Annotated in this window: 108 protein-coding genes, 1 tRNA gene, 1 other RNA gene and 1 riboswitch (1 of these 111 cut by a window edge); of the genes, 54 read left to right on the top strand and 56 right to left on the bottom strand. The window is 72.1% G+C overall.

Going from position 1 to position 111,505, the window contains the following annotated elements:
* The first annotated feature begins 173 nt into the window (after window positions 1-173).
* The 10 genes from ACFVVO_RS28930 (at window position 174) to ACFVVO_RS28975 (ending at window position 11,323) form a co-directional block, all read left to right on the top strand.
* A complete protein-coding gene (locus ACFVVO_RS28930) occupies window positions 174-2,429 on the top strand; it encodes a M20 family metallopeptidase (RefSeq protein ID WP_390058744.1) in 2,256 nt (751 codons plus the stop codon).
* Window positions 2,430-2,458: 29 nt separating this feature from the next.
* Window positions 2,459-3,208 (top strand): orotidine-5'-phosphate decarboxylase, encoded by a 750-nt coding sequence (pyrF, locus tag ACFVVO_RS28935; protein WP_390058745.1) that lies wholly within the window; start codon window positions 2,459-2,461, stop codon window positions 3,206-3,208.
* Window positions 3,208-4,050 (top strand): BtpA/SgcQ family protein, encoded by an 843-nt coding sequence (locus tag ACFVVO_RS28940; protein ID WP_390058747.1) that lies wholly within the window; start codon window positions 3,208-3,210, stop codon window positions 4,048-4,050. Before pyrF ends, ACFVVO_RS28940 begins: the two co-directional genes overlap by 1 nt.
* Before the next feature lie 4 nt (window positions 4,051-4,054).
* Window positions 4,055-4,705: a dTMP kinase gene (gene tmk / locus ACFVVO_RS28945; protein WP_390058748.1), complete on the top strand. Its 651-nt coding sequence runs from the start codon at window positions 4,055-4,057 to the stop codon at window positions 4,703-4,705.
* A gap of 54 nt (window positions 4,706-4,759) precedes the next feature.
* Entirely contained in the window at window positions 4,760-6,958 is a 2,199-nt protein-coding gene (gene asnB, locus ACFVVO_RS28950) for an asparagine synthase (glutamine-hydrolyzing) (protein WP_390058750.1), read from the top strand.
* Window positions 6,959-7,011: 53 nt separating this feature from the next.
* Window positions 7,012-7,800 (top strand): nucleotidyltransferase domain-containing protein, encoded by a 789-nt coding sequence (locus ACFVVO_RS28955; RefSeq protein ID WP_390058751.1) that lies wholly within the window; start codon window positions 7,012-7,014, stop codon window positions 7,798-7,800.
* A complete protein-coding gene (locus ACFVVO_RS28960) occupies window positions 7,800-8,105 on the top strand; it encodes a PqqD family protein (protein WP_390058752.1) in 306 nt (101 codons plus the stop codon). Before ACFVVO_RS28955 ends, ACFVVO_RS28960 begins: the two co-directional genes overlap by 1 nt.
* A 1-nt stretch (window position 8,106) precedes the next feature.
* Window positions 8,107-9,225 (top strand): diiron oxygenase, encoded by a 1,119-nt coding sequence (locus ACFVVO_RS28965; protein WP_390058754.1) that lies wholly within the window; start codon window positions 8,107-8,109, stop codon window positions 9,223-9,225.
* 46 nt (window positions 9,226-9,271) lie between these two features.
* A complete protein-coding gene (locus ACFVVO_RS28970; protein ID WP_390058756.1) occupies window positions 9,272-10,522 on the top strand; it encodes an MFS transporter in 1,251 nt (416 codons plus the stop codon).
* Window positions 10,523-10,666: 144 nt separating this feature from the next.
* The gene (locus tag ACFVVO_RS28975; protein ID WP_390058758.1) at window positions 10,667-11,323 is read left to right on the top strand and encodes a hypothetical protein; all 657 of its coding nucleotides are present in this window, start codon (window positions 10,667-10,669) and stop codon (window positions 11,321-11,323) included.
* A gap of 35 nt (window positions 11,324-11,358) precedes the next feature.
* On the opposite strand, the gene ACFVVO_RS28980 is transcribed toward ACFVVO_RS28975, so the two are convergent.
* From ACFVVO_RS28980 to ACFVVO_RS29015, 8 genes are all read right to left on the bottom strand, one after another.
* Window positions 11,359-13,041, bottom strand: coding sequence for a pyridoxal phosphate-dependent aminotransferase (locus tag ACFVVO_RS28980; protein ID WP_390058760.1), 1,683 nt, complete (start codon window positions 13,039-13,041; stop codon window positions 11,359-11,361).
* A gap of 120 nt (window positions 13,042-13,161) precedes the next feature.
* On the bottom strand, window positions 13,162-14,310 hold the full coding sequence (locus ACFVVO_RS28985) for an aldose epimerase family protein (RefSeq protein ID WP_390058761.1): 1,149 nt from the start codon (window positions 14,308-14,310) through the stop codon (window positions 13,162-13,164).
* Between the two features lie 58 nt (window positions 14,311-14,368).
* Window positions 14,369-15,613, bottom strand: a complete 1,245-nt coding sequence (gene mmsB, locus ACFVVO_RS28990) for a multiple monosaccharide ABC transporter permease (protein WP_390058762.1) — start codon at window positions 15,611-15,613, stop codon at window positions 14,369-14,371.
* Window positions 15,610-17,169 (bottom strand): multiple monosaccharide ABC transporter ATP-binding protein, encoded by a 1,560-nt coding sequence (mmsA, locus tag ACFVVO_RS28995; protein ID WP_390058763.1) that lies wholly within the window; start codon window positions 17,167-17,169, stop codon window positions 15,610-15,612. The genes mmsB and mmsA overlap by 4 nt, the downstream gene beginning before the upstream one ends.
* Before the next feature lie 34 nt (window positions 17,170-17,203).
* Window positions 17,204-18,313, bottom strand: a complete 1,110-nt coding sequence (chvE, locus tag ACFVVO_RS29000) for a multiple monosaccharide ABC transporter substrate-binding protein (protein ID WP_390058765.1) — start codon at window positions 18,311-18,313, stop codon at window positions 17,204-17,206.
* A 131-nt stretch (window positions 18,314-18,444) separates the two neighbouring features.
* The gene (locus ACFVVO_RS29005) at window positions 18,445-19,422 is read right to left on the bottom strand and encodes a hypothetical protein (RefSeq protein ID WP_390058766.1); all 978 of its coding nucleotides are present in this window, start codon (window positions 19,420-19,422) and stop codon (window positions 18,445-18,447) included.
* A gap of 120 nt (window positions 19,423-19,542) precedes the next feature.
* Window positions 19,543-20,556 carry a zinc-binding dehydrogenase gene (locus ACFVVO_RS29010; RefSeq protein WP_390058768.1) on the bottom strand — a complete coding sequence of 338 codons (1,014 nt, stop codon included), beginning with the start codon at window positions 20,554-20,556 and terminating at the stop codon, window positions 19,543-19,545.
* On the bottom strand, window positions 20,553-21,710 hold the full coding sequence (locus tag ACFVVO_RS29015) for a mandelate racemase/muconate lactonizing enzyme family protein (protein WP_390058769.1): 1,158 nt from the start codon (window positions 21,708-21,710) through the stop codon (window positions 20,553-20,555). The genes ACFVVO_RS29010 and ACFVVO_RS29015 overlap by 4 nt, the downstream gene beginning before the upstream one ends.
* Before the next feature lie 202 nt (window positions 21,711-21,912).
* On the opposite strand from ACFVVO_RS29015, the gene ACFVVO_RS29020 reads away from it, so the two are divergent.
* Window positions 21,913-23,049: a hypothetical protein gene (locus ACFVVO_RS29020; protein ID WP_390058770.1), complete on the top strand. Its 1,137-nt coding sequence runs from the start codon at window positions 21,913-21,915 to the stop codon at window positions 23,047-23,049.
* Between the two features lie 142 nt (window positions 23,050-23,191).
* The gene (locus ACFVVO_RS29025) at window positions 23,192-24,352 is read left to right on the top strand and encodes a serine hydrolase domain-containing protein (protein ID WP_390058772.1); all 1,161 of its coding nucleotides are present in this window, start codon (window positions 23,192-23,194) and stop codon (window positions 24,350-24,352) included.
* Window positions 24,353-24,417: 65 nt separating this feature from the next.
* On the opposite strand, the gene ACFVVO_RS29030 is transcribed toward ACFVVO_RS29025, so the two are convergent.
* A complete protein-coding gene (locus ACFVVO_RS29030; protein WP_390059094.1) occupies window positions 24,418-24,840 on the bottom strand; it encodes an organic hydroperoxide resistance protein in 423 nt (140 codons plus the stop codon).
* Window positions 24,841-24,937: 97 nt separating this feature from the next.
* A complete protein-coding gene (locus ACFVVO_RS29035) occupies window positions 24,938-25,936 on the bottom strand; it encodes an NADP-dependent oxidoreductase (RefSeq protein WP_390058773.1) in 999 nt (332 codons plus the stop codon).
* A gap of 87 nt (window positions 25,937-26,023) precedes the next feature.
* On the opposite strand from ACFVVO_RS29035, the gene ACFVVO_RS29040 reads away from it, so the two are divergent.
* Genes ACFVVO_RS29040 through ACFVVO_RS29050 form a run of 3 tightly spaced genes read left to right on the top strand, consistent with a single transcriptional unit; the run spans window position 26,024 to window position 27,655 of the window.
* Complete coding sequence (locus tag ACFVVO_RS29040) at window positions 26,024-26,461, top strand: MarR family transcriptional regulator (RefSeq protein WP_390058775.1); 438 nt, start codon at window positions 26,024-26,026, stop codon at window positions 26,459-26,461.
* A 20-nt stretch (window positions 26,462-26,481) separates the two neighbouring features.
* Window positions 26,482-27,273 carry an EI24 domain-containing protein gene (locus ACFVVO_RS29045; RefSeq protein ID WP_390058777.1) on the top strand — a complete coding sequence of 264 codons (792 nt, stop codon included), beginning with the start codon at window positions 26,482-26,484 and terminating at the stop codon, window positions 27,271-27,273.
* Window positions 27,274-27,322: 49 nt separating this feature from the next.
* Complete coding sequence (locus ACFVVO_RS29050) at window positions 27,323-27,655, top strand: YrdB family protein (RefSeq protein WP_390058778.1); 333 nt, start codon at window positions 27,323-27,325, stop codon at window positions 27,653-27,655.
* Window positions 27,656-27,822: 167 nt separating this feature from the next.
* Here ACFVVO_RS29050 and ACFVVO_RS29055 read toward each other — a convergent pair whose 3' ends face one another.
* Together ACFVVO_RS29055 and ACFVVO_RS29060 are read right to left on the bottom strand one after the other, a co-directional pair.
* Complete coding sequence (locus ACFVVO_RS29055) at window positions 27,823-28,794, bottom strand: aldose epimerase family protein (RefSeq protein ID WP_390058779.1); 972 nt, start codon at window positions 28,792-28,794, stop codon at window positions 27,823-27,825.
* 14 nt (window positions 28,795-28,808) lie between these two features.
* A complete protein-coding gene (locus ACFVVO_RS29060; protein WP_390058780.1) occupies window positions 28,809-29,711 on the bottom strand; it encodes an SGNH/GDSL hydrolase family protein in 903 nt (300 codons plus the stop codon).
* Window positions 29,712-29,969: 258 nt separating this feature from the next.
* Here ACFVVO_RS29060 and ACFVVO_RS29065 point away from each other — a divergent pair, with 258 nt between their 5' ends.
* The gene (locus tag ACFVVO_RS29065) at window positions 29,970-30,464 is read left to right on the top strand and encodes a DUF3145 domain-containing protein (RefSeq protein WP_351659796.1); all 495 of its coding nucleotides are present in this window, start codon (window positions 29,970-29,972) and stop codon (window positions 30,462-30,464) included.
* A 142-nt stretch (window positions 30,465-30,606) separates the two neighbouring features.
* On the opposite strand, the gene fabF is transcribed toward ACFVVO_RS29065, so the two are convergent.
* From fabF to fasR, 5 genes are all read right to left on the bottom strand, one after another.
* The gene (fabF, locus tag ACFVVO_RS29070; protein WP_390058781.1) at window positions 30,607-31,869 is read right to left on the bottom strand and encodes a beta-ketoacyl-ACP synthase II; all 1,263 of its coding nucleotides are present in this window, start codon (window positions 31,867-31,869) and stop codon (window positions 30,607-30,609) included.
* Window positions 31,870-31,956: 87 nt separating this feature from the next.
* Complete coding sequence (locus tag ACFVVO_RS29075; protein WP_133921367.1) at window positions 31,957-32,205, bottom strand: acyl carrier protein; 249 nt, start codon at window positions 32,203-32,205, stop codon at window positions 31,957-31,959.
* Between the two features lie 80 nt (window positions 32,206-32,285).
* Entirely contained in the window at window positions 32,286-33,317 is a 1,032-nt protein-coding gene (locus tag ACFVVO_RS29080; protein WP_390058782.1) for a ketoacyl-ACP synthase III, read from the bottom strand.
* A gap of 17 nt (window positions 33,318-33,334) precedes the next feature.
* Entirely contained in the window at window positions 33,335-34,282 is a 948-nt protein-coding gene (locus ACFVVO_RS29085; RefSeq protein WP_390059095.1) for an ACP S-malonyltransferase, read from the bottom strand.
* An 89-nt stretch (window positions 34,283-34,371) separates the two neighbouring features.
* Window positions 34,372-35,577 (bottom strand): fatty acid biosynthesis transcriptional regulator FasR, encoded by a 1,206-nt coding sequence (fasR, locus tag ACFVVO_RS29090; protein ID WP_390058783.1) that lies wholly within the window; start codon window positions 35,575-35,577, stop codon window positions 34,372-34,374.
* A 75-nt stretch (window positions 35,578-35,652) separates the two neighbouring features.
* Here fasR and ACFVVO_RS29095 point away from each other — a divergent pair, with 75 nt between their 5' ends.
* Window positions 35,653-36,306 carry a pirin family protein gene (locus tag ACFVVO_RS29095; RefSeq protein ID WP_390059097.1) on the top strand — a complete coding sequence of 218 codons (654 nt, stop codon included), beginning with the start codon at window positions 35,653-35,655 and terminating at the stop codon, window positions 36,304-36,306.
* A gap of 109 nt (window positions 36,307-36,415) precedes the next feature.
* Here the strand turns inward: ACFVVO_RS29095 and ACFVVO_RS29100 are convergent, their stop codons facing one another.
* Window positions 36,416-37,237 (bottom strand): serine hydrolase domain-containing protein, encoded by an 822-nt coding sequence (locus ACFVVO_RS29100; RefSeq protein ID WP_390058785.1) that lies wholly within the window; start codon window positions 37,235-37,237, stop codon window positions 36,416-36,418.
* A gap of 18 nt (window positions 37,238-37,255) precedes the next feature.
* The gene (locus ACFVVO_RS29105) at window positions 37,256-37,726 is read right to left on the bottom strand and encodes a GNAT family N-acetyltransferase (protein WP_390058786.1); all 471 of its coding nucleotides are present in this window, start codon (window positions 37,724-37,726) and stop codon (window positions 37,256-37,258) included.
* Between the two features lie 111 nt (window positions 37,727-37,837).
* On the opposite strand from ACFVVO_RS29105, the gene ACFVVO_RS29110 reads away from it, so the two are divergent.
* On the top strand, window positions 37,838-38,293 hold the full coding sequence (locus tag ACFVVO_RS29110; RefSeq protein ID WP_390058788.1) for a MerR family transcriptional regulator: 456 nt from the start codon (window positions 37,838-37,840) through the stop codon (window positions 38,291-38,293).
* Window positions 38,294-38,314: 21 nt separating this feature from the next.
* Here the strand turns inward: ACFVVO_RS29110 and ACFVVO_RS29115 are convergent, their stop codons facing one another.
* The 3 genes from ACFVVO_RS29115 to ACFVVO_RS29125 form a co-directional block, all read right to left on the bottom strand.
* A complete protein-coding gene (locus tag ACFVVO_RS29115) occupies window positions 38,315-39,163 on the bottom strand; it encodes a DUF4429 domain-containing protein (protein WP_390058790.1) in 849 nt (282 codons plus the stop codon).
* Window positions 39,164-39,229: 66 nt separating this feature from the next.
* Entirely contained in the window at window positions 39,230-40,447 is a 1,218-nt protein-coding gene (locus ACFVVO_RS29120) for an alpha/beta hydrolase (protein WP_390058792.1), read from the bottom strand.
* Between the two features lie 92 nt (window positions 40,448-40,539).
* A complete protein-coding gene (locus tag ACFVVO_RS29125) occupies window positions 40,540-41,166 on the bottom strand; it encodes a TetR family transcriptional regulator (RefSeq protein ID WP_390058794.1) in 627 nt (208 codons plus the stop codon).
* A 114-nt stretch (window positions 41,167-41,280) separates the two neighbouring features.
* On the opposite strand from ACFVVO_RS29125, the gene ACFVVO_RS29130 reads away from it, so the two are divergent.
* Window positions 41,281-42,900: an MFS transporter gene (locus ACFVVO_RS29130; protein ID WP_390058796.1), complete on the top strand. Its 1,620-nt coding sequence runs from the start codon at window positions 41,281-41,283 to the stop codon at window positions 42,898-42,900.
* A gap of 236 nt (window positions 42,901-43,136) precedes the next feature.
* Complete coding sequence (locus ACFVVO_RS29135; protein ID WP_174266320.1) at window positions 43,137-43,445, top strand: small hydrophobic protein; 309 nt, start codon at window positions 43,137-43,139, stop codon at window positions 43,443-43,445.
* Window positions 43,446-43,880: 435 nt separating this feature from the next.
* Here ACFVVO_RS29135 and ACFVVO_RS29140 read toward each other — a convergent pair whose 3' ends face one another.
* Window positions 43,881-44,624 carry a potassium channel family protein gene (locus ACFVVO_RS29140; protein ID WP_390058798.1) on the bottom strand — a complete coding sequence of 248 codons (744 nt, stop codon included), beginning with the start codon at window positions 44,622-44,624 and terminating at the stop codon, window positions 43,881-43,883.
* Between the two features lie 87 nt (window positions 44,625-44,711).
* Complete coding sequence (aceE, locus tag ACFVVO_RS29145) at window positions 44,712-47,459, bottom strand: pyruvate dehydrogenase (acetyl-transferring), homodimeric type (RefSeq protein WP_390058799.1); 2,748 nt, start codon at window positions 47,457-47,459, stop codon at window positions 44,712-44,714.
* Window positions 47,460-47,866: 407 nt separating this feature from the next.
* On the opposite strand from aceE, the gene ACFVVO_RS29150 reads away from it, so the two are divergent.
* The 7 genes from ACFVVO_RS29150 (at window position 47,867) to ACFVVO_RS29180 (ending at window position 52,764) form a co-directional block, all read left to right on the top strand.
* Window positions 47,867-48,304, top strand: a complete 438-nt coding sequence (locus ACFVVO_RS29150) for a DUF3052 domain-containing protein (protein ID WP_390058801.1) — start codon at window positions 47,867-47,869, stop codon at window positions 48,302-48,304.
* A 126-nt stretch (window positions 48,305-48,430) separates the two neighbouring features.
* On the top strand, window positions 48,431-48,889 hold the full coding sequence (locus ACFVVO_RS29155) for a redoxin domain-containing protein (protein ID WP_199210387.1): 459 nt from the start codon (window positions 48,431-48,433) through the stop codon (window positions 48,887-48,889).
* 114 nt (window positions 48,890-49,003) lie between these two features.
* Window positions 49,004-49,579: a calcium homeostasis/redox stress adaptation protein gene (locus ACFVVO_RS29160; RefSeq protein ID WP_390058803.1), complete on the top strand. Its 576-nt coding sequence runs from the start codon at window positions 49,004-49,006 to the stop codon at window positions 49,577-49,579.
* 98 nt (window positions 49,580-49,677) lie between these two features.
* Complete coding sequence (locus ACFVVO_RS29165) at window positions 49,678-50,256, top strand: TerD family protein (RefSeq protein WP_358927190.1); 579 nt, start codon at window positions 49,678-49,680, stop codon at window positions 50,254-50,256.
* A gap of 96 nt (window positions 50,257-50,352) precedes the next feature.
* Window positions 50,353-50,535, top strand: coding sequence for a hypothetical protein (locus ACFVVO_RS29170; protein ID WP_390058805.1), 183 nt, complete (start codon window positions 50,353-50,355; stop codon window positions 50,533-50,535).
* Window positions 50,536-50,708: 173 nt separating this feature from the next.
* Window positions 50,709-51,848, top strand: coding sequence for a DUF475 domain-containing protein (locus ACFVVO_RS29175; protein WP_390058807.1), 1,140 nt, complete (start codon window positions 50,709-50,711; stop codon window positions 51,846-51,848).
* 178 nt (window positions 51,849-52,026) lie between these two features.
* Window positions 52,027-52,764, top strand: coding sequence for a Tellurium resistance (locus ACFVVO_RS29180; RefSeq protein WP_390059098.1), 738 nt, complete (start codon window positions 52,027-52,029; stop codon window positions 52,762-52,764).
* A 3-nt stretch (window positions 52,765-52,767) separates the two neighbouring features.
* On the opposite strand, the gene ACFVVO_RS29185 is transcribed toward ACFVVO_RS29180, so the two are convergent.
* On the bottom strand, window positions 52,768-53,571 hold the full coding sequence (locus ACFVVO_RS29185; protein WP_390058809.1) for a TerD family protein: 804 nt from the start codon (window positions 53,569-53,571) through the stop codon (window positions 52,768-52,770).
* Window positions 53,572-53,747: 176 nt separating this feature from the next.
* On the opposite strand from ACFVVO_RS29185, the gene ACFVVO_RS29190 reads away from it, so the two are divergent.
* From ACFVVO_RS29190 to ACFVVO_RS29200, 3 genes are read left to right on the top strand one after another with little or no spacing between them, the layout of a single operon-like run.
* On the top strand, window positions 53,748-54,914 hold the full coding sequence (locus ACFVVO_RS29190; RefSeq protein ID WP_390058811.1) for an HpcH/HpaI aldolase/citrate lyase family protein: 1,167 nt from the start codon (window positions 53,748-53,750) through the stop codon (window positions 54,912-54,914).
* A gap of 22 nt (window positions 54,915-54,936) precedes the next feature.
* The gene (locus tag ACFVVO_RS29195) at window positions 54,937-57,396 is read left to right on the top strand and encodes a phosphoribosyltransferase (RefSeq protein ID WP_390058813.1); all 2,460 of its coding nucleotides are present in this window, start codon (window positions 54,937-54,939) and stop codon (window positions 57,394-57,396) included.
* On the top strand, window positions 57,396-58,226 hold the full coding sequence (locus tag ACFVVO_RS29200; RefSeq protein ID WP_390058814.1) for an HAD family hydrolase: 831 nt from the start codon (window positions 57,396-57,398) through the stop codon (window positions 58,224-58,226). Before ACFVVO_RS29195 ends, ACFVVO_RS29200 begins: the two co-directional genes overlap by 1 nt.
* Here the strand turns inward: ACFVVO_RS29200 and ACFVVO_RS29205 are convergent, their stop codons facing one another.
* The 3 genes from ACFVVO_RS29205 to ACFVVO_RS29215 form a co-directional block, all read right to left on the bottom strand.
* Complete coding sequence (locus tag ACFVVO_RS29205; protein WP_390058816.1) at window positions 58,227-58,460, bottom strand: zinc ribbon domain-containing protein; 234 nt, start codon at window positions 58,458-58,460, stop codon at window positions 58,227-58,229.
* Between the two features lie 31 nt (window positions 58,461-58,491).
* On the bottom strand, window positions 58,492-59,097 hold the full coding sequence (locus tag ACFVVO_RS29210) for a DUF4383 domain-containing protein (protein WP_390058818.1): 606 nt from the start codon (window positions 59,095-59,097) through the stop codon (window positions 58,492-58,494).
* A gap of 116 nt (window positions 59,098-59,213) precedes the next feature.
* The gene (locus tag ACFVVO_RS29215) at window positions 59,214-60,614 is read right to left on the bottom strand and encodes a hypothetical protein (protein WP_390058820.1); all 1,401 of its coding nucleotides are present in this window, start codon (window positions 60,612-60,614) and stop codon (window positions 59,214-59,216) included.
* A gap of 214 nt (window positions 60,615-60,828) precedes the next feature.
* Here ACFVVO_RS29215 and ACFVVO_RS29220 point away from each other — a divergent pair.
* Window positions 60,829-60,903 (top strand) — tRNA-Val (locus ACFVVO_RS29220).
* Window positions 60,904-61,231: 328 nt separating this feature from the next.
* Window positions 61,232-61,966 (top strand): hypothetical protein, encoded by a 735-nt coding sequence (locus tag ACFVVO_RS29225; protein ID WP_390058822.1) that lies wholly within the window; start codon window positions 61,232-61,234, stop codon window positions 61,964-61,966.
* A gap of 128 nt (window positions 61,967-62,094) precedes the next feature.
* On the opposite strand, the gene ACFVVO_RS29230 is transcribed toward ACFVVO_RS29225, so the two are convergent.
* Both ACFVVO_RS29230 and ACFVVO_RS29235 read right to left on the bottom strand, forming a co-directional pair.
* Window positions 62,095-62,448 carry a hypothetical protein gene (locus ACFVVO_RS29230; RefSeq protein WP_390058824.1) on the bottom strand — a complete coding sequence of 118 codons (354 nt, stop codon included), beginning with the start codon at window positions 62,446-62,448 and terminating at the stop codon, window positions 62,095-62,097.
* Window positions 62,449-62,520: 72 nt separating this feature from the next.
* A complete protein-coding gene (locus ACFVVO_RS29235; protein WP_390058826.1) occupies window positions 62,521-63,474 on the bottom strand; it encodes a ketopantoate reductase family protein in 954 nt (317 codons plus the stop codon).
* A 93-nt stretch (window positions 63,475-63,567) separates the two neighbouring features.
* Between ACFVVO_RS29235 and ACFVVO_RS29240 the strand changes: the two genes are divergently transcribed.
* The 3 genes from ACFVVO_RS29240 (at window position 63,568) to ACFVVO_RS29250 (ending at window position 65,514) form a co-directional block, all read left to right on the top strand.
* On the top strand, window positions 63,568-63,801 hold the full coding sequence (locus ACFVVO_RS29240) for a DUF2277 domain-containing protein (RefSeq protein ID WP_360663416.1): 234 nt from the start codon (window positions 63,568-63,570) through the stop codon (window positions 63,799-63,801).
* 425 nt (window positions 63,802-64,226) lie between these two features.
* Window positions 64,227-64,682 (top strand): DoxX family protein, encoded by a 456-nt coding sequence (locus tag ACFVVO_RS29245; protein WP_390058828.1) that lies wholly within the window; start codon window positions 64,227-64,229, stop codon window positions 64,680-64,682.
* A 268-nt stretch (window positions 64,683-64,950) separates the two neighbouring features.
* Complete coding sequence (locus ACFVVO_RS29250; RefSeq protein WP_390059099.1) at window positions 64,951-65,514, top strand: DedA family protein; 564 nt, start codon at window positions 64,951-64,953, stop codon at window positions 65,512-65,514.
* A gap of 100 nt (window positions 65,515-65,614) precedes the next feature.
* Here the strand turns inward: ACFVVO_RS29250 and ACFVVO_RS29255 are convergent, their stop codons facing one another.
* Window positions 65,615-66,259: an HNH endonuclease family protein gene (locus ACFVVO_RS29255; protein WP_390058830.1), complete on the bottom strand. Its 645-nt coding sequence runs from the start codon at window positions 66,257-66,259 to the stop codon at window positions 65,615-65,617.
* A 376-nt stretch (window positions 66,260-66,635) separates the two neighbouring features.
* Between ACFVVO_RS29255 and ACFVVO_RS29260 the strand changes: the two genes are divergently transcribed.
* Window positions 66,636-67,217, top strand: coding sequence for a TMEM165/GDT1 family protein (locus ACFVVO_RS29260; RefSeq protein ID WP_390058832.1), 582 nt, complete (start codon window positions 66,636-66,638; stop codon window positions 67,215-67,217).
* 188 nt (window positions 67,218-67,405) lie between these two features.
* Window positions 67,406-68,074, top strand: a complete 669-nt coding sequence (locus tag ACFVVO_RS29265) for an HAD-IA family hydrolase (RefSeq protein WP_390058833.1) — start codon at window positions 67,406-67,408, stop codon at window positions 68,072-68,074.
* Window positions 68,075-68,126: 52 nt separating this feature from the next.
* Here the strand turns inward: ACFVVO_RS29265 and ACFVVO_RS29270 are convergent, their stop codons facing one another.
* Entirely contained in the window at window positions 68,127-69,068 is a 942-nt protein-coding gene (locus tag ACFVVO_RS29270; RefSeq protein WP_390058835.1) for a peptidoglycan-binding protein, read from the bottom strand.
* Between the two features lie 130 nt (window positions 69,069-69,198).
* Here ACFVVO_RS29270 and ACFVVO_RS29275 point away from each other — a divergent pair, with 130 nt between their 5' ends.
* Entirely contained in the window at window positions 69,199-71,238 is a 2,040-nt protein-coding gene (locus tag ACFVVO_RS29275; protein WP_390058837.1) for a DHA2 family efflux MFS transporter permease subunit, read from the top strand.
* Here the strand turns inward: ACFVVO_RS29275 and ACFVVO_RS29280 are convergent.
* Window positions 71,225-71,734, bottom strand: coding sequence for a GNAT family N-acetyltransferase (locus ACFVVO_RS29280; RefSeq protein ID WP_390058839.1), 510 nt, complete (start codon window positions 71,732-71,734; stop codon window positions 71,225-71,227). The genes ACFVVO_RS29275 and ACFVVO_RS29280 overlap by 14 nt on opposite strands.
* 148 nt (window positions 71,735-71,882) lie before the next feature.
* Between ACFVVO_RS29280 and ACFVVO_RS29285 the strand changes: the two genes are divergently transcribed.
* Together ACFVVO_RS29285 and ACFVVO_RS29290 are read left to right on the top strand one after the other, a co-directional pair.
* A complete protein-coding gene (locus tag ACFVVO_RS29285; RefSeq protein WP_390058840.1) occupies window positions 71,883-72,545 on the top strand; it encodes a hypothetical protein in 663 nt (220 codons plus the stop codon).
* A 3-nt stretch (window positions 72,546-72,548) separates the two neighbouring features.
* Window positions 72,549-73,307, top strand: coding sequence for a hypothetical protein (locus ACFVVO_RS29290; protein ID WP_390058841.1), 759 nt, complete (start codon window positions 72,549-72,551; stop codon window positions 73,305-73,307).
* A gap of 25 nt (window positions 73,308-73,332) precedes the next feature.
* On the opposite strand, the gene ACFVVO_RS29295 is transcribed toward ACFVVO_RS29290, so the two are convergent.
* Window positions 73,333-73,767: a DUF1992 domain-containing protein gene (locus ACFVVO_RS29295; RefSeq protein ID WP_390058842.1), complete on the bottom strand. Its 435-nt coding sequence runs from the start codon at window positions 73,765-73,767 to the stop codon at window positions 73,333-73,335.
* A 134-nt stretch (window positions 73,768-73,901) separates the two neighbouring features.
* Between ACFVVO_RS29295 and ACFVVO_RS29300 the strand changes: the two genes are divergently transcribed.
* A complete protein-coding gene (locus ACFVVO_RS29300; protein WP_390058844.1) occupies window positions 73,902-74,294 on the top strand; it encodes a hypothetical protein in 393 nt (130 codons plus the stop codon).
* Window positions 74,295-74,324: 30 nt separating this feature from the next.
* On the opposite strand, the gene ACFVVO_RS29305 is transcribed toward ACFVVO_RS29300, so the two are convergent.
* From ACFVVO_RS29305 to ACFVVO_RS29355, 11 genes are all read right to left on the bottom strand, one after another.
* Complete coding sequence (locus ACFVVO_RS29305; RefSeq protein ID WP_390058846.1) at window positions 74,325-74,993, bottom strand: O-methyltransferase; 669 nt, start codon at window positions 74,991-74,993, stop codon at window positions 74,325-74,327.
* 72 nt (window positions 74,994-75,065) lie between these two features.
* Window positions 75,066-76,187, bottom strand: a complete 1,122-nt coding sequence (locus ACFVVO_RS29310; protein WP_390058847.1) for a DUF2330 domain-containing protein — start codon at window positions 76,185-76,187, stop codon at window positions 75,066-75,068.
* Between the two features lie 153 nt (window positions 76,188-76,340).
* Window positions 76,341-77,714 (bottom strand): glycine betaine/L-proline transporter ProP, encoded by a 1,374-nt coding sequence (gene proP / locus ACFVVO_RS29315; RefSeq protein ID WP_390058848.1) that lies wholly within the window; start codon window positions 77,712-77,714, stop codon window positions 76,341-76,343.
* Window positions 77,715-78,031: 317 nt separating this feature from the next.
* The gene (locus ACFVVO_RS29320) at window positions 78,032-78,718 is read right to left on the bottom strand and encodes a YoaK family protein (protein WP_390058850.1); all 687 of its coding nucleotides are present in this window, start codon (window positions 78,716-78,718) and stop codon (window positions 78,032-78,034) included.
* Between the two features lie 167 nt (window positions 78,719-78,885).
* Window positions 78,886-79,299 (bottom strand): transglycosylase SLT domain-containing protein, encoded by a 414-nt coding sequence (locus ACFVVO_RS29325; RefSeq protein ID WP_390058851.1) that lies wholly within the window; start codon window positions 79,297-79,299, stop codon window positions 78,886-78,888.
* Between the two features lie 336 nt (window positions 79,300-79,635).
* On the bottom strand, window positions 79,636-80,487 hold the full coding sequence (locus ACFVVO_RS29330; RefSeq protein ID WP_390058853.1) for an ECF transporter S component: 852 nt from the start codon (window positions 80,485-80,487) through the stop codon (window positions 79,636-79,638).
* The gene (locus ACFVVO_RS29335; protein WP_390058854.1) at window positions 80,484-82,544 is read right to left on the bottom strand and encodes an ATP-binding cassette domain-containing protein; all 2,061 of its coding nucleotides are present in this window, start codon (window positions 82,542-82,544) and stop codon (window positions 80,484-80,486) included. Before ACFVVO_RS29335 ends, ACFVVO_RS29330 begins: the two co-directional genes overlap by 4 nt.
* Window positions 82,541-83,578: an energy-coupling factor transporter transmembrane component T gene (locus ACFVVO_RS29340; protein WP_390059100.1), complete on the bottom strand. Its 1,038-nt coding sequence runs from the start codon at window positions 83,576-83,578 to the stop codon at window positions 82,541-82,543. Before ACFVVO_RS29340 ends, ACFVVO_RS29335 begins: the two co-directional genes overlap by 4 nt.
* A gap of 232 nt (window positions 83,579-83,810) precedes the next feature.
* Window positions 83,811-84,455, bottom strand: a complete 645-nt coding sequence (locus tag ACFVVO_RS29345; RefSeq protein ID WP_390058855.1) for an SCO2322 family protein — start codon at window positions 84,453-84,455, stop codon at window positions 83,811-83,813.
* Window positions 84,452-85,681 carry a prenyltransferase/squalene oxidase repeat-containing protein gene (locus ACFVVO_RS29350; protein WP_390058857.1) on the bottom strand — a complete coding sequence of 410 codons (1,230 nt, stop codon included), beginning with the start codon at window positions 85,679-85,681 and terminating at the stop codon, window positions 84,452-84,454. Before ACFVVO_RS29350 ends, ACFVVO_RS29345 begins: the two co-directional genes overlap by 4 nt.
* Before the next feature lie 133 nt (window positions 85,682-85,814).
* Window positions 85,815-85,889: riboswitch (cobalamin riboswitch) on the bottom strand.
* 190 nt (window positions 85,890-86,079) lie between these two features.
* A complete protein-coding gene (locus tag ACFVVO_RS29355) occupies window positions 86,080-86,721 on the bottom strand; it encodes a TetR family transcriptional regulator (protein ID WP_390058858.1) in 642 nt (213 codons plus the stop codon).
* 221 nt (window positions 86,722-86,942) lie between these two features.
* Between ACFVVO_RS29355 and ACFVVO_RS29360 the strand changes: the two genes are divergently transcribed.
* From ACFVVO_RS29360 to ACFVVO_RS29375, 4 genes are all read left to right on the top strand, one after another.
* Window positions 86,943-88,355 (top strand): glycosyltransferase family 4 protein, encoded by a 1,413-nt coding sequence (locus ACFVVO_RS29360; protein ID WP_390058860.1) that lies wholly within the window; start codon window positions 86,943-86,945, stop codon window positions 88,353-88,355.
* Window positions 88,349-89,101 (top strand): class I SAM-dependent methyltransferase, encoded by a 753-nt coding sequence (locus tag ACFVVO_RS29365; protein ID WP_390058862.1) that lies wholly within the window; start codon window positions 88,349-88,351, stop codon window positions 89,099-89,101. Before ACFVVO_RS29360 ends, ACFVVO_RS29365 begins: the two co-directional genes overlap by 7 nt.
* The gene (locus tag ACFVVO_RS29370; protein WP_390058863.1) at window positions 89,098-90,168 is read left to right on the top strand and encodes a prenyltransferase; all 1,071 of its coding nucleotides are present in this window, start codon (window positions 89,098-89,100) and stop codon (window positions 90,166-90,168) included. The genes ACFVVO_RS29365 and ACFVVO_RS29370 overlap by 4 nt, the downstream gene beginning before the upstream one ends.
* A 162-nt stretch (window positions 90,169-90,330) precedes the next feature.
* On the top strand, window positions 90,331-90,894 hold the full coding sequence (locus ACFVVO_RS29375; RefSeq protein WP_390058865.1) for a hypothetical protein: 564 nt from the start codon (window positions 90,331-90,333) through the stop codon (window positions 90,892-90,894).
* A gap of 144 nt (window positions 90,895-91,038) precedes the next feature.
* Here ACFVVO_RS29375 and ACFVVO_RS29380 read toward each other — a convergent pair whose 3' ends face one another.
* The 4 genes from ACFVVO_RS29380 to ACFVVO_RS29395 all read right to left on the bottom strand — a co-directional run bounded on the left by ACFVVO_RS29380 (window position 91,039) and on the right by ACFVVO_RS29395 (window position 95,951).
* On the bottom strand, window positions 91,039-91,848 hold the full coding sequence (locus ACFVVO_RS29380) for a hypothetical protein (protein WP_390058867.1): 810 nt from the start codon (window positions 91,846-91,848) through the stop codon (window positions 91,039-91,041).
* Window positions 91,849-92,009: 161 nt separating this feature from the next.
* Window positions 92,010-92,978: an N-acetylmuramoyl-L-alanine amidase gene (locus ACFVVO_RS29385; protein WP_390058869.1), complete on the bottom strand. Its 969-nt coding sequence runs from the start codon at window positions 92,976-92,978 to the stop codon at window positions 92,010-92,012.
* Window positions 92,979-93,333: 355 nt separating this feature from the next.
* The gene (locus ACFVVO_RS29390; RefSeq protein ID WP_390058871.1) at window positions 93,334-93,984 is read right to left on the bottom strand and encodes a class I SAM-dependent methyltransferase; all 651 of its coding nucleotides are present in this window, start codon (window positions 93,982-93,984) and stop codon (window positions 93,334-93,336) included.
* Window positions 93,985-94,208: 224 nt separating this feature from the next.
* Complete coding sequence (locus ACFVVO_RS29395) at window positions 94,209-95,951, bottom strand: MFS transporter (RefSeq protein WP_390058872.1); 1,743 nt, start codon at window positions 95,949-95,951, stop codon at window positions 94,209-94,211.
* 235 nt (window positions 95,952-96,186) lie between these two features.
* On the opposite strand from ACFVVO_RS29395, the gene ACFVVO_RS29400 reads away from it, so the two are divergent.
* On the top strand, window positions 96,187-96,726 hold the full coding sequence (locus ACFVVO_RS29400; RefSeq protein ID WP_390058874.1) for a SigE family RNA polymerase sigma factor: 540 nt from the start codon (window positions 96,187-96,189) through the stop codon (window positions 96,724-96,726).
* A gap of 26 nt (window positions 96,727-96,752) precedes the next feature.
* Window positions 96,753-97,484 carry a hypothetical protein gene (locus ACFVVO_RS29405; RefSeq protein WP_390058876.1) on the top strand — a complete coding sequence of 244 codons (732 nt, stop codon included), beginning with the start codon at window positions 96,753-96,755 and terminating at the stop codon, window positions 97,482-97,484.
* A 1-nt stretch (window position 97,485) separates the two neighbouring features.
* Here the strand turns inward: ACFVVO_RS29405 and ACFVVO_RS29410 are convergent, their stop codons facing one another.
* Complete coding sequence (locus ACFVVO_RS29410; RefSeq protein WP_390058878.1) at window positions 97,486-98,124, bottom strand: response regulator; 639 nt, start codon at window positions 98,122-98,124, stop codon at window positions 97,486-97,488.
* 217 nt (window positions 98,125-98,341) lie between these two features.
* Here ACFVVO_RS29410 and ACFVVO_RS29415 point away from each other — a divergent pair, with 217 nt between their 5' ends.
* Complete coding sequence (locus ACFVVO_RS29415; RefSeq protein ID WP_390058880.1) at window positions 98,342-99,910, top strand: alpha-L-arabinofuranosidase B; 1,569 nt, start codon at window positions 98,342-98,344, stop codon at window positions 99,908-99,910.
* Here the strand turns inward: ACFVVO_RS29415 and ACFVVO_RS29420 are convergent.
* Complete coding sequence (locus ACFVVO_RS29420) at window positions 99,888-101,165, bottom strand: sensor histidine kinase (RefSeq protein WP_390058881.1); 1,278 nt, start codon at window positions 101,163-101,165, stop codon at window positions 99,888-99,890. The genes ACFVVO_RS29415 and ACFVVO_RS29420 overlap by 23 nt on opposite strands.
* A gap of 239 nt (window positions 101,166-101,404) precedes the next feature.
* On the opposite strand from ACFVVO_RS29420, the gene ACFVVO_RS29425 reads away from it, so the two are divergent.
* Window positions 101,405-102,262, top strand: coding sequence for a MaoC/PaaZ C-terminal domain-containing protein (locus ACFVVO_RS29425; RefSeq protein ID WP_390058883.1), 858 nt, complete (start codon window positions 101,405-101,407; stop codon window positions 102,260-102,262).
* Window positions 102,263-102,572: 310 nt separating this feature from the next.
* Here ACFVVO_RS29425 and ACFVVO_RS29430 read toward each other — a convergent pair whose 3' ends face one another.
* Window positions 102,573-103,781 carry a hypothetical protein gene (locus ACFVVO_RS29430; RefSeq protein WP_390058885.1) on the bottom strand — a complete coding sequence of 403 codons (1,209 nt, stop codon included), beginning with the start codon at window positions 103,779-103,781 and terminating at the stop codon, window positions 102,573-102,575.
* A 186-nt stretch (window positions 103,782-103,967) separates the two neighbouring features.
* Here ACFVVO_RS29430 and ACFVVO_RS29435 point away from each other — a divergent pair, with 186 nt between their 5' ends.
* Genes ACFVVO_RS29435 through ACFVVO_RS29445 form a run of 3 tightly spaced genes read left to right on the top strand, consistent with a single transcriptional unit; the run spans window position 103,968 to window position 106,918 of the window.
* A complete protein-coding gene (locus tag ACFVVO_RS29435; protein ID WP_390058887.1) occupies window positions 103,968-104,834 on the top strand; it encodes a Nif3-like dinuclear metal center hexameric protein in 867 nt (288 codons plus the stop codon).
* Entirely contained in the window at window positions 104,831-105,574 is a 744-nt protein-coding gene (locus ACFVVO_RS29440) for a zinc ribbon domain-containing protein (protein ID WP_390059102.1), read from the top strand. The genes ACFVVO_RS29435 and ACFVVO_RS29440 overlap by 4 nt, the downstream gene beginning before the upstream one ends.
* Window positions 105,575-105,586: 12 nt before the next feature.
* On the top strand, window positions 105,587-106,918 hold the full coding sequence (locus ACFVVO_RS29445; RefSeq protein ID WP_390058889.1) for a bifunctional RNase H/acid phosphatase: 1,332 nt from the start codon (window positions 105,587-105,589) through the stop codon (window positions 106,916-106,918).
* Between the two features lie 36 nt (window positions 106,919-106,954).
* Here ACFVVO_RS29445 and eda read toward each other — a convergent pair whose 3' ends face one another.
* Complete coding sequence (gene eda, locus ACFVVO_RS29450; RefSeq protein ID WP_390058890.1) at window positions 106,955-107,611, bottom strand: bifunctional 4-hydroxy-2-oxoglutarate aldolase/2-dehydro-3-deoxy-phosphogluconate aldolase; 657 nt, start codon at window positions 107,609-107,611, stop codon at window positions 106,955-106,957.
* A gap of 89 nt (window positions 107,612-107,700) precedes the next feature.
* Window positions 107,701-108,483: a peroxide stress protein YaaA gene (gene yaaA / locus ACFVVO_RS29455; protein WP_390058892.1), complete on the bottom strand. Its 783-nt coding sequence runs from the start codon at window positions 108,481-108,483 to the stop codon at window positions 107,701-107,703.
* 73 nt (window positions 108,484-108,556) lie between these two features.
* Between yaaA and ACFVVO_RS29460 the strand changes: the two genes are divergently transcribed.
* Together ACFVVO_RS29460 and rnpB are read left to right on the top strand one after the other, a co-directional pair.
* A complete protein-coding gene (locus tag ACFVVO_RS29460; protein ID WP_390058894.1) occupies window positions 108,557-109,990 on the top strand; it encodes an RNB domain-containing ribonuclease in 1,434 nt (477 codons plus the stop codon).
* Between the two features lie 120 nt (window positions 109,991-110,110).
* An RNA gene (gene rnpB / locus ACFVVO_RS29465) (RNase P RNA component class A) lies at window positions 110,111-110,514 on the top strand.
* Between the two features lie 3 nt (window positions 110,515-110,517).
* On the opposite strand, the gene ACFVVO_RS29470 is transcribed toward rnpB, so the two are convergent.
* Entirely contained in the window at window positions 110,518-110,961 is a 444-nt protein-coding gene (locus ACFVVO_RS29470) for an ATP-binding protein (protein WP_390059104.1), read from the bottom strand.
* A gap of 302 nt (window positions 110,962-111,263) precedes the next feature.
* On the bottom strand, window positions 111,264-111,505 hold the end of the coding sequence (locus ACFVVO_RS29475) for a hypothetical protein (protein WP_390058895.1). 796 nt of this gene lie beyond the right edge of the window; the window shows 242 of its 1,038 coding nt (coding positions 797-1,038); its start codon lies beyond the right edge, outside the window — the gene reads right to left on this strand; its stop codon occupies window positions 111,264-111,266.

The raw sequence follows: 111,505 nt of genomic DNA on the forward strand, positions 1-111,505 counted from the left end.
TTTTTTTTTTTTTTTTTTTTTTATTTTTTTCTGTCTTTTTTTTTTTTCTTGTGCCCGGGGGGGGGTGCCGGGGGGTGTCCCATAAAAATTACCCCCCCCCGGGGGGGGGGGGGGGGGCGCCCCCCCCCCCCGACTCCGCGCACCACGACCGAACGGCTGGAGGGAGCAGCGCGATGACCGCACCCGGGCACATCGACTTCGACGGGTTGCTGGGCGCACGCAGGCGACGGGCCCGCGCCGAACTCGCCGACGCCGTCTGGGCGGTGTACGCGCAGCAGGCACCGGAGAAGGCCGGCACCACCGTGCCGCCGGCCGACGCACGCCGCGAGCCCCGGCTCTGCAGCCAGCTGGTCCTGGGCGGCCTGAGCGGAATGACGATGGACCAGCTCCTGCTGGCCGGCCGCCGGGAGGATCCGGCACCGCTGACCGTCGCCGCGGACGACGAGGGCGTCGTCGTTCTGCCGGGCCTCGGCCGCGTCCGCACCGGACGGCGCGCCGGCGAGCTGACGGTGCGCTACGACGACGCCGCGCGCACGCTCACCGTCGACGGGGAGCCCATGGCGTACGAGCTGGAACCGTGCCTCATGGTGCCGGGCACCCGCATCGAACTGGTCGACCGGCTCGACCCCGTCCTCAAGGCCTTCCTCGACCTGCACATCGACGACCCCGAGCGGCTGACGCTCCTCACCGACGGCGCCGCCCAACTGCCGCGCATGGCACGCGCGCTGGACATCATCGCCGCCGTCAGCCCCGGCTACCACGCCGCGCTCGTCGAATCCCTGCGCGCCGTCGTCCTCTACCGGCACCCCGACGCGGAGTCGTTCGCCGCGCTGGGCATGCACGGCATGATCTTCCTGAACGTGCCGGACGGCGCCGGCGTCGACCACTTCGTCGAGGAACTCGTCCACCAGGGCGGTCACGTGGTCTTCAGCGAGGCCACACTGCACCGCGCCGAGTTCTTCCGCGTCGACCCCGAGGCGGAGCTGTCCGGACTGATCGGCCGGGACGACCCGCGCACCGTGTACGACGCCTTCCACGGGCTGTTCACGGAGCACATGGAGTACCAGATCGTCCTCGGCGCCCTGGAACGCGGGCTGGCCGACGACGGGGAACGCCCCGAGTTCCGGGCCCACCTCACCTCCGTGGCCCGCCGGCACCTGCGGGACCTGCGGCTGATCGGCCCGCACGCCCGCGAGATCTTCAGCGCCGCCGGCCGGGAGGTCCTCGCCGCCTTCCAGGAGACCTACGACCGCGCGGCCGCGGCGCATCCCGACCTGTTCGGCTCCGGTGACGACGTCGAGGATCTGCTGCGCGAGTTGGTCGCCATACCCAGCGTCAATCCCCTCCTGCCCGGCGCGGAGGGCGTCGCCGACGAGCGGGACCTGGCGGAGTTCGTCGCCGGACGGCTGCGCTCGGTCGGTGTGGACGTGGAGATGCGGGAGGTGCGGGACGGGCGCCGCAACGTGATCGCCCACGTGCCGCGCGCCGGTGACGCCGACGGCCAGGTGGTACTGCTCAGCGCCCACATGGACACCTACCCCGCCGGCGGCCCCAGGGCCGGATACCGGCCCGTCACGGAGGGCCGCACCCTGCACGGCCGCGGCAGCGCGGACGCCAAGGGCTCGCTCGCGGCCATGATGACCGCCTTCGTCCAGGCGGCGCACGCCGCGCACCACCGAGAGGCGTATCTCGCCGCGACGGTGGACGAGGAGTGCCTGCTGCTGGGCGTACGGGAGCTGGCCCGGCACGGCATGCGGCCCACCCTCGGCATCACCGGCGAACCCACCCGGCTCGCCCCGGTCGTCGCCCAGAAGGGCATCGTCCGCGGCGCGTTCACGGTGCGCGGCCCCAGGAGCCACGCCGCCTACCCCGCCGAGATCACGGCGGTCGGCTCGGCGTCGGAGCTGATCGCCGCCGTACGAGAGCTGAACGCGCGGCTGCGACGGGAGACGGGCCATCCCCGGCTGGGCGCCGCCACCGTCACCGTGACGCGGCTGGACAGCGACGGAGGGATGAACCTCGGCGCGACCGAGGTGTCCGTCCACTTCGACGCGCGCTTCCTGCCCGGCACGACCGGTGAGGAGTTCGCCGCCCGCGTGGAGGGCGAGCTGCGAGCCGCCCTCGGCGACCACGTGGACCTCTCCCCGGTATCCGTCGACTTCGTCTCCCCGCCCAACGACCTGCCGCCCGGGTCGCCCCTGGCCGACGAGTTCTTCGCCGCCGTGAAGGAGTCCACCGGCGCCTGCGAGCCGGAGGCCTTCTCCTACGGCAGCGAGGCCGGCGTGCTGGCGGAATTCTGCACGGCGAGCCTGGTGTTCGGACCGGGCGACCCGCGCCACTCGCATGCCGGGACCGAGTCGGTCGACCTCGACGAGGTCCGCACCGCCACCGACATCTTCCGCCGCCTCCTGGTCGGCGACCAGCGCTGACCACAGCCCCATTCGGACAGGACCACGACGTGACAACAAGCAGTAACAGCCTCGGCACGAGCGGCCGTGAGCGCCTCTGCCTGGCCCTCGACCTCACGGACCGCGCGGAGATCATCAAGGCCGTGGAGGAACTCCGCGACCTCATCGGCTGGTTCAAACTGAACTCGGCGTTCACCCTGCACGGCCCCGGCCTCGTCCGGGAGATCCTCGACCGGGACGTCAAGGTGTTCCTGGACGCCAAGCTGCACGACATCCCCAACACCCTGGCCGGATACGGGGATGCCGTCACCCGGCTCGGCGTCCACCTGGTCACCCTGCACACCGGCGGCGGCCTGGAGATGATGCGCGCCGCCGTCGCCGCCGCCGACCGGACCGCCGCCGAACTGGGTGTCCAGCGGCCCAAGCTGGTCGGCGTCACCCTGCTGACCAGTGTCGATCGGGCTACCCTCAACGGCGACCTCAACGTGCCCGGCACGGTCGAGGACGAGATCCGGCGCCGCGCCCGACTCGCCGCCGAGGCCGGCCTGGACGGCGTGGTCTGCGCCCCGGGCGAGATCGAGCTGATCCGCGCGGACCTGCCCGACGACTTCTTCTACGTCACCCCCGGCACCCGGTCCCCGGGTGGCAGCGGCAACGACCACAAGCGCACCGGCACCCATGCCCAGGCACTGGCCGCCGGCTCGTCCCTGCTGGTGGTGGGCCGGCGGATCAACCAGGCCGCGGACCGGAGGCAGGCCGCGGCCGAGGTGCTGCGGGAACTGCGGGAGGCCACCGCCTGATGGTCGTCCTGCCGCCCAAAGCCGTCATCGCCTGCGTGCACCTGCTGCCCACCCCCGGTTCCCCCGGTTACGGCGGCAAGGTGGAGGACATCTACGAGACCGCGCTCGCCGAGACCGAGACCTACCTCCGGCACGGCGTCGACGCGCTGATCGTCGAGAACTTCCGCGACACCCCCTTCCACCCGCACACCGTCCCGCCGGAGACCACCGCCACGATCGCCGGGGTCACCCGGGAGATCGTGCGGATGGCCTCCGTACCGACCGGTGTCGCCGTGCTGCGCAACGACGCGACCGCGGCCCTCGCCATCGCCACCGCCACCGGCGCCGACTTCATCCGCGTCAACGTGCACGTCGGCGCCGTTCTGGCGGAGCAGGGGCTGGTCACCGGCCGGGCCCACGAGACGCTCCGGCTGCGCCGGACGCTGGGCAGCGACGTCGCCGTCTTCGCCGACGCCAGGGTGAAGCACTCCCAGCCCTTCGTCTATCCGGACCTGGCCACCGAGGTCCGGGACCTGGCACTGCGCGCGGACGGGGTGATCGTCTCCGGGGAGCTGACCGGGCTGGAGACGAGCCCCCAGGACCTGCTGACCGCCCGCACGGCGACCAGCGGCCCGCTGTTCGTGGGCAGCGGGGTCACTCCGGAGAACCTGCCGTCCGTCTACGACTGCGCCGACGGGTTCGTCGTCGGCAGCTACTTCAAGGCGTCCGGGGTGCCGCGCAACCCGGTGGACGAGTCCCGGGTGGCAGCCCTGATGGAGAGCGTCCGGGCGCTGCGCGCCGCCAGGGCCGGGACCCACCAACCCATGCACGACACGGCAATACAGCACGACACGGACAGGTGAGAACATGCGACAGCGCAGGGTCGACGACGAGGCCATGGCCCGGCTCTTCAGACCGGAGCGAACGGACCGCGGACTGCTGGTGTCCGTCGTCGGCTTCGACGGCTCCGGCAAGACCACGCAGATCGAACGGGTCGCCGAAGCCCTGCGCGCCCAGGGCCGCGAGGTGGTCGAGACCCGCCAGCCCACCGACTGGTACCGGGAACTGGCCAACGTCCAGACCTTCCACGACGCGGGTGGCTCCGTGGAGACCGCGCACATCCTCGCCCTGCTGGCGGCCGCCGACCGCCGCCGGCACGTCCAGGAGGTCATCGACCCCGCCCTGGAGCGCGGCGCGGTCGTGCTGTGCGACCGGTACGTGTACGCGACCTTCGGTGTCTTCGTGCACCGCGGTGTCGACTTCCGGCTGCTGGCCGACATCAACCGGGGGATCCCGCGGCCGGATCACGCCTTCTACCTCGAGCTGCCCACCGAGGAGCTGCTGCGCCGGCTCCGGGAACGGGACGGCGACCGGCTCAAGCACGAGGAGAAGTCCGCCGAGCGGATCGAGTCGATCGTGCGCACCTACGAGGAGCTGGGCTCCGAGCTGATCCACATCGACGGCACGGCGGCCCGCGAAGAGGTCACCGCGCGGATCCTTCGGCACATCGAGGGCTGAGCGGGGGCCGGTCACGGCCCCCGGCCCCGGAACACGGCAACGAGTGAGGTAGTTATGTGCGGCCTGGCGGGAACAGCGGCAGTGGGCGGGCGTCCCCTGTCCGCCGCGGCGGACGGTCTGCTGCGGAGCATGACCGGGACCATCGCCCACCGCGGCCCGGACGAGACGGAGTTCTTCCGTTCCGGACCCGTCGGTCTGGGCTTCGTACGCCTGTCCCTGGTGGACCCGGAGGGTGGCGGCCAGCCGCTGAGCACCGACGACGGCTCCCTGGTACTGATCGCCAACGGCGAGATCTACAACCACCGGGAGCTGGCCGCCGGCCTCCCCGCCGGAACCCGGCTACGCACCGGATCGGACTGCGAGGTACTGCTGCACCTGTACCGCCGGGACGGCCTGAACTTCCTCGACCGGGTCCGGGGAATGTTCGCGCTGGTCCTGTGGGACCGTACCCGCAACCGGCTGGTGTTCGCCCGCGACCGGTTCGGGATCAAGCCGCTGTTCTTCCACGCCGACGCGGAGCGCATCGTCTTCGCGTCGGAGATCAAGGCCCTCTTCCACGACCCGGCCTGCCCCCGCGAACTGGACTGGCAGCGGGCGCTGGCGGACCCGGCGGTCACCGGTGACCTGGTGCTGGGCGACTCCCCGCCGCACGCCTGGTTCAAGGGCGTCGATCTGGCCCCGGCCGGCGCCGTCACCACCTTCGACCTCACCTCCGGTGAGCGGAGCACCCACCGGTACTGGTCGTTCCCGGACTTCGACGGCGACACCGACGGCTCCGAGGCGGACCTCGTCCGCTCGTACGCGGACGCGCTGGCCGCCTCCGTCCGGGACTGCCAGATGGCCGACGTGGAGATCGGCCTCTTCCTCAGCGGAGGCATCGACTCCGCCACGGTGGCCGCGCTCGCCGACATCGAGCCACGCACCTTCACCATGCTCAACGGCAGCACGCTGGAGAACCGGGACGCCGAGTGGGCGCACCGCACCGCGGCCCACCTGGGCCTGGTCAACCACCAGGTGCTGCATGACACCACGGCCGTGCCCGGCGTGGACGAGTGGAAGCGGCACCTGTGGCAGATGGAGACGCCACTGGCCGGGCCGGAGACGTTCTACAAGTACGAGCTCTACCGTTACGTCGCCGCCCAGGCCCCGGAGATCAAGGCCATGCTGCTCGGCGGAGGCGCCGACGAGTTCAACGGCGGCTACACCACCACCCTGGCAGGCGGCGGGGACTGGTCCGACTTCATGGCCAACGTCGACCGCATGGGAACGCGGCGCCACCAGCACCGCCACCCCGGGCTGGGCGCCTGGTGGGAGCAGCCCGGCCCGCCGCTGCTGCGCGCCGAGGCGCTGCGGGCGGCGTCCGGCGCGGAGCGGCGCGACGACTACGAGATGCTGTTCCGCACCAAGTACCGCGACGTCCAGCTCTACAACTGCTGGCACGAGGACCGCACCGCCGCCGGCAACGGCATCGAGGCCCGCGTGCCGTTCCTGGACCACCGGCTGGTGGAGATCGTGGCGGCGATCCCGCACACGCTGCGGCCCGCCCTCGTCTGGGACAAGCAGATCCTGCGCCGGGGACTGGCCGGAGTGCTGCCCCGGGAAGTGCTGACCCGCCCGAAGATCCCCTTCTACTACGGCAGTGGTGTCCGGCACACCTACCGGACGTTCGCCAGCATGCTGGCCCAGCAGGGCGACCGGCTGCTGGACGAGGCGCTCGCCGGACCGGGCGCCCGGGAGTACCTCGACGCCGACCACATGCGTGCCGCGCTGCGCGCGCTGGAGGAGGATCCGGGCGCCGGCCACGTCGAGTTCCTGGTGCGCGCGGCCAACCTCGGACTGCTGGCCGGCATGGCCCGCGAACTGCCCGGGCCGCTGGTGACCGCGCCCGCGGCGCCGGTCCTGCGCTCCGTTCCGGTCGTCGACTGGAGCCGGCAGGCGCCGGAGATCGAGGCACTCGTCGTACGCCGGGAGCCCGTCGACGCGGCCGCGGTGCTCGCCCGCGCGGACGGACTGCTGCTGTTGCGCGCTCCCGAGGACGACACGGTCTGGTACCTCACGCTCGACGGCGCCATCGAGTACGTCGTCGACGACACGGCGGAGGCGGGCTGGTCGTCCCTGCTCCAGGCGTTCGACGGGGAGCGGCCCGTCGGGGAGCTCGTGGCCGCTCTCGACCTCGATCTCAAGCGGTTCGAACCCTTGGTCACCGAAGCGCTGGAGGCCGGGCTCCTGGTGACCGCGGCCGGGACCCGGTGACCGGACCGGTGCCGCCCCCGGCCCCCGGCTCCCGCACGAAAGGAACTCGTGGCATGTCCACATCTCACAACCTCGTCGGCGTCCTCGAGCGGCTGCGGGGCGAGGGGCTGCTGCCCACCGACACCCTGGCGGTGCTGTGCGTCGGCTCGGTGGCCCGCGGCTGGGCCAACGAGCGCAGCGACTACGACCTCGTCGTGGTCACCCGCGAGCCGTTCGCCGACGACCGGGCACGCGGCCTGCCCGTGCCGCTGCAGCCGGCCACGCTCCCCACCGTGGGACTGCGCGTGGACGGGCGCCGCTGGGAGATCAAGTACTGGCTCGACACCCAGATGGACCAGATGTTCGCCAAGATCAGCCGGGAGCGGTTCGAGGCCGGCACCCACGCCTCCCGGGCCCTGATCGATGTCGAGGAACTCGCCCTGGAGCGTCTGATCCCCGCCATCACCCTGACCGGTGAGGAGTGGGTCGAGGCCCGCCGGCGCGAGCTGGCCGAGTCCGCGTTCCGCTCCTTCGCGGTCAGCCGCTCACTGGCAGGCATGGACTCCGCGGTCGAGGACGCCCTCGGGCAACTCGCCGCCGGCGACGCCGAGTCCGCGGTGCTGTCCGCCCGGCGCGCGATCGGCCACGTGGTCGACGCCCTGCTGGAGTCGCACGACTGCTACGGATCCGCCCAGCCCAAGTGGCGGGCCCGGCGGTTCCGGGAGGCCGATCCGACCGAGGTCCCGTTCGAGCAGTACTGGGCGCTGGAGACCATGCGTGACCTCGATCCCGCGGCACCGGACCGGTGGGTCGAGCGGACCGTGCAGTGGTGCCGGCGACTGTGCATGGAGGTGGAAGTCTGATGGCCGGAACGCCCGCGCTGACCGGCTCCGCCGTCCTGAGCCACGCGACGTACATCCAGGTACGCAAGTACCGCGGCCACCTGATCGTGGCCCTGGACGACGAGGCCGTGGAACTGGACGACGTCACCGAGTTCATCTTCAAGCGGCTGGACGGAGCGGCCCGGGTCCGGGACATCGGCGAAGCGGTCGCCGCCGCCTACGAGGTCCCCGTGGACGAGGCCACCGCCGACAGCATCGAGGTGCTGACCGACCTGCTCATGGGCGGATACGTACAGGTCGCCGACGGTCCGCTCCGGGAGATCTGAGATGTGCGGGACCGTGGGGATGTTCCTGGGCTGCGCGGCGCTGTCCTACTGCCCCAAGTCGCTGCTGACGCGCGGCCGGCCGCAGTCGCCGGCCGGCCCCGCCACGGCCACTGGCGGCGCGGCCGGCACCCGTGCCCAGGCTCCGGCGGACCAGGACGCCGGCGCTCCGGCGGACCCCCGTGCCGGCTCCGAACCCCCGGCCTATCGCAGCGTCTTCCAGAACTGGGACACCCGCGCGAGTGTCCGTGCCGCACCCCGCCGGGTCGTCGCGGACGCCGACGCGGCCCTGCGCTTCTTCTCCCCGGACCTGGTCCCGGTGGCCCGGCACCCGCTGGTGCGGGCTCTTCCCGGCCCGGTCTTCGACACCCTGCTCGTCCAGCACCTCTACCGCTACCTGGACTTCACCGCGAAGCTCGAGTACCTGGTCGTCAACCGCGCCGTGATCGGCATCGCGCACGGCTCGGTCGGCGTGCCCGTTCCCGAGAGCATGCGCTTCGACGCCCTCAAGATGTACTGCGACGAGGCCTACCACGCGCTCGCGGCCGTGGACCTCAGACGCCAGGTGGAGCGCGTGACCGCGGTGCCGGCCCGCCTGCCCGCGGAACCCTTCTTCCTGCGCCGCCTGCGGCAGATCCTGGCCGGACTGCCGGCCGGGCAACGCGCACTGGCGGAACTGATGTTCGTCATCGTCTCCGAAACTCTGATCTCGGCCAGTCTGGCCGAGATCCCGGGTACGGACGACGTCGTGCCGGCGGTCCGCGAGTCCATCCGCGACCACGCCCTCGACGAGGGCCGCCACCACGCCTACTTCGCCGTGTTCCTGCGCCATCTGTGGGGCGCCCTGGACCCCGGGCAGCGGCGCCTGGCCGGACGGCTCGCACCGCGACTCATGGACGCCTTCCTCCACCCCGACCTGGAGGGCATGCGGGCCGAGCTCGTCGGCCACGGTCTGACCGAGGACCTCGCCGAACAGGTCCTCGGCGAGGTCTACACGCCCGAGGTGCTGGGCCGCCAGATGCGCGCGACCTCCCGGCAGACCCGGCGCTACCTCGACGACCTCGGCGCCTTCGACGATCCGGAGGCAGCCGCGGAACTGCACGCACACGGCTACGCGCCGTGACCGTCCGGCGCACCGGACGAGTGAGAACCCCGGACAGGTGAGGGACATGGAACAGGCAACCATCGACGACCGGCGGACCCCGGCGGCCCCCCGCTCCGCCGGGGCGTTCTGGAGGTACTGGACGGCTTCCACGGTCAGCAGGGCGGGCGACGCGGTCACCTCGGTCGCACTGCCCCTGCTGGCTCTCGATACGTTGCACGCCGGCAGCTTCGAGGTGAGCCTCATCACGGCGGCCGGGTACGCGGCCTGGCTGCTCATCGGGCTGCCCGCCGGAGTGATCGTCCAGCGGCTCCCGCTCCGCGGCACCCAGGTGGCGCTCGATCTGCTGCGCGCGGGGGCCGTGCTGTCCGTGCCGGCCGCCGCCGCGCTGGGCGTGCTGCACATGACCCAACTTGTCCTGGTCGCACTGATGGTGGGGCTGGCCACCGTGGTGTTCGACGTCGGCAACGCGACCCTGCTCCCCTTCATCGTGAGCAAGGAGGAGCTGACCCGGCGCAACAGCCTGACATCGGCGTCCAACGCGACGACCGAGCTGGGCGGCCCGTCCCTCGGCGGCGCGCTGGTGCAACTCGTCGGCGCGGCGGCCGCGCTGCTCCTCGACTCCCTCAGCTATCTGGTGTCCGCGATCCTGCTGTGGGCACTGCCCCGGCCTTCGAGCCCCCCGTCCCGGAAGCAGAACGATCCGCCGCTCGAACTCATCAAGGACGGGTGGCGGTTCGTCGTGCGGCATCCGCTGATCCGCTCGTGCGTCGCCGCCGCCACGCTGGTCAACTTCGTCTGCGGCGTGCTGATGGCCCTCACACCCGTCTTCCTGGTGCGCACCCTGCACCTCCCGGCGGGCGCGGTGGGTGTGCTGATGGCCTCCGGTGGCGCGGGCAGTCTGCTCGGCGCGGCCTGCACGCCCCGGCTCGGCGACCGACTGGGCAGCGCCCGGGCGGTGCTGGCCGCTTCGGTGCTGCTGCCGCTGTCCCTGTTGCTGCTGCCCCTGTCCGCCTCGTGGTGGGCGGTACCGCTCTTCGTCCTCGGCAACGCCGGGTTCTCCGCCGGAACCGTGGTCATCAGCATCCTGACCCGTACGCACCGCCAGTCCGTGACACCGCCTGACCTGCTGCCGCGCGTGATGGCCACCGTTCGCTTCGTTTCCTGGGGCGCGATCCCGCTCGGCGCCCTCACCGCCGGACTGACCGCCTCGGCCTCCGGCCCCCGCACCGGCCTGGTGCTGTCCGCCGCCATCGCCCTGCTGGTCCCCCTGACCCTGCTCGTCGGACCGGTCCGACACCGCCACAACCTCACCTGACCTCCGCCGGTGCGCCGAGGCGATGGGGCGTCGGTCCCGTCGCGGACGGACGGAGACGCCGGAACCAGGCAGCCAAGGCTTCGTGAGACCGCTCTACCGGATTGGACCGATTGGACCGCGAAACATCGAAGGGGGACACAGGGCATGAACGCACCTACTCGGGCACGGCCGTTCGGGCTCACGGCCGCGACGGCTCTGCTGGGCCTGCTCACCTTGTCCCGCGGCAGCGGCAGCGGCGCGAAGCCTGAGCCGGCACCGTCCCGAGCCGACGCCGAACGTGGCTACGCATCGGCCTACGAGGCCGGATGGCGGACCGGTAGACGGCTCTTCGCGGACGGCGGCAAGGGCGCCGCGGTCCGTGAGGTGGTGTGGGGAGGCTGTGTCCGCCGGTCCCTGACGGCCGAGCCGCGGGACGTGGTGGAGACGGACCGCGGCGCCTGGGTGCGGGGCTGCGAGCAGGCCGTGCAGTCGGGTACCGAGCCTCATCCGCCCGTCCGGCCCGTGACGCGTCGCGAGTCCGACCCCGGCCTCCTGGCCCGGTTCCGCACCTGGGCCGCCGCGCACGGAGGGGAGCAGCCCGCCCAGGAGGTGCGTCGGGTCGTCCTCGTCCACCTCGGCGACCGGGACTACGACGTCGAACTCACCACCACCTGCACCGGCAGGAGCGCGCAAGCCGACGCCAAGCGGCTCGCCGGCACGTTCGCGACCTGGTGGGACGGCGACGACGGCGACGACTCGACCGCGTGGAACCTCATCCTCCTCGGCCCGGACGGCAAGCGCCTGACCACCCGGAACCTCTGACGGCGAAGGACACCGGCCCCGCCGAGGAGCATCAGCTAGCCGGTCTGGCCCATCCCCGCCGCGTTCGGCCAGCTCTGGGCATTGGGCCAGCCGGTCGCCGGGGCCGGGGTCAGGCCGGTGGGGGGCGCCGGGGCCGTCATGCCGCGCACCTGGGCGGCGGTGAGGCCGCCGCGCGCCGGGACGCCGGGCGGAGTGGGCCCCATGGCGGCGGCTGGCGCCGGGACGGGCATGGGCATGGGCATAGGGGCCGGCACGGGGGCCGGAGCGGGCACCGCGACCGGAGGTGGGGCCATCGGGGCCGGGGCCATCGGGGCGGGCGCGGGCGCGGGGACCGGCGCCGGGAGGGGGACCGGCGCCGGAGCTTGGGGTGCGGGTGCCGTGGGCGGGACCTGGGCTGCCGCCGGCATCGGCATCCCGCCGCCCATCGGCGTGGCGGCGGGGAGCGGCATACCGGTGCCGGCGGCCGGAGCGGGGCCGGCGGCGGCGGCCTGTGCCGCCAGTCCCTGCACACCGGCTCCGTTGGTCTCGTTCATCAGCCGGTCTATGGCCGCCGTACCCGAGCTGTAGCTGGTCCCGGTGCTCAGCTCGGGTACGGCGGCTCCCCTCCTGGTCCCGTAGAGCACCTGCTCCAGGCCGGACACCAGGCGACGCACGTCGACCTGGGGGCGCACCACGAGTCTCAGGAAGCGGCTGGACGAACCGATCTTGTTGCCGCACTCGCGGACCAGGATCCGGTGCTCGGTGAGCAGCCGGTCCCGGACCACGGTGCCCTCCGCGCCGACGGGCAGGCGCACGAAGAGGAAGTTGCCCTGGGAGGGGTAGACGGTGAGGCCGGGCAGCGCGGAGAGGTGGCTGGCCATGTCGAGGCGGTCGCGGCGCACCTGCAGCAGACTCTGCGCGTACTCCGGGCCGTGCTCGCGCAGCATGAACACCACGTGCTCGGCGAAGGAGTTGAGGTTCCACTTCGGCAGCATCGAGCGGACCCGGCCGGCCAGCGCCGGGTTCGCCACGAGGTAGCCGAACCGGATGCCGTGCAGTCCGAAGTTCTTGCCGAGGCTGCGCAGGACGACCACGTTCGGGCGGAGCATGGCCTCCTGCACCACGCTCGGCTCTGCCTCGGCGTCGGCGAACTCCAGGAAGGACTCGTCGATCACCACCAGGTCCAGGTCCGCCATCGCGTCCATGAACTGCACGATCTGCTGCCTGTGCAGATAGCCGCCGTCGGGGTTGTTCGGATTGCAGATGACCGCCACACGGGTGCCCCGGGCCCGGATGAACTCGGCGTACTGCGCCAGGTCCAGACCAAAGCCGTTCGCCTCCTGGAGCGGGAACATGTCCACCCGCTTGCCGGTCTCCATCGGCTGGTCGGTCCAGCGGCCGAAGGTGGGCACCGGCACGGCCAGCGACTCCCGGACCAGGAGGTGGTCGATCCAGGTGATCAGCTCCGTCGAGCCGTTGCCCATCGCCACGCACTGCGGCGGCAGCTGGAGCAGGCCGCACAGCTCGGCGGTGATGGTGTCGGCGCTGCTCGGGTAGTACGTGATGATCTCGCGCAACCGGACCGCCATCTCCTCGAACATGGCGGGAGTGGGGAAGTACGGGTTGCACGGGATGCAGAAGTCCACCGGGCCCGACCCGTCGCTCTCCCGCGTCAGCGCCGCCATCGAAGGGCTGTGCGCGGCGGTGTTGCGGAACAACGAGGTGACGTTGTCAGGCAAGAGGACCTCCGTCGAAGGGTGGCCCGTGCGGGGGAGCACGGGCCACCCATGGATACGAAGGGAGCGCCAGTGGCGTTCAACTCGCCGGTGCTGTGAGCCGGTTCACGCCCGGCGCGATCCTCACGCCCCGAACGTGTGCACCGTGGTCGTCCGGTACGTCTGCCCGGGCCGGAGCACGGTCGACGGGAAGGCGGCGTGGTTCGGGGCGTCCGGGAAGTGCTGGGTCTCCAGGCACAGCGCGTCGCCCTGGCGGTAGGTGCGGCCGCCGGTGCCCGTCAGGGTGCCGTCGAGGAAGTTGCCGGAGTAGAACTGCAGGCCAGGCTGGTCGGTGGCGATCCGCAGGGTGCGGCCGGAGCGCGGGTCGCGGAGCGTGGCGATGTGCTCGGGCCGCGCCGTGACGCCCTTGTCCAGCACCCAGTTGTGGTCGTAGCCCTTGGCCAGCACCTGCTGCTCGTGGCCGGCCCGGATGTCCCGGCCGATCGGCTTGGCGCGGCGGAAGTCGAACGGGGTGCCCGCGACCCCCGCCAGCTCACCGGTCGGGATCAGACCCGAGTCGGTGGGGGTGTACCGGGCGGCGGCGATCGTGAGCTCGTGGTCCTCGATCGTGCCGCTGCCCTCACCGGCCAGGTTCCAGTAGACGTGGCTGGTGAGGTTGACGACGGTGGCCCGGTCGGTTGTGGCCTCGTAGCCGACGCGCCACTCGCCGCGCCGGGTGAGGGTGTACGTCACCTTCGACCGGAGGGTGCCCGGGTAGCCCATCTCGCCGTCGACGCTCGTGTAGTACAGGCGCAGGCCGACGTCGGAGCCGTCGGTGAACGGCTCCACGTCCCACACCCGCTTGTCGAAGCCCTTGGCGCCGCCGTGCAGGCTGTTCACGCCGTCGTTGACGGAGAGCTGGTAGCTCTTGCCGTCGAGGGTGAACCGCCCCTTGCCGATGCGGTTGCCGTAGCGGCCGATCAGCGCGCCGAAGTACGGGCTCTTCGCCACGTAGTCGTCGATGTCGTCGAAGCCCGCGACCACGTTGGCGTGCCGGCCGCGGGCGTCCGGGACCTCCAGGGTCTGGACGACGCCGCCGTACGACAGCACCTTCATCCGGATGCCGCCGTTCTCCAGCGACCAGCGGTACACCTTGGTGCCGTCCGCGAGTCTGCCGAAGGGCTCCCTCGCCGGCTTGTGGCCCGCGGCAGCCTGCGCGGTGCCCCCGAGGGTGGTGGCGGCGATGCCCGCCGCCGCTGCTCCTGCAATGACCGTACGTCTGTTCAGTTCCACTTGCGGCTCCCGTGAAAGGAAGGGGCCCCGCCGGATCACCGGCAGGGCCCGAGCTGACTTACGAACCGGACTTGCGCTTGTTCCACACGTCGAACCCGACCGCCACCAGCAGGGCCAGGCCCTTGATGACCTGCTGCCAGTCGGTGCCGACGCTCAGGAGGTTCATGCCGTTGTTCAGCACGCCGAGGACGAGACCGCCGATGATGGCGCCGAGGACGGTGCCGACACCGCCGCTCATGGACGCGCCGCCGATGAACGAGGAGGCGATCGCCTCGAGTTCGAAGTTGACGCCCGCCTTCGGCGAGGCCGCGTTCAGCCGGGCGGCGACCACCAGACCCGCCAGGGCCGCGAGCACGCCCATGTTCAGGAAGACAAGGAAGGTGACCTTCTTGTCCTTGACGCCGGACAGCTTGGCCGCCGGCAGGTTGCCGCCGATCGCGTAGATGTGACGGCCGAAGACCGCGTTGCGCATGACGTAGCCGTAGCCCACGACCAGCGCGCCGAGGATGATCAGCACGATCGGGGCGCCCTTGTAGCTGGCGAGCAGCAGGGTGAGCACCAGGATCGCGGCGACCAGGGCGGTCAGCTTGAGCAGGAACAGCCGGGTGGGCAGCACCTCCAGCGCGAACTCCTGCTGGCGGCGCCGGTCCCGGACCTCCTGCCACACCACGGCCGCGATCAGGACGAGACCGAGCAGCAGGGTGAGGTTGTGGTAGTTGGTGTTTGGGCCGGTCTCCGGCAGGAAGCCGTTGCCGAGCTTCTGCAGCCCGTCGGGGAACGGGCCGAGGGTCTGGCCCTCGAGCAGGATCTCCGTCAGACCGCGGAAGAGCAGCATCCCGGCGAGCGTGACGATGAACGAGGGTATGCCGAGATAGGCGATGAGGTAGCCCTGGACCGAGCCGGCCGCCGCGCCCACCAGCAGGCACAGCACCAGCGCGATCGGCCAGGAGACACCGTGCTGGACGGTCAGCACCGCCGCGAAGGCGCCGACGAACGCGGTCAGCGAGCCGACCGACAGATCGATGTGCCCGGCGATGATCACCAGCATCATGCCGATCGCGAGGACCAGGATGTAGCTGTTCTGCAGCACCAGGTTGGAGACGTTGCGGGGCAGCAGCAGGTCCCCGTCCGTCCAGACGGCGAAGAGGACCACGATCAGGCCGAGCGCGATCAGCATGCCGTACTGGCGCATGTTGCGGCGCAGGCCGTCCAGCATCACCTGGAGCAGCCCCTTGCCGGCGGCCGATCCGCTCCCGCCCGGTGGCGCGGGGGCCGGGCTCTTGGCGGTCACATCCGTGCTCATCGCGTCACCTCTTGGTCCTGCGTGTCTTTCGTCATATGGCGCATCAGTACTTCCTGCGTGGCCTCGGCCCGCGGCACCTCACCGGTCAGCCGCCCGGCGGCCATCGTGTAGATGCGGTCGCACATGCCGAGCAGTTCGGGCAGCTCGGAGGAGATGAAGACCACCGCCTTGCCCTGGGCGGCGAGCTGGTCGATCACCGTGTAGATCTCGTACTTGGCGCCCACGTCGATGCCGCGGGTCGGTTCGTCGAGGATCAGCACATCGGGGCCGGCGAAGATCCACTTGCTGAGGACGACCTTCTGCTGGTTGCCGCCCGACAGCTTGCCCACCGGCTCGAACACGGTCGGTGCCTTGATGTTCATGGTCCTGCGGAAGCCCTCGGAGACCTTCCGCTCCTCGTGCTCGTCGACGATGCCCCGCCTGGCCACCTTGTTCAGGGCGGTCAGCGAGATGTTGCGGTTGATGGTGTCGATGAGGTTGAGGCCGTAGTGCTTGCGGTCCTCGGTGACGTACGCGATCCCGTGCCCGACCGCCTCCGCGACGGACTTGGTCCGGATCTCCCTGCCGTCCTTCAGGACCGTGCCGCCCGCGTACCGGCCGTAGGCGCGCCCGAAGACGCTCATCGCCAGTTCGGTGCGGCCGGCGCCCATCAGGCCCGCGATGCCGACGATCTCTCCGCGGCGCACCTGGAGCGAGACGTCGTCCACGACCTTGCGCTGCTGGTCGATGGGGTGGTGCACGGTCCAGCCGCGGATCTCCAGCGCCGGTGCCGCGCCCTCCTCCGGATGGTGCGGGGTGCGTTCCGGGAAGCGGTGGTCGAGGTCGCGGCCGACCATCCCCGCGATGATCCGCTCCTCGGTGGTCTCCGGCGCCTTCACGTCCAGCGTCTCGATGGACCGGCCGTCCCGGATGATCGTCACCGAGTCGGCGACCCGGCGGATCTCGTTGAGCTTGTGGGAGATGATGATCGAGGTGATGCCCTGCTTCTTCAACTCCAGGATGAGATCGAGGAGTTTGCCGCTGTCCTCGTCGTTCAGCGCGGCGGTCGGCTCATCCAGGATGAGCAGCTTCACCTGCTTCGACAGCGCCTTGGCGATCTCCACCAGCTGCTGCTTGCCGACGCCGATGTCGGCGACCCGGGTCTCCGGGTGCTCGTCCAGCCCCACCCGGCGCAGCAGCTCGGTGGCGTGCCGCAGGGTCTCGTTCCAGTTGATGAGCCCGCGCCTGGCGTGCTCGTTGCCGAGGAAGAGGTTCTCCGCGATGGAGAGGTACGGCACCAGCGCCAGCTCCTGGTGGATGATGACGATGCCGTGCTGCTCGCTGGCCCGGATGTCCTTGAACTGACAGACCTCCGACTCGAAGAGGACGTCTCCCTCGTAACTGCCGTACGGGTGTACGCCGGAGAGCACCTTCATCAGGGTCGACTTGCCGGCGCCGTTCTCCCCGCAGATGGCGTGGACCTCGCCCTGCCGGACGGTCAGGGTGACGTCCGACAGCGCCTTGACGCCGGGAAAGGTCTTGACGATCGAGCGCATTTCCAGGACGGGTCCCGCCATGGTCGTGCCTTCCAATCCGTAGGTAGCGGGCGGGTTACTTCAGCTCGGACTCGGTGTAGTAACCGCCGTCGACCAGGACCTGCTTGTAGTTGGACTTGTCGACGCTGACCGGCTGGAGCAGGTAGGCGGGCACGACCTTGCTGCCGTTGTCGTAGGTCTTGGTGTCGTTGACCTGCGGCTTCTTGCCCTGCAGGACGTCGTCGACCATGGTGGCCGCGACCTTGGCGAGCTGCCGGGTGTCCTTGTAGACGGTCTGCGTCTGCTGGCCGGAGATGATCGATTTCACCGAGGCCAGCTCGGCGTCCTGGCCGGTGACGACGGGCAGCGCCTTGCTGCCGGAGCCGTAGCCGTCCGACTTCAGCGCGGACAGGATGCCGATGGAGATGCCGTCGTAGGGCGAGAGGACCGCGTCGACCCGGCCGCTCTTGTAGGCGGAGGTGAGGATGTCCTCCATGCGCTTCTGCGCGGTGGTGCCGTCCCAGCGCAGGGTGGTCACCTGGTTGATCTTGGTCTGCCCGGACTTGACGACCAGTTGCTTCTTGTCGATGTACGGCTGGAGCACGCTCATCGCGCCGCCGAAGAAGTACTTGGTGTTGTTGTCGTCGTTGGACCCGGCGAACAGCTCGAGGTTGAACGGGCCCTTCTTGCCCTTGCTCAGCCCGAGTCGGTCCACGATGTACTGGCCCTGCAGCTTGCCGACCTTCTCGTTGTCGAACGAGGCGTAGTAGTCGACGTTCTTGCTGCCGAGGATCAGACGGTCGTAGGCGATGACCGGGATGTCCGCGTCCGCGGCCTCCTGGAGCACGTTGTTCAGCGACTTGTTGTCGATCGCCGCGACGATCAGGCCCTTCACGCCCTGCGTGATGAGGTTCTCGATCTGCGAGACCTGGGTCTCCGGGTTGTCCTCGCCGTAGACCAGCTTGGTCTTGTAGCCCTTGGCCTGGAGGTTCTTCTCGACGTTCTTGCCGTCGGCGATCCAGCGCTCGGAGGACTTGGTCGGCATCGCGATGCCGATCGTGCCGCCCTTGGCGTCCCCGCCCTTGTCGTCGCTGCCGCCCTCACTGCTCTGGCCGCAGGCGGTCAGGGCGAGGGCGAGCGAGGCGGCACCGGCTATGGCGGTGAGTGCGCTTCTACGAGTGCGCATGGTGATCGGTCCCTGTTCTTCTCGGCGTTGAGTGGTGAGCGAGGTCGGTCGAAGCGCCCCGAGGGGGCGCGGGGAACTGCGCGGCCGGCCACAGCCGGCCCGCGGCCGCGGACGGCGCGCAGCTTCTGGCTTCACCCCGCGGAGCGCTCCGTGGGGAAGCGGTGCAGCGTCCCGGGCAGCCGGGAGCCGAGCGGCGCCATGTCGCCGTCCGCGCCGTGCCGGGCGAGCAGGTCCAGGGCGAGCCGGCCGCGCCGCACCCGCTCCCGGGCGGTGTCCAGGGTCACGTCCCGCAGATGGGTGCCCCACGGGTAGATGCCGGGAGCCTTGGACAGGCCGAACTTCAGGTAGAGCGGTGCGCCGCGCCGGATCAGCTCGGCGACCTCGTACATCCGCACATAGCCGCCGAGGTCGTCGGGGGCCTCGATGTACATGTCCATGGGGGCGCCGGAGACCCGGCGGATCTCGGTGAGGTGGTCCAGCGTCAGATCGCTGGGCACGTTGACGGAATCGGCGCCGAGCCGCTCGTAGACCGCGTACGAGGCCGGGTTGACCGGGCCGATCAGCGCGGAGACCTTCAGGGTGGTGTCGGCCGGGATGATCCCGGCCGTGCGCGCCCGGTGCAGGGTCCACAGCACGCCCTCGTCGGCGACCAGCAGGCACTTGACGCCCAGCTCGGTGGCGCGGACGGCGTCCTCGACACAGCCGGCGACGGCGTCGTGGCCCCGGGCGCGCAGTCCGGCCCCCCGCGAGTCGGAGCGCACCGAGCCACCGATGTCCCAGGTGCCGCGCGGGCCGGTGAACAGGCAGAGCTCGATGTCCCGTTCGGCGGCCGCCTCGACCATCTCGGTGATCTCGGCGTCGGTGAGCATCCACACGCCGCTGCCCTGGCTGATCCGGTGGATCGGCACATCGAGGCGCGAGGCCTCCTTCAGCACGACCGTCAGCGCTTCTGGACCCTCGCACGAGGGGATCTCGGTGCGCCAGCGGCCGCCGCCCGGGAAGCCGTGGGCGGAGGTGTCGGCGGGGTCGAGGGCGGGCGCGTCCAGGCCGAGTGCGGCGAGCACCTGCTCGCCGGGCCTGCGGACTGCCGGAGCGGAAGCGTCGGTCACTAGCTGTCCTTCGTGTTCGGTATTTCGGACAAGGTTCGCGGCTCGGGGCATGAAAAAGGCCGTAGGCCTTGCGGTACGCCGGCCGGGGCGCCGTCGGGTCACATCCCGACCGGCGTACGGTCAGGGACGGAGCAGCACCTTGCCCACCTTCGGATCACCGGCCCCCACCAGCTCGATGGCCTGCGGGAACTCGGTCAGCGGCAGCTCGTGGGTGACCAGGGGCAGTGGGTCGAGCAGCCCGGCGCCGAAGACCCGCACGGCGTGCGCCCAGGCGTCTGGGGGCGCCCCGAAGACGCTGTGCACCTCGAGCTGCCGTACGACCAGATCGGTCGGGTCGAGCCCGTCCGCGCCCGGCGCCGGGATGCCCGTCAGGACCAGCCGTCCGCCGCGCCTGAGCAGCGCGGCCGCGGTGCGCGCGGCGGACGCGGAGCCGGCGGTCTCGATCACGACGTCGAAGTCGCCGGGCAACCGCTGGTCCCTGAGTCGGAAGTCGCTCGCCCCGAACCGCCGGGACAGTGCCTCCCGGTCGTTCCTGGTGCCCACGACCAGCAGCTCCGCCGGCGAGACGGCCTTGAGGAACTGCACCGCGAACATCCCGAGCGTGCCCGTGCCGACCACCGCGACCCGCTCGCCCGGCAGGGCCCGGGCCTTCAGCGCGGCGGCCGCGATGCAGGCGGCCGGCTCCAGCAGGGCGGCGGCGGTGAGGTCGGCGCCGTCCGGCAGCGGGTGCAGCAGCCGGGCCGGCAGGGTGAGGGTGGCCGCCATGGCGCCCGGCCGGGTGAACCCGGTCTCCTCGTACCCGGCCGTGCACAGCGTGGTCTCGCCCGCGTGGCAGCGGTCGCACACCTGGCAGTTGCGGAAGCCCTCACCGACGACCTTGCGCCCGACCAGGCCGTCCGGCACCCCGGCGCCCACCGCCCGCACGGTCCCGGACCACTCGTGGCCGGGCGTGAGCGGGTAACGGACGTATCCCTCGGGCCGGTTGCCCTGGTACACCTCGCGGTCGCTGCCGCAGATGCCCACCGCGTGCACCGCGACCAGTGCCTCGCCGGGACCGGGCTGCCGGGGCGTGTGCTCCTCGACCCGGTGGACGCCCGGCGCCTCGATCAGGACCTGCGAACCCGGCGAGGTCACTTCGTGTCCTTCGGCTTGCGCTGCTCCCAGCCCTCGGCCCACAGGTCGAACCGGGCCTGCTGCTGCGGGAACTCGGCGGCCGCGTCGGTGTCCAGCTCGACGCCGAGACCGGGCCTGTCGGAGAGGTGGAAGTAGCCGTCCACGACCTCCGGGGCGCCCTTGACCACCTTCTTGATGTCCGCGTCGGCGAAGTCGTTGAAGTGCTCCAGGATCTTGAAGTTCGGCGAGGTGAAGCCGACCTGGAGCGAGGCGGCGGTCAGCACGGACCCGCCCACGTTGTGCGGGGCGACGAGCATGTAGTGGGTCTCGGCGGTGGCGGCGAGCTTCCGGGTCTCCCAGATGCCGCCGATGTGGCCGACGTCGGGCTGGATGATGTCGGCGCACTGGCTGTCGAAGAGCTCGCGGAACTCGATGCGGTCGTGGATGCGCTCACCGGTGGCGACCGGGATGTCCACCTTGGCGGCCACCTTCTCCAGCGCCTTCAGGTTCTCCGGCGGGCACGGCTCCTCGAGCCAGGCCGGCTTGAAGGGTGCCATCTCCTTCGCCAGCCGGACGGCGGTGGCGGGGGAGAAGCGGCCGTGCATCTCCAGCATCAGCTCGGCGTCCGGTCCGATGGCGTCCCGCACGGCCTCGATGAGGGAGACCGCGTACAGGGTCTGCTCGTGGTCCAGTTCGAAGTGCCCGGTGCCGAAGGGGTCGATCTTCAGCGCCTTGTAGCCGCGCTCCGTGACCCCCTGGGCGGCCTTGTGGTACGCCTCCGGCGTCCGCTCGGTGGTGTACCAGCCGTTGGCGTACGCCTTGACCCTGTCGGTGACCTTGCCGCCCAGCAGCTGCCACACCGGCACGCCGAGCGCCTTGCCCTTGATGTCCCAGCAGGCCATCTCGACGACCGCGATACCGGACATGACGATCTCGCCGGCCCGCCCGTAGTCGCCGTACTTCATCCGCCGCACGAGGTCCTCGACGGCGAACGGGTCCGATCCGAGAATGTGGTTGGCCTCGGCCTCGCGCAGATAGCCGATCAGCGCGTCGGTGTGGCCGAGCATCCGGGTCTCGCCGACTCCCGTGAGCCCCTCGTCGGTGTGCACCTGGACGTAGGTCAGGTTGCGCCATGGTGTCCCGACCACGTGCGTGCTGATTCCGGTGATGCGCACGGCAGTTGCCCCTCAGACTGTTCGAGATTTCGTCACTCGTTCGAAATGCTGGCGTGACAGTAAGGACGGTGCGGCAGGGGTGTCAATGGGTCGAACAGGTAACAGTTTCGACATGACTTTCGAGAACCTTTTCGGTCCCGCACGAAACCTTCACAGAGGTGCCTGGTTACGTGACCGGCGGGGAATCTAGTCTTCCGGCGTCATGGACTTCTGCCACCCGTGCCAACGGCACCTCAACGGCGCCCTGGCCTGCCCGGGATGTGGCGCACCGGCCCAGCCTTCCGCCCCGCGCGCGGACGCGTACGTCGCGCCCGGGTACGCGGGCGCGGTGGCAGGTCCGTACGGCCAGGAGGCCCACACCGGCGCCCCGGCGGGGCACGCGTACGCCGGTCAGGGCGGGTATCCCGCGCCCTACGCGGCCGAGCACTCCGGCGGTTTCACCCACCCGGGCGCGACGCAGGCCGTGCGCGTGCCGCAGCAGTCCGGCGCCGCGGCGGTACCGGACGCGTACACGTACGAGGGCGGGGCCGAGCACCACGCGGGCGTCGACGGGCAGGTGGCCGCGGGCGACCACAGCGGGCACGGTGGCCGGGGCGACGCGTACGACGCCTACGCGGACCACGCGGACCACGCGGACCACGGTGACGACCGCGACGACCACCGTGACGAGGACGAGGCCCACGACCGGGACGAGTACAGCGCCCAGGAAGGCCATGACGAGCCCGTGGGCCGTGCCGCCCGGCGCCAGTCGCGGGGCCGGGGCCGGGGCCGCGGGGGAGCAGGGGGCGGCGAGACCACCGGCGACCCTGGCGCCACCGACGCCAGCCGCCGGGACCGCAAGGCCGCCGCGCACCGGCGCCGCCGACGCCGTACGGTGCTGATCGCCACGGGGCTCGTGCTGGCCGCCGGCGGGCTGAGCATCGCCGAACTCGGCACGGACGCTCCCTTCGCGCCCTTCACCGGCGGCGACACCTCGGCGTCGGCCGGGGACACCTCGGCCGACGACGACAGCGCCTCCGGGTCCCCGGACCGCTCGGCGGCCCCCGCCGACGGCACCTCCGCCCGTACGGCGGCACCGAGCGCCTCCTCGTCCACCGACCCGTCGGCCTCGGCGTCCGCGTCCGAGTCCCCGAAGGACAAGCCCTCCAAGTCCCCCGCCGCCGGCGACGACGCGGAGCAGTCCGCCACCTCGGGCGCGGGCACGACGACCGCGGCCCCGCCGGCCCAGCCCTCGTCCCAGCCCGCCGCCACCCCGACGGCCGGCCCGACGACCTCGGACCCGACACCCACCGCGTCCCCGACGAGGACGTGCAACCGGTTCCTGTGGTGGTGCACGTAGGACCGGAGAAACCGGGCCGCGCTCGACACGGTTGAGTCGAACGGGTACACCTCGCCGTACCGATCCCAGGAACGCCCGGTGGTGGAGAGGGCGTTGTGTACAAGCGGGAGCGACGCGCGAGCGCCTCGGTCGAGGAGAGCGGATGACGCAGGGAACCACCGTGCACGGCACGGTCGCCGAGGGCTACGAGGCGGTGCGCGAGGAGTTCGCCGCCTTCGTGGCGGAGGAACGGGACGACTACGAGGGCCAGTTGTGCGCCCATGTGCACGGCAGGCGGGTCGTCGACCTGTGGGCGGGTGAGGACGCCGACGGTGACTCGCTGTACGGCGTGTTCTCGTCCACCAAGGGCGCCGCGCACCTCGTCGTGGCCCTGCTGGTGCAGGACGGCACGCTGGAGCTGGACCGCAGGGTCACCTACTACTGGCCGGAGTTCGGGGTCGAGGGCAAGGGCGCGCTGACCCTGCGCGAGCTGCTCGCGCACCGGGCCGGTCTGATCGGCACCGACACCGGGTTCAGCGCGGCCGAGCTGGCCGACGACCGGGCACTGGCCGAACGCCTCGCCGACCAGCGGCCGTTCTGGCGGCCGGGCACGGCCTTCGGCTACCACGCCCTGGTGATCGGCGCGCTCACCGGCGAGGTCGTCCGCCGCGCCACCGGCCGTACGCTCCAGGAGGTCTACGAGGAGCGGGTGCGAGCCCCCTACGGACTGGACTTCCACCTCGGCCTGCCGGCCACCCGCGAGAGCCGCTTCCGCACCACCCTGCCGATGCTGCCCACCCCCGAGCAGCAGGCGGTGCTCGACGCGCTGCCGAGCGGACCGCACACCCTCGGCTCGATCGCCTTCAACCGGCACGCGGCCGAGCCGACCGACCTGGAGTCGCTGCCGAACGAGCGCGCGGTCCGGGCCCGGGGCCCGGCGTCGGTGGGGGGTGTCGCCTCGGCGCGCGGTCTGGCCGGGATGTACGCGGCGATGATCAGCGAGGTCGACGGCAAGGCACCGCTGCTGAAGCAGGACACGGTCGCGGAGTTCGGGCAGCCGCACTCCACGGGGTACGACCTGGTGGCCCGGGCCCACAAGTCGTACGGCCTCGGCTTCCAGGACACGGCCGACACCTGGCACCCCTTCCTGGGCGCCGGCGCGATCGGCCACAGCGGCGCCGCCGGCTCCCAGGCCTTCGCCGATCCCCGCAGCGGCCTCGCCTACGGCTACACCAGGCGCCGGTTCGCGTTCCCGGGCGGCTCGGCCGCGGAGAACGACCGGCTGGCGGCGGCCGTCCACCGGGCGGCGCCGGCAGCCGGATGACACGGCGTACGACGGCGGCCGCATCCCACGTCCAAGGATGCGGCCGCCGTCCTACGCAACGACCGTTACCGGGCCGGCGTCACGGTGATGTCGCCGCGCGTCGCCTTCGAGTAGGGGCACACCTGGTGCGCCTTCTCGATCAGTACCCGCGCGGTGGCCTCGTCGACGTTCGGGATGTTCGCGGAGATCTCCACGACGATCCCGAAGCCGTCCTCGTTCCGGCCGATCCCGACCTTGGCGGTGACGGTCGAACCGGAGACGTCGGCGCCCTCCTGCCGGGCGACCACGCCGAGCGCGCCCCGGAAGCAGGCGCTGTACCCGGCGGCGAACAGCTGCTCCGGGTTGGTGCCGGCGCCGCTGCCGCCCATCTCCTTCGGCGGGTTCACGACGACGTCGAGCTTCCCGTCGTCGGTGGCGACACGGCCGTCGCGGCCGTTCTCGGCGGTGGCGACGGCCGTGTACAGGACGTCGGACTGCTGAATGGGTATGCGGTTGTCTTCCTCCTCGGTCCGCCGCGACTCGCGCCCACGATCGACGGCGGATTTCGGAATGAAGTTACCGCATGCCGGAAAGTCCGGGCCAGGGTCAGAGCTTGACGATCATCTTCCCGGTGTTGTCGCCGCGCAGGACCCCGAGGAACGCCTCCAGGTTGTTCTCGATGCCCTCGACCACGGTCTCGCGGTACTTCAGCGCGCCCGAGGCGACCCAGGGACCGACCTCCTGGACGAACTGCGGCTGCAGGTCGTAGTGGTCGCCCACCAGGAAACCCTCGATTCGGCCGCGGGTCTGGATGAGACGGGCCAGGTTGCGCGGGCCGGGGGCGGGCTCGGTGTTGTTGTAGACGGAGATCATGCCGCAGACGGCGATCCGGCCGCCCTGGTTCAGCGACCCGATGGCGGCCTCCAGGTGCTCGCCGCCGACGTTGTCGAAGTACACGTCGATCCCGTCGGGGGCGGCCGCGCGCAGCTGCTCGCTCACCGGGCCGTCCTTGTAGTTGAAGGCGGCGTCGAAGCCGTACTCCTCCGTCAGCAGCCGGACCTTCTCGGCGGAGCCCGCCGAGCCGATGACCCGCGAGGCGCCCTTGAGCTTCGCGATCTGCCCGACCTGGCTGCCGACCGCGCCCGCCGCGCCGGACACGAAGACGACGTCGCCCTCCTTGAGGGAGGCGGTGCGCAGCAGGCCCGCGTACGCGGTCAGACCCGTCATGCCGAGCACGCCGAGGTACGTCGACAGCGGGGCGGCCTGGGGGTCGACCTTGACGGCGTTCTTCGCGTCCACGGCCGCGTACTCGCGCCAGCCGAAGAAGTGCAGGACGTGGTCGCCGACCGCGATGCCCTCGGCGTTGGAGGCGACGACCTCACCGACCGCGCCGCCCTGCATGACCTTGTCCAGCTCGAACGGGGCGGCGTACGACTTGGCCGCCGACATCCTGCCGCGCATGTACGGGTCCACGGAGAGGTACTCGTTCCGCACCAGCACCTGGCCCTCGCCGGGGGTCGGGACGGGCGTCTCGACCAGGGCGAAGTCCTCGGGCTTCGGCCAGCCGACCGGACGGCTGAGAAGGTGCCACTCGCGGTTGATCATGGGGTCGCCTTTCATTTACTTCAGTACCTGAAACAACAATGAACCTGAATATTTCATGATGTCAAGTAACCCGGTATCCTGAGCGGCATGGCCACACCACCGAATGCCCGCCGTCCCGACGAGCTCACCATGGAGGTCGTCGAGCTGATCGGGGACGTCGTGGCCCGCTTCTACGCGGACTACGAGGAGGCGGCGGCCGCCCACGCGCTGACCGGCCCGCAGGCACGCCTGCTCAGCCTGCTGTCGCTGGAGCCGCTGCCGATGCGCAAGCTCGCGCACAAGCTGAAGTGCGAGCCCTCGAACGTGACCGGGATAGTCGACCGCCTGGAGTCCCGGGGCCTGGCGGAGCGCCGCCCCGACCCGGCGGACCGCCGGGTGAAGCTGGCCGCCGCCACCGACGAGGGCCGCAGGGTCGCCCGGGACCTGCGCGAGGGCCTGCGCTTCGCGCGTGAGCCCCTCGCCGGGCTCTCCGCCGAGGAGCGGCGGTCCCTGCGGGACCTGCTGCGGCGGATGCTGGCCGCCTGAGTCCCAGTAAAGTCTTCGCCATGCGCGATCTCGGGGTGGGTTTCGGTTATCTCGTGGCGGGCCAGCGCTGGGTGGCCCGGCACGGCCGCCAGTTCGGCTTCGGCCTGCTGCCGGGCCTGATCACGCTGGTCCTCTACGCGGCGGCGCTGGTCGTGCTCGCCGTGTGGGGCGAGGACGGGGTCGCCTGGGCCACCCCGTTCGCGGACGACTGGGGGAGCCCCTGGCAGGGCCTCTTCCGCGGCTTCCTGACGGCCGTCCTGTTCGCCCTGGGCCTGCTGCTGGCCGTCCTCACCTTCACGGCCCTCACCCTGCTGATCGGCCAGCCCTTCTACGACAGCCTCTCGCAGAAGGTCGACCAGGACGTCTCGCCCGACGGCACGGCACCCGAGTCGGGCCTCCCGCTCTGGCGCGAGCTGTGGATCTCGGCCCGGGACAGCCTGCGGATCCTGGTCCGGGCCCTGCTGTGGGGCGTGCTGCTCTTCGCCGCCGGCTTCCTGCCCCTCGTCGGCCAGACGGTCGTCCCGGTGATCGGCTTCTTCGTCACCGGGTTCTTCCTCACCGAGGAACTGACCGCCATCGCCCTCCAGCGCCGGGGCGTGGACCTGCGCGCCCGCCTCACCCTGCTCCGCTCCCGCAAGACCCTGGTCTGGGGCTTCGGCACCCCGCTCGGCCTGGCCTTCCTGCTCCCGTTCGTCGCGGTCTTCCTGATGCCGGGCGCGGTGGCCGGCGCCACCCTCCTCACCCGCGACCTCCTGGACGAGGAATCCACCGACCAGACCCCCACCGAAGCGAACGAACCGATCCCTTCGTGAACCCCGCCCGCCCTGTCGCCCCGCGGACCGCCGGGCGATACTGCCGGGCGTGAAGACGGCGAAGGCCCTGAATCCGGTCGTCCTCTTCCTCCTGGAGCTGTCCGTCCTCGGGGCCGTCCTGTACTGGGGCGTCACCCATGGCGGCGCCGGCGGCTTCCTCGTCGGCGTCTGCGGGATGGGGCTGCTCGCCGAGTTGTGGGGGCTGTTCGCGTCGCCGAGGGCGAGGTTCCAACTCCGCGGCACGGCCCGCGCCGTCTTCGAACTGCTCTGGTTCGGCGCGGGGGTCGCCGCGCTGTACGCCACCGGGGCCCACGCCTGGGCGGTGGCCCTCGCCCTGGTGCGCGTGGCGAGCAAGTGCCTGGCCCACGCCTGGAAGGCGTGACGCGGCTGAGGCGTGGCCGTTTGTGAAGGGTTCGTACGGGATCGCTGTGAGGGGGCTCATCGCGGGTCCCGGGGTGGGCGGGGCGTTTAACGTCGGGACCGGGACAAGTCCCCCGTGGGCAGCCCCGGTCCGGAAACCTGACCTCCGGACCGGGGCTCGTCCCTTTCTCAGCGCGCCGAGAAGCCGTACACCGTCTCGGACCGGAACACCTCGCCCGGCCGCAGCACGGTGCCCGGGAAGTCCGGGTGGTTGGGGGAGTCGGGGAAGTGCTGGGTCTCCAGGGCGATCCCCTCGCCGGGGGAGAAGGGCGCGGCCAGATGGTCGGCGGTGTAGAGCTGCAGCCCGGGCTCGGTGGTGGCCACCGTGAGCACCCGTCCGGACACCGGGTCGTGCAGCTCGGCCACCTCCTCGGCGGCGTGTGTCACGCCCTTGTCCAGCACGAAGTTGTGGTCGTAGCCGGAACCGACCTCGCGGACCGCGCGGAAGTCGAAGCGGGAACCGGTCACGTCCTGGAGAACCCCGGTGGGGATCAGGTCCGCGTCCACCGGGGTGACCCGGGAGGCGGCGAGTCGCAGTTCGTGACCGCCCGTATGACCTGAACCGCCCAGGTTCCAGTACGAGTGATTGGTGGGGTTGAGGACGGTCGGCGCGTCCGTCACGGCCTCGTAGGCGATCCGCAGCGCCCCGGAGCCGTCCAGTGTGTACGTCACGGACACCTCCAGCCGGCCCGGGAAGCCCTCCTCGCCGTCCGGACTCACCCGGCGCAGCCGGACGCCGTCCCCGGCCGGCTCCGCCTCCCACACCCGCTTGTCGAACCCGCGGTTCCCGCCGTGCAGGCAGTTGGGCCCGTCGTTCACCGGCAGCGCGTACGTACGGCCGTCCAGCGCGAAGCGCCCGCCCGCGATCCGGTTGGCGTACCGGCCCACCAGGGCGCCGAGGTAGGGCTCCGGGTGCTCCAGATAGCCCTCCACCCCGGGAAACCCCAGCACCACGTCCGCCGTACGCCCGTCCCGGTCCGGAACCTCGACCGACTGCACGATCCCGCCGTACGACAGCACCCGCACCCGCACCCCGGCCCGCTCCAGCGTCCAGCGGTGCACCGGCGCGCCGTCGGGAAGTGTGCAGAAAAGTTCGCTCATGTGGGAAACCCTAGTCACGGTCTCCGCACGGTGACAGTGCGGTACGCGATCTCGGCCAGCCGTGCCTGCCCGTCGCGGCTCGGGTGGAACCAGTCCCAGCGGCTGAGCTGATCGGTGCCGAAGCGGAAGTCGAACACCGCGTTCCCGTCGAAGCGGCAGCGGCGGTCCTTGGCGCACACGGCCCGCAGCGCCGCGTTGTAGTCCTCCACCCGCCGCTGCACCTCCTCCCGTCGCCGCGTGGCCCCGCCGGTCAGATCGTCGGCCTCGGCCAGCATCGACGGGCAGATGCCCAGCTTCCACACCTGCTTGCCCAGCGGGTTCGTCCGGCCCTGGGACCACAGCCGCAGCAGGTTCGGCACGCTCGCCACGTACACCTGCGTCCTGGGCAGCGCCGTACGCAGCTTGGCCAGCGACGCCTCGAAGTCCGCCCGGAAGTCCGCCACCGGGGTCATCGCCGAGACCGACGCGCGGCAGGCGTCGTTCGCGCCGATCATCACCGTGACCAGTTCGGGCCGCCCGGCGATCGCGCCGGCCATCTGCCGCGGCAGGTCCGACATCCGGGCGCCGGTCACCGCGTAGTTGCGGCTGTGCTCCGCCGCCCCCCGCACCCCCAGCAGCCGCACCGCCAGGCTGTCGACCCCGGCGTCGCTGCCCGTCGCCCACGACACCTCGGGGCAGTCGGAGAGCACGGCGCACGCGTCGAAGCCCCGGGTGATGGAGTCGCCGACCGCGGCGATCGAGTCCGGACTGCGGTCCCACACCGGCGCCGGCCTGGCCGGAGGCCGGGAGGCGGGCGTACCGGTGTCCTTCTTGCCGTCGGCGCCACCACCGCCGAAGGCGTCACACCCCGTCAGGGCCAGGACGGTCGCCGTCATGACGGCGACGGCGCCCCGCGCCCGGTGGCCTCGCTCGCGCATCTTGGCTGCTCCCCTCGCTCGACGGTGCGGTGCTCCCTCCCATGACAACGCGCCAGGGTTCCCGGACCGGGGACCTGGGAACGCCGCACCCCCGTACAAGCGTCCCCCTGGGTGAATGACGCGGGTTTCCTGGCACCGGGACCGACGGTACGTCACACTCCTTGCCCCGCCGCAGGGTAGCCTCGCCATCAAACGCGGCCGTCGCGCCTGGGCCGCCCAGCCAGTCCGCAAGATGTCCCGCTCTGCCCGGAGGTTCCGGTGACGACACGTGGAGTTCTGTACGTGCACTCCGCGCCGCGCGCGCTGTGCCCGCACGTCGAGTGGGCCGTCGCCGGGGTGCTCGGCACGCGCGTCAGCCTCGACTGGATCCGGCAGCCCGCGGCACCCGGCACCTGGCGCTCGGAGTTCTCCTGGCAGGGCGAGGCCGGCACCGCCTCCAAGCTCGCCTCCGCCCTGCGCGGCTGGCACCTGCTGCGCTTCGAGGTCACCGCCGAGCCCTGCGCCACCGCCGAGGGCGAGCGCTACAGCTGCACCCCCGACCTCGGCATCTTCCACGCGGTCACCGGCATCCACGGCGACATCCTCATCCCCGAGGACCGGTTGCGCGCGGCGCTGACGCGTTCCCAGCGCGAGGAGACCGACCTGGAGGCGGAGATCGCCAAGCTCCTCGGGAAGCCCTGGGACGACGAGCTCGAGCCGTTCCGCTACGCGGGCGAGGGAGCACCGGTGCGCTGGCTGCACCAGGTGGTCTGAACCCTCCCGGACACGCGAGAAGCCTCCCGGACACGCCCGAGAGTCTCCAGGACACGCCCGAGAACCTCCAGGACACGCGGAAGAACCCGCAGGACACATGAAAGAGCCCCCACCGGCCGGTGGGGGCTCCTCACTTGTGCTCTCAGACGGTCCGGAAGGCCAGGACCACGTTGTGCCCGCCGAAGCCGAACGAGTCGTTCAGCACGGCGATCCGCCCCTCGGGCAGCTCGCGGGCCTCACCGGTCACCACGTCCGCGTTGACCTCGGGGTCGAGGTTCGACAGGTTGATGGTCGGCGGAGCCGTACGGTTCACCAGCGCCAGGATCGACGCCACGGTCTCGATACCGCCCGCGCCGCCGAGCAGGTGACCGGTCATCGACTTGGTGGCGGAGATCGCCATGTGGTCGACGTCGTCGCCGAACACCTTCCGCAGCGCCTTGATCTCGGCGACGTCACCCTGCGGCGTCGAGGTGGCGTGCGCGTTCACGTGCACGACCTCGGCCGGTTTCAGGTCCGTGTTGTCGAGCAGGTTCTGCAGCGCGTGCGCGATGCCGTTGCCGGACGGCTCCGGCTGCGTGATGTGGTGGCTGTCGGCGGAGATGCCCTGGCCGACCGCCTCGACGTAGATCCGGGCGCCGCGGGCCTTCGCGTGCTCCTCGGACTCCAGGACGATCACACCGGCGCCCTCACCGAGCACGAAGCCGTCGCGGCCCGAGTCGTAGGGACGCGACGCGCCCTCGGGGTCGTCGTTGTTCTTGGACATCGCCATCATGTTGCCGAAGGCGGCGATGGGAAGCGGGTGGATGGCGGCCTCGGTACCACCGGCCACGACCACGTCCGCACGCCCGGTGCGGATCATCTCGATCGCGTACCCGATGGCCTCCGCGCCGGAGGCGCAGGCCGACACGGGGGTGTGCACACCGGCGCGGGCACCCAGCTCGATGCCGACGTTGGCCGCCGGGGAGTTGGGCATCAGCATCGGCACGGTGTGCGGGGAGACGCGGCGTACGCCCTTCTCCTTGAGCACGTCGTACTGGTCCAGGAGCGTCGTCACGCCGCCGATACCGGAGGCGATGACCGCACCGAGACGGTCGGGGTTGACGGACGCGTCCTCACCGGCCTTGGCGGTGAAACCGGCGTCCTTCCAGGCCTCCTGAGCGGCGATCAGCGCGAACTGCGCGGACCGGTCCAGCTTGCGGGCCTGCGGGCGGGGGATGATCTCGCCGGGCTCGACGGCGATCCGCGCGGCGATGCGGACCGGCAGCTCGGCCGCCCACTCCTGCTCGAGCGGGCCGACACCGGACTTGCCGGCGACCAGGGCCTCCCAGAACGAGGCTGCGTCGCCACCCAGCGGTGTGGTTGCGCCGATACCGGTGACGACCACGGTGTGATTGGTCGGGCTCACGGGAATTCTTTCTCCAACGGAAAACGGGATTCGACGGCGCCACCGCCGGGTGGCGGGGCCTAGCAGCCTGACGGCCTAAGGGGTGACTCAGGCCTGGTGCTTGAGGATGTAGTTGGTGGCGTCACCAACGGTCTTGAGGTTCTTGACGTCCTCGTCCGGGATCTTCACGTCGAAGCGCTCCTCGGCGGCGACGACGACCTCGACCATGGACAGCGAGTCGACGTCCAGGTCGTCGGTGAAGGACTTGTCCAGCTGGACGTCCTCGGTGGGGATCCCGGCGATCTCGTTCACGATCTCGGCGAGACCGGCGACGATCTCTTCCTGAGTGGCGGCCATGTCAGGCGCTCCTTCTTCGATAATCCAGACGGTTTGTGGCAGTTTGCACCGAGCCGGAAGCGAGATCCGGCACGGAGTGCCTAGGGGAGGGTAACGACCGTGGCGGCGTAGACGAGACCCGCCCCGAATCCGATGACGAGCGCGGTGTCGCCGCTCTTCGCCTCCCCGGTCGCCAGGAGCCGCTCCATCGCGAGCGGGATCGAGGCGGCCGAGGTGTTGCCGGTGGTGCGGATGTCACGGGCGACCGTGACGTGCTCCGGCAGCTTCAGCGTCTTCACCATCGAGTCGATGATCCGCATGTTGGCCTGGTGCGGAATGAAGACGTCCAGGTCGTCCGGGCTGATTCCGGCCGCGTCCAGCGCCTGCTGGGCGACCTTCGCCATCTCGAACACGGCCCAGCGGAACACCGCCTGGCCCTCCTGCGTGATCGCAGGGAACTTGACGTTGCCCTCGCTGTCGAGGGGCAGTTCGGCGAGGTCGCCGACCCGGAAACGGTCCCAGGAGACCGTCTGCTTGATGGTGCCGGACTTGTCGCCCTCGGAGCCCCACACGGTCGGGCCGATGGCCGGCTCCTGGGAGGGGCCGACGACGACCGCGCCGGCGCCGTCGCCGAACAGGAAGGCCGTGGCCCGGTCCTCCAGATCGGTGAGGTCGCTGAGCCGCTCCACACCGATGACGAGCACGTACTCGGCGGAACCTTCCACCACCATGCCCTTGGCGAGGGTCAGGCCGTAGCCGAAGCCCGCGCAGCCGGCCGAGATGTCGAATGCGGCGGCCTTGTTCGTGCCCAGCTTGTCGGCGATCTCGGTGGCGACGGCCGGGGTCTGGCTGAAGTGCGAGACGGTCGAGACGACCACGGCGCCGATCTGCTCGGCGGCGATGCCGGAGTCGGCGATCGCCTTGCCGGCCGCCTCGACGGACATCGCGGAGACCGTCTCCTCGGGGCCCGCCCAGTGCCGGGTCTCGATGCCGGAGCGCGAACGGATCCACTCGTCGGACGAGTCGATCCTCTCCAGGATCACCTCGTTGGGCACCACGCGGGTCGGCCGGTAGCCGCCGACGCCGAGGATGCGCGCGTGCGGGGCACCCTTGCTGGGCTTGATCTTCGACATGGGTCTTGGGCTCCTTGTCAGGCGCTCGCCGCGTCAGCGGCAGGTGTCGCAGTCTCGGCGATGAGCGTGCGGGCCGCGTCGAGGTCGTCGGGGGTCTTCAGGGCGAGCGTGCGCACACCGGGCAGCGCGCGCTTGGCCAGACCGGTCAGCGTGCCGCCGGGGCACACCTCGATGAGCGCGGTGACGCCCAGAGCCTTGAACGTCTCCATGCACAGGTCCCAGCGCACGGGGTTGGCGACCTGTCCGACCAGCCGGTCCAGCACCTCGGCGCCGGAGGCGACCTGGCGGCCGTCCTTGTTGGAGACGTAGGGGACCTTCGGGTCGGCGGGCGCCAGCCGCGCCGCGGCCTCGGCCAGCGCCTCGACGGCGGGGGCCATGTGGCGCGTGTGGAAGGCACCGGCCACCTTCAGCGGGACGACCTTGCGGACACCCTCGGGCTTGTCCTCGGCCAGCGCGGCGAGCTGCTCCAGGGTGCCGGCGGCGACGATCTGGCCCGCGCCGTTGATGTTGGCCGGGGTCAGGCCCAGCTTCTCCAGGTGCGCGACGGAGGTCTCGGGGTCACCGCCGAGCAGCGCCGACATGCCGGTCTCGGTGATCGCGGCGGCCTCGGCCATCGCGAGCCCACGACGGCGGACGAGGCCGAGAGCCGCGGTGTCGTCCAGGACGCCCGCGAAGGCGGCGGCGGTGATCTCACCCACGCTGTGGCCGGCGACCGCGCCCGGCGCGATCTCCGACATGTCACCCAGTGCCATGGCGGACAGGATCCCGGCGGCGACCAGCAGCGGCTGGGCCACCGCGGTGTCGCGGATGGCGTCGGCGTCGGCCTGGGTGCCGTAGTGGACCAGGTCGAGGCCGATGGCGTCCGACCACGCGGCGACGCGGTCCGCGGCACCGGGGAGTTCGAGCCAGGGGGTCAGGAAGCCGGGCGTCTGGGCGCCCTGGCCGGGAGCGACGAGTACGAGCACTCTCACACTCTCTCTTGGGGACGGCCGAAGCCGCCCGTGGGGACAGGGACGAAGAACACGTAGGGGTTTTGTGGGGCCCCCACAAAACCCTAGGCCTGGGGTTCACCGTCGGCCAGACGCCCCAGGATCAGCGCGATCCGCAGCGTAAACGCGGATCGTACATCCGAGGGCGACCATCCGGTGACGTCTGTCACACGTCGGAGCCGGTAGCGCACGGTGTTCGGGTGAACGAACAGCATCCTGGCCGCGCCCTCCAGGCTGCTCGCCTGTTCCAGGTAGACACTCAAGGTCTCCAGGAGTGCCGACCCCGCCTCCTCCAGTGGTCTGTAGATCTCCTCCACCAACTGCTCGCGCGCGCCCGGATCGCCCGCGATGGCCCGCTCCGGCAGAAGATCGTCCGCCAGCACCGGCCGCGGCGCGTCCTGCCAGGCGAAACACGCCTTCAGACCCGCCGCCGCGGCCTGCGCGGACCGGGTGGCGGCCAGCAGGTCGGGTACCACGGGCCCGGCGACGACCGGCCCGGCGGCATACGGCCCGATCAGCGACTTGGCGACGGCGAGCGGATTGGGGTTGCCCCCGGCGATCACCACCAGCCGGTCCCCGAGCACCCCCGTGAGCACCTGCAGCTTGGCGTGGCGCGCGGCCCGCCGGATGGCCTCGACGGTCAGCTCGCTGTCCCCGTCGGGCGCGGTGCCGAGCACGACGCACACATGGTCCGGCGAGTTCCAGCCGAGCGCGGCGGCCCGGCTGACGGCCCCCTCGTCTGCCTCCCCGCTCAGCACGGCGTTGACCACCAGCGACTCCAGCCGCGCGTCCCAGGCACCGCGTGCCTCGGCGGCCTGGGCGTACACCTGGGCGGTGGCGAACGCGATCTCCCGGGCGTACACGAGCAGGGCCTCGCGCAGCACGCGCTCGTCCCCAGGGGCCGCCACCTCGTCGATGGCGGACTCCATCACCTCGATGGTGGTCCGCACCATCTCCACGGTCTGCCGCAGCGTGATGGCCCTGGTCAGCTCGCGGGGCGCGGTCCCGAAGACGTCCGTGGAGATGGCCTGCGGCGCGTCCGGGTGCCGGAACCACTCGGTGAACGCGGCGATGCCCGCCTGCGCCACGAGCCCGATCCAGGAACGGTTCTCCGGTGGCATGGCCCGGTACCACGGCAGGGTCTCGTCCATGCGCGCGATGGCCTGCGCGGCGAGACTCCCGGAGGACCTCTCCAGCCGCTTCAGGGTCGCGGTGTGCTGGTGGACGGCGTGCGCTGCGGGTTCGCCGCTATGGGTTTCGGGTTCGGGCACGGGGACAAGACTGCCTTATCGGGACGGGACCATGCGTCGGCGGGGTGCCGTGCGCGGTCTACGGTGGTGGCTGTGATGGATGTACGGCGCGCCGGTGAGCGCTACCGCGGAGGGGATCCGGAGGCGGGGATCGAATCCCGCCACGCCTTCTCCTTCGGCCCGCACTACGACCCCGGCAACCTGCGCTTCGGCGCGGTGATCGCCTGCAACGAGGAGCGGCTCGCCCCCGGCGCCGGCTTCGACGAGCACCCGCACAGCCACACCGAGATCGTCACGTGGGTGGTCGAGGGCGAACTGACCCACCGTGACTCCACGGGTCACGAGACGACGGTACGCCCCGGCGACGTCCAGCATCTCGCCGCGGCGGCGGGCGTCCGCCACGTGGAACGCAACGAGGCGGACACCCCGCTGACCTTCGTCCAGATGTGGCTGGCCCCGCTGGAGCCGGGCGGCGACCCGTCCTACGAGATCATCCCCGGCATCGCCGACTCCACCCCCTACGCCCTCCCGGCCGCCGGCGCGATGCTCCACGTCCGCCGCCTGACAGCGGGGGAGCGGACGGCGGTACCGGACGCGCCCCATGTGTACGTCCACGTGGTCCGGGGCGAGATCACGCTGGCGGAGGAGACCTTGGGCCAGGGCGACTCGGCCCGCGTCACGGACTCGAAGTCCCTGGAGGCGGTGGGCATCACGCCTTCGGAACTACTGCTGTGGGAAATAGGGTCATGACTGCGCCCTGCCCACGTAGCTGCGGGCATGCGTGCCGCCAGTGCTGTGGGCGCGGCGGCACCCCGTGAGCGCCGGGCTGCGCGACCCCTGGCCCCAGCCCCGGCACACCTCAGCCCCGCAATTCCGCCAGCACCGCGTCCGTGAACACCGGCCACGCCTCCACCGCCCAGGGCCCGAACGCCCGATCGGTCAGCGCGACTCCGGCAACACCCGCATCAGGGTCGATCCACAGGAACGTACCGGACTGCCCGAAGTGCCCGAACGTCCGCGGCGACGACGAAGACCCCGTCCAGTGCGGCGACTTGGAGTCCCGGATCTCGAACCCCAGCCCCCAGTCGTTGGGGTTCTGGTGCCCGTATCCCGGCAGGACGCCCTTCACCCCGGGATACTGCACGCTCATCGCCGCAGCCACCGTACGAGGATCCAGCAGCCGCGGCGCCTGGATCTCGGCGGCGAACCGCAGCAGATCCTCCACCGTGGACACCCCGTCCTTCGCCGGCGACCCCGTCAGCGACGTCGACGTCATCCCCAGCGGCTCCAGCACCGCCTGCCGCAGATACTCGGCGAACGGAATCTCCGTCGCTTTGGCGACATGATCACCGAGCTGCTCGAACCCCGCGTTGGAGTACAGCCGCCGCTCACCGGGCGGAGCCATCACCCGGTGCTCGTCGAAGGCCAGCCCGGAGGTGTGCGCGAGCAGATGGCGGACCGTGGCGCCGGGCGGGCCGGCCGACTCGTCCAGCTCGATCGCGCCCTCCTCGTAGGCGACGAGCATGGCGTAGGCCGCCAGCGGCTTGGTGACCGAGGCGAGGGGGAACCGTTGTCCGGCCGGGCCGTGGGTGCCCACGACGGTGCCGTCCGCGCGGACCACGCCCGCCGCGGCGGTGGGGACCGGCCAGTTCTCGATCGACGCCAGGCTGTTCAACGACATGAGGCCGAGCCTATGCGCTCAGAGCCACAGCTCCAGCAAGGGGTCGGGCTTGGGCCGGAAGCCGAGCGAGGCGTACAGCGGCGCGCCCTCCAGGGACGTGGTGAGCTGCACCCGGTCGGCACCGCGCTCGCGGAACCAGCCGAGGAGCGTGTCCATGCAGGCGCGCGCGTACCCGCGCCGGCGGGCGTCCGGGTCGGTGGCGACGCTGAAGACGTACCCGACGGTGCCGAGTGGGTTGGCCGCCCGTCCGATCCGGTAGTCGAGCGTGCCCGCCACCAGCGCGGCCAGCGCTCCCGGCCGCTCCGGATGGTCCACGACGAAGGCCGCGAAGCCCCCCTCCGGCTCCGCGAGCCTCGCCCGCAGGGTGGGGAGGGACTCGGTGTGCCAGTCGGTGGACCGGTCTGCGTGGCCCATCGAGTCGATCATGACCTGGCGCAGCCGCAGCACTTCCGCGGCGTCCTCGGGCTCGGCCCGGCGTACGAGACTCATGCCGGGCACGCTAACCACCGCACCCCTGACCCGTCGCGCCGTTTTCCCCACACCCCTTTCTCGCCGGAGTCGCTTGCCTGGAGTGCACTCCAAGGCCATAGCGTTGGGGGCATGACGGTGATGCAGACCACGCCAGCGGCCGCCGAGCAAGCAGCCCCCGCCGACATCTGCTCCGCCCCACCCCGGTGCCACCCCCGCCCGGAAGGCCAGGACGGCTACACGATCAGCGAGGTCGTCGCCTTCACCGGTCTGACCGCGCACACGCTGCGCTGGTACGAGCGGATCGGCCTGATGCCGCACGTCGACCGTTCGCACACCGGTCAGCGCCGCTACAGCAACCGGGACCTGGACTGGCTCGAGTTCGTGAACAAGCTCCGGCTGACCGGCATGCCGGTGGCCGACATGGTCCGGTACGCGGAGTTGGTGCGGGAGGGCGAGAGTACCTACGCCGAGCGCCAGGAACTGCTCGAGTCGACCCGCCGGGACGTCCTGGCCCGGATCGCGGAACTGCACGACACCCTGGCGGTACTGAACCGGAAGATCAGCTTCTACGCCACGGAGCGCTGACCCGCCGGCCGCGCGGCACCGCTACAGCTCGGCCAGCAACTCGGCCTTCTTCGAGGAGAACTCCTCGTCGGTGACCAGGCCCGCCTGGTGCAGCTCCCCGAGATGCCGGATGCGCTCGGCGATGTCGGCCGGGTCCCGCCGGGGCGGGGCCGGTGCCACCGGCCCCCGGGTCCGCAGCGCCGCGAGGACGGCGGCGGCGAACGGCAAGGATTCGTGCACCGGCCCGTAGCCGAGACCGAAGACGACGGCCGCCGGATCCTGGTCGGGCTGTGCGGGACGGGTGGAGTCGCCTTCGCGGGGTACCAGGCGCAGATGCCCCTCGAAGACCTCCGGCGAGCGCCACTCCACTCCGCTGAGGTCGGCGACCGGCCAAGTCTGGTCCCCCGCCTTCCACTTCGCCGAGGACGCACCCGTCCAGGACCAGCGGAACTGCACGGAGGTCCCGTCGAAGGACGCCTTTCCGTCGTACGCCTTGAACTGCAGCGGGGCCTCGGGGGCGGCCACCAGCCCACGCTCGGCGGGCTCCGGCCCGGACTCGGTCAGCAGCGGTTTCAGCTCGTCGGCGTAGTACTCGGCGAGGGTCGCCCGCTCGGCCGGCAGCACCAGCCGGTACGGGTCGGAGCCCTCCCGCAGTTGCCCGGCCGCCGCGTCCATCAGCGGATCGGCGCCGGGGCGCGGCCGCAGCCGCAGTACGACGGAGCCGCGCTTGCCGGGAGTGAGGGTCACCTCCTCGACCGCGGCCAGCGGAATGCGCCGCTCGCCCAGCGCCTGGAAGAGCCTGGGTGTCCGAATCCCCCGTTCGTAGCGGATGAGCACGGAGTCGGACTCGAACTCCCAGACGGCATGAAAACCCGCCAGTACGTCACCCATGCGGCTCATCGTATGCGGCACGTGCTCCTCCGTCGCCACCCGCGCAGACCGCACTTCCTGCTGTTTCTACGCGCGTCCGGCCGTCGTCGTGCGGGGCAGATCCGCCCGGCAGACATCGTCTTCCCGTGCGCACGTCACGGCGTCGAACGCGCCGACGCCGACGTGCGCGAGGTTGCGCAGGCTGTCCGTGCCCGGCTGGAAGTAGCCGCTGTGGCCCTGCGCGTCATGGGCCGAGAGAACCCGCGCGCCGAACGCCGAGGACACCGGGTCGGCCCCGTGGCCCAGCCCGCCGAGCTCCAGATACGGCACGTCCTGCACCCAGTCGCTGGCGTCGCGCATCGCCCACACCCGGGCCGAGGTGCCCAGACGGGAGGCGGTCGCGGCACGCATGCCGGGGCTCGCGGCCACCGCCAGGTCGGACACCCGGCCCGGCATACCGTGCGCGGCGACCCCGCAGACCACGGAGCCGTAGCTGTGGCAGAACATCGACACCGGCGCCCGGCCGGGCAGGCCGCGCAGCAGCGCGTTCAGACGGACGGCGCCCTCCTCGGCGCGCAGTCCGGTGGCCGCGTCCACGCCGAGTCCGTCCGGTGCGGTGTAGTCGGCCCAGGCGATCACGGCCGTGCGCGTCGAGGGGCTCTCCGCCCGCTCGGCCGCGTAGAGGGCCTTGGCCATGCCGACCGGGGCGCTGTACCTGCGGTACGTCCGCTGGAAGGTGAGCAGGTCGGTGTCGACACCGGGGACGACCACGGAGACCCGGTCGGCCTTGGTGAGGCTGCCGAACACCTCCGCGACCCGGCCCGAGCCCGCGGGGTCGAAGGCGAGGATGTGCCGACCGGGACGCATGAGCGCCTCGTAGCGATCCATCCGCTGGGCCGAGTCCTGCTGTCCGGCCCTGCTGATCCGGTTGTCGTGCATGCGCTCGCGCTCGACCTCACGCGCCTGGCCCAGCGCGATGCGGTTGGCGCGGTAGCGCAGCTTGGCGGGGGCGCCGTTCATGTTGCCGACCGCCAGTGAGTAGCGGTGGGCCAGCCGGTCGCGCTCGTGCGGGGTGAGCGAGGCGAAGAACCGGGTGAGCCGCCCGGGGGCCGCCTCGGGGTCCGGCAGGTGCAGGCCGCGCAGCGTGCCGTGCTCCCACTTGTCGAGCGAGAGCTGCAGCGCGGTCGACTCCCGGTGGGTGCGCAGTGCGGTCCAGCCGGTGGTCGCGAGCATCACGAACACCACGGACAGCGCGAGCATGGCGCGCCAGACGTTGAGAGGCGGGGAGGTGTCGAAGGAAGTCACTGGGAGGACACACTAGGAGAACGAGAGGGTCTCGGGGTAACCGAGTGACAGGTATCACGTTTCGGTAAATGTCGAACGCTCCCGTAACGTCCTCAGCCGGTGCGCCAGTTGCCGGTCAGCGCCGAGCCCAACTGGTCCAGGTACGACGCGGTCAGACGCCGGATCGCCTCCAGACTGAAGTCGTCACCCGTGCACCACTGCCGCTCGGTGACCCTCATCACCCCGCCGAACACGGCCACGGCGAGCCGCGGCCGCGGATCGGTTTCCACGTCGACGCCCTCCCGTTCGGCGAGCAGCCGCGCGATCGTCTCCTCGGTGGCCACGGAGCGCCGCAGATGGGCGGCGAGCAGCGCGGGCGTCGACTCGATGGTCCGGTACATGCGCAGGTACAGCTCCACCGGGACGGCCGACTCGACGGTCTCCTGTATCGCCTCCCAGCCCTCCAGGACCGCCTGCCGCAACGCCTCCATCGGCGCCTCGTGCGCCGGCCTCGCCCGTACGGACTCCACGAAGAGTGCCTCCGTCATCTCCTGGACGGCGAAGGCCACCTCCTCCTTGCCGGCGAAGTAACGGAAGAAGGTGCGCTGCGAGACGTCGACGGCCTCGGCGATCTCGTCCACGGTGGTGTGCTCGTAGCCCTGCGTGGTGAACAGTTCGAGAGCGGCCCGCAGCAGCGCCTCCCGAGTGCGCCGCTTCTTGCGGTCGCGCAGCGTCTCCATCAACCTCTCCCGGTGAAATGTCCTTCCAGCTCAGGCTATGCGCTGGTGTCGTGTCAGTTACCGACTTGTGAATTGGTTTGTCAACTGTCAGTGACTGACACTAGCCTCGAAGGTATGACTAGTCAGACCACCATCGACACGACGGGACCGGGGGACCGGGCATCGACCGACCCGTCGGGGCCGACCCCGGCCGCGGGGCTGCGCGGCCACCCATGGCTCACCCTCATCACCGTCGCCGTAGGGGTCATGATGGTGGCCCTCGACGGCACCATCGTGGCCATCGCCAACCCGGCCATCCAGAAGGACCTCGGCGCGAGCTTCGCCGACGTCCAGTGGATCACCAACGGCTACTTCCTCGCCCTCGCGGTCTGCCTGATCACCGCGGGCAAGCTGGGTGACCGCTTCGGCCACCGGCAGACCTTCCTGATCGGCGTGACCGGCTTCGCCGCCGCCTCGGGCGCCATCGGCCTGTCGAACAGCATCGCCGCGGTCGTCACCTTCCGCGTCTTCCAGGGCCTGTTCGGCGCACTGCTGATGCCGGCCGCGCTCGGCCTGCTGCGGGCCACCTTCCCGGCCGAGAAGCTGAACATGGCGATCGGCATCTGGGGCATGGTCATCGGTGCCTCCACCGCGGGCGGCCCGATCCTCGGCGGCGTCCTCGTCGAGCACGTCAACTGGCAGTCGGTGTTCTTCATCAACGTGCCGGTCGGCGTCCTCGCCCTGCTGCTGGGCCTGCTGATCCTGCTGGACCACCGCGCCGAGAACGCGCCGCGCTCCTTCGACCTGCCGGGCATCGTGCTGCTGTCCGGCGCGATGTTCTGCCTGGTGTGGGCGCTCATCAAGGCTCCGACCTGGGGCTGGGGCGACGTCAAGACCTGGGGCTTCATCGGCGCCTCGGCGCTGCTGTTCGTCCTGTTCGCGGTCTGGGAGACGAGGGTCGCCGAGCCGCTGATCCCGCTGGGCATGTTCCGCTCGATCCCGCTGTCCGCGGGCGTCGTCCTGATGGTCCTGATGGCGATCGCCTTCATGGGCGGCCTGTTCTTCGTGACGTTCTACCTCCAGAACGTCCACGGCATGAGCCCGATCGACGCGGGCCTGCACCTGCTTCCGCTGACCGGCATGATGATCGTCGGCTCCCCGCTGGCGGGCGCCGCGATCACCAAGCTGGGCCCGCGCATCCCGCTGGCCGGCGGCATGGCGGCCACCGCGATCGCCATGTACGGCATGTCGACGCTGAAGGCCGACACCGGCAGCGGTCCGATGTCGATCTGGTTCGCCCTGCTGGGCTTCGGCCTCGCGCCGGTCATGGTCGGCGCCACCGAGGTGATCGTGGGCAACGCGCCCATGGAGCTGTCCGGTGTGGCGGGCGGCCTGCAGCAGGCGGCCATGCAGATCGGCGGCAGCCTCGGTACGGCGGTGCTGGGTGCCGTGATGGCCTCCAGGGTCGACAGCGAGCTGCCGGGCAACTGGACCGGCGCCGGGCTGCCGAAGATGACCCCGGAGCAGCTGGACCAGGCGTCCGAGGCGGTCCAGGTGGGCGTGGCGCCGGTGGCCAAGGGCATGCCGGAGGCTCTCGTCGCGAAGATCACCACGGTCGCCCACGACACCTTCATCTCCGGCATGAGCCTCGCCTCCCTGGTCGCGGCGGGCGTGGCGGCGGTCGCGGTGCTGGTCGCGTTCCTCACCAAGCGGGGCGAGAACGCGGAGGCGGGCGCGGGAGTCGGTCACATCTGACCGCGCGTTTCATGCCTGTTCCTGGCGGAGTTCGCTCATCAGGGTGACTCCGCTCAAGATCCCTCGCTCCGGGCGCGCGCCGCAGGTCACAGTGGGTCAGGTCCTCCGCAGGGCATGCGGGGGCCGCCGGGCCGCGGCGCGCGCTGCCGGAGGGGGGCAGCGCGCCCAGGTCTGTCCGGGGAAAACCGGGGTACCCGCCCAGTGAGGCCGAACTGTCCATGACCACCAGGGAGTTGATGATGGCTGGCTTCGGGCACGGAACGCGCGGGTACCCCCGGTCACGCGGCCGTTCGTGGCAGCGGACCGGGCCGGACCGTGCGACGCTCGGGATCATCGGAACCGTCTGCGCGGTCGCCGGATTCTTCGCACTGGGCATCATCCTCGGCCCGGTGGCGATGTTCTGCGGCTGGCAGTCCATGGGCCGCAAATGGTCCACCGACCGCAACATCCCGGCCGTGGTCGCCCTGGTCCTGGGCGCGATCGACACCTTGCTGTCCCTCATCGCCCTGGCAGGAGCAGCCACTTGGGGCCACGGTCTCCTCTGATCCCGACCCCGCCCCCAACGCCCGCAGCTCCAGGCCCCAGGCCCCGGAGCTGCGGGCACATTCGCGTCCACGCGGCTCCGGACAACGAACCCCGGGTAGCCGCGGGCATGCGGGCCGCCGGCGACGGCGCCCGCCCCGCACCAGCATGGGCGACCACGCCCCGGTGGCCGCGGGCACGAGCCCGGGTAGCCGCGGGCATGCGTGCCTCCCCCCAGTGCCTTGAGTGCCTGGGGACCCCCACGGCGGCACGAGTGGGCGGTGGGGGCCCCGCTCGAGTGAAGCCGAGAGTGGAGGAGGCGCCCCGCAAGCGCGGGCAAGCGAAACACCCGCACGCCCCCCTCGGCCCAGGCAACCAGCAAACCCCGGCTCGGCCAAGCCCGACCGCCCGCGGCCGAACCGCACCACGGCCCCGGCGGAACCCGGCGGAGCCGAACCTCACCGCCGCTGCCCCTCCCGCTCCCCGGCCAGCCGAGCCACCTCCGCCCGCAGCAGCCGAACCTCCTCCGCAAGAGCGGCGATCGCCTCGGTCTGCCGCCGCTCCTCCACGTCGTCCTTCTCGAACCGCGAGATGAACCACGCCGCGATGTTCGCCGTCACCACACCCAGCAACGCGATCCCGGACAGCATCAGCCCGACCGCGATCATCCGCCCCAGCCCGGTGGTCGGCGCGTGATCCCCGTACCCCACCGTCGTCATCGTCGTGAAGGACCACCACACGGCGTCACCCAGCGTCCGGATGTTCCCGTCCGGCGACTCCCGCTCCACCGACAGCACCGCCAGCGACCCGAACATCAGCAGCCCGATCACCGACCCCACGACATACGTCGTCAGCCGGATCTGCGGAGCCATCCGCGCCCGCCGCCCCACCAGCAGCAGCGTCGACACCAGCCGCAGCAGCCTGAGCGGCTGCAGTACCGGCAGCACCACCGCGCACAGATCGGGCCAGTGCCGGCGCACGAACTCCCTGCGCCGGGGCGCGAGCGCCAGCCGCATGAGGTAGTCCACGGCGAAGGCGCCCCACACCACCCACTCCACCCCCGTGCACAGGGCCGTCAGCGAGTGCCCCGCCGAACCGTCCACGATGGGCGCGGCGTACGCGACGGCGAAGGCCACGGCCAGCGCCAGCAGGGGCCGTTGGGTGAGCCGCTCCCACCGCGCCTGCGCCGCATTCGTCTCCATGCCCGCATCGTAAGGAAGACGTGAGGGCGGCGGAGACTCCAACTCCGCCGCCCTCACGCCCAGAGCCCTGTCACAGGCCGCCCGGCGCTACGCGTCGCCGCCCGCCGCCCCCGGGTCCGCCGCCGACACGTCCAGCAGCTGGTACCGGTCGATGGCCTGCTTCAGCACGGACCGGTCGACCTTGCCCTCCCGGGCCAGCTCGGTCAGTACCCCCACCACGATCGACTGCGCGTCGATGTGGAAGAACCGCCGCGCCGCGCCCCGGGTGTCGGCGAAGCCGAAGCCGTCCGCGCCGAGGGACTGGTACGTCCCCGGCACCCAGCGCGCGATCTGGTCCGGCACCGACCGCATCCAGTCGGACACGGCCACGAACGGCCCCTCGGAGCCGCTGAGCTTCCGCGTCACGTACGGCACCCGCTGCTCCTCCTCCGGGTGCAGCAGGTTGTGCTGCTCGCAGGCCACGGCCTCGCGCCGCAGCTCGTTCCACGAGGTCGCCGACCACACGCCCGCCTTGACGTTCCACTCCTCGGCGAGGAGCCGCTGGGCCTCCAGCGCCCACGGCACCGCGACACCGGACGCCATGATCTGCGCCGGGATCGAGCCGCCGGTGCCCTCGCTGAGCTTGTACACGCCCTTGACGATGCCCTCGACGTCCACGTTCGCCGGCTCGGCCGGGTGCCGGATGGGCTCGTTGTAGACGGTGAGGTAGTAGAAGACGTCCTCGCCGTGCGGGTGCTCGGCGTCACTGCCGTACATCCGGCGCAGGCCGTCCTGCACGATGTGCGCGATCTCGTAGGCGTAGGCCGGGTCGTAGGCCACGCACGCCGGGTTGGTCGAGGCGAGGAGCTGAGAGTGGCCGTCCGCGTGCTGCAGACCCTCACCGGTCAGGGTCGTACGCCCCGCGGTCGCGCCCAGTACGAATCCGCGCGCCAGCTGGTCGGCCATCTGCCAGAACTGGTCGCCGGTGCGCTGGAAACCGAACATCGAGTAGAAGACGTACACCGGGATCAGCGGCTCGCCGTGCGTGGCGTAGGCGGAGCCGGCCGCGACCAGCGAGGCCGTGCAGCCTGCCTCGGAGATGCCGTCGTGCAGCATCTGGCCGGTCGGCGACTCCTTGTACGCGAGCAGCAGATCACGGTCGACCGCCTCGTACTGCTGGCCGAGCGGGTTGTAGATCTTCGCGCTCGGGAAGAAGGAGTCCATGCCGAACGTGCGGTACTCGTCCGGCGCGATCAGCACGAACCGCCTGCCGATCTCCTTGTCCCGCATGAGGTCCTTCAGCAGCCGCACGAACGCCATGGTCGTGGCGATGGACTGCTGACCGGTGCCCTTCTTCACGGTCGCGTACGCCTTGTCGTCCGGCAGCGCCAGCGGCTTCGAGCGGAGGACCCGGGTCGGCACGTACCCGCCGCACTGCCGGCGCCGGTCGTGCATGTACTGGAGCTCCTCGGAGTTCCGCCCGGGGTGGTAGTACGGCGGCGCGCCGGACTCCAGCTCCTTGTCGGCGATCGGCAGGTGCAGCCGGTCGCGGAAGCGCTTGAGGTCGTCGGCCGTCAGCTTCTTCATCTGGTGCGTGGCGTTGCGGCCCTCGAAGTTCGGGCCCAGTGTCCACCCCTTGACCGTCTTGGCCAGGATGACCGTCGGCTGGCCCTTGTGCTCCACGGCCGCCTTGAACGCCGCGTAGATCTTCCGGTGGTCGTGACCGCCGCGGCCCAGCATCAGGATCTGGTGGTCGCTCATGTTCTCGACCATCGCGCGCAGCCGGTGGTCGTCACCGAAGAAGTGGTCGCGGATGTACGCGCCGGTCTCGGTCGCGTACGTCTGGAACTGGCCGTCCGGCGTGGTGTTCATCCTGTTGACCAGCACGCCGTCCCGGTCCTGCGCGAGCAGCGGGTCCCAGGAGCGGTCCCAGATCAGCTTGATCACGTTCCAGCCGGCCCCCCGGAAGACCGACTCCAGCTCCTGGATGATCTTCCCGTTGCCGCGCACCGGGCCGTCCAGGCGCTGCAGGTTGCAGTTGACCACGAAGGTCAGGTTGTCCAGGCCCTCGCGCGCGGCGATGCTCAGCTGGCCGAGTGACTCCGGCTCGTCCATCTCGCCGTCGCCGAGGAACGCCCACACGTGCGACTTGGAGGTGTCGGCGATGCCGCGCGCCTCCATGTAGCGGTTCATCCGCGCCTGGTAGATCGCGCCGAGCGGGCCGAGGCCCATGGAGACCGTCGGGAACTCCCAGAAGTCCGGCATGGAGCGCGGGTGCGGGTAGCTGGACAGGCCGTCGGGGTACTTCGACTTCTCCTGCCGGAAGCCGTCCAGCTGCTTCTCGGTGAGGCGGTCGAGCAGGTACGCGCGCGCGTAGATGCCAGGGGAGGCGTGGCCCTGGAAGAAGACCTGGTCGCCACCGTCGCCCTCGTCCTTGCCGCGGAAGAAGTGGTTGAAGCCCACGTCGTACAGCGAGGCGGAGGAGGCGAACGTGGCGATGTGGCCGCCGACGCCGATGCCGGGGCGCTGGGCGCGCGACACCATCACGGCGGCGTTCCAGCGGGTGGCGTTGAGGATCCTGCGCTCGATCTCCTCGTTGCCCGGGAAGAACGGCTCGGCCCTGGTGGGGATCGTGTTGACGTAGTCCGTGCTGCGCATCTCGGGCACGGCCACGCGCCGCTCGCGGGCCCGCTCGATCAGGCGGAGCATGAGATACCGGGCCCGCTCCCGGCCGCGCTCGTCGACCGCGGCGTCGAGGGAGTCGAGCCACTCCTGGGTCTCTTCGGGATCGAAGTCAGGAACCTGACTCGGAAGGCCGCCAATGATGATCGGATTGCGATCGGATCCGGAAGCCACGCTGTTCCTTACCTGTCGGAGGGCCACTGTTTCACTCGTGCCTACACCGTTCCCCATCGTGTACCTCGGGAAGACGTACGTCATCTCTACCGTGGGGTAACCGGCACACGGGCTCGGTCAAAACGCAACGATACGCCCGGGGTGTGACAGGCTTGCCAAACTTGTTCGAGAGTCGCTTGACTGGATGATTCCGAATGGAACAAAGCGGGCACAAGCGTGTGATGTGGGTCGGGCCGAATCGGGATACGGTGCCAGGAGTTGCGCCGACACGGCCGGGATCGTCACCGTTTCGGCGGTCCGGACGGCCCGGTACTTGCGCGATCCGTCCCGCCCGTGTGGACTACGGCCAATGCTTCGCGCACGCGCGTGGCTGAGATAATCAACAAGACATGATCAGGAGGCAAACCGTGAGCGCGACCGCGGACCACGCGGAGGAGCGGACGAACCCTGCCGCCAGGCTGGGGTTCCAGCCCGGGCAGGTGGTCCAGGAGATCGGCTACGACGACGACGTCGATCAGGAGCTCCGCGAGGCCATTGAGGAAGCCGTCGAGGGTGACCTGATGGACGAGGACTATGACGACGTGGCCGACGCCGTCGTGCTGTGGCACCGCGACGAGGACGGTGACCTCACCGACGCGCTCGTCGATGCCACGACGTACATCGAGGAGGGCGGCGCCATCCTGCTGCTCACGCCCAAGACCGGCCGCAGCGGATACGTGGAGCCGAGCGACATCTCGGAGGCCGCGACGACGGCCGGGCTGACCGCGTCCAAGAGCGTCAGCGTCGGCAAGGACTGGAGCGGCAGCCGCCTGGCTACGCCGAAGGCCGCCAAGTCGAAGAAGTGACCGCCGCCGGGCCGGGCCCAAGGGTCCGGTCCGGCCGCCGCCGGCCCCCCGGTGATCGCTGCGTAGGGTGGAACCGAGCGCTTGCCGCGCTCTGACCCGAACAGCCCACCGAAGGGATGTACGACGATGGCGATCCAGGTCGGCGACAAGGCGCCCGATTTCGAGCTCAAGGACAACCACGGCCGCACCGTGAACCTCGCCGACTTCCGCGGCGAGAAGAACGTGGTGCTGCTCTTCTACCCCTTCGCCTTCACCGGCGTGTGCACCGGCGAGCTGTGCGAGCTGCGCGACAACCTGCCGAAGTTCGCCGACCGCGACACCCAGCTCCTCGCCGTCTCCAACGACTCCATCCACACCCTGCGCGTCTTCGCCGAGCAGGAGGGCCTGGAGTACCCGCTGCTGAGCGACTTCTGGCCGCACGGCAACGTCTCGCGCGCCTACGGCGTCTTCGACGAGGACAAGGGCTGCGCCGTCCGGGGCACCTTCGTCATCGACAAGGAGGGCGTCGTGCGGTGGACCGTGGTCAACGGACTGCCGGACGCCCGGGACCTGAACGAGTACGTGAAGGCGCTCGACACCCTGTGATCCGCCGGGTCCATGGTCTGCGGAGAGCGGGAACCCGTTACTAGGATCGGCACGTTGATCCCATATCCGAAGCACGACGGGGCTTCCCGCCCCTGAACACCACATGGAGGACCCGTGGGAGTCAGCCTCAGCAAGGGCGGCAACGTATCGCTGACGAAGGAGGCCCCGGGCCTGACCGCCGTCATCGTCGGACTCGGGTGGGACGTGCGCACCACGACCGGCACCGACTTCGACCTCGACGCCAGCGCGCTGCTGCTCAACAACGCCGGCAAGGTCGCGAGCGACCAGCACTTCGTCTTCTTCAACAACCTCAAGAGCCCCGACGGCTCGGTCGAGCACACCGGTGACAACATCACCGGTGAGGGCGAGGGTGACGACGAACAGATCAAGGTCAACCTGGCCGGTGTCCCGGCCGACGTCGACAAGATCGTCTTCCCGGTGTCGATCTATGACGCCGAGAACCGCCAGCAGTCCTTCGGCCAGGTGCGCAACGCGTTCATCCGCGTCGTCAACCAGGCGGGCGAGCAGGAGATCGCACGCTACGACCTGAGCGAGGACGCCTCCACCGAGACCGCCATGGTCTTCGGCGAGCTGTACCGCAACGGCGCGGAGTGGAAGTTCCGCGCCATCGGCCAGGGGTACGCCTCGGGTCTGCGTGGCATCGCCCAGGACTTCGGCGTCAACGTCTGACACGTACGACAGCACCAGCGTCCGGCGCCGCACCGTTTACGGGCGGCGCCGGACGTGCAGGACAACCAAAGAAGCACCACTAGGGGAGGACCAGCATCATGGGCGTCACGCTCGCCAAGGGAGGCAACGTCTCCCTCTCCAAGGCCGCACCGAACCTCACCAACGTCATGATCGGGCTCGGCTGGGACGCGCGCTCCACCACCGGCGCCCCCTTCGATCTGGACGCCAGTGCCCTGCTGTGCGGCGCCGGGAACCGGGTGCTGGGCGACGACTGGTTCGTGTTCTACAACCAGCTCACGAGCCCCGACGGTTCGGTCGAGCACACCGGCGACAACCTCACCGGTGAGGGCGAGGGTGACGACGAGTCGATCCTGGTGGACCTGACCAAGGTCCCCCTCCAGTGCGAGAAGATCATCTTCCCCGTCTCGATCCACGCCGCCGACGAGCGAGGCCAGACCTTCGGCCAGGTCTCCAACGCCTTCATCCGTGTGGTCAACCAGGCCGACGGCCAGGAACTGGCCCGCTACGACCTGAGCGAGGACGCCTCCACCGAGACCGCCATGATCTTCGGCGAGCTGTACCGGTACCAGAGCGAGTGGAAGTTCCGGGCCGTGGGGCAGGGGTACGCGTCGGGGCTGCGGGGCATTGCCCTGGATTTCGGAGTCAACGTCTCCTGAAGCCGGACACGGCGCGTGCGGAGGGCCTTCGGCCGCCTCGCCCTGGCCGGGCGAGACCCTGGCACGTCGCCGCCTTCGGACGAACGGAGTGTGCTCGTGAAACGGGAACCCGGACAGACGCCGCCGCTACGACTCGACCCCGCACTCTCCGCGCTGGTGTATTGCGCCGTACTGATCGCCGGCGTGGTCCTGATCATTTCCGGACGGGCCAACCCGGTCGAGGCTTCCGGGTTCACCTCTCCCTTCCTCGTGATCTTCGAGGGAGTCAAGGGGCGCTGACGGAACGAGGCGGGGACCTGCGGCGTTGTGACGGAGGTCCCCTCGCCGCCCCTTCCGGCGGAGTGCCCCTCTAGACTCGTGGTCAACATTTAGCAAAGCCGAGTACGGCGCGGGGGAAACTCTCCCCCCAGACATCGTCTGGGAGGTGCCCCCACAACACGATGGGGTAGCCAGTGCTTCTGAAAACCTTCGGCTGGTCGTTCGCGGTCACCGCGCTCGGCCTGGTCGCGGCCGCGTTCTACGGGGGGTGGACCGCCTTCGGCATCGTGGCGATCCTCGCCGTCCTCGAGATCTCGCTGTCGTTCGACAACGCGGTGGTCAACGCCGGAATCCTGAAGAAGATGAGCGCCTTCTGGCAGAAGATCTTCCTCACCGTCGGCGTCCTCATCGCGGTCTTCGGCATGCGGCTGGTCTTCCCCGTCGTCATCGTCGCGATCACCGCCAAAATGGGCCCGATCGAGGCCGTCGACCTCGCGCTCAACAACAAGGACCGCTACCAGGAACTCGTCACCGACGCCCACCCGGCGATCGCCGCGTTCGGTGGCATGTTCCTGCTGATGATCTTCCTGGACTTCATCTTCGAGGACCGGGACATCCAGTGGCTGCGCTGGATCGAGCGGCCGCTCGCCAAGCTCGGCAAGGTCGACATGCTGTCGGTCTGCATCGCCCTGATCGTCCTGCTCATCACCGCCTTCACCTTCGCCACCCACGCCCACCAGCACGGCGGCGCCCACGTCGACAAGGCGCAGACGGTCCTGATCGCCGGCATCGCCGGCCTGATCACCTACATGATCGTCGGTGGCCTCTCCGGCTTCTTCGAGGACCGGCTCGAGGAGCAGGAGGAGCGCGAGCACGAGGAGGAGGAAGAGGCCGCGCGCACCGGCAAGAAGCGCTCGCCGGTCGTCCTGGCCGGCCAGGCGGCGTTCTTCATGTTCCTCTACCTCGAGGTCCTGGACGCGTCCTTCTCCTTCGACGGTGTGATCGGCGCCTTCGCCATCACCAACGACATCGTCCTGATGGCGCTCGGCCTCGGCATCGGCGCGATGTACGTCCGGTCCCTGACCGTGTACCTGGTCCGCCAGGGCACCCTCGACGACTACGTCTACCTCGAGCACGGCGCCCACTACGCCATCGGCGCCCTGGCCGTGATCCTCATGGTCACCATCCGGTACGAGATCAACGAGGTCATCACCGGTCTCGTCGGCGTCGTCCTGATCGCCTGGTCCTTCTGGTCCTCCGTCCGCCGCAACCGCGCCCTCGCGGCCGCGGGCGAGGGCTCCGACGAGAAGGCGGAGGTCTCCTCCGGGGTCTGACAGCCCCCTGGTGAGCCCCGGGGCCCTTCGTCCGGATCGGGCCGGCGTGAGGCTCCTAAGGGCAAGATCAGGGACGTGACGGGGTGTGACGCCCCGCGCCGTGAGGAACGCTCTGATCGGGGCGGCCGACGTGGTCGGCCGCCCCGACGGCGTTCGAGACGAGTATCTGGGGGCGGGAATGGGATTCTTCGACGGGCTGCGCGGCGGACGCGCAGCCGAGTTCGACTCGGGCAGCGCCGGGAGCAACGCGATCGAACTGACCCGGCGGCACCAGCAGGTGTCCCTCACCAAGCAGGACGCGGCCACCGGTCACCTGCGCGTCAACCTGGCCTGGCGGATGCGGACCTCCGACTTCGACGTCACCCAGCGCACCAGCCTCTTCCGGCACCCCTTCCGGGCACTGAAACCACCGGAGGTGCTCGGTCACGGCCAGAGCATGGTCAACGTCGACCTCGACCTGGGCTGCCTGTACGAACTGACCGACGGCACCAAGGGGGTCGTCCAGCCCCTCGGCGGCTACCTCGGCGACGTCAACGCACCGCCGTACATCAAGCTCAGCGGCGACGACCGGTTCGGTTCGGCGTCCGGCGAGACCATGTACGTCAACCTGGACCACCGGGACGCCATCAAGCGGCTGCTGGTGTTCGTGTACATCTACGACCGCACACCGGCCTTCGACCGCACGCACGCCATCGTCACGCTCTACCCCAGCAACGGGCCACGCATCGAGATAGGCCTGGACGAACGCCATCCACAGGCCCGGTCCTGCGCGGTCGTGATGATCGAGAACGTGAAGGGGGAACTGGTCGTCCGGCGCGAGGTGAAGTTCGTCTACGGCTTCCAGGGCGAACTGGACCGGCTGTACGGATGGGGACTGACCTGGGGGCGGGGCTACAAGTCGAAGGTGGAGCAGTAACCCCTACCGGCCGATGAACTGCGGCCCCTGGGGCGGCAGCCGGAAGTCCGGGTCCAGCGGAGCCGCCAGGGCCGGCTGCGACTGCGGATAGCCGTAGGCGGGCAGCCCAGAGGCCGGCTGCGGATAGCCGTACGCCGGCTGCCGGGGCGACGCCGGCTGCGGATAGCCGTACGCCGGCTGGGACGGCACCGCCGTCGTCGGCCGCTCCGGCGGCAGGGGCTGGGACGTCGTCTCCGGCGGGGCCTGCCGCGGCTCCTCCACCTCCGACTCGTCCACCGAGATGCCGAAGTCCGTGGCCAGGCCCCGCAGACCGTTCGAATAGCCCTCACCCAGCGCCCGGAACTTCCAGCCCTCGCCACGCCGGTACAGCTCACCGCAGATCAAGGCGGTCTCCGCACCCGTCTCCGGCTTGATCTCGAAATGGGCCAGCGGCTCACCGTCGGCGACGGCGGCGTCGTACAGCAGGATGCACAGCGCCGGGACCTGGTCGAAGGAGACACCGTCCGCCGACGCGACCAGCAGAACACGGCCCACACCGGGCTCCACACCGGCGAGGTCCGACTGGATGGTGTCGGTCAGGCCCTCCGGGACCCGCTTCTTGCCCAGCCGCCAGACCTTCCCCGACGGATGCCGGGGCTGGTTGTAGAACACGAAGTCCTCGTCGGAGCGCACACGGCCGTCCTGGCCCAGCAGCAGCGCCGAGGCGTCCACGTCCGGAACCCCCTGCCCGGGCGTCCAGCGCAGCACGGCGCGCACCGTGGTGGCCTCGAGCGGGATGTTGGACCCCTTCAGCATCGCGTGCGTCATGCGGTCATCCTGCCTTCTGGGTCCTGGCCACGACAATGCGGGGTGTGGTGGCGCCGGCGCGGGCCGGTTACCGGAAGTTCATGCCCTGAGGGAACCTCCGACATAGATCCCTACGTACTATTACCGGCCACCCTTTACCGAATCCAGAGGTCCGACCCGGACCCCCAAGGAGCTGTATGCGTCATTTCGGGCATATCGCCCCCGAGGTGCGGAAGCGCCTCTTCCATCAGGAGCCGTGCGAATTCACTGCCGACTCCCCGGCCCGGCTGCTCTCCGCGGCCCTGGGCGCCACGCTGTACAGCCCGGCCACCCGGCCCCAGCTGGCCGACGACATCGTCAAACAGGCCGGCAGCGGCGTGGTCTCGATGGTGCTGTGCCTGGAGGACTCCATCAGCGACGCGGACGTCGCCGCAGGCGAGGAGAACCTCGTCCGGCAGTTCGCCGACCTCGGCTCCCGCACGGGCACCGAACCGCCCCTGCTGTTCATCCGGGTGCGGGCCCCCGAACAGATCCCCGACCTCGTACGGCGCCTCGGACCCTCCGTACGGCTGCTGTCCGGTTTCGTCCTGCCCAAGTTCACCGAGGAACGCGGCACCCCCTTCCTGGAGGCCCTCGCCCTCGCCGAGACCGAGAGCGGACACCGGCTCTTCGCCATGCCCGTCCTCGAATCGCCCGAGCTGCTCTACCGCGAAAGCCGCGTGGACACCCTAGAGGGCATCGCCCGCGCGGTCGGCAAGTCCCGCGACCGGGTCCTCGCCCTGCGCCTCGGCGTCACCGACTTCTGCTCCTCCTACGGCCTGCGCCGGGCCCCCGACATGACCGCCTACGACGTCCAGATCGTCGCCTCCGTGATCGCCGACGTGGTCAACATGCTGGGCCGCGCCGACGGCAGCGGATTCACCGTCACCGGCCCCGTCTGGGAGTACTTCCGGGTCCCCGAGCGCATGTTCAAGCCACAGCTGCGGCAGAGCCCCTTCCTGGAGGTGCAGGCCGTCCACCTGCGCGAGAAGCTCATCGAGCACGCGATGGACGGACTGCTCCGGGAGATCTCCCTCGACCAGGCGAACGGCCTCCTCGGCAAAACCTGCATCCACCCCTCCCACGTCCTGCCCGTGCACGCGCTGTCCGTGGTCAGCCACGAGGAGTTCAGCGACGCGGCGGACATCCTCCGGCCGGAACGCGGCGGCGGGGGTGTACTCAGGTCGGCCTACACGAACAAGATGAACGAAGTGAAACCGCACCGCGCCTGGGCCGAACGCACCCTGCAGCGTGCCGAGGTGTTCGGCGTGGCCGGCGAGGACGTCGGCTTCGTCGAACTGCTCACCGCCGGAATACCCGGCTGACCCCTCCCAACCCAAGGAACGCATGAACAACGCAGTGAACGACGGGGTCTGGTCCGGCAGCTGGGTCGCCGAGCGACTCGGAGTCGGACTGGAGGGCGACGACGGGCTGCCGGCCCTGCTCGGACTCGCGCTGCGCCGCAACCCCAAGCGGGCCCACCTCCTGGTCTCCAACGTGCTCGGCAAGCACGTACCCCAGTCGCCGTCCGTGGTCTACGGCCACGGATTCCGGCTGGGCCGCCGGGTCCGCGCGCTGCTCGGCGAGACACCGGCCGCCTCCGCCGTCGTCCTCGGCTACGCGGAGACCGCCACCGGCCTCGGCCACGCGGTCGCCGACGGCCTGGGCCTCGCCCCGTACCTGCACTCCACCCGCCGCCCCGTGACCGGCATCGCCCCCGCCGGCGGCTTCGAGGAATCCCACTCCCACGCCACCTCCCACCTGCTGCTCCCGGAGGACCCCGCCCTGCTGGCCGGCGACGGCCCGCTGGTCCTGGTCGACGACGAGTTCTCCACCGGCAACACGGTCCTCAACACCATCCGCGACCTGCACGCCCGCTACCCGCGCGAGCGGTACGTGGTGGTCGCCCTCGTCGACATGCGCTCACCCGAGGACACCGCTCGCCTGCAGCGGTTCGCGGACGGCATCGGCGCCCGCGTCGACCTGATCGCCGCCGCCTCCGGCACCGTACGGCTGCCCGACGACGTCCTCGACAAGGGCCGCGAGCTGGTCGCACAGCACGAGACCGGTAGGCCCGACGAGACGCCCGAACCGCCCCACGGCCGGATCTCCCGCGTCGACCTGCGCTGGCCCCACGGCCTGCCCGACGGCGGCCGGCACGGCTTCACACCCGCGCACCGCGCCCGCCTGGAAGCCGCCCTGCCCGCCATGGCGGCCCGGGTCGCCGAAGCGCTGCCCACCGGTGCCCGGCACGTCCTCGTGCTCGGCTTCGAAGAACTGATGTACGCCCCGCTGCGCCTCGCCCGCGAAGTGGAGCAGATCGCCCCGGAGACCCAGGTGCGCTTCTCCACCACCACCCGCTCACCCGTCCTCGCCGTCGACGACCCCGGCTACGCGATCCGCACCCGCCTGGTCTTCCCCGCCCACGACGACCCGGCCGACGGCCCCGGCGAGCGGTACGCCTACAACGTCGCGGGCGCCGGCTTCGACGCCGTCGTCGCCGTGGTCGACTCGGTCGCCGACACCCCCGCACTGCACGCCGGCGACGGCCTGGCGGCCCGCCTCGCCGCCCACACCCCGCACGTCCTGCTAGCCGTCATCCCCTCCTACGTCCCCACGTCCCCCGTCACCACCCCCGAAAGGCCGGCCATGCTGCCCGAGCCCCTCCGCGGCCCCGCCTTCTCCTCGTACCCGCCCGACGAGGTCGGCTGGCTGCTGCAGGACCTCTCGGACGTCACCCTCGAGGCGCCCACGGAGGAACGGGAGGAGGCCATCCAGAGCGGCGGGGCCCACTACGCAGAGTCGCTCCCCGTGGAGTACCAGCCCAGCGAGCAGTACCAGCGGCTGTTCCACGCCGCCCTGGACGACTCGGCCGCCCGGATCGCGCACGCCGTCGGAGTCGTCACCGAGACCGTCCTCAACGAGGGCTCGCCACGCCCCGTACTGGTCTCACTCGCCCGCGCCGGCACCCCCGTGGGCATCCTGATGCGCCGCTGGGCCCAGTTCCGGCACGGCCTCGACCTCCCCCACTACGCCGTCTCCATCGTCCGCGGCCGCGGCATCGACGCCAACGCGCTGCGCTGGCTGGCCGCCCACCACGACCCCCGGGACGTCGTCTTCGTCGACGGCTGGACCGGCAAGGGCGCCATCACCCGCGAACTCGCCCAGGCGATAGAGGAGTTCGAGAAAGCCGAGGGCGTCACCGGCTTCGACCCGGAGATCGCCGTACTCGCCGACCCCGGCTCCTGCGTACGCACCTACGGCACCCGCGAGGACTTCCTCATCCCCTCCGCCTGCCTCAACTCCACGGTCTCCGGCCTGATCTCCCGCACGGTCCTGCGCGCCGACCTGGTCGGGCCCGACGACTTCCACGGCGCGAAGTTCTACCGCGAACTCGCCGGCGCCGACGCCTCCATGGCCTTCCTCGACGCCGTCTGCGCCCGCTTCCCGGAGACCACCGACACCGTCGACAGCGCCGTGAAGGAACTCATGACCGAGGACCGCACCCCCACCTGGGCCGGCTGGCAGGCCGTCGAGCGGATCAGCGAGGAGTACGGCATCCACGACGTGAACCTCGTCAAACCGGGCGTCGGCGAGACCACCCGGGTACTGCTGCGCCGCGTGCCCTGGAAGATCCTCGCGAAGGCCGGCGCCGGCCCCGACCTGGACCACGTACGCCTGCTCGCCGAACAGCGTGGCGTACCGGTCGAGGAGGTCGGCGAACTGCCCTACACCTGCGTCGGACTCATCCACCCCAAGTACACCCGGGGCGCCACCGGCGCCGACGGCCTGGCGGTGAGCGCCTGATGCCGGTACTGGTGGCGAGCGACCTCGACCGCACGCTGATCTACTCCGCCGCGGCCCTGGCCCTGACCATGCCCGACGCACGGGCCCCCCGCCTGCTCTGCGTGGAGGTCCACGAGAGCAGACCGCTGTCCTACATGACCGAGACGGCGGCCCAGCTGCTCACCGACCTCGGCGACGCGGCCGTCTTCGTGCCCACCACGACCCGGACCCGCAAGCAGTACCAGCGCATCAACCTGCCCGGCCCCCAGCCGGCCTACGCGATCTGCGCCAACGGCGGACATCTGCTGGTCGACGGGGTCACGGACCACGACTGGCACGCGCGCGTACTGGCACGCCTCGCCGACGAGTGCGCGCCGCTGGACGAGATCCGCGAGCACCTGATGCGGACCGCCGACCCCGTCTGGCTGCGCAAGCACCGGATCGCCGAGGACCTCTTCGCCTACCTCGTCGTCGAGCGCGAACTGCTGCCCGACGACTGGGTCAAGGAACTGGCGGCCTGGGCGGAGAACCGCGGCTGGGCGGTCTCCCTCCAGGGCCGCAAGATCTACGCCGTCCCCAAGCCGCTCACCAAGAGCGCGGCCGTACGCGAAGTGGCCCGGCGCACCGGAGCCGAGCTGACCCTGGCGGCCGGGGACTCCCTCCTCGACGCCGACCTGCTCCTCGCCGCCGACCGGGGCTGGCGACCCGGACACGGCGAACTGGCCGACAGCCAGTGGACCGCACCGGCCATCACCACCCTGCCGGAACGGGGCGTGTTCGCCGGCGAACGGATCACCCGGGAGTTCCTGCGGGCCGCCCGGGGCGAAACACCGGCCGGCCCGTCCCGCTGATCAGCCGCAGCAGCCCCCGCCGCAGCAGCCCCCGCCGCAGCAGCCGCCGCCACCGCCCGGGTTCGGCGCCGCGGCCGGGGCGCCGGCCGTGCCGCCCACGGCCACCGTCGACAGCAGCTTCACCGTGTCGTCATGGCCCGCCGGGCAGGCGGCGGGGGCGGCGGACTCCGCCATCGGACGGCTCAGTTCGAAAGTGTCACCGCAGGTACGGCAACGGTACTCATAGCGAGGCATGCGCCCAGAGTAACCGGCACCCGCCCCGGACTCACCGCAGGCCGGGGCGGTCGGACCGGCCCTCCTCCTTACCCGGCAGCGGCATCGTCACCGGCGGAGTGCCGGTCTCGTGCTCACGCCCCGGAGGCTCGGTGGCCGGATCGGGATGACGGGCTCGGTAGTACGGATTGTCGGGTGGCAGGGTCGAACCGACCCGGCCGTACATGCCGAAGGTCATCAGCAGCAGACCCACGATGAAGCTGAAGATCACGTTCTGGATGCGGAACGCCAGGAAGTTGTAGTCGCCGTCCAGCAGCGCGAGGTTCAGGAAGCCGTTCAGCAGGAACAGGACCCCGAACACCATGTTCAGCGTGGACGCCACGTTCCCGCCGATCACCATGCCCGCCAGCAGGATCACCCCGACGACGATGGACAGCACACTCAGCGTGCCGTTGGTGTTCAGCCCGATGACCCTGTCACCGCCGGTGTTGAAGAAACCGATCTGGTCGATCAGCCCCAGAATGCCGAAGACGAGCAGGAACGCGCCGATCAGGCCGGCTCCGATGCGGTAGACCGTGTTCAGCCGGTGGTCGACGGGCAGGTGCTCGTCGAACCTGATCTGCCGTCGAGGCCTCGTGTGCACTGCGTGTGTGGCCATATCCGCCTCCTGTCGGGCGCTAGCGGAGGCCATCCGTGCCTCCAGCATCCGCCCGCCCACCCCGAACCGCCACCACACGGATCAGCGCCCCGGGGCCACACCGGACACCCGGCGGCTCAGCGGCCCGCGCCGCCCCCGCGCTCCTCGCGGATCCGCGACACCACACCGGCCACCGTCTGCCGCACCGCCTCCAGCTCCGTCAGGAAGTGCCAGTAGTCCGGGTGCCGCCCCTCCAGCGACCCGACCGCCCGCTCCAGCCGGCCCACCGCGTCGTCCAGCGGACGCGCATGCCGAGGATCGGGCGTCGTACGCCCCGTCATGGCCAGCCGCTGGGCATCCCGGATCGCGAACCGGGTCCGCTCCGTCTCCGCCTGCGGATCCTTCTGCACCGCGTTCAGCCGGGCGAGCCGGTCACCGGCGGCCGACACGGCCTCGTCGGTGCTGTTCAGCAGCGCCCGCACCGTCGACAGCAGCGACGTGGCGTCCGGCCACCGCTGCGCCTCCCGCGCCGCCTGCGCCTCACGCAGCTTCAGCTCGGCGTGCCGCACATTCTCCGCGGCCTGCGCGGGCACCTGCTGCAGATCCTGCCAGCACGCGGCCGCGAACCGCCGCCGCAACTCACTGAGCACCGGGTCGACCTGCCCCGCCCTGGTGGTCAGCGCCTGCGCGCGGGTACGCAGACTGACCAGCCGGTGATCGATCTCCGCCGCCCGCTCCGGCAGCCGCTCGGCCTCGACCCGGATCGCGGCGGCCTCCCGCTGCACCCGCTCGGCCCGCTCCAGCGTCTGCGGCACCCCGTGCTGCCCGGCGCCCTGGTTCAGCCTGGTCAGCTCGGGCGACAGCGCGGCGAGCCGGGCGGCGAGATCATCCGCCCCCAGACCCTTCCCACGAACGGCGTCCAGCGCGTTGCTCGCACCCAGCAGCGCCTGCCGGGCCCGCTCCACGGCCGGCGCGAGCCGGGCCAGCTGGGTCTCGGCCTTGCCCAGCAACGGCCCCAGCGAGCTGCCGAAACGGTCCAGCTCCTGCTTGACCCGGACCAGCTCGTCCTTGGCGGTGGTCAGCTCGCCGCGCGCCCGGGCGGCCGTGGCGGCCTCCAGACCGTCGCGGTCGAGGTCATGGGCGTCGACGGCCTGGATGTAGCGCTGACTGACCTCGTCTATCCGCGCGCCCAGCGCCTCGAAGTCGGCGACCGCGCGCCGGGCGGCGGGGGAGTCGTCGACGGCCGTGATGGTCTCCACCGAGATCCGCAGATCCCGCTGGGCGGTGTCCAGTTCGTAGAACGCGGCGGCCGCGGCGTCCTTCGCGGCCTGCGCCTCGGCCCGCTGACTCTCGGCACGCCCGCCGAACCACCGCCGGGTGCCGCCCCCGGCGAACGCGGCCGGCAGCACCAGCGCGACCATCACCGGCACACTCATCAGCGTCAGGACGTCACGCACCCCCGCGGACCCACGCCGGGTTCGTCCGGTCGGCGACGGCGGGTACGACTGCGTGGATGGCGTGCCCGATGTCGCCCTCACATCCCTCTCCCGTGCTGTGGTCCGCCCTATCTGGTGTCATTCTCCCACCTGTTGAAGACGAACACACGAGCCGATCAGTTCGCCGCACACTCCGGGACTTTCACCGACCGCGCCCGGAACGCACACCGGGCGGAAAGTGCGGCCTGCCTGCCCACACGCCCGCTCGGGCTTGCCGGGCCGCCGCGGGGACAATGTAGGCTGTCGACCTGTTCCAGGGTGCGTAGCTCAGGGGTAGAGCGCCTGCCTTACAAGCAGGATGTCGGCGGTTCGAAACCGTCCGCGCCCACCATGTGGACTTGAGAAGGCCCAGCCCCCCGCGGGGGGGCTGGGCCTTCGGCTTTGGCGTCGCGGCTTCGGCATCGGGGTGGGTCTGTCGCCCGGCCGGACCCGGTGATCACCTGCGCGGGTCAATCGGCGCCTCGCCGGGGTGCGGGGGCCGCGCGGTGGAAGTGCGATGGGCTTGCGGGCCGCTCTGTAGTGCTCCCCAGTTCTCCCCTCTCATGCTTCGCGACAGCTGTGGGGCCCGCCGCGGGGAAGGAAGACAACACGTGAACGGTCCGAACGTCACTGCCCGACGGTCCCGTGTCCGGTGCCGGGTCCTTTTCAGCTCCGCCGCGATGGCGGCCGCGCTCACGGGTCAGGTGCTTGCGCTCTCGCCCGCCGCGCACGCGGCCGGCGGTCCGACGCCGAGTGCCGGGCCGGTGCTGCCCGAGGTCATCCACGGGGTGCGGGAGTACACCGCGAACGGCACCTTCACGCCGCCCCGGGGGGTGACCCAGATCCACGTGCAGGCCTGGGGGGCCGGCGGCGGTGGCGGTGGCGGAGGCGGTGCCGTCGGGACGCGGGCCGGTGGCGGTGGCGGGGGAGGCGGTGCCGGCGGCTTCACCTGGTGCGTTCTCAACGTCAACCCCGGTCAGCAGTACAGGGTGACCCTGGGTGTCGGTGGCACTCGCGGCAACGGGGGCGGTGCCACCCAGAGCGGCACCAACGGCTCGGCCGGCGGCTCGACGACCTTCACGTCCCCGAGCCACACGACCCTGCTCACCGCCACCGGCGGTGGGGGCGGCGGCGCCGGCGGGGCCGGCCTGACCGCCCCCGGCACACCGGGTGCCGGTGGTCCCGGCGGCAGCGGTTACTGCACCAGCGCCGTCGCGGTGAACCGGACCGGCGCGAACGGGCGGTCCGGCTCCGGTCCGGCCGGCGGCGCGGGCGGGGCCGCGGTCGACGGCATCGTCGCGCCCCCCGTGGGGGACGGCAGCGGGGGCGACGGCGGCAACGGCGGTGTTCCGGCGAGCAGCGCGGGCACCAGGGGCGGCAACGGCGGCAACGGCTATCTCGTCGTGTTCGCCTAGACGCCCGTAGACGCCCGTAGACGCCCGGCGGACCCGGCCCGGCTCGACCCTGCCGGGCCGGGAACGGAGGACCCCGGCGGCATGACCGCCGGGGTCCTCCCGTGCGCACCCGCTGCCCGGGGCGCGCGTCAGCCCTGCTCCGTCCGCTCCTTCTCGGGCGTCTCGGGTGTGTGCTTCAGCCTGCTCCGGGCGTCCACGCGGTCCGGGCCGGTGAGGTCCGACCAGTAGCGATGGGTGCTGACGAACACCGCGAGCTCGTGCTCCCGCTGCCGCAGCTTCTCCACCTCCGCCTGTTCGTCCTCCGTCCACCCGGGGGACGCGGACCGCTCGATCTTGCGCCACCCGCTGTCGTCGCTGAAGCCGTCCAGCGGCTCGACCGACCAGGGGAGCCGCCTCAGCAGGGCCGACAGCTCGGCCCGTATCTGGTGCAGCTCCTCCTGACCGGCGAGCAGGTCACTCGGAAAGTCATAGGACGTACCCACGCGGCAATGGTACGCCTGTTCGATTTAGGGTGGCGAGATCGTTCCCGAGGTTCAGTCGAACGGGTGATCGGCTCAGTGGCCGCTCTCGCGCAGCTCCCCGACAAGGCGGGCCGCCACCGGCACCGGTACGCCGTGCCGGTCCGCGGCGCGCAGCAGCGCCCCGCCGATGGCGTCGAGTTCGAGCGCACGGCCCGCCTCGGCGTCGCGCTGCATGGAGGACTTGGTGGCGCCCGGGAAGGCGGCGTACCGGGCCAGGGCCCCGGCCGGGTCGGCGTGGGCGCCGCAGGCGCGGCTGACCGCGGCCGTCTCGGCGACCAGCGACCGCAGTTCCTCGTCGTGCCGGGTGCGCACCTCGCCGAGGGGGAGGCCGTACCGCGTGGTGAGCAGGGCGAGGGGCGCGAGGAACGCCATCTTCGCCCACAGCGCCGCCGTCTCGTCCTCGACGACCCGGGTGGCGGGGCCGGCGCCGGACAGGGCCGCGGCGAGCGCGTCCAGGCGCGGCCGGGGTGCGGTGCGGCTCGCCAGGTCGATCTCCGTGAAGGGGCTGTCGTGCTCGAGCACGCCCGGCGCGGTCCGGGTCGTCTCCACCCGGATCACCGCCGGGGCCACGAGGTCGGGGCGGTAGCGGGCGCGCAGGGTCGCGGGGTGCTCGACGCCGTTGAGGAGCGGTACGAGGAGGGCGTCGCCGAGCGCGGCGGGCGGGACGCGGGTGAGGGCGTCGTCCAGGCCGGTGTGCTTGACGGTGATCAGGCAGGCGTCCACCGGTTCGCGCAGTTCGGTGTCGGCCTCCACGGGTGCGGTGAAGTCGCCGAACTGGCGGCTGCGGACCTGGATTCCGCCGGTGCGCAGGGTGTCGGCCGTGTCCTCGCGGGCCAGGCAGATGACGCGGTGGCCGGAGCGGGACAGGAGGGCGGCGAGGAGGCCGCCGACGCCGCCGGGGCCCAGCACGGCCACGGTCCGCCTCGTCCGCTCCGGCTGCTCCGTCTTCTCGGCCTGTCCGGCCTTCCCGGTCTGCTTCGTCGTCATGAGGGAGTTCCTCTCGTCGGTCGGCCCCGTGGGTCGGTGGCCGCCTTCGGCGTGATCCTCGCAGGGCTGTGCGCGTTGCGTGAGACTGGGGGCATGTGCCGGAGTATCAAGACGCTGCGCCCGCCAGTACTGCCCGATGAGGCCACTGAGGACGACATTCACGCCGCCGCACTGCAGTACGTGCGGAAGGTCTCGGGGTTCCGGGCGCCCGCGGCTCACAACCGAGAGGTGTTCGAGCGAGCCGTGGAGGCCGTGGCGGAGGCCACGGCGGAGTTGCTCGGGGGACTGGAGGTGCGGGGGCGGGCCGTGCGGACGGCGGCGGAGTAGAGCGCGCTCCCGGGTGCCCCGGGCGGCCGGCCGGTCGCCGCTCGGGCGGGCCGCGCTGCCCGCGTCGGGGCCGGGCTGCCCGCGTCGAGTTCGGGGTGTTCGCCTGACGGGCCGTCACATGCCTTTCCTTGCAGAGGGGTTGATGCGGAGTTCGCCGTGGCCGGCGTGAGCCGAGTGGCGGCGATGGGTAGCCGTGCAGGGAGTGGATTCGGTCACACTTTCGGTCCATGTCGCGGCGCCGGGGGGTCCCGCTACGTGCGGTCGCGGCCGGAATGACGCCCCGAGCGGGCGTGGAACCATGGCCAAATGTTGAACTTGCAAGCATCGATTAGGTGCACCTAACCTGGGTTTCCATTCGGTACCGCCGCCCCCACGACCGGCCCGTCCCCGGCCGGCCCGACCGAACCGAAGAGGAGACCCCCCTCATGTCCGCACGTCTCAACTCCGCTCAGCCGTACGCCATCGGACTGTTCCGCGTAATCGCCGGCCTGTTGTTCACCGTGCACGGCGCCGCCTCACTGTTCGGCGTCCTCGGCGGTGCCATGGGCACCCACGGCGGGACCGTCGAGGCCGGCACCTGGCCCGGCTGGTACGCGGCGGTGATCCAGCTCGTCGCCGGCGGCCTCGTCCTGCTCGGCCTCGGCACCCGTGGCGCCGCGCTGGTCGCCTCGGGCTCGATGGCGTTCGCGTACTTCGACGTCCACCAGCAGGCCGCCCTGTGGCCCATCCAGAACGGCGGCGAGCTGTCGGTCCTGTTCTGCTGGTCGTTCCTGCTGCTGGTCTTCACCGGTTCCGGTGCCTTCGGCCTGGACCGGCTGGTCACCCGGCGTACGGCCACGACGCGGCAGCCGTCCGCCGAGCAGGCCCCGATAGCGGCCTGATCCGCTCACCGGGGCACTGCATCAAGGTGCCTCGGCAGGGCATACGGACACGGCGCCCCACCCCGCCCTCGCGCGGGGTGGGGCGCGTCGGGCCCGCTCGGTGTGAAGGGCGTGAAAAACGGGGTGACGATCACGTGCGCCCCCTGAGAACCTCCTGTCACACCCGCGGCGTACGCTGTACGGCTGTCAGGGGGGAGTCACGGGGGAACGGGGAGTAGTCGTGTGGGAGAGCCTGGGGTCGCTGGCCGCCGGCCCATGGATCTACGTCATGGTGGCCCTGTCGGTGCTGCTCGACGTCTTCCTGCCGGTGCTGCCGAGCGGTGTCCTCGTCATCACGGCGGCCACGGCGGCGGCCGCGGGCTCGGGTGCCGCGACGGGACGGGTCCCGCACGAGGTGCCGGACATCCTCGCCCTGATCCTCTCCGCCGCGACCGCCTCGCTCCTCGGTGACTTCGCGGCCTACCGGCTGGCCTGGCGGGGCGGGGAGCGCCTGGACCGGGCGATAGGCCGCTCCCGTCGGCTGACCGTCGCGCAGGAACGTCTCGGCGAGGCGCTGTCCCGGGGCGGCGGGGCCCTGGTGGTGCTGGCCCGGTTCGCGCCGGCCGGCCGCTCGGTGGTGTCCTTCTGCGCGGGCGCGGCGCACCGCCGGGCCCGTGACTTCGTCCCCTGGTCCGCGCTGGCCGGTCTGTCCTGGGCCGCCTACAGCGTCGCCCTCGGCTACTTCGGCGCCCGCTGGCTGGGTGCCACCTGGCTGGCCACCGGCGTATCGGTGGCCGCGCTGGTCGGCGCGGGTGCGGCGGCCGGGTTCCTGGTGCGGCGGCGACCGGCGTAGCGGTCCGGGCGCGGGGTTGTGGTCCCCGGTCGGGCGCTGACCGCCGCCCTCCCCGGACGCCTGTTCGTGGCGGCCGGAGAGGGCTGTGGGGGGCCGGCGGTCAGCAGCTCGCCAGGTAGTTCGTCAGCGCGGACTTCTCCGCCGTGTCGACCGACAGGTTGTAGTAGTACTTCACCTGCACCCAGGCACGGACGTACGTGCAGCGGTACGCGGTGCGGGACGGCATCCAGGTGGCCGGGTCCTGGTCGCCCTTGGCCTGGTTGACGTTGTCGGTGACGGCGAGGAGCTGCGGGCGGGTCAGGTCGTTTGCGAAGGCCTGCCGCTGGGCGGTGGTCCACTTGCTCGCGCCGGAGTCCCAGGCCTCGGCCAGCGGCACGAGGTGGTCGATGTCGAGGTCGGAGGCGGCGGTCCAGGTGGCGCCGTCGTAAGGGGAGTACCAGCTGCCGCTGGTGGCGGCGCAGGAGGAGTCGGTGACGACGTTCGTGCCGTCCCGCTTCAGGACCGTCTCGCGGGTGTTGCAGGTGCCGCTGATGGTGATCCAGAGCGGGAACAGGTCGCGGCTGTAGCCGGTGCGGTTCTCGGTGGCCACGGTCAGCTGGGAGAGGTAGCTGCGGGCCGTGGCGCCGCTGACCGGCGTGGGCAGGGCCGCGGAGGCGCTCGGCGCGTTGAACAGGGCGACGGAGGCTACCAGTCCGCTGAGGGTGGCGAGTATGCTCAGCCGTCGACGCGCGTAGAACCGGGACATGCGAACTCCCTTGTGGGGTGGGGATGTTGGAGCGCGGGTGTGGGAATGCTCGCGCTGCCGTATTGCCGGTTGGTGAGCGCTCGGTTAGAAGTTAGTGTCGTGTGCATGACACGACAAGGTTCAGGGCCGAACTTTCGATCCCGTACGATGGACGGTGCAGAAGGGGAGTAGCTCTTCGCCGGACCGTCGACATACTGCTCAGCGAGCCTGAGCCGGCGCCCGGAGGCGGATCCCGCGCGGACCGTCCAGCGAGACCTTCGGCAAGCAGTGCACGCCCGTGCCCCCGAGGCGCGGGCGCCGAGTGCGCTGCCGTGCCGAGGTGTCCTTTGTGAGGTACAGCACTCTCGGTGGGGCAGCCCCGACCGATTGAGGGACCTTGATCAGCATCACCGTGACGGCGCTCGTCTTCGGCGTCGTCTTCCTCGCCGAACTGCCGGACAAGACCGCGCTCGCCGGCCTCGTCCTCGGCACCCGCTACCGCGCCTCGTACGTCTTCGCGGGCGTCGCCGCCGCCTTCCTGCTGCACGTCGTGCTCGCCGTCGCGGCCGGCAGCGTGCTGACCCTGCTCCCGCAGCAGATCGTGCACGCGGTCACCGGTGTGCTCTTCCTCGGTGGCGCGGCGATGCTGCTGCTGAAGAAGGACGAGGGCGAGGAAGAGATCAAGAAGCCCGCCGACCAGTCCTTCTGGCGGGTCGCCGGCACCGGTTTCATGCTCATCCTGGTCGCCGAGTTCGGTGATCTCACCCAGATCATGACCGCCAACCTCGCCGCCCGATACGACGACCCGCTGTCCGTCGGCCTCGGCGCGGTCCTCGGCCTGTGGGCCGTGGCCGGGTTCGGCATCGTCGGCGGAAAGGCCCTGATGAAGCGGGTGCCGCTGCGGCTGATCACGCGGATCGCGGCGCTGCTGATGCTGGGTCTGGGCGTGTGGAGCCTGTACGAGGCCGTCGCCGGCTGAGCGAACGCACGGTGAACCCTCGGTGGCGGTGGTGGCGGTACCGCGACATGTTTTGTACCGTGGAGAAACAAAGTGGCTCCCGCCCGTTTTCCCTGACCGGCGGGCGGGGCCGTTTTGTCTCCGCCCCACCCCGCCCAGCCCTGCCCCTTCATTCCGTTCCTCTGGGAAGCCCCAGGGAGGAGCTGCCGATGCCGGCCACCGCCACGCCCACCGTCCTCACCGCCCGGGCCCTCCTGCTCGACATGGACGGCACCCTCGTCGACTCGGACGCCGTGGTCGAGCGCATCTGGCGGCGCTGGGCCGAGCGCCACGGGCTGGACGGCGACGAGGTGATGAAGGTCGTGCACGGACGGCAGGGCCACGCCTCGATGGCGGTGCTGCTGCCCGAGCGGCCGGTGGAGCGGAATCTCACCGACAACGCCCGCATGCTCGCCGAGGAGACCGCCGACATGGACGGCGTGGTCGAGGTGCCCGGCGCCGGTGCCTTCCTCGCCTCCCTGCACGGCGTCCCGCACGCCCTGGTGACCTCCGCCGATGTCGCCCTGTCCACCGCCCGCATGGCCGCCGCGGGGCTGCCGCTGCCCGACGTGCGCGTCACCGCCGAGTCGGTGGGGGCGAGCAAGCCCGACCCCGAGGGCTTCCTCAAGGGCGCGGCGGAACTGGGCGTGGACCCGGCGGACTGTGTCGTCTTCGAGGACTCCGGGGCCGGTATCGCGGCCGGACGGGCCGCGGGGATGCGGGTCGTCGGCGTGGGGGCGCGGGCCGCTTCGCACGGGCCGGACGTCGTGGTGCCGGACCTGACCGGAGTCCGGGTGGAACCCGCCGGGGACGGAACGATCCGGCTGCACCTGGCCTGAGCCGCGGTCTGGCCCGAGGCGCCCTCTTGTGGAACGTCCCAGAGGGTCGCGGCTACCAGGTCTCCGACTCCAGCTTCGCGCGGGTCGCCGCGCCGTAGACCCCGAGTGTGTCGCCTTGGACGCCGCGGGCCAGTTGATACGTGCGCACGGCGTCCTCGACCGGGCGCGTGTACACACCGTCGATGTGGTCGGGGTAGAGGTTCAGCGCGCTCAGCCGGGTCTGCAGGTCGATGACCTCCAGGCCCTGGTCGCCACGGCGCAGGACCAGCGCCGTGGCGGTCGGGCCGGGGCTGCCCGACGCCGTGCCCGAGGGGGCCGGACGGGAGGCGCTGCCGGACGCCGAGGGGGCCGTCCCGGGCGAGGAGGGCGTGGGCGCCGGGAGGCCGGCGGCCGACGGGGACGCGGGCCGGGAGGAGAAGGCGGAACCCGGCGACGTCGGCGCCTCGTCCGGCACGCTCTCCCGTACTTCCGGTGCCGTCCGGTCCCGGGTCGGTTCCTGGTAGGAGAACAGCCCGCTCGCGAGACCCACGGCGGCCACCACCACACCGGCGCCCGCCACGCACAGCAGGGCGGTACGGCGTCGGCGGGTACGGCCGACGGGTCCTGTCGGGGCCGGGAACGGCTCAGCGCCGAAGTCCCCGAGCGGCTGTAAGTCCCTCGTACTGCCGGGCCCGTGCGATGCGGCGCCCTCCGCGGCCGGCCCGCTCGCCCGGGCGGCGTCCGCCGAGGCTTCCCCGTCCGGCAGGGCCGCCCCGTACGGCAAGGCCTCCTTCTCGGCCGGTTCGGCCAAGCCGTCCCCGCCCCCGTCCCGGCCCCCCACCTCCACGTACGGCCGTATGCGCAGTGAGTCGAATTCCTCAGCCGCGGCCGCCTCGGCCGTGCGCGTCTCGCGCAGCGCCTCGGACGCCCGCTCCGTGCAGTCGCACGACGGTGTGTTGTCCGGCCCTCTGGGCGCACCGCACTCCGGGCAGGTGTGGCCGCTCGACTCCGTCATGTGTTCGCCCCGTCCCCTCGCGAGCTTCAGAGGATATGCAGACTTCCTCCACAACCACAGGACTCAACGGGCCATAAGCGGCGACACCGCTCAGGATGGAAGAGGTGCATCGAGCCCCCGGGAGGTCTCCATGGCCCTGGACACGCACGGCACGGCGAAGGACGTGACGGCCGCCGAGCACGTCTCCGGCAACGCGCTCGTCTCGATCGGCGCCCTGCTGCTGGGGCTGCTGCTGGCCGCACTCGACCAGACCATCGTGGCGACGGCGCTGCCCACGATCGTCAGTGACCTGGGCGGGCTCGAGCACCTGTCCTGGGTCGTGACCGCCTACCTGCTGGCCTCCACCGCCGCGACCCCGCTGTGGGGCAAACTCGGCGACCAGTACGGGCGCAAGAAGCTGTTCCAGGCCGCGATCGTCATCTTCCTCATCGGATCCGCGCTGTGCGGAATGGCGCAGAACATGCCGCAGCTCATCGCCTTCCGGGCGCTGCAGGGGCTGGGCGGCGGCGGCCTGATGGTGCTGTCGATGGCGATCGTCGGCGACATCGTGCCGCCACGGGAACGCGGGCGGTACCAGGGCCTGTTCGGCGCCGTGTTCGGCGCCGCGAGTGTGCTCGGGCCGCTGCTCGGCGGGCTGTTCACCGAGCACCTGAGCTGGCGCTGGGTGTTCTACGTCAACCTGCCCGTCGGCGTCGTCGCCCTCGCGGTGATCGCCACCGCCCTGCACATCCCGCGCCGGGCCGCCCGCCACGTCATCGACTACCTCGGCACCGTCCTGATCGCCTCGGTCGCCACCTGCCTGGTGCTGGTCGCCTCCCTCGGCGGCACGACGTGGGGCTGGGACTCGCCGCAGATCATCGGGCTCGCCGTGCTCGGGGTCGTGCTCGCCGTCGCCTTCGTCGCGGTGGAACGCCGGGCCGACGAACCGGTCCTGCCGCTCAAGCTGTTCCGCCTGCGCACCTTCACCCTGGCCGCCGTCATCAGCTTCATCGTCGGCTTCGCCATGTTCGGCGCGATGACCTACCTGCCGACCTTCCTGCAGGTCGTGCACGGAATCTCCCCGACCATGTCCGGTGTCCACATGCTGCCGATGGTGATCGGCCTGCTGCTGTCCTCCACCGTCTCCGGGCAGATCGTCAGCCGCACCGGCCGCTGGAAGGTGTTCCCGATCGCCGGCACCGCCGTGACCGCCATCGGCCTGCTCCTGCTGCACCGGCTCGACGAGCACAGTCCGACCGCCGAGATGAGCGCCTACTTCTTCGTCTTCGGCCTCGGCCTCGGCCTGGTCATGCAGGTCCTGATCCTCATCGTGCAGAACGCGGTGTCCTACGAGGACCTGGGCGTCGCCACCTCCGGCGTCACCTTCTTCCGCTCCATCGGCGCCTCCTTCGGCGTCGCCATCTTCGGCACCGTCTTCGCGAGCCGCCTCGCCGACAAGCTCACCGACGCCTTCCGCGGCGTCCGGCTGCCGCCCGGTGCCACGCCCGACGCCCTCAAGGCCGACCCGCGCGGCATCGCCGCCCTGCCGCCCCCGCTGCGCCCGGCGGCCCTGCACGCGTACGCGTCCGCCATCACGGACGTGTTCCTGTACGCCGCCCCGGTCGCCGTCCTAGGTTTCCTCCTGGCGTGGTTCCTGAAGGAGGACCGGCTGCGCGGCTCGGTCACCGCGCCGGACGCCTCCGAGACCATCCCGCCGAACCCGGTGGAACGCTCCTCCCACGACGAGGTGAGCCGTGCGCTGTCCGTGCTCGGCACCCGTGAGGGGCGCCGCGAGGTCTACCGGGACATCACCGAGCGGGCCGGATACGACCTGCTGCCCGCCGCGAGCTGGCTGCTGCTGCGCATCCGCAGGTACGGCTCGGTGGAGCCCGGGGTGCTCGCCGAGCGCTGTCCCGTGCCGCTGCAGGCCGTCCTGGCCGCCGCCCGCCAGGTCGAGGAGCGGCGCCTGGCCGAGCGGGAGGGCCTGGACCTGGTGCTGACCGCGTCCGGCCGCGAGGTCGCCGAACGGCTCGCCGGGGCCCGCGAGCATTCCCTGGCCGAACTGCTCGGCGACTGGTGGGAACCCGGCCGGTCCACCGACCTCACCCGGCTGGTGAAGGAGCTGACCGGCGAACTGTGCGGCTCGGAACGCGAGCGGCCGCACAACGGCACGGTGCTCAGAGCCGGTTGACGGTGCTCGGGAGTTCCTTGCGGAACCAGTGCTCGGCGTACCGGTCGTCGTTGTGGGGTGCCGTCTCCGTGTAGCCGAGCCGGGCGTACAGGGCGCGGGCCTCGACCAGGTCGCCGCGGGTGTCGAGGACCAGCGCCGTGGCGCCGAGGGCGCGGGCGGCCTCCTCGGCCGCGGCGACCAGGAGCGCCGCGCCGCCCCGGCCGCGCATCCCCTCGAGCACGAACACCCGGGTGAGTTCAGCGGTGTCCGGGCCGAGCAGCCGTACGCCCGCCGAACCGGCCGGCTCACCGGCGTACCGGCCGAGCAGCAACTGCCCGCTGGGCGGGGACAGTTCAGTGCCGGTGTGGGCCGCGATCTCCCGTTCCAGCTCCTCCGGCGCGGTGCGACGTCCCTCGTGCAGCAGGTACCAGCGGTCGCTGACCTCCGTGTAGTACGCCCGCCACAGGGCGACGGCGGCCGGGGAGTCGTAGGGTTCCGGGGCGATCGTCCACGTCATGCCGGCGATTGTCCGGTGCCGGCCCGGGCCCGGCGCAACCGGATATGCGTGCGCCGCTTCGCCGGTGGGCCACCGTTTGTGCGCTGACTTCCGGGTCACACGGAAGGAGAGCCGGCCAGCGGGGCCGGTCCGATTCCGGAAGGCAACCATGTCAACAGGCATGATCATCGCTGTGATCGTGGTCGTGGCGGCCCTGGTCCTCGCCGTCACCCTGATAATGCGCGGCCGCGGCCGGCAGGGCGGACCGGACCTGAAGCGGCGCTTCGGGCCCGAGTACCAGCGGACCGTGGCCCGGCACGACGGCGACGCCAAGGCCGCCGAGCGAGAGCTGACCGAGCGTCTGGAGCGCCACGGCAAGCTGCGTGAACGCCCCCTGGAGCCCGCCGAGCGCGAGCAGTACACCGCTCGCTGGACGGCCGTGCAGGAGCGGTTCGTGGAGGCGCCCCGGGAGGCGGTGGCCGAGGCCGACCGGCTGCTGTCGGATCTCGCCGCCTTCCGCGGCTACCCGGACGGCGGGCGCTACGAGGAGCAGCTCGCCGCGCTGTCCGTGCACCACGCCCAGCACGTCGAGGGCTACCGGCGGGTGCACCGGGTCAGCCAGGCCGGGACGGGCGAGTCCGCTGCCGGAACCGAGGAGCTGCGCACCGCTCTGATGGACGCGCGTGCCCTCTTCGACGACCTGATGAACGACTCCGCCCGGGCGACCGGTCACAGCCGCTCCGAGGTCGCCAGCGGGACGGGCGACGACACCGGGCGCCAGTCGTCCGGCAAGCCGGGGATGTTCGGCAAGAGCCACCCGAGGGGAGTCTGAGCGATGGCGCAGAACAGGGATGCGGCGGCGGGTGCCGAGAGGTACCCGGCCGAAGACGACGCCACCGGTGCCGGGCGACGCCCCGACGAGGAGCGCCGGGTCGGTGAGCGGCTCACGGGTGAGCCGGTGCAGAGCGAGTCGGTCCACCGCCCCGAGGGCGGAGCGGGCCTGCTCCCCGGGGAGGCCGGTGCCGGCCACGAGGGGCTGGACGGGCTGACGGGAGACGACCGCACGCCGCGGGGCGGCTCGGAGACTCACCCGGGCCCGGCCGCGGCCGGGACGGGGGCGGCTGGAACGAGCGCGGCGGGCATCGGCCATGCCGGGTCCGGAACTACTGAGAGGGGCACCGCCGAGGCCGCCACCCCCGGGGCGGACACAGGACCCTCCGGGTCCGCCGCTGCCCGGACGGGCGACACCGGTCGGTCCGGGACCGAGGGCAAGGACTCCGGCAGGCACGCCCCGCTCCTCGCGAGCGCGGAGGCGGAGAAGTGGGAGGCGCAGCTGCACCAGACGCTCGCCGGGTTCGTGGAGGAACCGCAGACGGCCGTCGAGGAGGCCGACCGGACGCTGGAGGAGATCGCCGCGCGGTTCAGCGACGCCGTGACGCGGCGCCGCCGGGCCCTGCGCTCCTCGTGGCAGAGCGGCGAGGAGAACGGCCCGGGCCGCGAGGAGGACGGCCCGGGCCGGGAGACGGACACCGAGCGACTGCGCCTGGCCCTGCGCGACTACCGCGAACTGGCCGACCGCCTGCTCCACTTCTGAACCGGGCACGAACCCCGGGCCCGGTTCAGCCCGCCGGGCCCGGTTCGGCGCGGGTGGCGGCGGTCCTGCGCTGCCGCCACTCGCGCACGACCTCCTCGACGTCGTACGGCTTCTTGCCCAGATACGGTCCCGGCGGTGGCTTGAACATCATGTCGCGGATCTTCACGTTGACATCGTTGATGATCTTCCGGACCATCCGCTCCGAGGGCGCCGCGTAGGCCGCGACGAGCGCGTCCTCCGCCTCCTTGCGCAGGGCCAGCGCCGGCGGCAGCACCGCGAGACCCTCGCGGGCCATCTTCCGCTTGACCCACCACAGTTCGTCGTACGTGGAGTCGAGGTCGGCGGGCAGCGGCTCACCCGCGCCCGGCAGCCGTTCGAACTCACCGCGCCCCTGCGCGTCCCGGATCTGCTTGTCGATCCAGGACTCGAACGGAACCCCCGGTGGCTTTCGCTCGGTCATGAGCCCATTGTGCCGGACGCGGCCCCGCCGGGCGTTTTATCATGCGGCGGCGGTGCGGCAAACAGGCCACCGCGCAAGGACGTCTCCGACGCCGCCGCTTCTTCGACGTCGCAGCATCTTCAGGGGGAACGCACGTGCTCGAACTGACCATGGCCACCGTCTCCGGCGCCGACACGGGCGCCACCGCGGGCATGACGATGGCCGACGCGCCCAGCGATCCGGGCGCCGTGCTGCGCGTGGGCCGGGACGCGTCCGTGTGCCGGCTGGTCACCCCCGAGGACTGGCTGTTCGTCTCCCGCGTCCACCTGGAGTTCCGGTGCGGCCCCGACGGCGGCTGGCAGCTTTCCTGGTTGCGCGGCTCGCAGGCCGAGCCGTCCGCCGAAGTGCGGCTGATCGTCGGCGAGTACGCGCAGACCGTCGCCTACGGTGCCGCCGTGACGCTGCCGCGCGGCGGCTCCGGCGAGGTCGTCGTCCAGGACCGCACCGCGCCGCGCAGCGTCAACGTCGGCTTCTTCCACGAGGTCTGAGCCCCGGGGCGGAGCGGCCGGCGGGGTGGCTCAGCCCAGTACCCGGGCCACCGCGAATCCGTCGTACCCCTTGCTGCCCACCGTCTGCACCGCCGTGCCGCTCAGCCTGGGGTGGGCGGCGATCAGCTCGATGGCCTGGCGCGTGCCGACCACGTCCGGCTCCCTGCTGTCGGCGTCGACGACCCGCCCGCCGCGCACCACGTTGTCCACCACGATGAGGCTGCCCGCGCGGCTCAGCCGCAGCGCCCACTCCACGTAGTGGGCGTTGTTGGGCTTGTCGGCGTCGATGAAGACCAGGTCGAAGGGGGCGGGGTTCTCGTCGGCGAGCTTGGGCAGCGACTCCAGGGCCGGGCCCACCCGCACCTCCGCGATCCGCTCAAGACCGGCCCGGGCGATGTTGCGGGTCGCCACCTCGGCGTGCTTGGCGCTGTACTCCAGCGAGATCAGCCTGCCGTCGGCGGGCAGGGCGCGGGCCAGCCAGATGGTGCTGTAACCACCGAGCGTGCCGATCTCCAGGACGGTCCGGGCGCCCTGGATCTCCGCGAGCAGCTGGAGGAACTTGCCCTGGGTGGCCGTCACGCTGATGTGAGGCAGCCCGGCGACCTCGCTGTCGCGCAGGGCCGCCTGGAGCGCATCGTCCTCCGGTGCGAGATGGCTGCTGAAGTAGAAGTCGACGTCGTCCCAGAGCTGCGAGCTCATGCGCCTGCTGCCTTTCCCGAGTGTCCGCCCGAGTCTCTTCCCGGGGCTCCTTGGGCCTTCCCCCGCATCGTCTCAGCCAACGGGCGCGGACGGGGGGAGCGGCGGCGGTGGCTGCACCGGCGGCGGTGCGGTCACCGGCCGCCGGGAGCGGCGTACGGCGAGCAGAGCGGCGGCCGTGAGAGCCGACAGCAGCCCGCCGCCCACGGTGAGCAGCCACGCCGGGATGCCGGCCACCTCGCGCAGCCGGTCCTCGTAGAACACCTGCTGGACGGGGGTGTCGGCGGCCGCGCGGCGCAGCTCGTGGTCGCCGGAGATCCGGGCGGGCTCGGGGAACCGCTGGTTGAGGGCCGTCAGGTACGGCGTCCCGGCGGCGAGCCTGCCCAGCGCGCCGGAGGGCTTGCCGAGGCGGCCGGCGAAGACCACGCGGGGCGGCGTGCCGCCGATCGCCGTGCGCGGCTCCATCCGGTGCGCGGCGAGCACGTACAGGCCGAGGGACTGCGGGGTGCGGGCCAGGCGGGACAGCCGCATCGGGTAGACCGGCCGGTCGGCGGCGAAGGTGAGGTGCAGGGGGTCGAGGGCGCCGTTCAGGGCGGTCCGCCCGGTCCGGGGGGCGAGCCGTACGGCCACGTACTCCCAGCGCCGGTCGACGTACGGCTGGAGGGCGGTCTTCAGCCGCTCCGGGAAGGTGAAGCCGTGGTCGTGCAGCCAGGTGCCGAGGGCGGCCGGGTCGGTGGCGGTCAGCCGGGCCACGTCGAAGGGGCCGAGCCGCTGCCGGTCGACCACACCGACACCGGCCCCGGCTCCGGGGGGCGCGGCGTCGGCGGCGCCGTCCCCGCCGTCGAAGGGCCGGTCGCCGTTGCCCGGCCAGAAGTGGTACCGGGTGCGGTGCACCGGGGCGACGGCGCGGGCCAGCTGCTCGAAGACGGCCGGGTCGCCGAGGCGGACGCCGGCCCGGTGGGGCACCGGCATGATCCAGGCGGCGTGCCGGGCGTCTCCGGTGACCGTCAGGCGCATGACGATCTGCTCCTGGCGGCCGTCCCAGCGCAGCACCGACTGCTCGTCGGCGACGGCGATCCGCTGCGCCGGGTCCGGGACCATGGCGCCGCAGCCGCAGGCATAGGCGGGGGCGAGCAGCCAGCCGAGCTGGACGCCGAGCAGGGCGAGCAGCAGGGTCAGTACGCGGGCGCGTTTCACGGGGCTACAGACGGTGCCGGTGAGGGAACGGTTCCGGGGCGCGGCCCCGGTGGGCTCGCACCCCGGAAGCGGCGGGCACCCGTGGGCCGGCGTTCCCAAGCGATCGACCCCCGGGCGCTCGCGCTCCGGGGGCCGGTCGAAGGTGAATGACGCCTACCGCTCCACCGAGGGGGCCGAGCCCGGCAGCGGGCGGCCCGCCGACTCGGACATGCGCCAGACGGCGAACCCGCCCACGACGGCCGCGGCCATCATGTAGTACGCGGGCATCATCATGTTCCCGGTCGCGCCGATCAGTGCCGTGACCACCAGCGGGGTCGTACCGCCGAACAGGGACACCGACACGTTGAAGCCGATCGACAGGGAGCCGTAGCGGACCCGGGTCGGGAAGAGCGCGGGCAGCGCGGCCGGCATGGCGGCGGTGAAGCAGACCAGCAGCAGGCCCAGCGCGCCCATGCCCAGGGCCACCGCGACCAGGCTGCCCTGGCGGATCAGCAGTACGGCAGGGACGGACAGCAGCAGGAAGCCCGCGCAGCCCGCGGCGATCACCGGGCGGCGGCCGACACGGTCGGTCAGCGCACCGGCGAACGGCTGGACGATCATCATCAGGGCCATCACGCCGAGCACGACCAGCAGCCCGTGCGTCTCGTCGTACTTCAGCTCACTGGTCAGGTAGCTCGGCATGTACGACAGCAGCATGTAGTCGGTGACGTTGAAGACCAGCACCAGGCCCATGCACAGCAGCAGCGCCTTCCACTGGCCCGCGACCATCTCGCGCAGCGGCACCTTGGGCCGGGCGGCCTCCGCCTTCTCGACCTCGGCCGCGAACGCCGGGGTCTCCTCCAGGCGCATCCGCAGGTAGAGGCCGATGATGCCCATCGGGCCCGCGATCAGGAACGGGATCCGCCAGCCCCAGGTCAGCAGGTCGTGCGTGGACAGCAGGGCCGTCATGAGGGTGACGAGGCCCGCGCCGCCGATGTAGCCGGCCAGCGTGCCGAACTCCAGCCAGCTCCCGAAGAAGCCGCGCTTCTTGTCCGGCGCGTACTCCGCGATGAACGTCGACGCGCCCGCGTACTCGCCACCGGTGGAGAAGCCCTGCACCAGGCGGGCGGCCAGCAGCAGCAGTGGCGCGCCCACGCCGATCGAGGCGTACGACGGGATCAGGCCGATCGCGAACGTGCCCACCGCCATCATGATCATGGTGACGGCGAGGACCTTCTGGCGGCCCACGCGGTCGCCCAGCGGGCCGAAGACCATGCCGCCCAGCGGGCGGACCAGGAAGGCCGCGGCGAAGGCGCCGAACGTCGAGAGCAGCTGTGCGGTCGGGTTGCCTGACGGGAAGAAGACCTTGCCCAGAGTGACCGCGATGTAGCTGTAGACACCGAAGTCGAACCATTCCATGGCGTTGCCGAGCGCTGCCGCCTTCACGGCGCGCTTCACCATGGCTGAGTCGGTGACGGTGACGTCGGCGTGGGCCTTGGCGGCCCGCGGGGTCTTCAGGTGCGGGGTAACGGCAGCGGCGGTCGCCAAAACGGGGCTCGCCTACCTTTCGACGGGGACAGTGACAGGGCCCGGGCGACGGCGGTGTCGGACAGCAGGCCGAAAAGCGACGATAGGCGGACTTCGCCTGCTTACGTCATGTACGCGAGTCGATGCATAGTGCAGCTAAAGGGCCCGTATGCAGGTACTCCTGCCCGATCGAGCCGGGTCATGCCGGCCCGGCCATGTGATCCTTCTCGCGCCCGATTGGGGCAACCGAAGTCCACTCGCGTTTTCGTGGCGCGGACAGAAACGCGAGGTATGCGCGGATGTGTGGAGGTATATCCTCCCGTCGGTACCGGGAGTGTTCACTCCCGCCCCGACGCCACCACCGCCAGCACCCCCGAGACCGCCGCCGCGATCAGCAGGGGGACGCCCAGGCCCTGGTGGAGGACCAGCCAGGCGCCCAGGCAGGCGCCCGCGACCATGGCGATCACCGCCGCCGTGCGGCGCGGGGAGCGGTGGCCGGTGGCGTCGCCGAGGCGGGACTCGGAGGCCAGACCGGTCAGGGTCATCGTCAGGACCGTGGTGGTGAGATCGGGGATGCCCAGCTTGCGGACGGTCGCGTTGCGCAGGCCCAGCGCGAAGGCGGTCAGGGCGATCAGTGCGTACCGGGTGCCGGTCGTGCCCGGCCAGGCGAAGGCGACCACGGCCGACCCGCCGAGCAGCACCGCCTCCGTCGCCAGGATCCGGCGGGCCCACCCGCGCCGCGAGCCGCCGCCGAAGCGGGCCGCCGCCCGGCCGGCCGCCACCGCGCCCAGCAGGAAGCAGGCCAGGGAGGTCGCCGTGAGCGGGGCCGAGAAACCGGGGGCGCCCGCGGCGGCGAAGCCCAGGACCACCACGTTGCCCGTCATGTTGGCCGTGAACACCCGGCCCAGGCCCAGATAGCTCACCGCGTCGATCAGGCCGCTCACCACGGTCAGCGCCAGCAGCACGGCCACCAGCCGTACCCCGCGCGTCTCCGGCTCCGGCTCGGGCGGTGACGGCGCGGTCATGCTTCCTCCGGTCGGCCGGACGGACAGGGCTGGTGCCAGGCCCACCATGCTCCCCCGGCCGCCGGGCGCCCTCCGTGAGGCGCCGCGCAACGCGCGGACATGCGCGCGCACCCTCGCCGGGCGGGGCGAGGGTGCGGATGCGATGCGGGTGCGGAAGCGCGGGTGGCTCAGTACCAGCCGTTGGCCTGCCAGAAGCTCCAGGCCTTGACCGGGCTGCCGTAGCGGGAGTTCATGTAGTCCAGGCCCCACTTGATCTGGGTGGCCGGGTTGCTCTTCCAGTCGGAGCCGGCGGAGGCCATCTTCGAACCGGGCAGGGCCTGCACCAGGCCGTAGGCGCCGGAGGAGCCGTTGGTGGCGCTGGGGTTCCAGCCGCTCTCGTGCTCGACGATCTTGCTGAAGGCGTCGTACTGCGCGGCGTCCGGGATCATCTTGTGCGCGATCGTCCGGGCGGAGGAGGCCGAGTCGGTGGCGGCCTGGGCGGGCGCCGCGGACATCGCCATACCGGCGGTGGCGGCGGCCAGGGCGACGGTCGTGAGGGCCTTCTTCGGGGAGGCGATGCGGCTGATGAAGGAGACGGACACGGAGAACCTCTTGCGTCGGGGACGGGGAGTCGCCCGTATGCCGGAGCCGCCCGTCATACGGGGGCCGCGTACGTCGGCGCCCCGGCCCTTTCGGGCTGCGGCGCCTGGCGACGTCGTCCAGAGAAACAGGCCCGACGGGTGTCCGCAATGACCCCTTTTACTAGTTGTGGCCGGAACGGCGGGGTATCGCGCCCGTGTGGCCCGCGTCTCAAGGCGCAGGTCAGGAGGGGTGCGTGAGGGGACGTATCGGACAAACGGGAGTACGGCCCCGGATCGTAGGTGACCTGCGTCATGTGGGGTGCCTCACCGGCGGTCTGACGGCCCGGATACGGGTCCTCACCCAGCGGGTGCGTCGAACGTGACCGCGGTCTCGAAGGCGGCGCGCCGCGTGGCCCGGCGCAGCGCCCGCAGCAGCACCGGACCGAGCGCCAGGGCCAGCACGACCGTGCACAGCGCCCGGCCCAGGTCCCAGCCGAGCGAGGTGGCCAGGCAGTAGGCGGCGAACCGGGCCAGGTTGGCGGGGACCGAGGCATGCGCGTCGAAGGCGATGTTCGAGGTGCCGGAGCCCATGAAGGGCCAGCCGGCCAGGTTCATGACCGTGCCGTAGGCGAAGGCCGCGCAGAAGCCGTAGGCGGCCAGCAGCAGCAGTTCGGCCCGGCCGCGCAGCCGGGTCCGCCCCGGCAGGAGCCCGGCGCCCATGGTGAACCAGCCCATCGCCAGCATCTGGAACGGCAGCCACGGCCCGACCCCGCCGGTGAGCAGCGCGGAGGCGAACATCGTCACCGAGCCGAGGACGAAACCGAAGCCGGGGCCGAGCACCCGGCCGCTGAGCACCATAAGGAAGAACATCGGCTCGATCCCCGCCGTCCCCGCGCCCACCGGTCGCAGGGCCGCGCCGGTCGCGGCCAGCACACCCAGCATCGCGACCGCCTTGGGTCCGAGGCCGGACTCGGAGATCGTCGCCGCCACCACCGCGATCATCATCAGCAGCAGACCGGCGAACAGCCAGGGCGCGTCCTCGGCGTGCGCGCTGAGCCGCGAGGTGGGCGGCGCGAGGAAGGGCCAGCAGAAGGCCACCACGCCGACCGCGCTGACCAGGCACAATGCGGCGAGGGAGCGCGGGCCGAGGCGAACGGCCCGGACGGGACGGGGGGTTGGGGTCGCGCGGGGAGCGGGGGAGGGGGTCATGCGAGGGCCTCCCGGACCTCGGCCACCGTCAGCCATCGCTGCGGGGCGAGGATCTTGGTCACCTGCGGGGCGAAGGACGGCGACGAGATCACGATCTCCGCCGTGGGGCCGTCGGCGATCACCTCGCCGTCGGCGAGCAGCACCACTCGGTGCGCGATCTCCGCCGCCAGCTCCACGTCGTGCGTGGCGAGGACGATCGCGTGCCCCTCGGCGGCCAGCGCGCGCAGCACGGCGACCAGCCGGGCCTTGGCCGCGTAGTCCAGGCCGCGCGTCGGCTCGTCGAGCAGGAGCAGGGGAGGGCGGGCGGTCAGCACGACCGCCAGGGCGAGCGCCAGACGCTGGCCCTCGGACAGGTCCCGGGGGTGGGTGCCGTCGGTGATGCCGGGCAGCAGCTCGGACACCAGCGCCCGGCAGGTGCCCGGCTCGGCGCCCGCGTCCCGGTCGGCGGCCGTGCACTCGGCGGCCACCGTGTCCGCGTACAGCAGGTCCCGCGGCTCCTGCGGGACCAGGCCGACCCGGCGGACGAGTTCCCCCGGCGGGGTGCGGTGCGGGACGGCTCCGCCGACGCGCACCGAGCCGGCGGTGGGCTCCACCAGGCCGACCAGGGAGCCGAGCAGGGTGGACTTCCCGGCGCCGTTGCGCCCCATCAGCGCGACCGTCTCACCACGCGCCACGCCCAGATCGACGTGCCGCAGCGCGGTGATCGGCCCCCGCCGGACCCCCAGGCCCCGAACCTCGGCGACCCGCGGCGCGGCGGAGGACGGAACAAGGGGCGCGGAGTTCCGCCGGAAGAGGCGGCGCCGGGGGGAGGGGAGAGGGGCGGGGGGTGCTTCGGGCGTGGGGGTGTGGGCCGGGGTGCCTGGCTCGGGCGGCGGGGCGGCGGTGGTGTGCGGCGGCCCGTCGGCGGGGAACGCCGGACCACTCTGCCGGGCCGCGGCGGGGTGGTCGAGCGGCTCGGCGTTGGGCCGCCGGAAGAGGCGGCGCCGGGGGGAGGGGAGAGGGGTGGGGGGCGTTTTGGGCGTGGCGGCGGGAGCCGAGGCGGTCGGCTCGGTCGGCGGGTTGCCGGAGCCGTTCGGATCGTTCGGCTGGGTCGGCGGGGTGTCGGAACCGTTCGGATCGTTCGGCTCGGACGACAGGCTGTCGGAGCCGCTCCGCCCGCTCCGCAGGGGACGGCCGGCCGGCGGCTCGGTCGCCGGGGAGTCAGGCGTGGCCGGCGGTTCCTCGCCGTGGGGTTGCCGGGGCCCGCCGAGGCGGTCGCGCAGGGCGGAGGCGCGGCGGCGGGCGTCCCGGACCGTCAGGGGCAGCGGCGACCAACCCGCCAGCCGGCCCAGGCCCACCACCGGCGGGTACACCGGGGACACGGCCATCACCTCGGCCGGGTCGCCGTAGCGCGGGGCGGCGCCGGGGGCGGGCAGCAGGACGACCCGGTCGGCGTACTGGATCACCCGCTCCAGTCGGTGCTCGGCCAGCAGCACCGTCGTACCGAGGTCGTGGACCAGACGTTGCAGCACGGCCAGCACCTCCTCCGCCGCGGCCGGGTCGAGCGCCGAGGTCGGCTCGTCGAGGACCAGGACCCGGGGGTGCGGGGTGAGGACCGAGCCGATCGCGACCCGCTGCCGCTGCCCGCCCGAGAGCGTGGCGATGGGGCGGTCGCGCAGGTCGGCGAGACCCAGCAGGTCCAGGGTCTCCTCCACCCGGCGGCGCATCACCTCCGGAGCGAGCCCCAACGACTCCATGCCGTAGGCGAGTTCCTCCTCCACCGTGTCCGTCACGAAGTGCGCGAGCGGATCCTGGCCCACCGTGCCGACCACGTCGGCGAGTTCGCGCGGCTGGTGGGTGCGGGTGTCCCGGCCGGCCACGGTGACCCGTCCGCGCAGGGTGCCGCCGGTGAAATGCGGCACCAGCCCGCTGACCGCGCCCAGCACGGTCGACTTGCCGACCCCGGACGGGCCCACGAGCAGCACGAGTTCACCCTCGGGCACCTCGAAGTCCACACCCCGGACGGCCGGTTCGCCCGCGCCCTCGTACGTGACGCTGACATCCTCGAAGCGGATCACGACGGCTCCTCGACGGGCTTGGGTACGACGAAGGCGGGCAGCAGCGCGAGCAGTACGGCCGCGGCCGGCCACAGCGGGAGGGCGGGCGCCACCAGCGGGACCACCCCGGGATGCAGCGCGTCCGGATCGCGTACGGCGGCGAGTGTGAGCAGCGCGGCGACCCCGGCCCCCGAGCCCGCGACCAGCCACGCCCGCACCCCCCACGGATCCGGCCGGTACCGGGTGCGCGGGGACCGGCGGCCGCCCAGGCGCAGACCGGCCAGCGCGGCGGCGACCCCCGCGCCCAGCACCGGAATCCCGTACGTGCCGCCCTCCGCGGTCAGCAGCCCGTACGTTCCCGCGCAGACGCCGAGCAGCCCGCCCAGGGTGAGCGCGGTCGTCGTACGGCGCACGCGGGCCGGGACCTCGGCGGTACGGCCGTAGCCGCGGGCGTCCATCGCGGCGGCCAGCGCGACCGAACGCTCCAACGCGCCCTCCAGCACCGGCAGTCCGACCTGCAGCAGGCCCCGTACGCCCCGGTCCGGACGGCCGCGCAGCCGGCGGGCGGCGCGCAGCCGCTGGACGTCGGCGATGAGGTGGGGCGCGAAGGTGAGCGCGACGACCACGGCCACGCCCACCTCGTACAGCGCGCCGGGCAGGGACTTCAGCAGACGGGCCGGGCTCGCGAGGGCGTTGGCGGCACCGACGCAGATGAGCAGGGTGGCCAGCTTCAGGCCGTTGTAGCCGGCGAAGAGCAGCGCCTCCGCGGTGACCCGGCCGCCGAGCCGGATGCCCTGGACCCAGTGCGGGAGCGGGACCTCGGGGAGGGTGAGCAGCACATGGGTGCCGGGGATGGGGGAGCCGAGGGCGACGGTGAAGGCGAGGCGGATGAGGAGCACGGCGACGGCGAGCTTGGCGAAGGCGGCGTAGGAGCGGGACCAGGGGGAGGAGGAGCGGTGGGTCGCCACCACATAGCCCGCCGCGGCTATCAGCAGGGCGAGGAGGAGAGGGTTGGTGGTGCGGGTGGCGGCGGTGCCGAGGCCGAGGGACCACAGCCACCAGGCGCCGGGGTGCAGCGGCGCACGGCCGTGCCGGGGCCGGACGGGAGCGGCTTCCGCTCGCCCGCGCTCCCGGGGCGCGCCCGCGCCCGGCCTCCCCGCCCCGGCGCCACGGCTGCCCACGGTCTTGGCGGCACGGCCGTCCACGCTCGCGGAGGTACGACCTTCCGCGGCCGTGCCGGCACGACCGCCCGCCTGCGTGGTGGCCGCGATGGCAGTGCTGCTACGGCTACGCATTCCCGCGCCGCCGCCGGGACTGCCACACCGCCGCCCCGGCCAGCACCGCGACCACGCCCACACCGATCGGCAGCCCCAGCGAGGGACCGCCGTCCGGCTCCGGCTTCTTCGCGGCCTTCACCGGCTTCTCCTGCGCCGACACCTGCTCCCCGCATCCCTTGTGCGGATACCCGGCGATCGCGCAGAGCAGGGCGTTGGTGTCGTAGCGCAGGGGCTTGGCGGCCGAGGCCAGCGCCTCGGCCGTCGTCGCGTCGGAGGAGACCCGGGCGCAGGCCGTGCGGCGCTCGGGCGGGGTCTCGCCGGAGGGGGCGTCCGCCGGCGTGCCGAAGTCGATGACGAGGGCCACCCGCTTCGTGCCCGCCTTCGCGGGCGTGCCGGCGCAGATCGTGGCGAAGTCCGCCGTGCCGCGCGGCCGGGTCGCGTCCTGCGAGTCCTCGCTCACCGCGAAGCGGAAGCCCTGGACCGCGCCGTCGTCGGGACGGGCGGTCGAGGGGCCCTCGGTGGCGTACGACCAGTGCCCGCCGGTCCGCTCCCAGAACGACCAGTAACGGTACCCGGCGGCCTGCGCCTGCGCCGCGCCGGCCAGGACGACGAACGCGGCGAGGAGCAGGGCGACGGCACGGCGGACGGCGGTCACGGCTGCTGCTTCTTCCGGCGGCCGCTCAGCAGGAAGCCGATGCCGATGCCGGCCACGAGGCCGACGCCGACGATCCACCAGACACCGGTGTTCGAGTCGTCCTCGGCCCGCTTGCCGGACTCCTCGGTGTGGGCGGCCGCGCGTGGCGCCGGGCCGGTGGCGTTGAGCGACCGCACCAGGTCGGTGCCGCCGAAGTGCCGTGCGTCGGCGCCGACCGCGTGCGCGGCGAGGATGAGCTGGGCGTAGGCGGCCGGGCCGCTCTGCCGGGCCCAGCCGGCCGCGTTCTTCTCCAGCCAGGCGTACGGCTTCTTCGCCTGCGCGCTCCAGCCGTCCGCCGCGAGCGCGACGACCGCGTCCGCGGTGTTGCCGTAGTCGGGCTGGTCCTCGGCGCCGGGCAGCGCCGACTTGAGGTGGCCGGACCCGGCGACGGCGTGGGCGAGATACGCGGCGGCGTTGTCCGCGACCCGGCCCTCGGTGGCCCTGCCGGAGGAGGAGCAGGCGGGGTCCTTGGCGCGGGTCTTGCCGGGCCCGTTGACGAACCCCTTGCCGAGGGCGCCCAGCACACCGGCCGCCGTGGCGTCCGCGTTGGCGACCAGGCGCCCCTTCTTGTCCGGCTGGTAGGCGAGGGCGCCACCGCCGTCCGCGTCGCAGGCAAGCGCCTGCGCGCTCAGCAGCTCGTACGGGGTGCTCTTGTCGGCGCGGAGTTTGCCGAGGTCCTCCCCGGCCCCGGCGAAGGCGCCGATGACGACCGAGGTGGAGTTGGTGTCGCTCGGGCTGCCCGGCGTGTAACCCCAGCCGCCGTCCTTGTTCTGCGCGTTCTTCAGCCAGACCAGGGCGCCGCGTATCTCGGCGCCGTGTCCGCCGAGCGCCTGCAGGGCCTGGACGGCGGCGGCCGTGCTGTTGGTGTCGGGCTGGGCGCCGCCCTTGCCCTCACAGGGCTTGGCCGTGTCCGCCCGGAACGCGGCGAAGCCGCCCTTGGCGCACTGCTGTCCCACCAGCCAGTCGACGGCCGGGGCGGCGGGCCGGTAGCCGAGGGTGCGCTGGGCGAGCAGGGCGAGGGACTGGCGCCAGACGCCGTCGTACGTCGGGTCGGACTTGCCGAACAGCCCGGCCGGAACCGCCACCTTGGGCGAAGCGGAGGGGGACGTGTCGGCGGCGGTGGCGGGTGCGGCGGCGGCCAGCACGCCTATGGCGGCGAGAGCCGCGGCATTGCGGCGGACGTTCATGGTCGGCGACTGCCTCTCCCTGCGAGGAACCGGCAGCGCACGGGAAACACCCCGGGCGGCTCGGCTCCGTAAACCTCGACGGTGCCGTGCACGGCGGGCCGCCGCGCACGCGAGCCGGTCAACGTCCCGTACGGGGTGGTCCGGCTCACCGTCGGGTGACGAACGGCTCACGGTTGCGGGTCAGCGCCGGAATTGCACCGGCTTCCCCCCGTACGGGTGTGATGACGACGCCGCCACTTTACCGGCAGCCCCGCCGAGGCTGATGAGTGGCTGTGAGCACACGGACCCGGTGACCGGGGTCACGGCCATTTCGAGAGGGAGTTGACGCCGGAGGCGTTCACACGGCGGCGGAACATCGCGGCTGCCGCTCCCCCTTGGACGGCACCCGAGGGCCGCCCTCAGCGCGCCCTCGGGGTGACCTCCGGATCCGTCAGGTCCATCAGCCGGCACACCGTTTCGATGTCGACCTTGACCTGGGCGATGGAGGCGCGGCCCGAGAGCCAGGTGATCAGGGCCGAGTGCCAGGTGTGCTCTATGACGCGGACCGCGGAGAGCTGTTCCGGGGTCGGGTGGTCCAGGCCCATCGCGTCGAGGATGATCGCCGTGGTCTGCCGGGAGACCTGGTCGACCTCGGGGGAGACGCTGCGGTCGGCGAAGGTGAGGGCGCGGACCATCGCGTCCGCCAGTTGCGGCTCGCGCTGCAGGGCCCGGAACGCCCGCATCAGGGTCTCCGCGACCCGCTCGGCCGGCGAGTCGCCCGCCGGGGGTTTCTTGCGGAGGGTGCCGTGCATGTGCTCCAACTGGTCCTGCATGGTGGCGACCAGCAGATGCACCTTCGACGGGAAGTACCGGTACAGGGTGCCGAGGGCGACCTGCGAGGACTCGGCGACCTCCCGCATCTGCACGGCGTCGAAACCGCCCCGGCTCGCCAGTTGGGCGCTCGCCTGCAGGATGCGGCGGCGGCGGGCCTCCTGCCGCTCGGTCAGCGGTGCCGTGGGGGGCCGGACACTCCCGGCTTCCAGCTTGGATTCCGCAGGCATGGGTCCCGCTCCGTGACAGTCGGTGAGGACATCTGTAGGGCACGTGATCATCCAGCATGGCGGGGGGTTCGCGCCGTGGCGTGAATCACCTGATCCACTGCTGTCAGGGCCCCTACCTGCCGGTAGATTCAGAGCCTCTTGAACGATCAAGTCTGAAACTTGTTCTAGATTAGCGTCCCGTCATAGTGTCGCGGGACAGTGCAGGGAGAAGGGGGCCCGGAGTGACCGCTCAGGCCAGTCAGGCGGGGCCCCGGCCGGAGCTCGCAGCTGACGGCGGGCGACCGCTGCGCATCGCGCTTCTCACCTATAAAGGGAACCCGTTCTGCGGCGGCCAGGGCGTCTACGTCCGGCACCTCTCCCGCGAGCTGGCCCGCCTCGGCCACCGGGTCGAGGTCATCGGCGCCCAGCCCTATCCCGTGCTCGACGAGGGATACGACGGCCTGAGCCTCACCGAGCTGCCCAGCCTCGACCTCTACCGCCAGCCCGACCCCTTCCGCACCCCCGGGCGGGACGAGTACCGGGACTGGATCGACGCCCTCGAGGTCGCCACCATGTGGACCGGCGGCTTCCCCGAGCCGCTCACGTTCTCCCTGCGCGCCCGACGCCATCTCCGCGCCCGCCGCGGCGAGTTCGACGTCGTCCACGACAACCAGACGCTCGGCTACGGCCTGCTCGGCGACATCGGCGCCCCCCTGGTCACCACGATCCACCACCCCATCACCGTCGACCGGCAGTTGGAGCTGGACGCGGCCGAGAGCCGGCAGCGCCGTCTGTCCGTGCGCCGCTGGTACGCCTTCACCCGGATGCAGAAGCGCGTCGCCCGCCGCCTGCCCTCGGTGCTCACCGTCTCCGGCAGCTCCCGCCAGGAGATCGTGGACCACCTCGGCGTCCGCGACGACCGCGTCCACGTGGTCCACATCGGCGCCGACACCGACCTCTTCGCGCCGAACCCCGCCGTCGCCGAGGTGCCCGGCCGGATCGTCACCACCTCCAGCGCCGACGTCCCCCTCAAGGGCCTGGTCTTCCTCGTGGAGGCCCTCGCCAAGGTGCGCACCGAACACCCGGCGGCCCACCTCGTCGTCGTCGGCAAGCGCCCCACGGAGGGCCCCGTCGCCCAGGCGATCGAGCGCTACGGCCTCGAAGACGCCGTCGAGTTCGTCAAGGGCATCTCCGACGCCGAACTGGTCGACCTGATCCGCTCGGCCGAGGTCGCCTGCGTGCCCTCGCTCTACGAGGGCTTCTCGCTGCCCGCCGCCGAGGCCATGGCCACCGGCACCCCCCTGGTCGCCACCACCGGCGGTGCCATCCCCGAGGTCGCCGGACGCGACGGCGAGACCTGCCTGGCCGTGCCGCCCGGCGACGCGGGAGCCCTCGCCGTCGGGCTCGTGCGGCTGCTGGGCGACCCCGGACTGCGCGAGCGCCTCGGCCGCGCCGGCCGCGAGCGGGTACTGAGCCGCTTCACCTGGGCCCGGGCCGCCGAGGGAACGGTGGCCCGCTACCGGGAGGCCATGGCCGGCCACAGTGGCCGTACGGGTGCCCAGGACCGGCCCGGCGCCGCGCCCGCCGCCGTACTCCGAGAACCACTCGCCTCCGACCGCGCAACCTCCGACCGCGAAAGCAGGGCCACGTGCTGACCGTCGACTTCTCCCGGTTCCCGCTCGCCCCCGGCGACCGTGTCCTGGACCTCGGCTGCGGTGCCGGCCGGCACGCCTTCGAGTGCTACCGGCGTGGCGCGCAGGTCGTGGCCCTGGACCAGAACGGCGAGGAGATCCGCGAGGTCGCCAAGTGGTTCGCGGCCATGAAGGAGGCCGGCGAGGCACCGGCCGGCGCCACCGCCACAGCCATGGAGGGCGACGCCCTCGCGCTGCCCTTCCCCGACGAGTCCTTCGACGTCGTCATCATCTCCGAGGTGATGGAGCACATCCCCGACGACAAGGGCATCCTCGCCGAGATGGTGCGCGTGCTCCGGCCCGGCGGCCGCATCGCCATCACCGTGCCCCGCTACGGCCCCGAGAAGGTCTGCTGGGCGCTGTCCGACGCCTACCACGAGGTCGAGGGCGGCCACATCCGCATCTACAAGGCCGACGAGCTGCTGGGCAAGGTCCGCGAGGCCGGCCTGCGGCCGTACGGCAGCCACCACGCGCACGCCCTGCACTCGCCCTACTGGTGGCTGAAGTGCGCGTTCGGCGTGGACAACGACAAGGCGCTACCGGTGCGGGCGTACCACAAGCTGCTGGTCTGGGACATCATGAAGAAGCCGCTAGCCACCCGGATCGCCGAGCAGGCGCTGAACCCGGTCATCGGCAAGAGCTTCGTCGTCTACGCCACCAAGCCCCACCTCCCGCGGGTGGACGAGACCTCCGAGGCGGCCGCCAAGTGACCACCCCCCGGACAGAACACCTCGTCCTGCCCGGGGTCCTCACCGCCGAGCAGGCCGCCGCGACCGTACGCGGCGTCCTCGCCGTGCAGCGGGAGGACGGCGCGATCCCCTGGTTCCGCGGGCACCACCTCGACCCGTGGGACCACACCGAGGCCGCCATGGCCCTGGACGCGGCCGGCGAGCACGAGGCCGCCGAGCGGGCGTACAACTGGCTCGCCGCCCATCAGAACGAGGACGGCTCCTGGTACGCGGCCTACGCCGACGGTGCCCACGACGACGTCACCGACCGCGGCCGCGAGTCCAACTTCGTCGCCTACATCGCCGTAGGCGTCTGGCACCACTACCTGTCCACCGGCGACGACACGTTCCTGGACCGCATGTGGCCCACCGTGTACGCGGCGGTCGAGTGGGTGCTGCGGCTGCAGCGGCCCGGCGGCCAGATCGGCTGGCGCCGCGACGACGACGGCACCCCCGCGGCCGACGCCCTGCTCACCGGCAGCTCCTCCGTGCACCACGCGCTGCGCTGCGCCCTCGCCATCGCCGAGCAGCGCGAGGAGCCGCAGCCGGACTGGGAGCTGGCGGCCGGGGCGCTGCGCCACGCCATCCGCCGCCACCCCGAGCGCTTCCTCGACAAGGACCGCTACTCGATGGACTGGTACTACCCCGTCCTCGGCGGCGCGCTCACCGGAACCGAGGCCAAGGAGCGCATCGAGGCGGACTGGGACCGCTTCGTCGTCCCTGGCCTGGGTGTGCGCTGCGTCGTCCCCAACCCCTGGGTGACCGGCGGCGAGTCCTGCGAACTCGCGCTGGCCCTGTGGGCGATGGGCGAGTCCGACCGCGCGCTGGAGATCCTGCAGTCGGTGCAGCACCTGCGGGACGCGGAGAGCGGCCTGTACTGGACGGGTTACGTCTTCGACGACGACGCCATATGGCCCCGCGAGCTCACCACCTGGACGGCGGGTTCGCTGCTGCTGGCCGTCGCCGCGCTGGGCGGCCACGACGCCACCTGCGCGGTCTTCGGTGGGGAGTACCTGCCGTCCGGGCTCGACCCCGACTGCTGCGACTGACAGGCGACGGCACACTGAGTAGCCGATCGGCTACTCAGTGTGCGAACCGGGGCGAGACATGCGCATGTTGCGAAACATGTCCATGTTTCGGATGAGGTGCGTGAGGTCACACGGCTCCACGGAGCACACGGACCGAACGCGACACCTCCACGGGAGGACACCGTGCCCGTACCGATACGCCACATCGCCGTGGCCCTCACCCTCTGCTGCGCCCTGCTCGCCGGTTCCACGGCCTACGCCTCGAGCCATGACACCTCGCAGCGCAACCCGACGGCCGCCGTCGCGGCTGCCGAGCCCAGCCCCAGCACCTCCGCCGAGAAGCAGAAGTTCGCCAAGACCCGGTTCGTGGCGAACGCGGGCCTCGCGGCCGGAGCCGTCTACCAGTGGATCTACAAGCCCTACAAGGCCGGCAAGTTCAAGAAGGGCGCGCACGGCCGCAAGCTGACCCTCGTCAAGGCGGGCCTCGCCGGCGCGTTCGCGTACAACCGCCTGAAGGCGGCGGCGCGCAACGCCAAGGGCGATCCCACCCTCTCCAAGGCCATCGCCCCCATCACGGCGGGCATCGAGTCGCTGAAGAAACTGCCCGCCAAGCTCCGCAAGGGCGACGGCGGCGCGGCCAACGACTTCAACGACATCATCAACCAGGTGAAGGACGCCGGGAAGAACGCCGGCGCCGAGGTCAAGAACAAGGTGCCGTCCCTGTCCGAGGTCAAGAACGGTTCCTAGGACGGCGTTCACCCGGCGGTGTTCGACTCCGGCGGACCGCCTGACTTCTGACGGCGCGTCAAATACTTTCTCGCAGAGGGCCGTACGGCGACGGCCCCCCGCCCGGAAGGGCGAGGGGCCGTGCACGGGGGTACGGGTGGCGGCTCAGCCGCGCTGGATCCCCGAGGTGTCCTGCAGAACGCCGCGGCGGCCGTCCTGGGTCTGCGCCACCAGCGCGGCACCGCGCTGCTCGACGGCGAGATACCAGGTGCCGGGCGCCAGTTCGGCGATCGGCGTCGCGCTGCCGTCCTCGGCGAACAGCGGGCGGGTCGCCGGTACGGCGAACCAGAACGGCGAGAAGTCCCCGCCGGCCGGCTGCGGAGCGGGGGCCGCCGGAGCGGGGGCCTGGCCGTACGGCTGGCCCGGCTGCGGCTGGGCACCGTAGGGCTGACCCGGCTGCGGCTGGGCGCCGGGGTAGCCGTAACCGCTGGGCGGCTGGGCGCCGTAGGGCTGCGGGGCGGCCGGCTTGGGAGCCGGGACCAGCGCGGCCTGCAGGGCCGGGACGAGCGGGGTGGCGATGGCGGCGGCGGCCAGCAGCAGAGCGGCGATGAGACCGAGGATGAGTCCGGAGCCCGCGCCGACGTTGAGACTGTCGAAGCTGTCGCTGAACGAACCCAGCGGGTCGATGATGGTCCAGAACGAGGTCCACGCGGCGAAGACGGTCAGGGCGACGCCGACCTGACCGAGGTCGAGCCCGATGACCTTGCGCGGCTGCGGGAGCGCCCGGGCGACGACGATCAGGACCGCGCCGGCGATGCCGCCGACGTACATGCTCATCACCAGGCCGAGGTTGTCCCAGGCGTTCGGGGCGCCACTGCCGGACTTGTCGAACGTGTCGAGGAATGACGCGATGAACAGCAACACCGCTGCTCCGATCACCACGCCGTCGCCTCGAGTGAGGGAGCGGATATTCACTTCAGCAGGTCCTTCGTAGGTCGTCTCGTCGTCGGAGGAGGCGTCGCTGTCACCAAGTCGTTTCCAGGTCCCGGTGTGAAGCGCAGGGGTGGCCCCTCATCGTAGGGACGACACTATCGTCCGCACGATCACACTGTCCGCCCGGATGGACCTGCCGATCGCTACCCGCGCAGGAAACTCACGATTCCCTCAGAGATTCCCTGCGCCGCCTTCTGCCGCCAGGCGCCGCTGGTCAGCAGCGCCGCGTCCTTGGTATCGCGCATGTTGCCGCACTCGATGAACACCTTGGGAACCGTTGACAGATTGAGACCGCCCAGGTCCTTCCGCGTGACGAGACCGGTGCCGTCGCCGACGTAGTTGGAGGGCGGCTCGCCGGTGAGCCGCAGAAACCGGCCCGCGATGCGCGTGCCCAGGTCCTCGGAAGGGCCGGCGATGGGGCGGGTGTCGGCGCCGCCCGCGTGCACGGACGCGGGCAGGATGACGTGGAAGCCGCGGTTGCCCTGCGCCGAGCCGTCGGCGTGGATCGAGACGGCCGCGTCCGCGCGCGCCGTGTTGCCGATGCGGGCACGTTCGTCGACGCACGGGCCCCAGGGCGGGGAGTCGCCGTCGTGTGTCAACTTCACGGTGGCGCCCTGTCGTTCCAGCAGTGTGCGCAGCCGGTGTGCCACGTCCAGCGTGAACCGGGCTTCCGGATAACCCGAGTTGGTGGAGGTGCCGGTGGTGTCGCACTCCTTGCGGTTCGTGCCGATGTCCACCTGGCGGTTGATCTCGGAGGGGTGCTGGAAGTTGCCGGGGTTGTGGCCCGGGTCGATGACGACGACCTTGCCCTTGAGCGGGCCGGAGGCGGCGGGGGCCGAACTGCCCGCCGCCGGGCCCGGATCCTTGGCGTCGTGGGTGGAGTCGCCGGTCCGCGAGGGCGCGGCCGGCGGTGCGGACGCGCGGACGGAGGAGGAGGCGGCGGGAGAGGCGGAGCCCGCGCCGCCGGAGGACCCGCCCGAACCGCCCACCGTCTCGTACACGAGCCAGCCGAGCAGTGCGCCGGGCACCAGGGCGGCGAGCGCGACGGTCAGCGGTCCGCGCCGGGGACGGCGCGGCTGCGGGGGATCGAAGTCCGGTCCTACGTACGACACGCCTGCCACCTTAGGGCCTGTCCGGCGGATGAGGCCGCAGGTGAGCCACGGCGGCTGATCAACGCGGGTGAGCGGGGCCCGGTGCGTCCAGCCGCAAGGCGGAGGAGGGCGTCGACGCGATGGGGGCATCCCCGCGCGAGCGAACCCGGGCGTGCGGGAGTCGGCAACCGACGACAACGCCGGTGGGGGCGCCGTCCGCTCGCGCGAACCCGAGCGTGGGGGAGGACGTGCCATGCCCCGCGTCTGCGGCGTGATCCGCCGGACGGGCCCTGACCGCCGTGCGGGGCGCTCTTATGGCCGCGGGGTCGGGTCTCACTGGGTGAGCGCCCCGGGCACCGCCGGGAACCGCGCCGGGTCAGATCCCCGGGCCGGTCCGCCGCAGCACGCGCAGCGACCCGGTCACGGCGGTCTCGGTGAACGCGCCCGATTCCAGGGCCCGCAGGTAGACCCGGTACGGCGCCTGTCCGGTGAACTCGTCCTCGGGGTCCGGGAAGACGTCGTGGATGACGAGGAACCCGCCCTCGGCGACGTGGGGCGCCCAGCCCTCGTAGTCGGCGGTGGCGTGCTCGTCGGTGTGGCCGCCGTCGACGAAGACGAGGCCGAGCGGGGAGTCCCAGATCGCGGCGATCTGCGGGGAACGGCCGACGAGGGCGACCACGTGCTCCTCGAGGCCCGCCCGGTGCAGGGTGCGGCGGAAGGCGGGGAGCGTGTCCATCAGGCCGATCTCGGGGTCGACGGTCTCCGGGTCGTGGTAGTCCCAGCCCGGCTGCTGCTCCTCGCTGCCCCGGTGGTGGTCCACGGTCAGCGCGGTGACGCCGGCCTCGCGGGCCGCGTCCGCGAGCAGCACGGTGGACCGCCCGCAGTAGGTGCCGACCTCCAGCAGCGGCAGCCCGAGCCGCCCTGCCTCGGCCGCGGCCGCGTACAACGCCAGCCCCTCGTCCGCGGGCATGAACCCCTTCGCCGCCTCGAACGCGGCCAGGATCTCGGGCTTGGGTGCCGCGGGCATGGGGGTTCCTCTCGGTCGTACTCGGTGCGGTCGTACTCGGTCACACCCGGGCGGGGGGCCTTCCGGGCGCCCCATGCTGCCGCACCCCCTGCCGGGCGGCGACGGGGGGTGGGTATGGCGTGCCTCTCGGGCGCCCGGGGCCTCTCGGGCGTCCGGGCTTGCTCGGGCGTCCAAGGCCTCTCGGGCGTCCGGGCTCTCTCGGGCGTCCGGGCCGGGCGTCCGGGTCAGGCGCCGGCCGTCCCGCCAGGCAGGGGCAGGTCCACGTCGACGGGGCGGTCGTCGCCCGCGTGCGTCGCGGCCGAGGCCAGCGGCCCGTGCCCGGCGGCCTTGGCGGCCAGCACGTACGGTCCCTCGGTGGGGACCACGAGGGCGTAGGAGCCGTCCTCTCCGGAGAGGGTGGCCCCGGCCTGGCGGCCCCGGCGGTCGATCAGGGTGACCTTGGCGCGGGCGACCGGGGTGCCGTCGGCGTCCAGCACCCGGCCGCGGAAGCCGCGCAGGACCTCCTCGGCGTGCCGGATGCCGGCCTCCTCCTCGCTGCTGGCGCGCAGTTGGGTGTGCTGGGCCGGGCGGGGCGCCCTGGGCAGGAACACCGCGAGCAGCAGGCCCACCGCCACGGCGGCCGTGGCGATGAGGAAGGAGACGCGGAAGCCGTGCATGGTGGGGATCGCGACGCCGCCCACGTCGTTCGCCGTGTTGGCCAGCACCATGCCGATGACGGCGCTGGAGACGGAGGTGCCGATGGACCGCATCAGGGTGTTGAGCCCGTTGGCGGCGCCGGTCTCCGAGGCCGGGACGGCGCCGACGATCAGCGCGGGCAGGGAGGAGTAGGCGAGGCCGATGCCGGCGCCTAGGACGACCGAGGTGACGATCGTCTGCCAGGCGGCGTCCATCAGGCCGAGGCCGCCGCCGTAGCCGATGCCGATGATCAGCAGGCCGGTGATGAGGGTGGTCCGCGGGCCGTAACGGGCCGACAGGCGGGCGTACACCGGCGCCGTGAACATCATCGTCAGGCCCAGCGGAGCCACGCACAGGCCCGCGACCACCATGGACCGGCCGAGGCCGTAGCCGGTGGCGCTGGGCAGCTGGAGGAGCTGGGGCAGGACCAGCGAGACGACGTAGAAGCTGACGCCGACCATGATCGAGGCCAGGTTGGTGAGCAGCACCTCGCGGCGGGCGGTGGTGCGCAGGTCGACCAGGGGCGCCTGGACGCGCAGCTCGTACAGGCCCCACAGGGCGAACACGGCGACGGAGGCGCCGAACAGGCCGAGCGTCGTACCGGAGGACCAGCCCCAGTCGCTGCCCTTGGTGACGGGCAGCAGGAGCAGCACCAGGCCGGCGGACAGGCCGAGCGCGCCGAGCAGGTCGAAGGAGCCCTTGGCGCGCATCTGGGACTCGGGCACGACGAGCAGGGTGAGGGCGATGGCGAGCACGCCGAGCCCGGCCGCGCCGTAGAACAGGGCGTGCCAGTCGGTGTGCTGGGCGACCAGGGCGGCGGCGGGCAGGGCGAGGCCGCCGCCGACGCCGATGGAGGAGCTCATCAGGGCCATGGCCGAGCCGAGCCGCTCGCGCGGCAGCATGTCCCGCATCAGGCCGATGCCCAGCGGGATCGCGCCCATGGCGAAGCCCTGCAGGGTACGGCCGACGATCATGGTGAGCAGCGTGCTGGTGACGGCGCTGACCAGGGCGCCCGCCACCATCACGGCGAGGCTGAGGATCAGCATGCGGCGCTTGCCGTAGAGGTCGCCGAGCCGGCCCATGATCGGGGTGGCCACGGCGCCGGACAGCAGGGTCGAGGTGAGGACCCAGGTGGCGTTGCTGGGAGCGGTCGCCAGTAGTTGCGGCAGGTCCTTGATGACCGGCACCAGCAGGGTCTGCATCACCGCGACCACGATGCCCGCGAAGGCGAGCACCGGGACCACGGCCCCGCTCGCCCTCCGGCCGGGCTGGTCGGTCGTCGTGTGCGTCATTGAGTTCGGCCTCCCGGGTGACATGAGTGCCGGGTAAACCTCGTATGCACGGGCAACTATTCCGTTGCTTCGAGCCCCTAACGAATCCTTGACCCGTCCATGGGTTTCTGACCTCCCGTCAGTGGCCACGGCACCGCTGTCGGGGGCGCCGGCCGCGGCGTTTTCCGGGAATCTTGCCCGGGCAGGCAACGATCCGGGCCGCCCATGGACTCCTTTTGACATCTAGGAGGTGCTCATGGGGGAACGGAAGCAGGCTCGGAACGAGGAGTTCCAGAGCTTCATGACCGGCCGCTGGCCGCGGCTGATGCGTACGGCATATCTCCTCACGGGGGAGCAGCACGCCGCCGAGGACCTGGTCCAGTCGACGCTCGAGCGGGCCTTCGTGGCCTGGCGCAGGGTCGGAGCGGCCGACGATCCGGAGGCATACGTACGGCGCGTGATGATGAACCTGCACGCGCGCAGGCACCGAAGGAGCCTGAAGGAGTTCCTGGCGCCGAGGGACGACTCGGGTCTGGTGCGCGAGGTGGCCGACACCGGCGACCGGATCGCCCAGGCCGACGACCGCAGCGCCCTGCTCACGGCTCTCGCCGCACTGCCCACGCGGCAGCGGGAGGCGGTGGTCCTGCGCTACTGGGAGGACCTGACGGAGACGCAGGTGGCGGAGGCGATGGGCTGCTCGGTCGGCACGGTCAAGAGCAACGCCGCCAAGGGGATCGCGAAACTCCGGGCCATACCGGGACTGGCCGACATGGTGACGCACGGAGGGCGGAAGTGATGAGCGCGGACCGGGAGAACCACGACATGACACAGACGGACATCGCCCTCCTCCTCGCGGACGCCGCGGACGAGGTCGAGATCGGTATAGCCCCCGTCCAGGCGGTCATGCGCGCCGGCCGGCGGCGCAGGGCGCGGCGCTGGGCGGTCGCGGCCGCCACGGCGGTGGTGCTGGCGGGATCGACCGGGGCGACGCTGGCGGTCACGGGGCTGCCGGGCGGCGGCCGGCACGACAAGGGAGCCACCGTGGCGACCCAGGTGCGGCACGCGGACTGGCCGCACCTCACGGAGGTGGCACGGGGCACCGATCACGGAGCAGGGTGGCGGGTCGAGGTCTCCGTGTGGGACCCGCCGCGGGACAAGGCGGAGGCGGACCGGCAGCTGGAGGCGATGAGGAGGTACGGGATCGATGCGCGAGTGCTGCCCGAGCGCTCGCATCTGGTCGGCATGACGTCGCACTACGCGAGCCTGTACTACGGCGACGAGCCCCTGCGGCCGATCATGTTCGACACCGGTGAGCGGCGTGACTACGTGGCCGGATCGGCGGCGGTGATCCCGCTGGCCGGGAAGAATGTGGACGGCGCCCTGCGGCTGGTGGTGGGCACGGTCGACAAGACAGCCCGCCAGGTGAGGCTCACCTGGAAGAACGGCGACAGCACGGTCGTCCTGCCGCACGCGGCGGCCGGCTCCCCGGTCGACTATTTCGTCGGCGTGGCCCCGGCGGGGACGAGCTACCTGGCCTCGAAGGTGATCATGTAGCTCACAGCCACCCCTGCTGCCGGGCCTCCCGAACCGCCTCCGCGCGGTTGCGGGTGCCGGTCTTGCCGATCGCCGAGGACAGGTAGTTGCGGACGGTGGACTCGGACAGATGGAGCCGGCCGGCGATGTCGGCCACCGTCGCCCCGTCCACCGACGCCTTCAGTACCTCGCACTCACGGGCCGTCAGCGGATTCGGTCCGGCACTGAGCGCGGCCGCGGCCAGCGCCGGATCGACCACGGTCTCCCCGCCGAGCACCCGCCGGATCGCCGCGGCCAGTTCCTCCACCGGTCCGTCCTTGACGAGGAACCCGGCCGCGCCGGCCTCCATGGCCCGGCGCAGATAGCCGGGCCGGCCGAAGGTGGTCAGGATCAGCACCCGGCAGCCGGGCGCCTGTTCCCGCAGCACGGCCGCCGCGTCCAGGCCGCTGATGCCGGGGAGTTCGATGTCCAGCAGGGCCACGTCCGGCCGGTGCAGCAGCGCCGCCTCCACGATCGCGTCGCCGGTCGACACCTGGGCGACCACATCGATGTCGTCCTCCATGCCGAGCAGCAGGGCGAGGGCCCCGCGCATCATGCCCTGGTCCTCCGCGAGCAGGACTCGGATGTCGTTCACGGGCCAAGGGTAGCCAGAGCCGCTCATAAACACTCCCCCTCGTTCGGTACCGCAGGGGTTGACGGCCCCTCAGTAATACGCAAACAATCGCCTCTGCATTTCCGGTAATTGTTCGGTATTTCGACGGCTGAATTGGTTCGGTATTTCGGTCGAACGATGTCCGGTATACCGACCGGCCGCTCACGCACCACCGCTCACCAGGTACGGAATCCGCACTGCCCCCACAACCGACCGAGGTGCACCCGTGATCCCCACTCCTCCGCGCTCCCACCCCCGGCGGCTGAGAAGCGCCGCCCTCTCCGTCCTCGCGGTCTGCGCCGCCCTCGCCGCGCTGCTGCTCGGCACCGGCGCCCCGCCCGCCGCCGCCGCGAGTTCGCTGCCCTGCGACGTCTACGGCACCGCCGGAACGCCATGCGTCGCCGCGCACAGCCTCGTCCGCGCCCTGTACTCCTCCTACAACGGCCCGCTGTACCAGGTGCAGCGCGCCAAGGACGGAGCGAAGACGAACATCGGCCTGCTGTCCGCCGGCGGATACGCCGACGCGGCCGCCCAGGACTCCTTCTGCTCCGGCACCACGTGCGTCATCACCGAGATCTACGACCAGTCCCCGCGCCACAACGACCTCACGATCGAGGGCGCGGGCGGGGCCGGCGCGGCCGACGTGGGGGCGCCCGCGGACGCCCTTCCGGTGACGGTCGGCGGCCACCAGGTCTACGGCCTGGAGATCTCCGCCGGCATGGGCTACCGGGACAACTCCACCTCCGGCGTCGCCGTGAACGGGCAGGCCGAGGGGATGTACATGGTGACCTCCGGCACCCACGTCAACAACCGCTGCTGCTTCGACTACGGCAACGCCGAGACCAACAACATGGACACCGGCAACGGCCACATGGACGCCATCAACTTCGGCACCGAGTGCTGGTTCGCGCCCTGCTACGGGCAGGGCCCCTGGGTACAGGCCGATCTGGAGAACGGGCTGTTCCAGTCGGACGCCGGGTACAGCAGGAACACCTCGAACACCGGCACCGGACCCATACCGTTCGTGACCGCGCTGCTGAAGAACAACGGGCGGAACCATTTCGCGCTGAAATACGGCAACGCCCAATCCGGCGGACTCACGACCACCTATTCCGGTGGTGAGCCAACCGCCGGCGGCTACTCCCCGATGCACCAGGAGGGCGCGATCGTCCTCGGCACCGGCGGCGACAACAGCAACGGCTCCATCGGCTCCTTCTTCGAGGGCGTGATGACCTCCGGCATCCCGACGGACGCCGCCGACAACGCCGTCCAGGCCGGCATCGTCTCCGTCGGCTACGGCGGCCCGACCGGCAGCACCGGGTCCCTGACGCCCGGCTCGGAGATCTCGCTGCGCGCGACGACCTCCTGCTGCACCACCGAGTACGTCCGCCACCAGAACGACGCGGCGGTCATCTCGGCGGTGACGTCGGGCAGTTCCGCCCTCGACAAGAGCGACGCGACCTGGATCGTGCGCCGGGGACTGGCCGACGCCTCGTGCGTCTCCTTCGAGTCGCGGAACTACCCCGGTGACTTCCTGCGCCACTTCGACTACCGGCTCCAGCGGCAGCCCATGGACGGCGCCGCCCAGTTCCGGGCCGACGCCACGTTCTGCCCGCAGTCCGGCAGAAGCGGCACGGGCACCTCGTTCGCCTCGTACAACTACCCGACGCGGTATCTGCGCCACTACGACCACAACGTCTACATAGCGAGCAACGGCGGTTCCAACGCCTGGGACAGCAGCACCTCGTGGAGCGACGACGTGAGCTGGGCGGTCAGCTCTCCCTGGGCGCCGTAGCCGCCCCGACGGCAGCCGTCCCGGCCGGCTGCACCGGGAGTTCGGCGGTGACCGTGAAGCCGCCGCGCGGCGCCGGGCCGGCCCTGAGGGAGCCGCCCGCCGCCGCGAGGCGCTCGGTCAGGCCCGTCAGCCCGGTGCCGCCGATGCCCTCCGCGGTACGGGGGGCGGCCCCGCCGGTGCCGTTGTCGGTGACGGTGAGCCGCACCTGCTCGACGGCGCTGGCGATGGTGATCTCGCAGCGGGTGGCGTCGCTGTGCCGGACGACGTTGGTGACCGCCTCGCGCACCACCCAGCCGAGCAACGCCTCGGTCGCCGGGGCGAGCGGAGTCCCGGACCGGCGCACCACCGGCTCCACGCTCGCCGCGGACAGCGCCGAGCGGGCCCGGGCCAGCTCGGTGGCCAGGCTGCCCTCGCGGTAGCCGGTCACCGCCTCCCGGATCTCGGTGAGGGCCTGCCGGCCCACCGACTCGATGTCGCCGATCTGGGTGAGCGCCGCGTCCATGTCGCGCGGGGCCAGCCGCCGGGCGGCCTCGGACTTCACCACGATCACCGACAGGGTGTGGCCGAGCAGGTCGTGCAGATCGCGGGAGAAGCGCAGCCGCTCCTTCTCCACCGCCCGCCGGGCCAGTTCCTCCCGGGCGGCGCGCAGTTCCCGCACGGCCTCGGACAGGCCGAGGATCGCGGCCGTCACCATGCTGGACAGGAAGGTCGCGTAGGCGATGTTCGTGGCGTCCGACCAGCCGCCGCGGACCGCGGAGACGGAGCCCGCGTACACCGTGAGGAGCAGGCCGACGCGGCCCAGCCACGGACCGCGCAGGGTCGCACCGGTCGCGAGCCCGAGCAGCGGGAAGAACATCAGCCAGCTGCCGCCGTACCCGAGACCCAGGGCCGTGGTCAGCAGGCCCATCAGCAGCAGCGCCACCCGGGTGGAGGGCGCCCGGCGCCTGTCCCGGTCGAAGGAGCGGAAGGTGACGTAGATGTACAGGGAGTTGAAGGTGAGCAGGCCCAGGCCGCCGATCCAGGGGTTCGGGGTCTCGCCCTGGAGCAGGTTGGAGAAGGACCCCAGGCCCATCAGCAGCCAGGGCAGCAGGGAGAAGCCGGTGGGAGGTGGCCCCGGGTGGTCGACGGCCGCGTCCCCGCCGTTCTTCCGCCCGGCCCGCCGCGCGGCCCGGAAGCGCTCCATGTCCGCCCGCCGGCGGGACCGCGCCTCGCGCAGTTCCCGCAGCGGGCCGCTTGCCCGTGCCCACCACGACATGTCTCTCGTCCCCCGATCGAATGGTCACCGTCCCGCGGCGGCGGTACGACGGCCAGCGTACGAACCGAGCGCCCGCTCACGGCAGGTCCGCGCGTACCGACTCCGGCAGGACGAATGTCATGGGTGCCGATCCGGCACGGCATCGCAAGCCTTCACAACCCATGAGTGCTCGGCTATACAGAGGGCGCCGGACTGGAACGCGTTCCAGTCCGGCCGGTCGACCTCAGCTCAGGAGTCCCATGCCCATCGACGCGGCCAAGGCCCTCGCCGCCGAACCCCGTTCCGGCGAGATCACCTGGACCACCAAGGACGTCCAGCTCTACCACCTGGGCATCGGCGCCGGCATTCCCGCCACCGACCCCGGCGAGCTGCGCTACACCCTGGAGTCCCGGCTGCACGTCCTGCCGAGCTTCGCCACCGTCGCGGGCGGCGGATCGCCGGGAGTGATCAGCGGCCTGTCCATGCCGGGCATCGAGGTCGACCTGGCCCGGGTCCTGCACGGCGGCCAGTCCCTCACGGTCCACCGCCCCGTCCCGGTGCGGGGCACCGCCACCGCCACCTCCCGTGTCGCCGGCCTGTACGACAAGGGCAAGGCGGCCGTCCTCGTGCTGCGCACCGACGTCGCCGACGCCGACGGCCCGTTGTGGACCAGCGACGCCCGGATCTTCCTGCGCGGCGAGGGCGGCTGGGGCGGCGACCGCGGCCCCTCCGCCCGCCCCGCCCCGCCCGAGGGCGAGCCCGACCGGACCGTCGACCGGCCGATCCGCGAGGACCAGGCCCTCCTCTACCGCCTCTCCGGCGACTGGAACCCGCTGCACGCCGACCCCGAGTTCGCCAGGGCCGCCGGGTTCGATCGGCCCATCCTGCACGGCCTGTGCACCTACGGAATGACCCTCAAGGCGGTCGTCGACACGCTGCTCGGCGGCGAGGCGAGCCGGGTGCGGTCGTACGCCACCCGGTTCGCGGGAGTGGTCTTCCCGTGGGAGACGCTGCGGATCCGAATGTGGCGGGGGGAGGGCGCCGTCCGGGTGGCCGTGAGCGCCGCCGACCGGGACGAGGCACCCGTCCTCGCGGACACCGTCGTCGAACACTCCTGAGAAACGAAGGAGGGGCTCCCCGTCGTACGACGGGAAGCCCCTCCTCATCCATTGCCGTCAGGCAGCCGCCTCGACGCTCTGCTCGGCCGGCCTGCGGTGACGCCCATGCGGAGCCGTCTCGCCGTCCTGGGCCGCAACCGGGCCCCGGTGCCGGCCATGGCCGTCCGCGTTCTGAGAGTCGGCAGACAGCGGCTGAGTCGTGCTGGTGTCGCTCATCGGAAGAATTCACCCCGTCAACATGATCTTTTACAGCCGGACGAGTGTAACCAACCCACCTCCGGCCGGATCCAGGCGGGCGCGCCGACCGGCACTACTTCGTTACAAGACGTCCAAGCGGCGCCTCTCGCAACGGCACCGGACGGACCGTCACCGGTTCCGGGGGGTCCGGTACCGGCGTCTGCCGGGGCACCTCGAGCGCCTCGGCAGCCGTGCCGTCCCGGACCGGATCCGCCGGCCCCGCCGCCCCCGGTCCCCGCTTCTCCCCCCAGGGCGCCGTCAGCTCCACCACGCCGCACGGGACCTCTTCAGTGGCGTACGGCAGCCGCAGCACCCCGTCCCGCGTCCACAGTCCGCACCCGGTCAACCACCCCTGTGGAGCCGGGAGGTGACGCACTCTCCGCTCGGCCGGCCGCCAGGTGCCGATCCAGCCGCCGAACGGCCCCTCGACGCGCAGCGCCACCGCGCAGTTCTCCGGCATCAGCACCTGACCCGGCTGGATCGCGAACGGCGTCACCGAGCAGTCCGGGACGCGCAGGCACTCCGGGAAGCGCACCGGCAGCATGCTGCCCAGGACCCCCCAGCCCAATCGTTCCTGCCCGGGGGAGGGCGCGTCCGAGGAGATCAGCAGCAGCCCGCTGTCCGGATCGGCCAGCAGCAGCCGGTCGTCGCTGCCGTCCGCGATCTGCAGCAGGGGCGAGACCTCACCACCGCGCTCAAGGTCCACCACCACCGTCTTGGTGCGCCCGTCCAGTTCCCGGTCCAGCGCGAGCAGCCGCCCGGTGCGGTCCACCCAGACCCCGCCCGAGCAGCGCCCCGGGATGTCGGCCAGTTGCTCGGGCCCGAACGCGCCGCCCGCCACCAGCCACACCGCCGTGGCCCGGGGGCCGACGGCCAGGGCGTACGCCCGCGCGCCGCCCGGCGCCGGGGGCAGCAGCGTGAGCCGGGTGCCGGGCTCCGGGCACTCCACCGCGCCCAGCGGCAGCTCACCGGTGCCCGGCCCCGTCGGGTACAGCAGGCAGAAGGTGTGCCGGTGCTCCTCCACCAGCCGGTGGATCAGCACCCGCCCGTCGCCCATCGGCTGCACCTGGGTGCCGGGCTCCTCCGGCTGGTGGCCGGGCAGCGGCACCGCGTACGGCTCCGGTCCGTCCAGCGTCCAGCGCTCCGGGAACCAGGAGTCACCGTCCGGCGCGAGACGGGCGGCGTACGCGCCGTCCGCCGTGATGGCGCACCCCGTGCCCGGCACGCCGTCGCCCTCGCCGGACCGGTCGGTCGAAGGGGGTTCGATCGCACAGACCGTCATCGTTCGGTCACCTCCGGCGACGAAGCTAGTTTTCGTACGCACAGCCGGGGGACCGGTGGACGGCGGCTTCACACATACGGGTGGCGCAGAAGCGATTCAGCTGAGGACACGGCGGCCCCTGTGCAGAGTGCTCCGGCCGAGGCGGAGGCGGTACATCCGCACAGAACGGCCAGGTAGCCTTTCCCCGTGCCCCGTCTGTCTGAAGTCATCGCCGCGCTGGAAGACCTGTGGCCCGCCGAGCGGGCCGAGTCCTGGGACGCGGTCGGCACGGTGGTGGGCGACCCCGACCAGGAGGTCGCCCGGGTCCTGTTCGCCGTCGACCCCGTGCGGGAGACCGTCGACGAGGCGGTGAAGCTCGGCGCCGATTTGCTGGTCACCCACCACCCGCTCTATCTGCGCGGGACGACCACGGTCGCGGCGTCCACCTTCAAGGGCCGCATCGTGCACACGCTGATCAAGAACGACATCGCGCTGCACGTGGCCCACACCAACGCCGACACCGCCGACCCCGGTGTCTCGGACGCGCTGGCCGGCGCGCTCGACCTGCGGGTCGTACGCCCCCTCGTGCCGGACCCCACCGACCCGGCGGGCTGCCGGGGGCTCGGCCGGGTATGCGAACTCGACCACCCGCTCACCGTCCGCGAGCTGGCCGCCCTGGTCGCCGAGCGGCTGCCGGCCACAGCGCAGGGCATCCGGGTGGCCGGCGACCCGGAGGCCGTCGTCCGCACCATCGCCGTCAGCGGCGGCTCCGGCGACAGCCTCTTCGACCAGGTCCGCGCGGCCGGCGTGGACGCCTTCCTCACCGCGGACCTGCGCCACCACCCGGCCGCGGAATTCATTGCGGCTGTCGCCCCCAGACCTCTCGCGCTGCTCGACGCGGCGCACTGGGCCACCGAGTGGCCCTGGTGCGAGCTGGGCGCAGCCCAGCTCGACGAGATCTCCGACCGTCACGGCTGGGACCTCAGGGTCCATGTCTCCAGGACGGTCACCGACCCCTGGACCGCCCACGCGGCGTCCACCGTCACCACTAACCAATTGGGAGCCCCCAACTGAACGCCGCGCCCGCCGACCAGATCCGACTCCTCGACGTCCAGGCCCTCGACGTCCGCCTGCAGCAGCTCGCGCACAAGCGGAAGTCACTGCCCGAGCACGCCGAGATCGAGTCGCTGAACAAGGACCTCACGCAGCTGCGCGACCTGCTGGTGGCCGCGCAGACCGAGGAGAGCGACACCGCCCGCGAGCAGACCAAGGCCGAGCAGGACGTGGACCAGGTGCGCCAGCGCGCCGCCCGCGACCAGCAGCGCCTGGACTCCGGCGCGGTCACCTCGCCCAAGGACCTGTCCAACCTCCAGCACGAGATCGCCTCCCTCGCCAAGCGGCAGGGCGACCTGGAGGACGTCGTCCTGGACGTCATGGAGCGCCGCGAGTCCGCGCAGGAGCGGGTGGCCGAGCTGACGGAGCGGGTCGGCTCCGTCCAGGCGAAGATCGACGACGCGACCGGCCGCCGGGACGCCGCGTTCGAGGAGATCGACGGCGAGGTCGCCTCCGTCACCAAGGAGCGCGAGGTCGTCGCCGGGTCCGTCCCCGCCGACCTGCTCAAGCTGTACGACAAGCTGCGCGGGCAGCAGGGCGGCATCGGAGCGGCCAAGCTGTACGCCCGCACCTGCCAGGGCTGCCGCCAGGAGCTGGCGATCACCGAGCTGAACGAGATCCGCATGGCGGCGCCGGACACGGTGATCCGCTGCGAGAACTGCCGCCGGATCCTGGTGCGCACCGCCGAGTCGGGTCTGTAGGGAGCCGGCGCGGTGCGGGAGTTCATCGTCGAGGCGGACGGCGGGTCACGGGGCAACCCGGGGCCCGCGGGCTACGGCGCCGTGGTGAGCGACGCGGTGACGGGGGAGACCCTGGCCGAGGCGGCCGAGTACCTCGGCGTCGCCACGAACAACGTCGCCGAGTACCGGGGCCTCCTCGCCGGCCTCCGCACCGCGCACGCCCTGGACCCCGCGGCCCGGGTGCACGTCCGGATGGACTCCAAGCTGGTCGTCGAGCAGATGTCGGGCCGCTGGAAGATCAAGCACCCCGGCATGAAGCCCCTGGCGGCGGAGGCGAACCGCGTCTTCCCGCCCGGCCAGGTCACCTACGAGTGGATCCCCCGCGCCCAGAACACCCACGCCGACCGCCTGGCCAACGAGGCCATGGACGCAGGCGCACGAGGCGAACAGTGGTCCGCGAACAGCGACGACATCGAAGCCGAAGCCATTCGTGAGGCAACGGGCACGGCGGAGACACGGGCGGCCGCCGCCGTATCCGCGGGCGAGGCGGGGGCGGGCGCGACCGGCGTGGGCGTGCCCGGTGACGACGCCGCCATAGCTGCGGGCACCCGTGCCGCCGGCGCGGCACGGGTGGGCGATGGGGGTCCCGAGCAGCAGCCCCCCAGCTCCACCACACCCCAGCCGTCCAGCCCCGCCAAGCAGTCGCAGACACCCGGCTGGAGCGCCGTCCCCGACCTCGGCACCCCCGCCACCCTCGTCCTCCTCCGCCACGGCGAAACCCCCCTCACCCCCCAGAAGCGCTTCTCCGGCAGCGGCGGCACCGACCCCTCCCTCTCCGACGCGGGCAGGGAACAGGCCCAGCGGGTCGCCGCCGCACTGGCGAGACGCGGCACCGTCCAGGCCGTCGTGGCCTCACCCCTCGCCCGCACCCAGGAGACCGCCCGCATCGTCGCCGCCCGCCTCGGCCTGGACGTGACGACCGACGAGGGGCTCAGGGAGACGCACTTCGGCGCCTGGGAGGGCCTCACCTTCGGCGAGGTCCGCGAGCGCCACCCGGAGGACCTGAACGCCTGGCTCGTCGACCCGGAGGCCCACCCCACCGGCGGCGGCGAGAGCTTCGCGGAGACCGCCACCCGGATCGCGGCCACCCGGGACAAGCTGGTCGCGGCCCACGCCGGCCGCACGGTCCTGCTGGTCACCCATGTCACGCCGATCAAGACCCTGATCCGGCTCGCCCTGGGCGCCCCGCCGAAGTCCCTGTTCCGCATGGAACTCTCCGCCGCGTCCCTGTCCGCGGTGGCGTACTACGCGGACGGCAACGCGAGCGTACGGCTGTTCAACGACACGTCCCACCTGCGTGCCTGAGCCTGTCCGGCCGAGCCCTGTCCGACCGGGCCCTGTCTAACCGAGGCCCGCGTCCCCGAGTCCCGCCGCGCCCCGCGCCAGCTCCTCGATCCGCCCCCAGTCACCGGCGGCCACCGCATCCGCCGGGACCATCCAACTCCCGCCCACGCAGCCGACGTTGGGCAGGGACAGATACTCGGGCGCGGTCGTCGGCCCGATCCCGCCCGTCGGGCAGAAGCGGGCCTGCGGCAGCGGCCCGGCCAGCGACCTGAGATAGGCCGTGCCGCCCGCGGCCTGCGCCGGGAAGAACTTCATCTCCCGCACCCCGCGTTCCAGCAGCGCCACGACCTCCGAGGTGGTGGACACCCCGGGCAGGAACGGCACCCCGGACCCGCGCATCGCCTCCAGCAGCGCGTCCGTCCACCCCGGACTCACCAGGAACCGCGCCCCGGCCGCCACGCAGTCGTTCACCTGCTCCGGCGTGAGGACCGTACCCGCCCCGACCACCGCGTCCGGTACCGCACCGGCGATCGCCCGGATCGCGTCCAGCGCGGCGGGCGTCCGCAGCGTCACCTCGATGGCGGGCAGCCCCCCGGCCACCAGCGCGCGCGCCAGCGGGACGGCGTCGGACACGTCCGACACCACCACGACCGGCACGACGGGCGCGAGATCCAGCACGGAGGCAGCCGAAGCGGAGGGCAGCGGTGAGGTCATGCCCTCATCGTGCCCAGTAGCGACACCCTCCGCAATGAGCGTTGCGCATGATGCAACGGCATGCGACGGCCACGCTCAAGCGGCCGCGCTCAGTGGACCTCCTCCACCAGCACGTCCAGCGCCCACGGCCTGCCCGCCCTGCCCGGCGCCTCCGCCTCCACCTCGTACCCGAGGTCCCGCAGCGCCGCCACCAGCTCGGCGGGGTCCTTCGGCGCGGTCCCGGCCGACAGCAGGCTCCGTACGATCCGGCCCTTCGTGGCCTTGTTGAAGTGGCTGACGACCTTCCGGGTCGGCGCGTGCAGCACCCGTACGGTCGCGGTCCGCCCGGCGACCTCACCCCTGGGCTTCCAGGCCGCCGCGTACGCGGCGGAGCGCAGGTCGAGCACCAGGCCCCGGCCGGCCGCCTCGGGCAGCACCTCGGCCATCGGCGCCCGCCAGTGCCCGGCCAGCGCGCCGAGCCCCGGCAGCTTCACGCCCATCGAGCAGCGGTAGGAGGGGATGCGGTCCGTCACACGCACCGCACCCCACAGCCCCGAGAAGACCAGCAGCGAGCGCGCCGCCCGCTTCTTCGCCGCCGCGTCCAGCGAGGCGAGGTCCAGGGCGTCGTACAGCACACCGGTGTAGATCTCCCCGGCCGGCCGGGCCCCGGCCGTGCGCAGCCCGGCGTTCTTCGCCACCTCGCCGCGCAGTCCCTCGCTGAGCCCGAGCACCTCGCGTGCCTTCTCCTCGTCGGCGGCGCACAGCTCGACCAGTTCCGCCAGCACCGCCTCCCGCGCCGGTGCCAGGCCCGGCAGGGACAGCGACTCCGGCTTCAGCGGGGCGCCACGGCCCGAGGACGCTTTTCCTTCCGAGGGCGGCAGCAGGACAAGCACGCGTACTCCTTCTCATCGGTTCAGCGCCAGCGTACGGGGTGCTGCGCACGCCCCCTCGCCCTACGCTCGACACATGCCCCGCCGCAGGATCCGGCTGACCGGCGCCCCCGAGGCCCCGCTGCGGGCCGCCCTCGCCGCGCTCCGCGCCGAACTCGGCGTACCGGAGGACTTCCCGCCCGAGGTGCGCGAGGAGGCCGAGCGTTCGGCGAAGAACCCCGTGCTGCCCTCGCACGACGCCACGGAGCTGCCCTTCTTCACCCTCGACCCGGCCTCCTCCACCGACCTCGACCAGGCGATGCACCTGTCCCGGCAGGGCACCGGCTACCGGGTCAGGTACGCCATCGCCGACGTCGCCGCCTTCGTCGTACCCGGCGGAGGGCTGGACGCGGAGACGCACCGGCGGGTGAACACCCTCTACTTCCCCGACGAGCGGGTCCCGCTGCACCCCACCGTGCTCAGCGAGGGCGCCGCGAGCCTGCTGCCCGACCGGACCCGGCCGACCGTGCTGTGGACGGTCGACCTGGACGCGGAGGGCCGTACCGTCGCCGTCGACGTGCGCCGGGCCCTGGTCCGCAGCCGCGCCAAGCTCGATTACGCGGGCGTCCAGCGGCAGATCGACGGCGGTACGGCGGAGGAGCCGGTCGCGCTGCTCAAGGAGATCGGCCGGGCCAGGGAACGGCTGGAGACCGAGCGCGGCGGCATCTCCCTCGACGCCCCCGAGCAGGAGATCACCGAGCGGGACCACACCTACCTGCTGACCTACCGCGCCCCGCTGCCCGCCGAGGGCTGGAACGCCCAGCTCTCCCTGCTGGCCGGAATGGCCGCCGCCGACCTGATGCTCGCCACCGGCACCGGCATCCTGCGCACCCTGCCCGCGGCACCCGACGGCGCCGTGGCCCGGCTGCGCCGCACCGCCACCGCCCTGCGCATCGACTGGCCGCACCACGTCTCCTACGCGGCCCTGCTGCGCACCCTCGACCCGCACGAACCGCGCCACGCGGCCTTCCTCCAGGAGTGCACCACCCTGCTGCGCGGCGCCGGCTACACGGTGTTCCAGGACGGCGACCTGCCCCCGATCACCACCCACGCCGCCGTGGCCGCCCCCTACGCCCACTGCACGGCCCCGCTGCGCCGTCTGGCCGACCGCTACGCCTCGGAACTCTGCCTCGCGGCCGTCGCCGGCGAGACCCCGCCCGCCTGGGTGCGCACCGCGATCGACGCCCTGCCCCGGCGGATGGCCGAGGGCACCCACCGCGCGGCCACGGTCGAACGCGAGTGCGTCGACCTCGTCGAGGCGGCCCTGCTCAAGGACCGCGTCGGAGACGTCTTCGAGGGCTTCGTGGTCGACCTCGCCGACCACCACCCGGACATCGGCACCGTGCAACTGGAGTCCCCGGCCGTCATCGGCCGCGTCGAGGGCGACCACCTGCCGCTCGGCGAGCGGCTCAGGGTCCGCCTCACCCGGGCGGACCCGGGAACGGCGAAGATCCTCTTCGTACCCGCCTGAGCCTTCGGTGACCCGCTCTCGCTGCCCGAGCCGTTCGCCTTCGACCTGGACACCGCGGACTTCGTCCGACCGTGGGAATCGGGCGCCCCGCGCGCCCGGTAGCATGGTCGGCACGGCAGACGAGCCGGGCGGGCGGCCGCGTGAAGTTCCCGCGAGGGGCTTCCCGAGGAACGTCCGGGCTCCACAGGGCAGGGTGGTGGCTAACGGCCACCCGGGGTGACCCGCGGGACAGTGCCACAGAAAACAGACCGCCGGGGGCTCAGGCCCTCGGTAAGGGTGAAACGGTGGTGTAAGAGACCACCAGTGCCCAGGGTGACCTGGGCAGCTAGGTAAACCCCACCCGGAGCAAGGTCAAAAGGAGCGCCGTGAAAAGCGCTCTGCGCGGACGATCGAGGGCTGCCCGCCCGAGTCCGCGGGTAGACCGCACGAGGCCGGTGGCAACGCCGGCCCTAGATGGATGGCCGTCACCGAGGCCCTCGCGAGAGACCTCGGCACAGAACCCGGCGTACAGCCCGACTCGTCTGCCCCTACCGCCCCGCGCGGCCGACGGCCCGCGGGGCCTCCCTGGCGCACGGGGCCTCCCCGGTGCGGTCGACCTCGGCCCAGACCGTCTTGCCCGGTGCGGCGGGACGCGGGGTGACGCCCCAGCGGCCGGCGAGCGCGTCGACCAGCAGCAACCCCCGTCCCGACTCCGAGTCGGCGTCCGATGCCGCCGGGGGGAGCCGCGGCAGCCGCTCCGTGCGGGTGTCCGACACCTCCACCCGGACCGTCCCCGGCCGTAGCGACAGCCGGACGTGGAAGTCCCGCCCCGGAACCCGGCCGTGGGTCACGGCGTTCGCGGTGAGCTCCGCCGCGATGAGGGTGACGGCCTCGTTCGTGGACGTGCCGTACGGATAACCCCACTCGTGCAGCCGGTGCGACACCAGCCGCCGGGCCAGCCGGGCGCCGCGCGGCGTGGCGGTGAAGTGCATGGCGAAGTCGTGACCGTCGCGCGGCGGCACCTCCGAGGCGGACGGCATCGTCTCGGGGGCCGTGGCGGCGGCAGCGGGTGGCGTGCTGTTCATGGCGCCTACGCTGGCGCCACCGTGCCCCCGTGACCAGGCTGAACGCGCCTACAGCGAGCCGCTGTAGGCGGCAGGGCCGGTGCGTGTGGGCGGGTTCGAATCTCGCCCGCAGCGTGCGCAATGGGGTGGCATCCCCAGGGGCCCGGGGGCCGGATACGACTCCCGGACTCCGCCACGTTCCGGCTCCGCCGGGCGGCCCGTGCGCTCTGTCAGCACCAGCGGGTGTGCGGGCAGTTCCAGTCCCGGTCGTCGCCGCCGGACGAGCCTCCGGAGCCGTCCGAGCCGCGCGGGAGGCCGTTCGGGAAGGTGCTGTCGCGGTTCCGGTCGCCGGGGAACGGGTCGCGGTAATCCGGGTCGCCGTCGTCGTCGCGGTCCGGCAGGTTCGGCCGGTCGCCGTGCTCCCGGTCCGACTTCGGGCAGCCGTTGTCCGGGTGGGTCAGTTCGAGGGTCA

It is taken from the genome of Streptomyces sp. NPDC058145 (assembly GCF_042884245.1).
Lineage (GTDB): Bacteria > Actinomycetota > Actinomycetes > Streptomycetales > Streptomycetaceae > Streptomyces.

Bases quoted from the DNA above. Each gene is read 5' to 3' on its own strand.
- ACFVVO_RS29250 (WP_390059099.1), top strand. From the start codon at position 64,951: ATGGTGGCCCTGTCGGTGCTGCTCGACGTCTTCCTGCCGGTGCTGCCG.
- ACFVVO_RS29155 (WP_199210387.1), top strand. From the start codon at position 48,431: ATGGCGATCCAGGTCGGCGACAAGGCGCCCGATTTCGAGCTCAAGGAC.
- ACFVVO_RS29110 (WP_390058788.1), top strand. From the start codon at position 37,838: ATGACGGTGATGCAGACCACGCCAGCGGCCGCCGAGCAAGCAGCCCCC.
- chvE (WP_390058765.1), bottom strand. From the start codon at position 18,313: ATGCGCACTCGTAGAAGCGCACTCACCGCCATAGCCGGTGCCGCCTCG.
- ACFVVO_RS28965 (WP_390058754.1), top strand. From the start codon at position 8,107: ATGTGCGGGACCGTGGGGATGTTCCTGGGCTGCGCGGCGCTGTCCTAC.
- ACFVVO_RS29355 (WP_390058858.1), bottom strand. From the start codon at position 86,721: ATGCCTGCGGAATCCAAGCTGGAAGCCGGGAGTGTCCGGCCCCCCACG.
- ACFVVO_RS28960 (WP_390058752.1), top strand. From the start codon at position 7,800: ATGGCCGGAACGCCCGCGCTGACCGGCTCCGCCGTCCTGAGCCACGCG.
- ACFVVO_RS29195 (WP_390058813.1), top strand. From the start codon at position 54,937: ATGAACAACGCAGTGAACGACGGGGTCTGGTCCGGCAGCTGGGTCGCC.
- ACFVVO_RS29100 (WP_390058785.1), bottom strand. From the start codon at position 37,237: ATGTCGTTGAACAGCCTGGCGTCGATCGAGAACTGGCCGGTCCCCACC.
- ACFVVO_RS29395 (WP_390058872.1), bottom strand. From the start codon at position 95,951: ATGACGCACACGACGACCGACCAGCCCGGCCGGAGGGCGAGCGGGGCC.
- ACFVVO_RS29035 (WP_390058773.1), bottom strand. From the start codon at position 25,936: ATGATCAACCGCGAGTGGCACCTTCTCAGCCGTCCGGTCGGCTGGCCG.
- ACFVVO_RS29405 (WP_390058876.1), top strand. From the start codon at position 96,753: ATGACACAGACGGACATCGCCCTCCTCCTCGCGGACGCCGCGGACGAG.
- ACFVVO_RS29045 (WP_390058777.1), top strand. From the start codon at position 26,482: ATGCGCGATCTCGGGGTGGGTTTCGGTTATCTCGTGGCGGGCCAGCGC.
- ACFVVO_RS29410 (WP_390058878.1), bottom strand. From the start codon at position 98,124: ATGAGCGGCTCTGGCTACCCTTGGCCCGTGAACGACATCCGAGTCCTG.
- ACFVVO_RS29285 (WP_390058840.1), top strand. From the start codon at position 71,883: ATGTCAACAGGCATGATCATCGCTGTGATCGTGGTCGTGGCGGCCCTG.
- ACFVVO_RS29115 (WP_390058790.1), bottom strand. From the start codon at position 39,163: ATGGGTGACGTACTGGCGGGTTTTCATGCCGTCTGGGAGTTCGAGTCC.
- mmsA (WP_390058763.1), bottom strand. From the start codon at position 17,169: ATGGCGGGACCCGTCCTGGAAATGCGCTCGATCGTCAAGACCTTTCCC.
- ACFVVO_RS29430 (WP_390058885.1), bottom strand. From the start codon at position 103,781: ATGACGGTCTGTGCGATCGAACCCCCTTCGACCGACCGGTCCGGCGAG.
- ACFVVO_RS29320 (WP_390058850.1), bottom strand. From the start codon at position 78,718: ATGACCGCGCCGTCACCGCCCGAGCCGGAGCCGGAGACGCGCGGGGTA.
- ACFVVO_RS29095 (WP_390059097.1), top strand. From the start codon at position 35,653: ATGGATGTACGGCGCGCCGGTGAGCGCTACCGCGGAGGGGATCCGGAG.
- tmk (WP_390058748.1), top strand. From the start codon at position 4,055: ATGCGACAGCGCAGGGTCGACGACGAGGCCATGGCCCGGCTCTTCAGA.
- ACFVVO_RS29305 (WP_390058846.1), bottom strand. From the start codon at position 74,993: ATGAGCTCGCAGCTCTGGGACGACGTCGACTTCTACTTCAGCAGCCAT.
- ACFVVO_RS29280 (WP_390058839.1), bottom strand. From the start codon at position 71,734: ATGACGTGGACGATCGCCCCGGAACCCTACGACTCCCCGGCCGCCGTC.
- ACFVVO_RS29275 (WP_390058837.1), top strand. From the start codon at position 69,199: ATGGCCCTGGACACGCACGGCACGGCGAAGGACGTGACGGCCGCCGAG.
- ACFVVO_RS29165 (WP_358927190.1), top strand. From the start codon at position 49,678: ATGGGCGTCACGCTCGCCAAGGGAGGCAACGTCTCCCTCTCCAAGGCC.
- ACFVVO_RS29130 (WP_390058796.1), top strand. From the start codon at position 41,281: ATGACTAGTCAGACCACCATCGACACGACGGGACCGGGGGACCGGGCA.
- ACFVVO_RS29255 (WP_390058830.1), bottom strand. From the start codon at position 66,259: ATGTCCCGGTTCTACGCGCGTCGACGGCTGAGCATACTCGCCACCCTC.
- ACFVVO_RS29140 (WP_390058798.1), bottom strand. From the start codon at position 44,624: ATGGAGACGAATGCGGCGCAGGCGCGGTGGGAGCGGCTCACCCAACGG.
- ACFVVO_RS29180 (WP_390059098.1), top strand. From the start codon at position 52,027: ATGGGATTCTTCGACGGGCTGCGCGGCGGACGCGCAGCCGAGTTCGAC.
- ACFVVO_RS29055 (WP_390058779.1), bottom strand. From the start codon at position 28,794: ATGAGCGAACTTTTCTGCACACTTCCCGACGGCGCGCCGGTGCACCGC.
- ACFVVO_RS29425 (WP_390058883.1), top strand. From the start codon at position 101,405: ATGCCCATCGACGCGGCCAAGGCCCTCGCCGCCGAACCCCGTTCCGGC.
- ACFVVO_RS29225 (WP_390058822.1), top strand. From the start codon at position 61,232: ATGGCGGCCGCGCTCACGGGTCAGGTGCTTGCGCTCTCGCCCGCCGCG.
- ACFVVO_RS29075 (WP_133921367.1), bottom strand. From the start codon at position 32,205: ATGGCCGCCACTCAGGAAGAGATCGTCGCCGGTCTCGCCGAGATCGTG.
- ACFVVO_RS29185 (WP_390058809.1), bottom strand. From the start codon at position 53,571: ATGACGCACGCGATGCTGAAGGGGTCCAACATCCCGCTCGAGGCCACC.
- ACFVVO_RS29020 (WP_390058770.1), top strand. From the start codon at position 21,913: ATGGACTTCTGCCACCCGTGCCAACGGCACCTCAACGGCGCCCTGGCC.
- ACFVVO_RS29270 (WP_390058835.1), bottom strand. From the start codon at position 69,068: ATGACGGAGTCGAGCGGCCACACCTGCCCGGAGTGCGGTGCGCCCAGA.
- ACFVVO_RS29135 (WP_174266320.1), top strand. From the start codon at position 43,137: ATGATGGCTGGCTTCGGGCACGGAACGCGCGGGTACCCCCGGTCACGC.
- ACFVVO_RS29210 (WP_390058818.1), bottom strand. From the start codon at position 59,097: ATGGCCACACACGCAGTGCACACGAGGCCTCGACGGCAGATCAGGTTC.
- mmsB (WP_390058762.1), bottom strand. From the start codon at position 15,613: ATGAGCACGGATGTGACCGCCAAGAGCCCGGCCCCCGCGCCACCGGGC.
- ACFVVO_RS29390 (WP_390058871.1), bottom strand. From the start codon at position 93,984: ATGCCCGCGGCACCCAAGCCCGAGATCCTGGCCGCGTTCGAGGCGGCG.
- ACFVVO_RS29295 (WP_390058842.1), bottom strand. From the start codon at position 73,767: ATGACCGAGCGAAAGCCACCGGGGGTTCCGTTCGAGTCCTGGATCGAC.
- ACFVVO_RS28955 (WP_390058751.1), top strand. From the start codon at position 7,012: ATGTCCACATCTCACAACCTCGTCGGCGTCCTCGAGCGGCTGCGGGGC.
- asnB (WP_390058750.1), top strand. From the start codon at position 4,760: ATGTGCGGCCTGGCGGGAACAGCGGCAGTGGGCGGGCGTCCCCTGTCC.
- ACFVVO_RS29060 (WP_390058780.1), bottom strand. From the start codon at position 29,711: ATGCGCGAGCGAGGCCACCGGGCGCGGGGCGCCGTCGCCGTCATGACG.
- ACFVVO_RS29190 (WP_390058811.1), top strand. From the start codon at position 53,748: ATGCGTCATTTCGGGCATATCGCCCCCGAGGTGCGGAAGCGCCTCTTC.
- ACFVVO_RS29105 (WP_390058786.1), bottom strand. From the start codon at position 37,726: ATGAGTCTCGTACGCCGGGCCGAGCCCGAGGACGCCGCGGAAGTGCTG.
- ACFVVO_RS29460 (WP_390058894.1), top strand. From the start codon at position 108,557: ATGCCCCGCCGCAGGATCCGGCTGACCGGCGCCCCCGAGGCCCCGCTG.
- ACFVVO_RS29125 (WP_390058794.1), bottom strand. From the start codon at position 41,166: ATGGAGACGCTGCGCGACCGCAAGAAGCGGCGCACTCGGGAGGCGCTG.
- eda (WP_390058890.1), bottom strand. From the start codon at position 107,611: ATGACCTCACCGCTGCCCTCCGCTTCGGCTGCCTCCGTGCTGGATCTC.
- ACFVVO_RS29420 (WP_390058881.1), bottom strand. From the start codon at position 101,165: ATGTCGTGGTGGGCACGGGCAAGCGGCCCGCTGCGGGAACTGCGCGAG.
- ACFVVO_RS28975 (WP_390058758.1), top strand. From the start codon at position 10,667: ATGAACGCACCTACTCGGGCACGGCCGTTCGGGCTCACGGCCGCGACG.
- ACFVVO_RS29350 (WP_390058857.1), bottom strand. From the start codon at position 85,681: ATGAACGTCCGCCGCAATGCCGCGGCTCTCGCCGCCATAGGCGTGCTG.
- ACFVVO_RS28940 (WP_390058747.1), top strand. From the start codon at position 3,208: ATGGTCGTCCTGCCGCCCAAAGCCGTCATCGCCTGCGTGCACCTGCTG.
- ACFVVO_RS29080 (WP_390058782.1), bottom strand. From the start codon at position 33,317: ATGTCGAAGATCAAGCCCAGCAAGGGTGCCCCGCACGCGCGCATCCTC.
- ACFVVO_RS29290 (WP_390058841.1), top strand. From the start codon at position 72,549: ATGGCGCAGAACAGGGATGCGGCGGCGGGTGCCGAGAGGTACCCGGCC.
- ACFVVO_RS28930 (WP_390058744.1), top strand. From the start codon at position 174: ATGACCGCACCCGGGCACATCGACTTCGACGGGTTGCTGGGCGCACGC.
- ACFVVO_RS29330 (WP_390058853.1), bottom strand. From the start codon at position 80,487: ATGACCCCCTCCCCCGCTCCCCGCGCGACCCCAACCCCCCGTCCCGTC.
- ACFVVO_RS29240 (WP_360663416.1), top strand. From the start codon at position 63,568: ATGTGCCGGAGTATCAAGACGCTGCGCCCGCCAGTACTGCCCGATGAG.
- ACFVVO_RS29025 (WP_390058772.1), top strand. From the start codon at position 23,192: ATGACGCAGGGAACCACCGTGCACGGCACGGTCGCCGAGGGCTACGAG.
- ACFVVO_RS28970 (WP_390058756.1), top strand. From the start codon at position 9,272: ATGGAACAGGCAACCATCGACGACCGGCGGACCCCGGCGGCCCCCCGC.
- ACFVVO_RS29205 (WP_390058816.1), bottom strand. From the start codon at position 58,460: ATGCCTCGCTATGAGTACCGTTGCCGTACCTGCGGTGACACTTTCGAA.
- ACFVVO_RS29400 (WP_390058874.1), top strand. From the start codon at position 96,187: ATGGGGGAACGGAAGCAGGCTCGGAACGAGGAGTTCCAGAGCTTCATG.
- ACFVVO_RS29235 (WP_390058826.1), bottom strand. From the start codon at position 63,474: ATGACGACGAAGCAGACCGGGAAGGCCGGACAGGCCGAGAAGACGGAG.
- ACFVVO_RS29040 (WP_390058775.1), top strand. From the start codon at position 26,024: ATGGCCACACCACCGAATGCCCGCCGTCCCGACGAGCTCACCATGGAG.
- ACFVVO_RS29200 (WP_390058814.1), top strand. From the start codon at position 57,396: ATGCCGGTACTGGTGGCGAGCGACCTCGACCGCACGCTGATCTACTCC.
- ACFVVO_RS29245 (WP_390058828.1), top strand. From the start codon at position 64,227: ATGTCCGCACGTCTCAACTCCGCTCAGCCGTACGCCATCGGACTGTTC.
- ACFVVO_RS29265 (WP_390058833.1), top strand. From the start codon at position 67,406: ATGCCGGCCACCGCCACGCCCACCGTCCTCACCGCCCGGGCCCTCCTG.
- ACFVVO_RS29470 (WP_390059104.1), bottom strand. From the start codon at position 110,961: ATGCACTTCACCGCCACGCCGCGCGGCGCCCGGCTGGCCCGGCGGCTG.